Origin of the sequence: Oceanimonas doudoroffii (assembly GCF_002242685.1) — a bacterium.
GTDB lineage: Bacteria > Pseudomonadota > Gammaproteobacteria > Enterobacterales > Aeromonadaceae > Oceanimonas > Oceanimonas doudoroffii.
Genome location: NZ_NBIM01000001.1, coordinates 1,089,064 through 1,204,406 on the forward strand (window position 1 = coordinate 1,089,064; position 115,343 = coordinate 1,204,406).

102 protein-coding genes and 1 pseudogene (2 of these 103 only partly in view) are annotated in these 115,343 nt (G+C 60.1%); 37 read left to right on the forward strand and 66 right to left on the reverse strand.

Annotated features, from left to right (window positions below):
- Positions 1-2,250, reverse strand: partial view of an exodeoxyribonuclease V subunit gamma gene (recC, locus tag B6S08_RS05015; RefSeq protein WP_094199646.1) — the 5' portion only. The gene continues 1,167 nt to the left of window position 1, outside the view; only the first 2,250 of its 3,417 coding nucleotides appear in the window; it begins with the start codon at positions 2,248-2,250; its stop codon lies beyond the left edge, outside the window.
- Positions 2,251-2,471: 221 nt separating this feature from the next.
- Between recC and B6S08_RS05020 the strand changes: the two genes are divergently transcribed.
- Positions 2,472-4,259, forward strand: coding sequence for a BCCT family transporter (locus B6S08_RS05020; protein ID WP_094199647.1), 1,788 nt, complete (start codon positions 2,472-2,474; stop codon positions 4,257-4,259).
- Positions 4,260-4,298: 39 nt separating this feature from the next.
- Here B6S08_RS05020 and B6S08_RS05025 read toward each other — a convergent pair whose 3' ends face one another.
- From B6S08_RS05025 to B6S08_RS18690, 12 genes and pseudogenes are all read right to left on the reverse strand, one after another.
- Positions 4,299-5,120 (reverse strand): mechanosensitive ion channel family protein, encoded by an 822-nt coding sequence (locus tag B6S08_RS05025; protein ID WP_094199648.1) that lies wholly within the window; start codon positions 5,118-5,120, stop codon positions 4,299-4,301.
- A 10-nt stretch (positions 5,121-5,130) separates the two neighbouring features.
- The gene (locus tag B6S08_RS05030) at positions 5,131-6,114 is read right to left on the reverse strand and encodes a hypothetical protein (protein ID WP_094199649.1); all 984 of its coding nucleotides are present in this window, start codon (positions 6,112-6,114) and stop codon (positions 5,131-5,133) included.
- 73 nt (positions 6,115-6,187) lie between these two features.
- Positions 6,188-6,538, reverse strand: a complete 351-nt coding sequence (locus tag B6S08_RS05035) for a GlpM family protein (protein WP_094199650.1) — start codon at positions 6,536-6,538, stop codon at positions 6,188-6,190.
- Positions 6,539-6,595: 57 nt separating this feature from the next.
- Positions 6,596-6,802, reverse strand: coding sequence for a DUF3565 domain-containing protein (locus B6S08_RS05040; RefSeq protein ID WP_094199651.1), 207 nt, complete (start codon positions 6,800-6,802; stop codon positions 6,596-6,598).
- The gene (locus B6S08_RS05045) at positions 6,802-7,308 is read right to left on the reverse strand and encodes a DUF3087 domain-containing protein (protein ID WP_094199652.1); all 507 of its coding nucleotides are present in this window, start codon (positions 7,306-7,308) and stop codon (positions 6,802-6,804) included. Before B6S08_RS05045 ends, B6S08_RS05040 begins: the two co-directional genes overlap by 1 nt.
- Before the next feature lie 72 nt (positions 7,309-7,380).
- Positions 7,381-7,773, reverse strand: coding sequence for a DoxX family protein (locus B6S08_RS05050; RefSeq protein ID WP_094199653.1), 393 nt, complete (start codon positions 7,771-7,773; stop codon positions 7,381-7,383).
- A 78-nt stretch (positions 7,774-7,851) separates the two neighbouring features.
- Positions 7,852-8,997 (reverse strand): sterol desaturase family protein, encoded by a 1,146-nt coding sequence (locus B6S08_RS05055; RefSeq protein WP_094199654.1) that lies wholly within the window; start codon positions 8,995-8,997, stop codon positions 7,852-7,854.
- A 122-nt stretch (positions 8,998-9,119) separates the two neighbouring features.
- Positions 9,120-9,596, reverse strand: a complete 477-nt coding sequence (locus B6S08_RS05060; protein ID WP_094199655.1) for a GNAT family N-acetyltransferase — start codon at positions 9,594-9,596, stop codon at positions 9,120-9,122.
- An 80-nt stretch (positions 9,597-9,676) separates the two neighbouring features.
- Complete coding sequence (locus B6S08_RS05065) at positions 9,677-10,036, reverse strand: VOC family protein (RefSeq protein ID WP_094199656.1); 360 nt, start codon at positions 10,034-10,036, stop codon at positions 9,677-9,679.
- A 54-nt stretch (positions 10,037-10,090) separates the two neighbouring features.
- Positions 10,091-10,669 (reverse strand): O-methyltransferase, encoded by a 579-nt coding sequence (locus B6S08_RS05070; RefSeq protein WP_094199657.1) that lies wholly within the window; start codon positions 10,667-10,669, stop codon positions 10,091-10,093.
- Between the two features lie 127 nt (positions 10,670-10,796).
- Positions 10,797-11,252 carry a methyl-accepting chemotaxis protein gene (locus tag B6S08_RS18685; RefSeq protein ID WP_425435355.1) on the reverse strand — a complete coding sequence of 152 codons (456 nt, stop codon included), beginning with the start codon at positions 11,250-11,252 and terminating at the stop codon, positions 10,797-10,799.
- Between the two features lie 84 nt (positions 11,253-11,336).
- Positions 11,337-12,110: pseudogene (locus B6S08_RS18690) on the reverse strand (PAS domain-containing protein); the annotation flags it as partial.
- 198 nt (positions 12,111-12,308) lie between these two features.
- Between B6S08_RS18690 and B6S08_RS05080 the strand changes: the two are divergent.
- The 3 genes from B6S08_RS05080 to yegD all read left to right on the forward strand — a co-directional run bounded on the left by B6S08_RS05080 (position 12,309) and on the right by yegD (position 14,956).
- Positions 12,309-12,761 carry a MarR family winged helix-turn-helix transcriptional regulator gene (locus B6S08_RS05080; protein ID WP_094199659.1) on the forward strand — a complete coding sequence of 151 codons (453 nt, stop codon included), beginning with the start codon at positions 12,309-12,311 and terminating at the stop codon, positions 12,759-12,761.
- Complete coding sequence (locus B6S08_RS05085) at positions 12,762-13,514, forward strand: siderophore-interacting protein (RefSeq protein ID WP_094199660.1); 753 nt, start codon at positions 12,762-12,764, stop codon at positions 13,512-13,514.
- A gap of 83 nt (positions 13,515-13,597) precedes the next feature.
- A complete protein-coding gene (gene yegD, locus B6S08_RS05090; RefSeq protein ID WP_094200551.1) occupies positions 13,598-14,956 on the forward strand; it encodes a molecular chaperone in 1,359 nt (452 codons plus the stop codon).
- Between the two features lie 72 nt (positions 14,957-15,028).
- Here the strand turns inward: yegD and B6S08_RS05095 are convergent, their stop codons facing one another.
- The 13 genes from B6S08_RS05095 to ectA all read right to left on the reverse strand — a co-directional run bounded on the left by B6S08_RS05095 (position 15,029) and on the right by ectA (position 30,585).
- The gene (locus B6S08_RS05095) at positions 15,029-15,481 is read right to left on the reverse strand and encodes a DUF302 domain-containing protein (RefSeq protein WP_094199661.1); all 453 of its coding nucleotides are present in this window, start codon (positions 15,479-15,481) and stop codon (positions 15,029-15,031) included.
- Positions 15,482-15,654: 173 nt separating this feature from the next.
- On the reverse strand, positions 15,655-16,251 hold the full coding sequence (locus B6S08_RS05100; RefSeq protein WP_094199662.1) for a DJ-1/PfpI family protein: 597 nt from the start codon (positions 16,249-16,251) through the stop codon (positions 15,655-15,657).
- Between the two features lie 499 nt (positions 16,252-16,750).
- Complete coding sequence (rplY, locus tag B6S08_RS05105; protein ID WP_094199663.1) at positions 16,751-17,038, reverse strand: 50S ribosomal protein L25; 288 nt, start codon at positions 17,036-17,038, stop codon at positions 16,751-16,753.
- A gap of 107 nt (positions 17,039-17,145) precedes the next feature.
- The gene (hrpA, locus tag B6S08_RS05110; protein WP_094199664.1) at positions 17,146-21,021 is read right to left on the reverse strand and encodes an ATP-dependent RNA helicase HrpA; all 3,876 of its coding nucleotides are present in this window, start codon (positions 21,019-21,021) and stop codon (positions 17,146-17,148) included.
- Between the two features lie 689 nt (positions 21,022-21,710).
- Positions 21,711-22,184: an outer membrane lipoprotein gene (locus B6S08_RS05115; RefSeq protein WP_206063582.1), complete on the reverse strand. Its 474-nt coding sequence runs from the start codon at positions 22,182-22,184 to the stop codon at positions 21,711-21,713.
- A gap of 170 nt (positions 22,185-22,354) precedes the next feature.
- Positions 22,355-23,494 carry an MFS transporter gene (locus tag B6S08_RS05120; RefSeq protein WP_094199665.1) on the reverse strand — a complete coding sequence of 380 codons (1,140 nt, stop codon included), beginning with the start codon at positions 23,492-23,494 and terminating at the stop codon, positions 22,355-22,357.
- 92 nt (positions 23,495-23,586) lie between these two features.
- Complete coding sequence (locus B6S08_RS05125) at positions 23,587-24,315, reverse strand: hypothetical protein (RefSeq protein ID WP_094199666.1); 729 nt, start codon at positions 24,313-24,315, stop codon at positions 23,587-23,589.
- 32 nt (positions 24,316-24,347) lie between these two features.
- Positions 24,348-25,970: a DUF2813 domain-containing protein gene (locus tag B6S08_RS05130; protein WP_094199667.1), complete on the reverse strand. Its 1,623-nt coding sequence runs from the start codon at positions 25,968-25,970 to the stop codon at positions 24,348-24,350.
- A 30-nt stretch (positions 25,971-26,000) separates the two neighbouring features.
- Positions 26,001-26,282, reverse strand: a complete 282-nt coding sequence (ppiC, locus tag B6S08_RS05135; protein ID WP_094199668.1) for a peptidylprolyl isomerase PpiC — start codon at positions 26,280-26,282, stop codon at positions 26,001-26,003.
- Between the two features lie 184 nt (positions 26,283-26,466).
- Positions 26,467-27,903: an aspartate kinase gene (locus B6S08_RS05140; RefSeq protein ID WP_245849815.1), complete on the reverse strand. Its 1,437-nt coding sequence runs from the start codon at positions 27,901-27,903 to the stop codon at positions 26,467-26,469.
- 376 nt (positions 27,904-28,279) lie between these two features.
- The gene (locus B6S08_RS05145; RefSeq protein WP_094199670.1) at positions 28,280-28,687 is read right to left on the reverse strand and encodes an ectoine synthase; all 408 of its coding nucleotides are present in this window, start codon (positions 28,685-28,687) and stop codon (positions 28,280-28,282) included.
- Positions 28,688-28,773: 86 nt separating this feature from the next.
- Positions 28,774-30,045 carry a diaminobutyrate--2-oxoglutarate transaminase gene (gene ectB / locus B6S08_RS05150; protein WP_094199671.1) on the reverse strand — a complete coding sequence of 424 codons (1,272 nt, stop codon included), beginning with the start codon at positions 30,043-30,045 and terminating at the stop codon, positions 28,774-28,776.
- A gap of 60 nt (positions 30,046-30,105) precedes the next feature.
- A complete protein-coding gene (gene ectA / locus B6S08_RS05155; RefSeq protein WP_245849816.1) occupies positions 30,106-30,585 on the reverse strand; it encodes a diaminobutyrate acetyltransferase in 480 nt (159 codons plus the stop codon).
- Between the two features lie 659 nt (positions 30,586-31,244).
- Between ectA and B6S08_RS05160 the strand changes: the two genes are divergently transcribed.
- From B6S08_RS05160 to grxB, 7 genes are all read left to right on the forward strand, one after another.
- Positions 31,245-32,108 (forward strand): tetratricopeptide repeat protein, encoded by an 864-nt coding sequence (locus B6S08_RS05160; protein ID WP_094199673.1) that lies wholly within the window; start codon positions 31,245-31,247, stop codon positions 32,106-32,108.
- 138 nt (positions 32,109-32,246) lie between these two features.
- Positions 32,247-32,582 (forward strand): MaoP family protein, encoded by a 336-nt coding sequence (locus tag B6S08_RS05165; protein WP_094199674.1) that lies wholly within the window; start codon positions 32,247-32,249, stop codon positions 32,580-32,582.
- A 189-nt stretch (positions 32,583-32,771) separates the two neighbouring features.
- Positions 32,772-34,187, forward strand: coding sequence for an exodeoxyribonuclease I (gene sbcB, locus B6S08_RS05170; RefSeq protein ID WP_094199675.1), 1,416 nt, complete (start codon positions 32,772-32,774; stop codon positions 34,185-34,187).
- Positions 34,188-34,196: 9 nt separating this feature from the next.
- Positions 34,197-34,535: a CidA/LrgA family protein gene (locus B6S08_RS05175; protein WP_094199676.1), complete on the forward strand. Its 339-nt coding sequence runs from the start codon at positions 34,197-34,199 to the stop codon at positions 34,533-34,535.
- Positions 34,532-35,221 carry an LrgB family protein gene (locus tag B6S08_RS05180; RefSeq protein ID WP_094199677.1) on the forward strand — a complete coding sequence of 230 codons (690 nt, stop codon included), beginning with the start codon at positions 34,532-34,534 and terminating at the stop codon, positions 35,219-35,221. The genes B6S08_RS05175 and B6S08_RS05180 overlap by 4 nt, the downstream gene beginning before the upstream one ends.
- Positions 35,222-35,236: 15 nt before the next feature.
- A complete protein-coding gene (gene cdd / locus B6S08_RS05185) occupies positions 35,237-36,073 on the forward strand; it encodes a cytidine deaminase (protein WP_094199678.1) in 837 nt (278 codons plus the stop codon).
- A gap of 26 nt (positions 36,074-36,099) precedes the next feature.
- Entirely contained in the window at positions 36,100-36,750 is a 651-nt protein-coding gene (gene grxB, locus B6S08_RS05190) for a glutaredoxin 2 (RefSeq protein WP_094199679.1), read from the forward strand.
- 109 nt (positions 36,751-36,859) lie between these two features.
- Here the strand turns inward: grxB and recR are convergent, their stop codons facing one another.
- The 5 genes from recR to B6S08_RS05215 all read right to left on the reverse strand — a co-directional run bounded on the left by recR (position 36,860) and on the right by B6S08_RS05215 (position 41,329).
- Positions 36,860-37,465, reverse strand: a complete 606-nt coding sequence (gene recR, locus B6S08_RS05195; RefSeq protein ID WP_094199680.1) for a recombination mediator RecR — start codon at positions 37,463-37,465, stop codon at positions 36,860-36,862.
- Between the two features lie 122 nt (positions 37,466-37,587).
- Positions 37,588-37,917 carry a YbaB/EbfC family nucleoid-associated protein gene (locus B6S08_RS05200; RefSeq protein ID WP_094199681.1) on the reverse strand — a complete coding sequence of 110 codons (330 nt, stop codon included), beginning with the start codon at positions 37,915-37,917 and terminating at the stop codon, positions 37,588-37,590.
- A gap of 39 nt (positions 37,918-37,956) precedes the next feature.
- Positions 37,957-40,311 (reverse strand): DNA polymerase III subunit gamma/tau, encoded by a 2,355-nt coding sequence (dnaX, locus tag B6S08_RS05205; RefSeq protein ID WP_094199682.1) that lies wholly within the window; start codon positions 40,309-40,311, stop codon positions 37,957-37,959.
- A 4-nt stretch (positions 40,312-40,315) separates the two neighbouring features.
- Positions 40,316-40,861, reverse strand: a complete 546-nt coding sequence (gene apt, locus B6S08_RS05210; protein ID WP_094199683.1) for an adenine phosphoribosyltransferase — start codon at positions 40,859-40,861, stop codon at positions 40,316-40,318.
- 75 nt (positions 40,862-40,936) lie between these two features.
- Positions 40,937-41,329: a YbaN family protein gene (locus tag B6S08_RS05215; protein ID WP_094199684.1), complete on the reverse strand. Its 393-nt coding sequence runs from the start codon at positions 41,327-41,329 to the stop codon at positions 40,937-40,939.
- A 158-nt stretch (positions 41,330-41,487) separates the two neighbouring features.
- Between B6S08_RS05215 and dusC the strand changes: the two genes are divergently transcribed.
- Complete coding sequence (gene dusC / locus B6S08_RS05220) at positions 41,488-42,429, forward strand: tRNA dihydrouridine(16) synthase DusC (RefSeq protein ID WP_094199685.1); 942 nt, start codon at positions 41,488-41,490, stop codon at positions 42,427-42,429.
- A gap of 68 nt (positions 42,430-42,497) precedes the next feature.
- Complete coding sequence (locus B6S08_RS05225) at positions 42,498-42,917, forward strand: TraR/DksA C4-type zinc finger protein (RefSeq protein ID WP_245849817.1); 420 nt, start codon at positions 42,498-42,500, stop codon at positions 42,915-42,917.
- A gap of 146 nt (positions 42,918-43,063) precedes the next feature.
- Here B6S08_RS05225 and B6S08_RS05230 read toward each other — a convergent pair whose 3' ends face one another.
- A complete protein-coding gene (locus B6S08_RS05230) occupies positions 43,064-44,071 on the reverse strand; it encodes a porin (RefSeq protein WP_094199686.1) in 1,008 nt (335 codons plus the stop codon).
- Between the two features lie 255 nt (positions 44,072-44,326).
- Here B6S08_RS05230 and dinG point away from each other — a divergent pair, with 255 nt between their 5' ends.
- Together dinG and B6S08_RS05240 are read left to right on the forward strand one after the other, a co-directional pair.
- On the forward strand, positions 44,327-46,381 hold the full coding sequence (dinG, locus tag B6S08_RS05235; RefSeq protein WP_094199687.1) for an ATP-dependent DNA helicase DinG: 2,055 nt from the start codon (positions 44,327-44,329) through the stop codon (positions 46,379-46,381).
- A 122-nt stretch (positions 46,382-46,503) separates the two neighbouring features.
- Complete coding sequence (locus B6S08_RS05240; RefSeq protein WP_094199688.1) at positions 46,504-47,139, forward strand: YccT family protein; 636 nt, start codon at positions 46,504-46,506, stop codon at positions 47,137-47,139.
- Positions 47,140-47,204: 65 nt separating this feature from the next.
- Here the strand turns inward: B6S08_RS05240 and B6S08_RS05245 are convergent, their stop codons facing one another.
- From B6S08_RS05245 to B6S08_RS05280, 8 genes are all read right to left on the reverse strand, one after another.
- Entirely contained in the window at positions 47,205-47,741 is a 537-nt protein-coding gene (locus tag B6S08_RS05245; RefSeq protein WP_094199689.1) for a DUF924 family protein, read from the reverse strand.
- Positions 47,742-47,795: 54 nt separating this feature from the next.
- Entirely contained in the window at positions 47,796-49,160 is a 1,365-nt protein-coding gene (locus B6S08_RS05250; RefSeq protein WP_094199690.1) for a YjiH family protein, read from the reverse strand.
- Between the two features lie 266 nt (positions 49,161-49,426).
- Positions 49,427-50,080, reverse strand: coding sequence for a thiopurine S-methyltransferase (locus tag B6S08_RS05255; protein WP_094199691.1), 654 nt, complete (start codon positions 50,078-50,080; stop codon positions 49,427-49,429).
- A 104-nt stretch (positions 50,081-50,184) separates the two neighbouring features.
- Positions 50,185-51,354 (reverse strand): BCCT family transporter, encoded by a 1,170-nt coding sequence (locus B6S08_RS05260; RefSeq protein ID WP_094199692.1) that lies wholly within the window; start codon positions 51,352-51,354, stop codon positions 50,185-50,187.
- A 374-nt stretch (positions 51,355-51,728) separates the two neighbouring features.
- The gene (locus tag B6S08_RS05265) at positions 51,729-53,006 is read right to left on the reverse strand and encodes a dicarboxylate/amino acid:cation symporter (RefSeq protein ID WP_094199693.1); all 1,278 of its coding nucleotides are present in this window, start codon (positions 53,004-53,006) and stop codon (positions 51,729-51,731) included.
- Positions 53,007-53,322: 316 nt separating this feature from the next.
- A complete protein-coding gene (locus B6S08_RS05270) occupies positions 53,323-54,744 on the reverse strand; it encodes a sigma-54-dependent transcriptional regulator (protein WP_211284156.1) in 1,422 nt (473 codons plus the stop codon).
- On the reverse strand, positions 54,741-56,417 hold the full coding sequence (locus B6S08_RS05275) for a transporter substrate-binding domain-containing protein (RefSeq protein ID WP_165661634.1): 1,677 nt from the start codon (positions 56,415-56,417) through the stop codon (positions 54,741-54,743). Before B6S08_RS05275 ends, B6S08_RS05270 begins: the two co-directional genes overlap by 4 nt.
- The gene (locus B6S08_RS05280) at positions 56,414-57,331 is read right to left on the reverse strand and encodes a LysR substrate-binding domain-containing protein (protein WP_094199694.1); all 918 of its coding nucleotides are present in this window, start codon (positions 57,329-57,331) and stop codon (positions 56,414-56,416) included. Before B6S08_RS05280 ends, B6S08_RS05275 begins: the two co-directional genes overlap by 4 nt.
- 271 nt (positions 57,332-57,602) lie before the next feature.
- On the opposite strand from B6S08_RS05280, the gene cuyB reads away from it, so the two are divergent.
- On the forward strand, positions 57,603-58,313 hold the full coding sequence (gene cuyB, locus B6S08_RS05285; RefSeq protein ID WP_094199695.1) for a cysteate racemase: 711 nt from the start codon (positions 57,603-57,605) through the stop codon (positions 58,311-58,313).
- A 78-nt stretch (positions 58,314-58,391) separates the two neighbouring features.
- Here cuyB and B6S08_RS05290 read toward each other — a convergent pair whose 3' ends face one another.
- The gene (locus B6S08_RS05290; RefSeq protein ID WP_094199696.1) at positions 58,392-59,789 is read right to left on the reverse strand and encodes an aspartate ammonia-lyase; all 1,398 of its coding nucleotides are present in this window, start codon (positions 59,787-59,789) and stop codon (positions 58,392-58,394) included.
- A 189-nt stretch (positions 59,790-59,978) separates the two neighbouring features.
- Here B6S08_RS05290 and B6S08_RS05295 point away from each other — a divergent pair, with 189 nt between their 5' ends.
- Complete coding sequence (locus tag B6S08_RS05295; protein ID WP_094199697.1) at positions 59,979-60,791, forward strand: helix-turn-helix domain-containing protein; 813 nt, start codon at positions 59,979-59,981, stop codon at positions 60,789-60,791.
- 187 nt (positions 60,792-60,978) lie between these two features.
- On the opposite strand, the gene fdhF is transcribed toward B6S08_RS05295, so the two are convergent.
- Genes fdhF through fdhA form a run of 4 tightly spaced genes read right to left on the reverse strand, consistent with a single transcriptional unit; the run spans position 60,979 to position 67,206 of the window.
- The gene (fdhF, locus tag B6S08_RS05300; protein WP_094199698.1) at positions 60,979-63,834 is read right to left on the reverse strand and encodes a formate dehydrogenase subunit alpha; all 2,856 of its coding nucleotides are present in this window, start codon (positions 63,832-63,834) and stop codon (positions 60,979-60,981) included.
- A complete protein-coding gene (locus B6S08_RS05305) occupies positions 63,834-65,375 on the reverse strand; it encodes a formate dehydrogenase beta subunit (RefSeq protein WP_094199699.1) in 1,542 nt (513 codons plus the stop codon). The genes fdhF and B6S08_RS05305 overlap by 1 nt, the downstream gene beginning before the upstream one ends.
- Positions 65,375-65,980, reverse strand: coding sequence for a formate dehydrogenase subunit gamma (locus B6S08_RS05310; RefSeq protein WP_425435311.1), 606 nt, complete (start codon positions 65,978-65,980; stop codon positions 65,375-65,377). The genes B6S08_RS05305 and B6S08_RS05310 overlap by 1 nt, the downstream gene beginning before the upstream one ends.
- A 29-nt stretch (positions 65,981-66,009) precedes the next feature.
- A complete protein-coding gene (fdhA, locus tag B6S08_RS05315) occupies positions 66,010-67,206 on the reverse strand; it encodes a formaldehyde dehydrogenase, glutathione-independent (RefSeq protein ID WP_094200556.1) in 1,197 nt (398 codons plus the stop codon).
- Positions 67,207-67,445: 239 nt separating this feature from the next.
- Between fdhA and betI the strand changes: the two genes are divergently transcribed.
- The 4 genes from betI (at position 67,446) to B6S08_RS05335 (ending at position 72,032) form a co-directional block, all read left to right on the forward strand.
- Entirely contained in the window at positions 67,446-68,051 is a 606-nt protein-coding gene (gene betI / locus B6S08_RS05320; RefSeq protein ID WP_094199701.1) for a transcriptional regulator BetI, read from the forward strand.
- The gene (gene betB / locus B6S08_RS05325) at positions 68,042-69,505 is read left to right on the forward strand and encodes a betaine-aldehyde dehydrogenase (protein ID WP_094199702.1); all 1,464 of its coding nucleotides are present in this window, start codon (positions 68,042-68,044) and stop codon (positions 69,503-69,505) included. Before betI ends, betB begins: the two co-directional genes overlap by 10 nt.
- 21 nt (positions 69,506-69,526) lie before the next feature.
- Positions 69,527-71,209 carry a choline dehydrogenase gene (gene betA / locus B6S08_RS05330; protein ID WP_094199703.1) on the forward strand — a complete coding sequence of 561 codons (1,683 nt, stop codon included), beginning with the start codon at positions 69,527-69,529 and terminating at the stop codon, positions 71,207-71,209.
- A 223-nt stretch (positions 71,210-71,432) separates the two neighbouring features.
- Complete coding sequence (locus tag B6S08_RS05335) at positions 71,433-72,032, forward strand: 2-hydroxychromene-2-carboxylate isomerase (protein WP_094199704.1); 600 nt, start codon at positions 71,433-71,435, stop codon at positions 72,030-72,032.
- Positions 72,033-72,114: 82 nt separating this feature from the next.
- On the opposite strand, the gene B6S08_RS05340 is transcribed toward B6S08_RS05335, so the two are convergent.
- On the reverse strand, positions 72,115-72,888 hold the full coding sequence (locus B6S08_RS05340) for an AraC family transcriptional regulator (RefSeq protein ID WP_094199705.1): 774 nt from the start codon (positions 72,886-72,888) through the stop codon (positions 72,115-72,117).
- A gap of 79 nt (positions 72,889-72,967) precedes the next feature.
- Between B6S08_RS05340 and B6S08_RS05345 the strand changes: the two genes are divergently transcribed.
- Positions 72,968-74,221 carry an MFS transporter gene (locus tag B6S08_RS05345; RefSeq protein ID WP_245849819.1) on the forward strand — a complete coding sequence of 418 codons (1,254 nt, stop codon included), beginning with the start codon at positions 72,968-72,970 and terminating at the stop codon, positions 74,219-74,221.
- A 51-nt stretch (positions 74,222-74,272) separates the two neighbouring features.
- Here the strand turns inward: B6S08_RS05345 and B6S08_RS05350 are convergent, their stop codons facing one another.
- Positions 74,273-75,154, reverse strand: coding sequence for a LysR family transcriptional regulator (locus tag B6S08_RS05350; RefSeq protein WP_094199707.1), 882 nt, complete (start codon positions 75,152-75,154; stop codon positions 74,273-74,275).
- 120 nt (positions 75,155-75,274) lie between these two features.
- Between B6S08_RS05350 and B6S08_RS05355 the strand changes: the two genes are divergently transcribed.
- From B6S08_RS05355 to B6S08_RS05365, 3 genes are all read left to right on the forward strand, one after another.
- Positions 75,275-75,739, forward strand: coding sequence for a DoxX family protein (locus B6S08_RS05355; protein ID WP_094199708.1), 465 nt, complete (start codon positions 75,275-75,277; stop codon positions 75,737-75,739).
- 57 nt (positions 75,740-75,796) lie between these two features.
- On the forward strand, positions 75,797-76,609 hold the full coding sequence (locus B6S08_RS05360; protein ID WP_094199709.1) for a DODA-type extradiol aromatic ring-opening family dioxygenase: 813 nt from the start codon (positions 75,797-75,799) through the stop codon (positions 76,607-76,609).
- Between the two features lie 81 nt (positions 76,610-76,690).
- On the forward strand, positions 76,691-76,954 hold the full coding sequence (locus B6S08_RS05365) for a DksA/TraR family C4-type zinc finger protein (RefSeq protein ID WP_094199710.1): 264 nt from the start codon (positions 76,691-76,693) through the stop codon (positions 76,952-76,954).
- Between the two features lie 17 nt (positions 76,955-76,971).
- Here B6S08_RS05365 and B6S08_RS05370 read toward each other — a convergent pair whose 3' ends face one another.
- From B6S08_RS05370 to B6S08_RS05395, 6 genes are all read right to left on the reverse strand, one after another.
- Positions 76,972-78,942 (reverse strand): acetoacetate--CoA ligase, encoded by a 1,971-nt coding sequence (locus B6S08_RS05370; RefSeq protein WP_094199711.1) that lies wholly within the window; start codon positions 78,940-78,942, stop codon positions 76,972-76,974.
- 9 nt (positions 78,943-78,951) lie between these two features.
- The gene (locus B6S08_RS05375; protein WP_094199712.1) at positions 78,952-79,731 is read right to left on the reverse strand and encodes a 3-hydroxybutyrate dehydrogenase; all 780 of its coding nucleotides are present in this window, start codon (positions 79,729-79,731) and stop codon (positions 78,952-78,954) included.
- A gap of 26 nt (positions 79,732-79,757) precedes the next feature.
- The gene (locus B6S08_RS05380; protein WP_094199713.1) at positions 79,758-81,128 is read right to left on the reverse strand and encodes a TRAP transporter large permease; all 1,371 of its coding nucleotides are present in this window, start codon (positions 81,126-81,128) and stop codon (positions 79,758-79,760) included.
- A gap of 2 nt (positions 81,129-81,130) precedes the next feature.
- Positions 81,131-81,727, reverse strand: coding sequence for a TRAP transporter small permease subunit (locus B6S08_RS05385; RefSeq protein ID WP_094199714.1), 597 nt, complete (start codon positions 81,725-81,727; stop codon positions 81,131-81,133).
- 59 nt (positions 81,728-81,786) lie between these two features.
- Positions 81,787-82,857, reverse strand: a complete 1,071-nt coding sequence (locus tag B6S08_RS05390; RefSeq protein WP_094199715.1) for a TRAP transporter substrate-binding protein — start codon at positions 82,855-82,857, stop codon at positions 81,787-81,789.
- A gap of 213 nt (positions 82,858-83,070) precedes the next feature.
- Positions 83,071-84,501 (reverse strand): sigma-54 interaction domain-containing protein, encoded by a 1,431-nt coding sequence (locus tag B6S08_RS05395; protein WP_094199716.1) that lies wholly within the window; start codon positions 84,499-84,501, stop codon positions 83,071-83,073.
- Between the two features lie 205 nt (positions 84,502-84,706).
- Here B6S08_RS05395 and B6S08_RS05400 point away from each other — a divergent pair, with 205 nt between their 5' ends.
- Together B6S08_RS05400 and B6S08_RS05405 are read left to right on the forward strand one after the other, a co-directional pair.
- Complete coding sequence (locus B6S08_RS05400; RefSeq protein ID WP_094200557.1) at positions 84,707-86,089, forward strand: DEAD/DEAH box helicase; 1,383 nt, start codon at positions 84,707-84,709, stop codon at positions 86,087-86,089.
- Positions 86,090-86,184: 95 nt separating this feature from the next.
- Entirely contained in the window at positions 86,185-87,042 is an 858-nt protein-coding gene (locus B6S08_RS05405) for a LysR substrate-binding domain-containing protein (RefSeq protein ID WP_094199717.1), read from the forward strand.
- 22 nt (positions 87,043-87,064) lie between these two features.
- On the opposite strand, the gene B6S08_RS05410 is transcribed toward B6S08_RS05405, so the two are convergent.
- Complete coding sequence (locus B6S08_RS05410) at positions 87,065-88,006, reverse strand: LysR family transcriptional regulator (protein ID WP_169716364.1); 942 nt, start codon at positions 88,004-88,006, stop codon at positions 87,065-87,067.
- A gap of 145 nt (positions 88,007-88,151) precedes the next feature.
- Here B6S08_RS05410 and B6S08_RS05415 point away from each other — a divergent pair, with 145 nt between their 5' ends.
- Together B6S08_RS05415 and B6S08_RS05420 are read left to right on the forward strand one after the other, a co-directional pair.
- A complete protein-coding gene (locus B6S08_RS05415; RefSeq protein WP_094199719.1) occupies positions 88,152-89,573 on the forward strand; it encodes a sodium:solute symporter family protein in 1,422 nt (473 codons plus the stop codon).
- A gap of 209 nt (positions 89,574-89,782) precedes the next feature.
- On the forward strand, positions 89,783-91,021 hold the full coding sequence (locus tag B6S08_RS05420) for an NAD(P)/FAD-dependent oxidoreductase (protein WP_094199720.1): 1,239 nt from the start codon (positions 89,783-89,785) through the stop codon (positions 91,019-91,021).
- 13 nt (positions 91,022-91,034) lie between these two features.
- Here the strand turns inward: B6S08_RS05420 and B6S08_RS05425 are convergent, their stop codons facing one another.
- The 11 genes from B6S08_RS05425 to B6S08_RS05475 form a co-directional block, all read right to left on the reverse strand.
- Positions 91,035-92,402 carry a DASS family sodium-coupled anion symporter gene (locus tag B6S08_RS05425; RefSeq protein WP_094199721.1) on the reverse strand — a complete coding sequence of 456 codons (1,368 nt, stop codon included), beginning with the start codon at positions 92,400-92,402 and terminating at the stop codon, positions 91,035-91,037.
- A gap of 172 nt (positions 92,403-92,574) precedes the next feature.
- Positions 92,575-94,038 (reverse strand): sodium:solute symporter family protein, encoded by a 1,464-nt coding sequence (locus B6S08_RS05430; protein ID WP_094199722.1) that lies wholly within the window; start codon positions 94,036-94,038, stop codon positions 92,575-92,577.
- 301 nt (positions 94,039-94,339) lie between these two features.
- A complete protein-coding gene (locus B6S08_RS05435) occupies positions 94,340-95,551 on the reverse strand; it encodes a M24 family metallopeptidase (protein WP_094199723.1) in 1,212 nt (403 codons plus the stop codon).
- A gap of 318 nt (positions 95,552-95,869) precedes the next feature.
- Positions 95,870-97,591, reverse strand: a complete 1,722-nt coding sequence (locus tag B6S08_RS05440; RefSeq protein ID WP_094199724.1) for a BCCT family transporter — start codon at positions 97,589-97,591, stop codon at positions 95,870-95,872.
- A 141-nt stretch (positions 97,592-97,732) separates the two neighbouring features.
- Positions 97,733-99,127 (reverse strand): asparagine--tRNA ligase, encoded by a 1,395-nt coding sequence (asnS, locus tag B6S08_RS05445; protein WP_094199725.1) that lies wholly within the window; start codon positions 99,125-99,127, stop codon positions 97,733-97,735.
- Between the two features lie 72 nt (positions 99,128-99,199).
- Positions 99,200-99,964, reverse strand: a complete 765-nt coding sequence (locus tag B6S08_RS05450; RefSeq protein ID WP_094199726.1) for a creatininase — start codon at positions 99,962-99,964, stop codon at positions 99,200-99,202.
- A complete protein-coding gene (locus B6S08_RS05455; RefSeq protein WP_094199727.1) occupies positions 99,965-101,566 on the reverse strand; it encodes a BCCT family transporter in 1,602 nt (533 codons plus the stop codon).
- 172 nt (positions 101,567-101,738) lie between these two features.
- Complete coding sequence (locus B6S08_RS05460; RefSeq protein WP_094199728.1) at positions 101,739-102,950, reverse strand: M24 family metallopeptidase; 1,212 nt, start codon at positions 102,948-102,950, stop codon at positions 101,739-101,741.
- Between the two features lie 298 nt (positions 102,951-103,248).
- Positions 103,249-103,620: a diacylglycerol kinase gene (locus tag B6S08_RS05465; RefSeq protein WP_094199729.1), complete on the reverse strand. Its 372-nt coding sequence runs from the start codon at positions 103,618-103,620 to the stop codon at positions 103,249-103,251.
- A 5-nt stretch (positions 103,621-103,625) separates the two neighbouring features.
- On the reverse strand, positions 103,626-104,357 hold the full coding sequence (gene lpxH / locus B6S08_RS05470; protein WP_094199730.1) for a UDP-2,3-diacylglucosamine diphosphatase: 732 nt from the start codon (positions 104,355-104,357) through the stop codon (positions 103,626-103,628).
- A gap of 70 nt (positions 104,358-104,427) precedes the next feature.
- On the reverse strand, positions 104,428-104,925 hold the full coding sequence (locus B6S08_RS05475) for a peptidylprolyl isomerase (RefSeq protein WP_094199731.1): 498 nt from the start codon (positions 104,923-104,925) through the stop codon (positions 104,428-104,430).
- A gap of 153 nt (positions 104,926-105,078) precedes the next feature.
- On the opposite strand from B6S08_RS05475, the gene cysS reads away from it, so the two are divergent.
- The 8 genes from cysS to B6S08_RS05515 all read left to right on the forward strand — a co-directional run bounded on the left by cysS (position 105,079) and on the right by B6S08_RS05515 (position 114,732).
- Positions 105,079-106,458, forward strand: coding sequence for a cysteine--tRNA ligase (gene cysS, locus B6S08_RS05480; protein WP_094199732.1), 1,380 nt, complete (start codon positions 105,079-105,081; stop codon positions 106,456-106,458).
- 116 nt (positions 106,459-106,574) lie between these two features.
- Entirely contained in the window at positions 106,575-106,853 is a 279-nt protein-coding gene (locus B6S08_RS05485; RefSeq protein ID WP_094199733.1) for a hypothetical protein, read from the forward strand.
- Positions 106,854-107,107: 254 nt separating this feature from the next.
- Entirely contained in the window at positions 107,108-107,506 is a 399-nt protein-coding gene (locus B6S08_RS05490; protein ID WP_094199734.1) for a hypothetical protein, read from the forward strand.
- A 480-nt stretch (positions 107,507-107,986) separates the two neighbouring features.
- Complete coding sequence (locus tag B6S08_RS05495) at positions 107,987-109,120, forward strand: DcaP family trimeric outer membrane transporter (protein WP_094199735.1); 1,134 nt, start codon at positions 107,987-107,989, stop codon at positions 109,118-109,120.
- A gap of 207 nt (positions 109,121-109,327) precedes the next feature.
- A complete protein-coding gene (locus B6S08_RS05500; RefSeq protein WP_211284157.1) occupies positions 109,328-110,353 on the forward strand; it encodes a TRAP transporter substrate-binding protein in 1,026 nt (341 codons plus the stop codon).
- Positions 110,354-110,358: 5 nt separating this feature from the next.
- Complete coding sequence (locus B6S08_RS05505; RefSeq protein WP_094199736.1) at positions 110,359-110,898, forward strand: TRAP transporter small permease; 540 nt, start codon at positions 110,359-110,361, stop codon at positions 110,896-110,898.
- A complete protein-coding gene (locus B6S08_RS05510) occupies positions 110,895-112,196 on the forward strand; it encodes a TRAP transporter large permease (RefSeq protein ID WP_094199737.1) in 1,302 nt (433 codons plus the stop codon). Before B6S08_RS05505 ends, B6S08_RS05510 begins: the two co-directional genes overlap by 4 nt.
- An 82-nt stretch (positions 112,197-112,278) precedes the next feature.
- Complete coding sequence (locus tag B6S08_RS05515; protein WP_094199738.1) at positions 112,279-114,732, forward strand: penicillin acylase family protein; 2,454 nt, start codon at positions 112,279-112,281, stop codon at positions 114,730-114,732.
- 56 nt (positions 114,733-114,788) lie between these two features.
- On the opposite strand, the gene B6S08_RS05520 is transcribed toward B6S08_RS05515, so the two are convergent.
- Positions 114,789-115,343: the 3' portion of a phenylacetic acid degradation protein PaaY gene (locus B6S08_RS05520; RefSeq protein WP_094199739.1), read on the reverse strand. It continues 42 nt past the right edge of the window; only the last 555 of its 597 coding nucleotides appear in the window; its start codon lies off the right edge, out of view — the gene reads right to left on this strand; the stop codon is at positions 114,789-114,791.

The following is a 115,343-nucleotide window of genomic DNA, read 5'->3' on the forward strand; positions in this document are numbered from 1 at the left end:
GTCGCGAATGCTACGGCCCACCCAGCTGATATAGAGCCCGTCCCGGGCCGAGAGCAGGGCTTCCAGCATCAGGTAGCGGTCGTCTTCCCGGCGGGAGCGATCCCCGGGGCGGTAGTCGCCGGCCATCAGATCAAAGTCGAGGGGGGTAACGCTGCGAGGATAGTCGCCGTCGTTCATGCCCAGCAGGCAGACCCGGCGAAAGGGAATGGCGCGCATCGGCATCAGGGTGCAGAAATTCACCGCCCCGGCCAGAAAACGCTGGCTCAGCCGGCCCTGATCCACCGCGGCCAGCCAGGCTTCGCGCACCACGGTGAGCGGCAGTGGCTCGGTCAGCTCCACTCCGGCACAGAGTTCCTGCCACTGCTCCAGGGCATCGGTGAGGCCGCCCATCAATGCCTGCTCGCGCTCACTGTCGGGCTCAAAGAAGGCACCGAGCAACGCCAGCAGCCGCACCGACCACTCGGCGGCGGACACCGCCTCACTCAGGGTATCGTGCAGGGCATCAATGGCGTCCAGCAGGCTCACCAGGGGGCCGATGATAACGGCGTCCAGGCCGCCGATTTCATCGTAGGGCTCAATGCCGGCCCAGGCGTCACCGGTGCCCACGGCATAGCCCAGCAGCATGCGGCGCAGGCCAAAGCGCCAGGTGTTCTGCTCCAGGCTGCCCGGCAGGCCCAGGCCGGCCCGGCGGCGGGCGTCCAGGCCCCAGCGCACCCCGGCCCCTTCAATCCAGCGCCGCAGCACCGGCAGATCCGCCTCGTGAATACCAAAACGCCGGCGCAGGGCGGCCACGTCGAGCAGATCCAGCACCTCGCTCACCGGCAACCGGCTGTCGGGCAGGCGCAGCAAGTGCTCCAGGGCGATCAACAGCGGCTCATTGCCCCGGCTGCCCTGATCCGCCAGGGTAAAGGGAATAAAGCGATCGTCGTCCCGTTCATACTGGCCAAATACCGCCTGAATATGGGGAGCATAAACGTTGATGTCGGGCACCATAACAATGATGTCACGGGGTCGCAGGCTATCGTCTTCGGAAAAACGGGCCAGCAGCCGATCGTGCAGAATTTCCACTTCACGCTGGGGGCTGTGGCCGACATGAAATTCCACGCTGAGCTGCTCCGGCGCCAGCGGCGGCCAGTATTCGCGGCTTTCCGCCGGCGGCCGCAGGTTGAGAATGTCATCCTGCAGCTGACCCAGTAAATGCTCGGTGTTGCCGTCATCAAACAGATCGATGCGGCTGCCGAGGGCGTCAAAACGGGCACGGTAACTGTCGGGGTCGTCCAGACTGTCGAGCAGGTTGATGTAGTCCCGGCCCTGCTTGCCCCAGGCCGCCAGCAACGGATGGGCATGTTGATGCAGCTCCACCGCACTCAGCCCCGGGGCCTGGCCGGCCTTGCGGGCGTGCCGGCGGTACTGGTGGCGCAGCAGATCCTGATCCGGCACTATGTCGCCCCAGTGGTGCTGGCAGGGATTGTGCACGCACAGCAGCACCTGACTGAACCGAGCCATGGCCGACAGCGCTTCCAGGGTCTGTGCCGGCAACGAGGAAATGCCGAACACCACCACACGCCGAGGCAGTCCGGGGGGGCGGCGTTCGCAGGTACGCAAGTATTCCACAAAGCGCGGGTGCACCCCGGCCCGGCTGCCGGCCAGCTCCTGCTCCCCCACGTCACCCAGCAACACGCGCCATAACGCCGGCTGCCAGCGTACCGCCTCTTCCAGCGGCTGTTCGCCCCGGCGACCGTGGATCATCACATCACGGCCGTCCGCCCAGGCCGCCAGCCAGTCGGCCCGGTACACCTGGTACTGATCGAACAAGTCCGCCAGCCGCTCGGCCAGCTGGTAGCGCTTGCGGCCGTCATTGTCGTCCTGCAAAAAGCGCTCAAGGGGGGCAAATACAGGATCACGCACCAGTGCCGGCAGCAGCCGCATCAGCCGCCAGGTCAGCGGCGCCTTGTCCAGCGGCGACAGCCGGGGAATGGTATGGCTGCCCAGCACCGCCCGATAGCTTTGCCACAAAAACCGGGCCGGCAGCTCCACCTGCATGGCGGCGGCAATACCACCGCTGCGGTGCTCGGCCAGGGCCAGTTTGAGCCACTGGGCTATGCCGTTGCTCTGTACCAGTATCACTTCGTTTTCCAGCGGCGCCAGCGGATTGCGCCGCATCCAGGCCACTGCCAGCTCCCGCAGGGCTTCCAGGTGATTGCCGTGCACCACCATGAGGCCGGGGGAAAGCCCATCGTTATTTTGCATGCCGAGTCCTTGTTTACCGCGCGTCGAGGCCTATGATAGTGCCGAATGGGCGCGACATTAAGCACCGCATGTCTGCCGGCAAGCACCTGGCCCGCCTCCATCGGTATTGCCAATCACCTCGAAATAATTACAATTCTAAGTTTTATTGTTTGCCGAGCCATCGGCACGCTTGGTGCATGAAGCGCCAGAGCCGAAAAATAACAATAACAGGGAGTCATAAAATGAAAGAAAATCCGGGGCACAGCATTCATCTTGGAAGCTTTGATACCGATCTTCACCAGTATCCACTCAAGCAGGACCACGCACCCGACACCCGTATTGATCGTTTCACTTTCTTTTCGGTCCTATTCATTCTCGCCGCCGTCACCCTGCCATTGGTACTGTTTCCCGAGCAGGGCGCCGACTGGGTGGCCCAGGCCAAGACCTGGATAACCGACACCTTTGGCGTATTTTATCTGGCACTGGGTGTTACCGCGGTGCTGTTCGTGATTTACATTTCGTTTTCGGACATCGGCAACATCAAGCTGGGCAAGCCCGAAGATGAAATGGAATTCAAAAACGGCTCCTGGGCGGCCATGATGTTCTGCGGCGGCATCGGCGCCAGCATTCTCTACTGGGGCATTATCGAGTGGGCCTACTACTATCAGGGCCCGCCCTTTGGCCTGCCGGCCGGCAGCCCCGAGGCCATTCGCTGGTCCGCCACCTACGGCATTTTCCACTGGGGACCGGTGGCCTGGTCCATCTACCTGATCCCGGCCATTCCCATTGCCTATTTCGCCCACGTGCGCAACTCACCCCGACTCAAGGTCAGCCAGAGCCTGGCGCCGCTGTTTGGCGAAAGCTTTGCCCGCAGCAACTGGGGCAAGCTGGTGGATGTGTTCTTCATCTTCGGCATGATCGGCGGCGGAGCCACCACTCTTGGGCTGGCCTCGCCCATGGTGACCGAGGGCCTGCATGAATTGTTTGGTCTGCCGGTCAACGCCTGGACCCGTATTCTGGTGCTGTTGGGCACCACCATGTTGTTTGCCTACAGCGCCTGGCGCGGCCTGAAAAGCGGCATTCAGTTTTTCTCCAACATCAATTTTTACCTGGCGCTGGCCTTTCTGGCGGTGGTGCTGTTCGCCGGCCCCACGGGCTTTATTCTCAATACCGGGCTGGAAAGCATTGGCCGCTCCCTGACCCAGATGGTCACCATGATGACCTGGACCGAATCCTTTGGCCCCTTTGCCGAGCACGGCTTTAACGAAACCCGCTTTCCCAAGGACTGGACCATTTTTTACTGGGCCTGGTGGCTGGTGTTTGCCCCCACGGTAGGGCTGTTTATCGCCAAAATCTCAAAGGGACGCACCATTCGGCAGATGGTGGTGGGCTCGATTTTTTTTGGTTCCCTGGGTTGTGCGGTGTTTTTTGTGGTGCTGGGCAACTATGGCCTGTATCTGCAGCTGTCCGGCGGCCTCGACATTGTCACCATTCTCAATCAGCAAAGCCCCACGGCGGCCATCTTTGCGGTGCTGCACACCCTGCCCATGAGCTGGCTGATGATCGCCGTGTTTACCCTGCTGGCCATCATTTTTACCGCCACCACCTTTGACTCCATCTCCTATATTCTGGCGTCGGTGGTGCAGCGGGAAGTGGACGACGAACCCCACCGCTGGAACCGGCTGTTCTGGGCCTTTACCCTGTGCTTTATGCCGGCGGTACTGATGTTTTTGGGTGGGCTGTCGACCCTGCAGACCGCCTCCATCTTTGCCGGCGCGCCGCTGATTATCATCATGGCGATGATGATGGTATCGATTATCAAGGCCGCCAAGTACGATCTGCACTATCAGCCGGACTATTCCCTGAAGACCATTCATATCGAGGAGCTGCCGGAAAACGCCCCCTGGGAGCAGGGCGAAACCTCGGAAGCGCCGGAAGGATCCGTGCTGGCCCAGCAGGCGGAATACGAGGAAATTCGTCAGCAGCAGGAAGAGGATGACGGAGACAAGGTCACGCCGCTGAAGGTGTGACCCAGAGCCAAAGCCGAAAGCTCGCCGCTTTCGGCTGTTTTACCCCGCGTTGCTCTCTCCGCCCCCGACCATGGCCTCCACGCGCGCGAACTCCACCGGAATGGCCTGCAATGCGGCCTTGCCCCGGGCGGTGAGATCGGTCACAAACTGAAACTGCTGACGCGGGTCAAGCGGATAGGCCTTGACCCGGTAACGGCTGCCCCAGGGCGCGTCTTCCATCACCACCACCACGGGCCGGTTCAGCTGCACAAAAGGGCTGGACAGGGCCACGTCGTGCAGCACCCGGCGCACTCGGTGGGCATCGTGCGCCGGGGCCAGGTAAAAACTGGCCACGCACATCAGGCTGGCCTCGCCGTTGTTGGCGTTGCGGATCAGTTCGGTCCACAGCTTGAGGTGAGGCACCACCACCACGGTGTCGTCGGGAGTCACCATTTCCAGCGCCCGCAGGCCGATATGGCGCACCTCGCCGTAGCAACCGTCCACTTCGATCCAATCTCCGGGCCGGTAGGGCCTTTCATAGGCCGCCACCACCCCGGCAAACAGGCTGCTGACATAGTCCTTGAGGGCAAACCCCAGGGCCAGGCCCACGGCGCCCAGAATGGCCACCATGTTGCGCAGCGACGGCTCGATGATCAGGCTGACTACCCAGCCCACGGCCACCGCCACCACCACAATGCGCAGGGTCGGGATCAGCGCCAGCACCCAGTGCCGGCGCCGGCCATGCAACCGCGACGCCAGCCAGGGCAGCAGGGTTTGCACCATCCAGGCCAGCACCATGGCCGCCAGCAGCACCACCACCAGCTCGATGACCAGGGCCGGAGTAATGCGGCGAAACAGGTTGGTCAGCTGCTCTGCATCCATGACATGCTCCTCAGAAGTCGTCCAGGCAGTGATCCCGGCCAGCCAGAAAGTCCCGCACCTGGGGATAGGCCACCGGGCTGAGCTGCCAGCGTTTACCGCGCAACACCAGCTGGCCGCAATACTCCAGTCGCTGCAGCCAGGCCGCCAGCTGTTCCGGCGCCAGCATGGGCAATACCCGCAGCAGTTGCAGCGGAGTCAGGCCGTTGTGCAACAACAGGGCATAAAACACAAAGGCCGCCACATCACCGGCCTCGGCGGGCAATTCGGGCCGCGGGATTTGCTGCTGATGATCCGTGGCCCAGAGTGCCAGGGCCACACCGGGATTGCCCCTGGCCTCGGCGGCCAGTGCCTCCAGCCGCCGCGCCTTGGCACGAATGCCCAGCGCCTGCAGCAGCGCCGGGGTGGCCGGCGCAAAGCAATAGCAATGAGGCAGCACCAGCTCAAAACCCTGAGCCACAAACCGGCACAGCCAGCTGTTGCACACCACTAGGCCCGAGCCAAACTCACCCTGCAGCAGCCGCACCAGCAAGGCGCGTAAGAACACCATGCCATTCGGGGTACGCAGAAAATAACGGGCCAGATCGTCCAGCAGCCAGGGACCGTGCACGCCCTGGCGCGCCCACCAGTCGTCCACCCGCTGCGCCAGCAGTTCGGCTTCGTCGGGGGGCTGCAGCACCGGCCAGCCGCGCCGTTCGGCCCAGTCACGGGCGATGGCGGCGCTGCCGCTGAACGGCGGATCAAGTAAAAAACGCACCTCGGGCCGGGCCTGGGGCCAGTCCTGGCAAAATGCCGATAACGCCTCTAGCGCCGGATCGCGGTCAAAGCCTTCAAAGTCGGGCACTTCGGTATGTTCGCCGCCGTCGGCCTCTTGCCGCCATCCCAGAACGCGCCCCAGCCGGCGCAGTCCCTGGCGCAGCCGGCTGCTCGCCGGCGGCGCCGGGCATGCAAACTCGCTCAGGGTGATCAGTTGCCAGCCATTGTCCTCACTCGCCATGCGCCCCTCCCGGTCTTTCCCCTATAGCCAAGGGTAAGCCAGAGTGGCGGGTTAGGCCGGTAAAAACAGCGGTTCAGGCCGTCACAGGGGCAAACCGCAACCAGGTCAGCAACAGCAGGGCGGCGCAGCCTCCCCATATCAGGGTGGCCAGGCTCAGGGTGGCAACGAGTTCAAACCGGTAACTCAGCCAGTACACCGCCAGCAGATAGGCGGCATAGGGCAGCAGCGAATAAAGCCCGAACAGGGCCGTCACGCGCAGGTCGGCCAGGGTGCGTTCGGTGCCCACCAGATAGTGGGCAATCAAGGCGAAGGTGGGAAACAGGGGCACCAGGCCGGCAATAAAAAAGCTTTTGCTTTTCGACAGCAAGGCGATAAGCAACACCGCCAGGGCCCCCAGCAGTGACTTGAGAAACAATGACAGCACAACCCCTCCTGATGATTGGCCTCATGGCCGCAAGGTGAAGTCCGTTATTCTGCCCGATCAGGGTCGGTCGGGAGCCGCGCCCCGATCACACTTTTTGCAGTCAAGCAGGATGCCCAGTTTGGCCGTGCGCCCCGCCGCCGACACCACCCAGGGCCGGTTGATGAAAGGCGGCTGGTGACGCACATGCTGGTTATGACCGCAGGCGAGCTCCGCCACCCAGTGGCCTTCGTCATCCTGATGATAACCGGTGATGGGTTGTTGCATTAAAAGCGCTCAAGCATAGACTCGTCATAACGTTCCGCGTCCAGCGTCACGCCATGGGCCTGTGCCAGGTTGTTGAGCTCGGTCTGCCTGGCCGCCAGCTCATCCATCACCAGGGTATTGTCGTCCAGCAACCACAGCTGGCGCGAGCCGGCATAGCTGAACTGCAGCACCTGCATGGCGGTTTCGTCCCCTTGTTGGGCGGCGGCCTCCACCTGGCGGCGCTTGCGGCTGATTTTGTTGAGTCGCTGTTTCAGCTCCCACACATAAACCACTTCGGTCATAAAGGGGTGACGGCGCAGCCGGCTGAGTCCGGCCCCCACCAGCAGGGCGCCGGCCACCACTCCCAGCAGGTTCCAGTGAAAATGGCTGCCATCGGGATCGGGAAACAGCGCGATCAGCAGCTGGGAAATGCCCAGGCTGAAGGCAGCCAGCGCCAGGGCCGAGCCGATAAACACGCGGTTGAGATGCCGGCGATAGCGGCTTTTGTCGATGTCTTGAAGCGTCATAATCACCTGAAAGAGAATATAAAAACGGCCGCATTATAATCGCGGCCGTCCATTCTTCCCATCCTCTTGGGGCTAGCGCCGGCCCTTTGCCCGGTCCAGGCTCCAGCTGCCGCCACCGGCAAACACCAGGTAGAAAAACACAAAGCAGAACATGATGGCCAGCTCGCCGCCGTTGTTGAGCGGCCAGAACCCCTGGGGATGGTGGACCATAAAATAGGCAAACGCCATCAGCCCAGAGAGCACAAAGGCCACCGGACGGGTAAACAGCCCCACCAACAGCAGGGCGCCGCCAAACAGCTCCAGTACCCCGGCCGCCCCGGAAAGCGAAAACAGTTCAAAGGGAGCCCGGGCCGGTGCCGGAAAGCCCAGTATTTTCTGGGCGCCGTGCTGCATAAATAAAAACGCCGAGACCATGCGTACCAGACTCAGCACTCGAGGCCGCCAGGCCGTCAGAAATGAATCCATGGGTTTCTCCTTGTGGTGGTTTCTTCTTAAATACAAGTGCCATTCACGACCGGACGCAAGGCAAAATGCAGCCTGCGGTTACAGAAGCCGCTTCAGCCACTGACGCAGCGGGTAGAGGGTTTGTGCCATAAAGGTACGCGGCAGCCGCACCGTGGTGCCATATTCCGCCGGCCAGTGCGCCACCGGCATGTGGTAGGTACCGAACAGCCGATCAAACAGCACGGTATGGGCCGAATAGTTGGTGTCGAGCGCCGGCTGCTCCGAGCCGTGATGCCAGTGGTGAAACTGGGGAGTGACCAGCAGGTATTTGAGCGGCCCGAACGGCAGCCCCAGGTTGCAGTGGATCAGCACCGCCTGCAGCGCGGCAAAGGCCACATAGGCGTTCAGCGCCGCCTCGCTGGCCCCAAGCAGGTAAAGCGGAATCATCACCATGGCCCGTTCGGAGAAAATCTGCACGAAATGCCCGCGCGAGCCGGCCAGCCAGTCCATGTGCTCTACCGAATGGTGCACGGCATGCACCGGCCACAGCCAGCGTACCTCATGAAACAACCGGTGCTCCCAGTAGAGCACAAAGTCGGCACACAGAATGATGAGCACGACCTGCAGCCATACCGGCATGGCCTGTACGGCCCCCTGCACCGACGGGCTGATGGCCCAGTCAAAGTGGCTGGCATGATAGTTGGCGTAAATGAGAATGGCCGAGATGGCCAGGTGATTAATACAGAAATACAGCAGATCCAGCCCCCATTCCGGGCGCAGAATGTTCTGGTTACGATATTTGGGAAACAGTTTTTCCAGGGTGGTGAACACCGCCACCGAGCCGAGAAAGGCCAGGATAAGCCAGTCTACCCCCAGCGACAGGGTCCGCGGCTCGACCTGCCCCACCGGCACCCGGTAGCCCCCCAGGGCAAAGGCGCCCAGGGTGAGCACCATGCCCAACGCGCCCAGGCGCCGGTAGCCGTTCAGCGCAAAGGTCAGCACGCCAAAAAACAGCGAAAAATACATGCCGTATTTCAGCACCTGCTGCAGCTGGCCGGCATCGTAGACACGGCGCAGCTCTGTGGTGGTGAGCCAGGACGGGTACAGGTATGCCAGCACCGCCAGCAGGCTGAGTGCACCAAGTGCCACCGAGCAATACCCACTGATCTTGCCCTCGCCCAGGCGAAACGCGTTTTGAGGATCGGGCGGCACCTGCCGCCCCTGGTATCTGTATGGCTGCTTCATAACACCGGCTCATATAAAAAGAAGGTCGCACAGGACCTTCATGGTTTTAATATTATCGGTACATTACCCTACCCGGCACGGCAAACAAACGCCGTATCGAGCCAGGGAATGGCAATTTACACTCAAATGTCCATTTGCATAAGTTGCGCCCCCAGGCCGTAACTCGAGCACACCGCTGTAGCCATGGGAGTAAACCCCATTTTTTGCCAGAACCGATTGGAGTACTGAATCGATACCAGACGAATGTGACGGCAACCCAACAAGGCGGCCGTATTTATTAAATGCGCTGTCATCGCCGAGCCGATGCCTTGTCCTGCCGCATTCTGGCTGACTACCAGATCATGCAAAAACAAATATGAATTTTCGCTCCTTTCAGGCAGTGGCTTGAACAAGCTCGGTGGCGACTCGCCACCCCAGGCATGGGCCAGCAAATACCCCATTAACCGCTCACCATCCTGATACACAAAGCAGCTGTCGGGAGACCTCAGCCATTTACTTTTCAGCACATCAAGGCTCTCCGGTGCAACCTGGGCATAGGCTTCATGCTGCAACTTCAGGATGGCCGGCCACATTGCCCCTGTGAGGGAAGTTATCGACATATTCGGCCCTTAAAAAAGAGAATGGAGTGACACCCACCCTTCGCCGGGCAAGCGCATGATGAGGTTTACCGCCATTGCCGTTATTGTTCGGCATCGGACCATACCGCAAATTCATTGCCACCCGGCTCGGTAAAGTGAAAACGGCGCCCCCCCGGAAAACTGAAGATGGGCCTGACAATGCTGCCGCCGGCGGCGCTGACCTTGTTGAGCGTCTCTGCCAGGTCCCGGCTGTAAAACACCAGCAGCGCCGCCCCATTGGCCGTGCTGGAAGTCATGCTCGCCTTGCAAAATCCGCCGTCCAGGCCTTGACCGGAAAACGCCGTATAGTCGGGCCCATAGTCGACAAAGGACCAGCCGAATGCCTTTTCAAAGAAGGCCTTGGTGGCATGCAAATCAGGCGACGAAAATTCAACATAGTTCAGCTTTTCATGTTCGTTCATGACATGGTCCCTTGTTAAACCGAACATTCAATGCACATTAAAACCCGTATGAGTTTACCGGCTACCCTTGTATACCAGCAGCTCCCCCTTGCCCACGGGGACCAGGGACAGACTCAGGTTATTCTGCATGGTTATCCAGTCGGTAAACGCTCGCAGCTCATCACGATGGGAAACGGCGTTGTCGCAAACCAACAGTCCGCCGTTCTTCAGCAAACCAAAGAGTGATTCGGCCAGCGCCAGATAGGTTTTTCTGTCCGCATCCAGAAAAATGAAGTCAAGGTTGGCGGGAACCCCGGGTAATACATCACCCACGTCCCCCTGGATCTGCACGATCCTGTCACTCAGGTTAACGCGTTCGAAGTTCACGGCGGCTTCAGCGACTTTCTCGGGATTGGATTCAATCGTATAAACCTTGCCGTGTTCCGGCAGGGCCGAAGCCAGCCACATGGTGGAATAGCCATTGGATGTGCCGATTTCCAGCACTCGGCTCGCTCCCGTCGCCTTGACAAGCACAGACAGGAACTCCCCCGTGTCTCGCGTGATATTCAGGTATTTTCTGGCTTTATCGGATTGCCGCAAGTCATTGGCTGCCCCATGCCGTTCCAGCTCTTCCATCACCGTTTTAAAGGTCATCATCATTTCCTTATCACACCGTACACGCCATTAGTTATACATGCTTCGAGGGCACGGGGTATACCGGACCACCACTTGCCGGCGAGCCCCATGCTGAAAGAAGCGGGCGGCGAATTTGAAAAGCAGGTTACAAACTCTGCCTGAACTGGCCGATGGCATCCACCACCTGCCGGGCCCCCTGCTGAATCTCCTGCATTACATTGCCGGCGTCATTGGACAGGGTCAGGGCGCGCTGGGCCCGGGACATGCTTTGTTCTATCAGTGAGACGGCGTTTTCGGTAAGTTTACGGTTTTCCGCCACCACACGAATAATTTCTTCGGTGGCGGCACTGGTGCGGGCGGCCAGATTTCTGACTTCATCGGCCACCACGGCAAACCCCCTGCCCTGCTCCCCGGCGCGGGCGGCCTCGATGGCCGCGTTCAACGCCAGCAAATTGGTCTGATCGGCAATGCCGCGAATACTGGTTACCAGCTCGGATACCCGCTGTGACTGGGTATCCAGTTCAAAAATGCCGTCACCGGCGTTGCGCATCTGGGTCGACAATTCGTTCATGGTCTCGATGGTAGCGTCGAGGACTTCCATGCCCCTGAGGGTGTTTTCACCGGTCGACTTTGAAATGTCGTAGGCAATGTCAGAGGTGTCGGCGGTGGCCAGCTCCCGGTTAACCTGCTCGGTGATCACGGTGGCAAACTTCACCACCTTGTAGAGTTCGCCGGCCTCGTCGTGAATGGGATTGTAGGACGCTTCCAGCCACACCACATTGCCCTGGCTGTCGATGCGCTGAAACCGGTCTGACACATACTCCCCCGCCCCCAGCCGCTGCCAGAACTGCCGGTAATTGCCGGACTCCGCCTCCACGGCGTCGCAAAACATGCGGTGATGCTTGCCGGTGATCTGGCCCAGGGAATACCCCATGGCCCGCAGAAAATTGTTATTGGCATGCAGAATAACGCCATCCAAGCTGAACTCGATCACGGCCGAGGAGCGGTTAAGGGCGGCCAGCATGTCTTCCTGCTCCCGGGAGCGGGAAATGGTGCGGGTCAGTTCGGTGGAATAGGCGGCCAGCTCCACTTCCCCGGTGTTATTGCCGGCCCGTGGCTGAAAAATGGTTCTGTACCAGGCTTCACGGCCGGCCCTGGTAACCAGTTGCAGGGCTCCATGCCAGTGCCGTCCACGGCGAATGGCGTCCAGCATCTGCCGGCAGTGGGGCTTGTCGATGGCGCTGGGCACAATCATCTCTGCCAGCGGACGCTGCAACAGTTCACCCTGGGAATAGCCCAGGGATTCATAGAGCCGCTCATTGCCATCAATCAGCCTGCCCTGCTGGTCGAGCGAGAAATAGATCATTTCCTCCCTCAGATCCTGTTGCATGCTGTGGAACAGGCCGAGTTCGGCTTCCAGCTCGTCAATGCGTTGTTGCAGCTTTTTGCTTTTAAACATGCTTGTTATCCATGCAGGGTTCCCCGATTGTGTGCATGGAAATTATATCGCCAATAAGACTCGAATGAACATAAATGTGAGTAAACAACCTGCCCCTGAGCACAAAAACCGCCGCGCGGCATGTTTGCACAACATGGTTGACACCATCAACTAACAACCCATATAGTTGACACCGTCAACAATGTTATGGATTGTTTTATGACTCATCCCGCCTTCAATGACTCGCTGCATCGCCTGATGCATGCCTACAAACGGCAACTGCGCGCCGGCATTCGGCAACATCACATTTCGCTGCCCATTACCCATATTCGTGTTCTGAAAGCCATCTGCCGCATTCCCGACGTTACCGCGCGGGACATCGCCCAGCGCATGGATCAGGACAAGGCACAAATTACGCGGGCCCTGAACGAGCTGACCCGGTCGGGGTTCATAGCGCGCACCCCCAACCCGCACGACAAGCGCAGCCAGCTTCTCGCGCCTACCGCCGAAGGCCAGGCGCTGCTGTCAAAGATCGAGCGGCTTGAACAGCAGGCCGTGACCCAAATGACCCACAACCTCGACAGCCAGGAGCTCGCCTCTTTCGTGCGCATCGCCAACATCATGATCGACAACGTCGCCCACTCCCGTCCCGACTCCAAAGGAGAACAGTAAATGCTCAAATCCGACCTGAAAGAACTGGTGGTGCTTGCTTCCACCCACGTCAGCGACAACATGCTGCGTATCACCCTGGGGGGAGACGACATCGCGCGGTTACCCGCGGATCAGGAAAGCGCCTATATCAAGCTGGTGTTTCCTCAGGAGAAAGGCGAGCGCCCGCTGCTGCGCACCTACACCATTCGGCACCAGCGCGAGGCGGAGATCGACGTTGATTTCGCCCTGCATTCGCCCATGGGACCCGCCACCCGCTGGGCAGTGAACGCCCGACCCGGCGACCGTATTCTGGTGGGCGGGCCCGGTGACAAAAAAATGATTTACCAGCCCGCCGACTGGTTTTTGCTGGCCGGAGACATGGCCGCCCTGCCGGCGCTCAGCGTTAACCTGGCGAGGCTGCCAGAGCGGGCTCGAGGATATGCGGTGATTGAGGTGGTCAGCGAGGCGGATATTCAGGATTTGTCCCACCCGGAGCACCTCAGGCTGCACTGGGTGATTAACCCTCATCCGACTCCGGAGCGCTCTGCCCTGCTCGACAAAATTCAGTCCCTGCCGCGACTGGACGGCGATCCCGCGGTGTGGGCCGCCTGCGAGTTCAACGCCATGCGCGCCTTGCGCCGCTACCTCAAGCAGGAATATGACCTGGCCAAAAGCCACCTGTATATCTCCAGTTACTGGAAGCTTGATCAGTCCGAGGATGAGCACAAGGTTGTTAAACGCCAGGACAGCGAGCAGGAAGCCGCCGCCCGCTAGCCGGTGCCGCAGCACATGCCCCTTGCCCACGGCCGGTGAACTCTGTACGATACGCGGCCTTTTTGACCCTGGGGGGCCTGAGCATGATCGGATTTGACTACGGCACATCTAACTGCGCCGTTGGCGTGATGGAAGGAAACCGCCCGGCCATTCTGCCGCTGGGCGATCATGGCCGCTATATCGCCTCTAACCTGTATGCCCCGAGCCGGGAAGTGATTGTTAACTGGCTGTACCGGCAGCTGCCTTCGGCGGAGCAGGCCACCTTCAAGCAACAGCGCGCCCTTGCCCTGCAAAAGGGCCAGGCCGAGATCAGGGAGCTGGCGCTGGATGGCATTCCTGCCGAATTGTCCTTCGGCCGCGATGCATTAACCCACTATCTGCAAGAGCCCGATGAGGGCTACTACATCAAATCGCCCAAATCCTTTCTGGGTGCCAGTGGCCTGCTGCCGCCGCAAATAGAGCTGTTTGAAGACATAGTGGCGGCCATGATGAGCAATGTAAAAACCCTGGCCGAGGCCGCCCTGGGCCGAAACATTACGCAGACGGTGATTGGCCGCCCGGTAAATTTTCAGGGCTTGCGGGGGGAAGAAAGCAACCGCCAGGCCCTGGCCATTCTGACCCGGGCCGCCAGGCGAGTGGGTTTTAAGGACGTGGAATTTCAGTTTGAGCCGGTGGCCGCAGGCTTTGAATATGAAGCCAGTCTCGACCAGGAAACCCGCGTGCTGGTGGTGGACATTGGCGGCGGTACCACGGACTGCTCCATGCTGCTGATGGGGCCCCGGCAGGCGGCCTCTCAGGACCGCGGCCGGGATCTGCTCAGTCACAGTGGCGAACGGGTGGGCGGCAACGACTTTGACATTGCCTTTGCGCTGAAAGGCATGATGCCGGCCTTTGGCCTGAACAGCTCCCTTGCCAGTGGCAAGGCCATTCCGGCAAACGGCTACTGGCAGGCGGTGGCCATTAACGACATTAATCAGCAAACCGAGTTTTACAGTGCCGCCAATGGCCGTTTTCTTCGGCAACTGGTGCGCGATGCGGCCCAGCCCGAGCTGGTAAAACGCCTGCTCACGGTGCAGCAACACAAGCTCAGTTACCGAGTGGTGAACGCCGCCGAACAGAGCAAGATTGCGCTGACGGAGCACACGCACCAGCAGGTAGACCTTTCAGATATTGATGACGGCCTCAGTATTCGGCTGGACCGAGAAGGCTTTGGCCTGGCCTGCCAGCGGGAGCTGAACAGCATTGCCAGCCTGATGAAGGATGCCATAGACCAGGCTGGCACCCAGCCGGAGGTGGTGTTTGTGACCGGCGGTACCGCCCGCTCACCGGTGCTTAACCAGTTTCTGCAACAGCAGTTTCAGCACACCCCCATTGTGATTGGGGATCACTTCGGCAGCGTGACCGCCGGCCTGACCCGCTGGGCCAGGCACGTATTCTCGTAACGACGCATAGTCGCCCGGGGCACCCAACCAAGATGGCCCCGGGCAATGCCCCTCCATAACGGCACGGTCGGGTTATTGGCTTGTGGCCGCCTGACTCAGCGTACCCAGCACACCCGATATTTTATCAATCACCTCGTCACAATCCTGTATGTTGTGACGCTGCTTTAAATACGCCGGGTCATTGTATGCCAGCCACACCTTGCCCTCGGCGTCCTCCCAGATCAGCGCCTTCTGGGGCAGCTCTATGGCCACTTCCTGAGCGCACTGCATAAGGGGCGTACCGACCACCGGATTGCCAAACAAGATCACCTCGGTCGGCCGTAAATCAAGATTAACCCTTGTGGCATTTTCGGCATGATTGACACGTGTAAACAGGGTCAGGCCCTTTTCTTCGACGATCTGGACAAAACGCGTGGCGGTTTCCTCGGCCGAGAACTGACTCGGAATGGCAACCATTCCATCAGAGGCCATGGCAGAACATGAGAGCAGGGCCCCAAAGGCACAGGCGGTGATGGTTTTTTTCATGCTGGCTCCTCAGCTAATGATCCATGCTTATCAAGGGGCTTCAGTGTTGCACTATCGGCCACATCCTACAAACTTTGCACTTGAGGAGCGTCCGCCGTTTCAGGCGCTTCGGCTCATCCTGCCCCTGCAGTTTGCCTTCTGCGCTCCCACTAAACACTCTTGGTTAAAAAGTATTAAAGATATGTACCGACGACGGACATGCAATGTTTAACCGTACTTTCTTTTTCACCGACTGGCGCAACATAATGAATGGCCGATTCAGCCTGTGCCCTACCTGACAGCTTGCTAATTACCCACGCAGCCAAGTACGTTGATGACAAACAACCACCTGCCGTCGCAATATTGCCTTCGGCATAAAAGGGTTGATCTAAAACCGTAATTCCTGACTCAACGACCCAGGGTCTAGTAGTTAAATCTGTACACGCTGGCACCTGATGTAGCAAACCTAGTACAGACATCAGCAATGTCCCTGAACATTGACCACCAATTAACTGAGTTAGAGGATTAAGTTTTAGTCTTGATAATATGTCACTGTCTTGTGCAATATCACGGGTTAGAACGCCACTACCAAATAATACGACGTCAGCATCATTGGCAAACTCAAGAGGTTGTTGAGACTGAATGGTAACACCATTCATGGATGTGACAGAATCTGAAGGACTCGTTATCTTTACATTCCAACCAGCGTCTCTCATTCGGTTCAAAATGCCCGATGCCACAAATGAATCCAGCTCATTAAATCCATCGAAAGTTAGTACTGCAATGTCCATATTTTCTCCTTTTCCCTAAAGCAGCGGCGGCTTTAGCTGTGATCTTCCCCCGATAAATCGGACACGCGCCCCCCACTAGGCCACCAAGGCTTCATATTCGACTGAACTCATATCACTTAGACTTGAGCAGTTGAAATCGATTATTAAAATGCTGGAGGTATTCGGCCAGTTTATTCCGCAGATGCATCTCACCATAAAGCGGTTTTCTCTGCTTAACTCAGCCTTCAGGGTATGGCAAAACGATGCCAGCTCGCGTTGTCAGTACACATACCAGGCCGATTTGTCCTGGCCCTGATCCCGTGTCGTTTCAGGCCGCCCTTCCCTGTCACAAACAGTGCACGAAAGGGTCTATTTTGGCGGGATAACGCGGCAGGCTCAATGGCGAAAGTAAAAATATGCCATGTAAAGTGCGTGAGTGCTGTTTGCGGTGCTTTTACCCTGACCCAGGGGCATAAAAAAACCGCCTTGCGGCGGTTTTTTTATCTGAAACTTGTATCGCTTAGGCGCGAACGAAGTCCAGGTGAGTCAGCTTCGGCTTGTAAGGGTGACGCTGAATGTCCTGCGCCTTAACCTTAACTTCCTGGCCGTTGATCACCAGGGTCAGCACTTCGCTGTAGAAAGCGTCGTCGGCTTGAGCGATGTTTACTTTTTTGTGGTCCAGAGCAATAGCTACCGGCTCCTGGCCAGCACCGTAAACGATGGCGGGCACTTTGTCTTCATGACGCAGGCGGCGGCTCGCACCTTTCCCCAGGTCAGAACGAACTTCGGCTTCAAATACGAATGACATAATGGTCTCTCTTAAGGTTAATGGCGAAAACTGCGACCGGTCTTCGCCTGTAAAAAGCGCGCGGATATTAACACAGCCCCTCTATCGGGGCAAGCAGAAGGCCGGCTTCAGAGCGCTTCTATCTGCTGCAATACGCGCTTGTCCGACACCGGGTAGGGCGTACCCAGTGTCTGGGCAAAATAAGACACGCGCAGCTCTTCTATCATCCAGCGCACGGCTTTGACATCCGCATCCAGCGGCTTGCCTTTGGGCTGCTTCTTCAGCAGGGCCTGATAGGCGGTCTGCACGTTCTGAATTTTCAGCAGGTGTGCCCGGTCCCGGTGCGGGTCTATGCCCAGCTTGTCGAGCCGGCGGCTCAGGGCCTCCAGGTAGCGGCACACGTCTTTCAGCCGCTCGGCACCGGTGTCGGTCACAAAGCCGCGATAAATCAGGCCGTCTAGCTGGGCCTGTATGTCCGACATGGCCATGGCCATGGCCAGATCAATCTTGCCCTTAAGCCGCTTTTTAATGGCTTGAGCCCGGCTCAGCACTTCTTCCACCTGCAGGGCAATGGCGGCTACGGTTGGGTTGAGCTCGCCGGCCACGCTGTCTTTCAGGGCCTCGAATGCTTCCGGGGTCCAGGCCGGGGCACCGTGCTCGCGCATAAGCGCATGAATGCCGGCGCGAATGCAGTCGTCCACCAGATCCAGCACCTTGCCGTAGGGGTTGAAATACAGCCCCAGCTTGGCCTTGTTGGGCAGCTTGTCCTGCAAATATTTGATGGGCGACGGCAGTTGCAACAGCAGCAGCTTGCACTGGCCGTCCCACATGGTCTGGGCCTGGCTGGTTTCGTCTTCGCACAGCTGCAGCGCCACGCTGTCCCCCTGATCCGCCAGCGCCGGATAGGCCTTCACCTCAAAGCCGGCCCGCTTGGCGGCAAAGGTTTGCGGAATGGCCCTGGCGGGAAAGCTCAGCAGGCCGTCCTGCTCAAAGCGGTCGTCGTCCACCGCCTCGGTCAGCGCGGTCTGCACCTGCCCCTGCAGGCTGAGCTTGATGCTTTCCAGATCCCGTCCGGCGGCCAGCTCCTTGCCGTCGGCGTCCACCACCGCAAAGCGCATGATCAAGTGCGCCGGCAGTGCGCTCCAGTCCCAGTCTTCGCGGGGCACGGTCACCCCGGTCATGCGCCGCAGGTGTTTTTCCATCTGATCGAGCAGCGGGCCCTCGAATGGGGTCATGGCCGCCAGCAGCGCCTCGGCAAAGTTAGGCGCCGGCACAAAGTGCTTGCGCATGGGCTTGGGCAGGGATTTGATCAGCGCCACCAGCAGCTCCCGGCGCAGCCCCGGCACCTGCCACACAAAGGGCTCGGCGGCCACCTGGTTGAGCAGCGGCAGCGGAATGCGCACGGTCACGCCATCTTCTTCCTTGCCCGGCTCAAACTGATAGTCCAGGGGCAGGTTCAGGCCATCGTGCTGCCAGGCGTCCGGATAATCGCGCGTGGTCACGGCGCCGGCGCGCTCGTTGAGCAGCATATCTTCGGTAAAGTGCAGCAGCTCGGGGTTGGCCTTGCGCGCCCCTTTCCACCATTTGTCGAAATGACGAATGGAGACGATGTCGGCGGGCAGGCGCTCGTCGTAAAAACAGAACAGGGTGTCGTCGTCGATCACCAGATCCCGGCGGCGGGACTTGTGCTCCAGGGTCTCGGCCTGATCCAGCAGCGCCCGGTTGTGATGAAAGAACTCGTGGCGGGTATGCAGCTCCCCTTCCACCAGGGCCTGACGAATAAACAGCTCCCGACACAGCTTGGGGTCAACACTGGAGTAATTCACCCGGCGGCGCACCACCACCGGCAGGCCAAACAGGCTTTTGCTCACATACCCCATGACCGCGCCCTGCTTTTTCGACCAGTGCGGCTCGCTGTAGCTGGACTTGAGCAAATGGTCCCCCGCCTCTTCCAGCCAACCCTGCTCAATGCGGGCGGCGGTGCGGCCATATAAACGGTGGGTTTCGGTGAGTTCGGCCACCATCAGCCAGCGGGGCGGCTTTTTAGCAAGTTGCGAGCCCGGCACCAGCACAAAGCGGGCATTGCGCGCGCCCATTATTTCCTTTTTGTCGCCATCTCGCAGGCCGACCTGGCTGAGCATGCCGGTGAGCAGGGCCCGGTGCAGGCCATCAAACCCGGCGGGCGTGCTGTTCAGGGCAAAGCCCAGCTCACGCACCACCAGCCGCAGCTGGCTGTAAATGTCCTGCCACTCCCGCACCCGCAGGTAGTTGAGAAACTCATTCATGCACTGCTTGCGGAACTGATTGCCGCTCAGCAATTTCTGCTGCTCTTTCAGGTAGTTCCACAGATTGATATAGGCGACAAAGTCCGAGTCCTTGTCGGCAAAGCGGCGGTGCATTTCGGCGGCGGCCTGCTGTTTCTCCAGCGGCCGCTCGCGAGGGTCCTGAATGCTGAGCGCGGCGGTGATCACCATGACTTCGGTCACGCAGCCGTAATCCCGGGCCGCCAGCACCATGCGCCCCAGGCGCGGGTCCACCGGCAGCCGGGACAGGTCCCGCCCCAGGGGCGTGAGCGAGAGCTCGTTTTTCTCGCTCTCGACCGCGCCCAGCTCTTCCAGCAGGCGAATGCCGTCGGAGATGTTCTTGTTTTCCGGTGCTTCCACAAAGGGAAAGGCGGAGATGTCGCCCAGGCCCAGGGAGAGCATCTGCAATATCACCGAGGCCAGGTTGGTGCGCAGAATTTCCGGGTCGGTAAATTCCGGCCGGCTTAAAAAGTCTTCTTCGCTGTACAGGCGAATACAGATGCCCGCTTCCACCCGACCACAGCGGCCCATGCGCTGGTTGGCGCTGGCCTGGGATACCGGCTCAATGGGCAGGCGCTGCACCTTGGTGCGGTAGGAATAGCGGCTGATGCGGGCCGTACCCGGATCAATCACATAACGAATGCCGGGCACGGTGAGCGAGGTTTCCGCCACGTTGGTGGCCAGCACAATGCGCCGGCCGGAGTGGGATTCAAAAATGCGGTTCTGCTCGGCGTTGGACAGCCGCGAGAACAGCGGCACTATCTCGGTGTGGCGCAGCTCCAGCTTGCGCAGGGCGTCGGCGGTGTCGCGAATTTCCCGCTCGCCGTTCATAAAGATCAGAATGTCACCGGGGCCTTCCTGGGTGAGCTCGGTCACCGCATCAAAAATGCCCTGCAGCTGATCCCGCTCCCGGTTGTCGTCCACCAGCGGGCGGTAACGCAGCTCCACCGGATAGGTGCGGCCCGACACCGAGATAATGGGCGCGTCGTTAAAGTGACTGGAGAAACGCTCGGGATCTATGGTGGCCGAGGTGATGATCACCTTGAGATCGGGGCGTTTGGGCAGCAACTGGCGCAGGTAGCCCAGAATAAAGTCGATGTTGAGGCTACGCTCGTGGGCCTCGTCGATAATGATGGTATCGTACTGGCGAAGCCAACGGTCCTGCTGAATTTCCGCCAACAGAATACCATCTGTCATCAGCTTGACCTGGGTCTCAGTGCTGGCCTGATCACTGAAACGCACCTTGAAGCCGACCCGCTCGCCCAGCTCACAGCCCAGCTCCTGAGCCAGTCGGGTGGCCACGCTGCGGGCCGCCAGCCGCCGGGGCTGGGTGTGGCCTATGGTACCGTCGACCCCCAGTCCCAGCTCAAGACACATTTTGGGGATCTGAGTGGTTTTGCCCGAGCCGGTTTCACCGGCGATGATCACCACCTGATGATCCTTAATGGCCTGTTTGATGATGTCGCACTTGTCGCTCACCGGCAGTTGCGGGGGATAGGCGATGGGGCTTTGCAGCAATGCCAGTCGGCGGCTGCGCTCGGCCATGGAGGTGGCCATTTCCAGGGCGATCTTCTCCAGCACCTGTTGCCGTTTGGACTCATTGAGCTTTGCCACGCCCTGCAGCCGACGGCGAAACCGCCCGCGCTCTGCGCCCCTGCATTCCTTCAGCCTTGCCTGCAACTGTTCAACCGACTGCGCCAAACTCAAAACCCCTGTTCGTTTATAAACACGTTAATGCCAAAAAAGCTGGCGCGCAGTCTAGCAGAAAGCGGCGCGCTAATGCAGTGGCCCCGGGCCGCGGGATCCACCTTGGGCACCCGGCGGTTGACGAGGCCCATGGTAATCGACGGTCATTTATTAAGCTCACCAGCCCATCGAAAGCCCAGACTCCGTTCACACGGGGCGCCGACGGCAATACTTTTTCCATAAAAAGGGCTGTTTTGCCACACATCACCACCAGCGTCACCACAAACAACGAAAAACCACAATGTATTGATTTTTATATAAAATATTTTTTTATCGAGCATATCTAAAAACAGAAAAAGGCCACCAATGTCAGCTTTTGGCAATGAAAACTAACAAAAACAGGAGGTACAGCAACCAACCACTACAAAAACCACATCAAAAACAAAAATGGCGATTGAAAAGCACCCACCATGCCGGTATAGTGATCACACAGCCCACTGTTGAGGAAGGTAAACAATGAAAGAGTTAGTGATAACCGTCATTTTTACAGTCTGCGCAACCATGCTTGCCATTTCTGCACCTTCCTTGGCACAATTCTAACTGAGCCCGGGAAGACAGGACTGTAAAACACTAAGAAATAATAAATATTTCCTGTGAAACAAAAAAGGCGCCTTGCGGCGCCTTTTTTGTTTTTATCGGTTTTCTCAGTAAGGTGCCACGCTCATGCTGCTGCCGGAGCCTATCATGCGCACCCGCTGGCCCGCTTGCCAGCTGCGATCCGCCTTTTGCACCACCACCAGGTTCTCGCCGCTGTCGGTGCGAATTTCCAGCTCCACCGCGTTGACCTGGTTGATTTTTTCCTCGGCCTTGGAGCCGACCATGGCGCCGGCAATGGCACCGGCGGCGGTGGCCAGGGAACGGCCGGTGCCGCCACCGATGCTGCTACCGGCAATGCCGCCAATAACACCGCCACCTACCGTGCCGATTACGTTGGGATTCTGATCCCCGGCCTGAATTTTAACCGGCCGCACCGACACCAGGGTGCCGTAGGTCACGTTTTGTGCCCGGCCCGCGGCACTGCTGCCGTAAACATCGCCGGAATAGACGTCGGTATTGGCGCAACCGCCCAGGCCCAGCGCAGCCAGCACGGCCACCATGGATAACTGTTTGATGTTCATGACAAACCCCCTGTAACTAGAACACGGATCGTTATTATGCAGACATTACACCCTTAAGACCGGGTCGTCATCCGCGGGGTTTCATTCTGCACAAAAGCAAAAGGCCTGCTTGCGCAGGCCTTTGAGTGGCATTCACGGGCATGACGAGAGCGAAATTGCGTCCACTCCCGTTACACCGCATCGCCCAGGGGCTTGTCGAGTACCAGGCGAGCCAGCAGCAACCACAGGGCCCACCCCGCCACCAGCAAAATGATAAACAGGAACAACCCGGCCTGAAACCGCTCCAGCATCATGCCGGCAATTACCGGGCCGGTGAGCGAGCCAATGCTGTAGGCAAACATCAGCTTTTGGGTCATGCGCACCAGGGCACGGCCATGCATCTTGCCGCAGGCATAGGACATGGTGGTCGGATACAGGGTAAAGGCGCCCGCGCCCACCAGGGCAAAGGCCAGGATCAGCACACTGTTGCCACCAAATTCCCATACCAGCAGACAACCGCCGCCCACCATCAGGGTCTGCACGCCCATCATGGTGCGCTTGCCCAGCCGGTCGGCCAGGCTGCCATTGGGCAGCTGAAAAGCCATGCCGCACAGAATAAGCCAGGCCATATACAGCCCCACCTCGTCACCCAGGGCCAGCTGCTCCAGTTGAATGGGCATCAGCGCATAAAGGGCGCCCAGGAGCATGCCTGCCACCAGGCAACCGGCCAGCCCCAGGGCCCGGTCGGCACGGGGCGGCTTGCCAGCCATGGCACCATCGGCGGCGCCTTCGGCGTCAAGGTTTGGCGTGCTCGCCCAGCACAGCGGTAACAACGCCGAAGCACAGAGGCCGGCGGCCAGCCAGAAGGCGAGCTGGCTGCTGGCGGGAATCCAGTCAATAAACAGCTGGCTGCCACCGTAACTGAAGTAATACACCAGCATATAACGGGCCATGGCGCTGGAACGACGGTTCAGCGGTGCCACACCCAGCACCCAGCTTTCCACCGCCACAAAGCTGATGGCCGCCGCCATGCCCGCCACCATGCGCAGCACCAACCACACCGGCAACAGGCTGGTCCAGGTCAGCGCCACCGCCGCCAGCGCCAGCGCGGCACTGCACACCACCAGGGCACGCACATGGCCGAGGCGCTGAATGAATTTGTCGGCAAAGAAACTGGCGCCCAGCATGCCCAGGTAAAAGGCCGCCCCCACCAGGCCGATCTGCGCCGCCGGCGCGCCCTGGCCGTTCAAATACACGGCAACCAGGGTCACCAAAAAGGCATTGCCCAGGGTCAGCAGGATTAAATGGGTGTAAAGGGGAACAAGGTGCATGACGCCTCCGAATCAAGAGGCGCGCATTCTAGAAAGCGCCAAATCACAAGTACAACGAGAAAAATTTGTGACTTGGCGAGAAAATTTGATGTTTAACTAATGTTACCGGCCATGTGCCAGAGCATGCCCTGCCCCAGGGTGAGCGCCCCGATAATTAACAGTGCGGCAACGGCGATCACCGGTGGTTTGGTCTGCTCCTTGCGCAACAGTGGCAAGAACCACACCAGGGCACCAATGAGCACGGCGGCACTTACCTGCACAAAGGGCAACACCAGGGATTCAAGGGCCGCTTCGTCAATACCGGCGGCGCGCACCGCCAGTGCCAGCAGCCAGAGCACACCAAAGGCGGAGCCGACCAGGGGCAACAGCACGTTAAAGGCCTGCAGCCGGTGTTTGGCACGCACCATGATAAGGTGGGCAAATACGCAGCCCCCCGCACCCGCCGCCAGCAGTGCCCAGCCCGGGCCCATGCGCCAGCCCACCAGGGCGGCATAGAGCAGCGCCAGCACCAGCGCCGGATAATGCCAGCTCACTCCCAGGCTGCGCTTGCCCTGCATGCGCGCCTGATACAACACGGTGCCCAGGCCCACCGCCAGGGTGGCCCCCCCCAGCCACAGCAGGGAGGCCGGCACGCCCGCCTCCACCCCCAGCATCAACGCCAGGCCAAACACCGCCCATACCGAGATGGCGCCGTCGCCGATGCGCCGGCGCTGGCCGGGGCAGAGATCGCCGTTTTTCAGTACCCACACCAGCAGCGCCAGGGCCGCCACCGCGCTCAGAGCCAGGGGCGCGAACAACCGCGCCGGCAGCAATTCTGTCATGGTTTGCCTCCGTTAAATGTTCAGGGCGCATTCTACCGTTGTCGGCGGGCCAGTGCGACCATACGGGCAAACATGCGCCGCAATTCCACCGGCACCCGCTCGGAGCCGTGGGGCTCAATGGCTTCGACCAGCGCCAGCGCCATGCCCGGCTTGCTGCGCCGGCTCAAGGCCCGTTCGATGATGCGCGACGGCGGGGTATGCTTGTCGAAGATATTGGCTTCCTGGCGGAACACCGGCTCCAGGCCGTTGTGATACATGTAATGCTCAATGTCGGCCCGGGGCAGCACGGTGAGATGATCCCCTTCCCGTTCGCCGCGCAGCATGCTGCGCACCCCCTGAGCGTATTTCTGCCCGGCCTCGTCGCCATCGGTGAGCAGGTGCCAGCCAATGCCGAAGTCCCGCGCCACCTTGATAAGGGGGCTGTGCCCGCACTGGGCAAATTCGATAATGCGCACCCCTTCGGCCGGCAGCACATAGCCGCAAATACGTGCCAGCTCCGACAGCAGCCAGATTTCGGTTTCGCCTTCCACCAATAGCCAGTAACGGGCAAAGAGCGACATGGGCCGGTTGATGCGCACATGAAAGGCAATGCGGCGCATGTCTTCGGCGCTGTAACGCTCGTTGCCCAGGCCAAGGCTGCGGGTTTCGTGCTCCAGCCGCACCAGCCGGCGCAGATGGTTCAAAGGAAAGGCAGACAGCAGATCGCCGGAATTGGTGGTAACCAGCTTCTGGCCGGGAAAACGGTCCAGAATGCCCCAGGTGGCCGCCAGCATGGTGGGGTGCAGCCGGCTTTCCGGATCTTCAATCAGCAGCATGGGCCGGGCGCCGGGCTCGATGGGCCGTCCGCCCCGGGCCTGCAGTATGGTACGGGCCACCGCCGCCAGCGCCAGCGACAGTCCGCTTTCCTCGCCCAGGGGTTGCCAGTCATTGAACTTGCCCAACTGACTTAAGGTGACCGGGTGAATGGCGATGTCCCGGGCCCGGCGTGGCGCCCGGCTGGTGGCGCCCTGTGGTGTGAAATAGTGCTCAAACAGCTGGCGCACCGCGTCCAGCCCGGCCTTGATCTCACCCCGGCTGAGCTCATCTTCCTCCGCCAGCTGATCGCTGAGCCGGCCCAGCAGCTGCTCGTAGTCGCCATTGAGGTTGACGATGGGCAGATCCTGGGGCGCGCCCCGGGAATCCCGCAGCCGGAACACCGGATTCATTTCAATCAGTTGGTGCACCAGGCCGTGGGTGTCGGGCAACGTAATGGGATTACCGGCACCGTCAAGAAACTCGTGGCGGCTGATGACGCCGCCGCTGCCCCGCCGGGCACTGGCGCGGTAATGCACTCGGCTGAAGTGATCCTTGTGGGCCACCCAGACCGGCTCCAGTCGCGCCAGCCGATTGGAATGGCGGCTGACCCCGGGCCTGTGCTCCCGGTAGGTCAGGGTAATGGACAAGGTGGTGGCCGGCTCCCCCTCTTCCACCCGGTAGAAGTCTTCTTCGGCAAAATCGTAGCAGCAGGCGCCCCGGCCCATCAGCCGCCACAGGGCACGAAACAGGCTGGTTTTGCCCCAGGCGTTTTCCCCCATCAGGGCGGTGCTCTGTTCCAGCGGCAGGGAAAGCTGGTTCAGCCCGAGGAAATTGCGAATCTCGACATGCTCAAGATACATGAACGCCGTCCGGATGAATGAGTGAAAAGATCAGCTGCGGTAAAGCACCTTGATCAGATGATAGCCAAAACGGGTTTTCACCGGTCCCTGTACCTTGAGCTCGGGGCCGGTAAACACCGCCTTGTCAAAGGGGCCGACCATATCGCCCTTGTTGAACTCGCCCAGATCGCCGCCCTTTTTGCCGGACGGGCAGATGGAGTGCTTTTTGGCCAGCTTGTGAAAATCAGCGCCCTTGTCGATCTGGGCCTTGAGGGCGAGACATTCGGCTTCGGTTTTTACCAGTATGTGCAGGGCACAGGCACGTTTTGCCATAACGGGTTCTCATTGAAATAAAGCAGTACCTGCAGTGTGCCAAAATGCGGGGATGGACGGAAGGCGTGGAATATTGCAGGCGCCGCTTTGGCGGGTGCAAACCCGCCGGCAACGCCAATGAAAAAGGGCCGGCAGTGCCGGCCCCGTCAACTTAACATGGCGGCGACAAGGCGGCCGCCACTTGTTACGCCACCGCCAGAGCCACGGTGTCGGCGTGGGTCTGTACCAGTTCATCGTGCAGGGCCACCACCGCCTGCTCGTAGAACTCGTCATCCACGATAAACTGCATTTCCACCGCTCGCAGCGACTGATGCACGGCGCGCACCGGCACCTCGGCGCGGTTGAGGGCGCCCACCGAGCGGGCCAACAGGCCGGGAATGCTCATGTCGCTGCCCACCGCCGACACCAGCGACACCTTGTGGGTGTTCACCTCGGCATTGCCGAAACGACGCTGCAGTGAACCGACCAGTCGGCGCACCTGCTTGCGGTTGCCCGCCACATAATAGGTCAGGGTATTGGCGTTCATGTCCTTGGCTACCAGGTTCAGGTGCATCTTGTCGAGCTCGTCGGTAAAACCTTCGGCGTAATGGGACACTCGGCCCACCATGTCCTGATCAAACAACTCCAGCGCAAACAGGTTGCGGCGGCCGGCGACCATTTCCACGCAGGGCGCCGGACTGCGGTAATCGGTGGTGATCAACGTCCCCTCATGATCCGGTTCAAAGGTGTTGCGCACTCTGAGCGGAATATCCTGCTGGCGCAGGCCCTTGGCGGCCTGGGGATGAATGGCCTCCATGCCAAGGTTGGACAGCTGATCGGTCACGTCATAATTGGTGCGGCCGATGGGAATCACCTCGTCCTCACCGGCCAGGCGCGGATCGGCACTGCTCAGGTGATATTCCTTGTGAATAATGGCTTCCCGGGCGCCGCTCAGCACCGCCAGCCGGCTGAAGGTCATTTCGCTGTAACCCCGGTCAAAGCTGCTCATCAGCCCCTCCTTGCAGTGGGCGTAACCGGTCACCACCGGCAGCTGCGAGGACAGATCCACCCGGGCCAGGGCCTGGGTCAGTACATCGTCCAGCGGCAGGGCGTCGTCGGTGCGCCAGCCGGTCAGATCCATCAGAATGGCGTTTACTCCGCTCTGACGCAGATACAGCACCATGTTGTGGGCACTGTGGGCCTCGCCCATGGCCGCCAGCAGCTCTCGTATGGTCTGCAACTGCTCGGCCAGCTGAAACTGGCCAAAGGCACAGACCCGGCGCAGCTGGTGCAGGCAGTCGCGAATGCCGGCAATGCGCTCTTGCAAAAAGGCATCGGCCAGGGCCCGTTCCGGCGTGGCGCCAAACATTTCTTCGTTGATCTGGGCCATGCGCTGGCACACGTTGTCCAGCGCCTGCTCCCAGGCCTGGTCGTCTTCGGCGTCGGCAAAGGTGGCATACACCCCCGGCGCGCCGGTGCGCTTGCACTCCAGCAGGCCGTCGGTAATGCCGCCAAAGGCGGACACCACCAGCATGCGCTGGTAGTAGTTATCGTTATTGCGGTTATACAGCACTATGTTGTCGCGCACCGCCTGATACTGGCTCATGGAGGTGCCGCCGATTTTTTCTACTGTATGTAACACGTTATTGCTCTCCCGTTCCCTGAAATGAATGTTTGAATGGTGTGGAGCGCACATTTTCAGTGGGCCTGGGTCTTTACCGCCCTGCCCAGTGAAAAGGTGCGAAATAATGCCTTGGCAAATCACCGGCGTGGTTACATTCCGCCGGCACGCTTCGGGGAGGCCACTCACCAGTAAAGCCTGCTGCGAACATACTTAATGTTCGGTCAGACTTTACTGATTCGTTACGGCGAGCAAGCTCGCCCCATGGGCGCTCGGCAAATGTATCTGACCGCCATGGATGGCGGGAATGCCAAAAATGCAGGAACAATTATTCGGTCCTGGCATTTGACGGTCGGCTACAGCAATCCCCGCCGATGCTTTGCACAGATGACTTGCCTCAGCCTTCCGCGGTTTCCGTTTCCAGCGGATAAACGCCGTCGGCGTCGTGCACTTCCTTGCCGGTGAGCGGCGGGTTGAACACGCAGGCCAGCTTCATGTCTTCACTGCCACCACGCAGCAGGTGCTCGTCGTGCTGGTCGAGAATGTAGAGGGTGCCCGGCTCAATCTGGTAAATCTTGCCGGTGGCCAGATCCTCGATTTCGCCGTTGCCGCTCATGCAATACACCGACTCCAGGTGGTTCTGGTAGTGAATGTGGGTCTCGGTGTTGGCATAGATGGTGGTGATATGGAACGAAAAGCCCATCTTGTCGTCCTTGAGCAGCATACGGGTGCTTTCCCAGGTGCCGGTCTCGGACTCAACGCGGCGCTCGGTTTTCTCACAGTCGGCAAGCGTACGTACGATCATGATGTTTCCTTTGGTTGTTCGTATTTGACGCCATGGCTCATGCCATGGCGTTGATGGTTCTGACTTCCCGCCTTAGCGGTAATGACTCAGGACGCCTTTTTCAGACGCTTGGCGGCCACGTCGACAATGGCCTGCTCCAGCCAGTCAAGGCCCTGGGTCAGCTCGGCTTCGGTGATGATCAGCGGGCACAGGCACTTGACCACTTCGTCATCGGGGCCGGCGGTTTCAATCACCAGGCCCAGCTCAAAGGCGCGGGAGGTAATGTCGTCGGCAATGTCACCATTAACGCAGGCGATGCCCTGCATCATGCCGCGGCCTTTCACCCGCTCAAACAGCTGCGGGAACTTGTCCACCAGTGTTTGCAGGCGACGGGTCAGCAGCTCGCCCTTGGCGCGCACGCCGGCGGCGAACGCATCGTCCTGCCAGAAGGTTTCCAACGCCTTGCGGGCGGTGATAAAGGCGTGGTTGTTGCCGCGAAAGGTGCCGTTGTGCTCACCCGGTTCCCACTGATCCAGATCCGGACGCAGCAGCACCAGCGCAAAGGGCAGACCCATGCCACTCAGGGACTTGGACAGGGTGATGATGTCGGGCTTGATGCCGGCGGGCTCAAAGCTGAAGAAGGTACCGGTGCGGCCGCAACCGGCCTGAATGTCATCGGCAATCAGCAGAATGTCGTGGGCACGGCAGATTTTCTCCAGGCGCTGCAACCACTTAACAGAGGCGGCGTTCAGGCCACCCTCGCCCTGTACCACTTCAAACAGCACGGCGGCGGGCTTGTCGAGACCACTGGAGTTGTCGTTCAGCATGGTTTCGAACAGCACCAGGCTGTCTTCACCGGTGCCGGCGTAACCGTCATAGGGCAGACGGGTGACGTTGGCCAGCACGGTGCCGGCGCCGCCTCTGTGATGCTGGTTGCCGGTGGCAGCCAGGGCGCCCAGGCTAACGCCATGGAAACCATTGGTAAAGGCCACGATGTTTTCACGGCCGGTGACCTTGCGCGCCAGCTTCATGGCCGCTTCCACCGCGTTGGTGCCGGTGGGGCCGGTGAACTGGGCCACATGATCCAGGCCACGGGGCTTGAGAATGATATTTTGCAGCGCGCTCAGAAACTGCGCCTTGGCGTCGGTGTGCATGTCCAGGCCGTGGGCGATGCCATCATGCTGGATGTACTCGATTAACGCCTCTTTCAGGGCCGGGTGGTTGTGGCCGTAGTTGAGGGTGCCGGCGCCGGCGAGAAAGTCCAGGTAACGCTTGCCGCTGCGATCGTGCAGCCACACGCCTTTGGCCTGGTCAAACACCACCGGAAATGAGCGGGCATAGGTTTGTACACTGGATTCCATTACGTCAAAAATACTCATCACGACTCCTTAAAAGTCCGATTCAAATCGTTAAAAAGCGAAAAAGCTGGGGAGATGGGCTCAGGCGAGCGGAATGCGATAGAGGATCTCGCTTTTGCTGTCGCCGCCGAAGTGGCGCTCCTGATCGAACAGCACATGACGGGTGCCGGCGCCCTCACCTCTGTCCCGGGACAGGCTGTCAAACAGCCCCCATGAAGCGGCGTTGTCGGGCGTAATGGTAGTTTCAATGCGACGTACGCCCTGGCAGGCATCGGCATCAAGCAGGTTGTCGAGCAGGCGGCGGGCCAGTCCCTCTCCGCGGGCGCGTTTATCTATGGCTACCTGCCACACGAACAGGGTGTCTGGCTCGGCGGGCTTGCGGTAGGCAGAGATAAACCCCAGCAGGGAGCCGTCTTCCTCGTCTTCGGCCAACATGCAGGTGTCGGCAAAATGCGAACATTGCAGCAGGTTGCAGTAGGTGGAATTGGTGTCCAGGGGTTTGCAGCGGTCAATCAGCAGATTGACGTTACGACCATCCGTCGCTTTGGGATGTCGCAACACAAGTTGTAGGTCAACTGTAGTATCCATAATTTATGGTTCTAATCACTTTTGGTTAGTGGGCGAATCAAAAAATCCTTTATTAACCTAACAAACCACTAATCAATTGCAAGGCGACCTATATGAAATTAATTTGAACATAACGCTTTTTATACCCTTATGGACTCCCCCCCACCAGCCTCAAACGCCCCTCCCCCAACCCGCCTAAGCCCTTGCCAGTACAGGGCTGTTCCTTCATTTCCAAATGAGCTCCAAATGCTTCCCCACCCCCTTTCTGCGGAACGAAAAAAAATGTCGCGCAACACTCCAGCCGACCAGAAAAAGGGCGACTGACGCCTCCAAAAGCCTCAACGCGCGCCGCCCTTCCACACCCACACGTGCTCCTGCCCAGGCAGATCACCCTTTCTCAAAAAAGGATCACAAGCGCCCTTACTCAACCACCAGGACCGTCGTTAATCACCCTGCCAACAACCGCGCAGGCAACCACGATTTATTCAGGGCCCAAATCAAACAGACCGCAGATGAACCACCAAAAAATACCATTAGGACACTAACCACAACACCGAGACTGGCTTTGCAGCCGATCATTTGAAAGCGAAATATCATCGCGGTATTCTTGGCTCGTTTTCAGCCACTCCCCCAGTCATTAACCGGTACTAACCATGCACAGACTGTTCGCTTTCATACTGATGTTGTGTTGCTCCCTGCCCCTGGCCGCCGCCCCCGAGACCGGCGAGCCCACCGAGGAAGTACGCACTCGGCTTACGCCTCTGATGGAGCGCTATATGCTCGACGAGCTCAAGGCGCTGCGCACCGAAATGGCCCAGTTTCGGGTCAACGTGCAGGAAGAGGTGGTACAAAAAGAGCTGGGAGTGGCCGACAAGGCCATGAGCTACGCCAACGTTACCGTGACCTATTTCTTCTACCTGCTGGCCGGAGCCGCCTCGGTACTGGCCATCGTGGGCTGGCAGTCCCTGCGTGAGCTGAAGAAAACCGCCCGGGATTACGTGGAAACCCAAATGAAGCAGATCACCGATACCTACGAGCGCAAGCTTCGGCAGATTGAGCGCGAACTGCAGCGAAAAACCAAAGTCATTGCGGAGAACTACCGGGAAATTGAACGCTTCCAGGAAGTACACGCGCTCTGGCTGCGGGCCAGCCAGGAGCAAAGCCCTCAGGCCAAGATGGACATTTATGATCAGATTTTGCACATCAAGCCCGGCGATCTCGACGCCCTCACCCACAAGGCCGATGCGGCCCTGATGATGAACGAACGTCAGTGGGCACTGAGCCTGTGCAACCGGGTGATGCAGGTAGATCCGCAAAACGCCCATGCCCTCTATCAGCGCGCCTGTGCCAATGCCGGCATGGGCCATGAAGAGCAGGCCCTGAGCGATCTGGAGCTGGCGGTGGAAAACAACGTGCACTTGCGGCATGTGGCCGCGGAAGACGAAGAATTCGACCCGCTGCGCCAGCATCCGCGCTTTATCGAGCTGACCCTGGACGCCACCGAGCCGGCGTCCTGAGACGGCGGGGCTTGCCTACAAAATTTTCATAAAGTGATTTTTCACGACACGTAAAGAAAATTGATTTTGCGTAGTGGGCACGGGTGCCATACTTTCCGCGAATATCAATGCCCAGTACCTGTAAGAGTGAGAATGCATATGAGCTTTGAGTCAGCCAAGCCGTTTCAGGACTTCACCCACTTTCCGCGCGGGCTGCGTCGTTGCGGCGAGTTCACGGTGGCCGAAGCCCAGCTGCTGGAACAATGCGGCCACGCCATGCTCGGACTGTATACCGGCCAGCGGCCTCCGGTAACCGACGACGAACAACGCTTTATCGAGCAGGTGCAGCAACAGGCTGCCCCTGAGCTGCGCCACGCCAAGGTGTGGATGAAGTACCTCAAGGTGATCGGTCCGCGCCGAGTACACCGGCTGTGCTCACCCATGAGCGGCGGCAGCGACGACGACTACGAGCCGGTGGAAGACAGCGCCGACTGATGCGTTGAAATGCGGGCGGCTTAGCCCGCATTTTGCCGTGCAACGGCAGCCATCCAAGCACCCGGCCGAGTGCCGATGCTGGCGGGTCGCCGGCCCCATATCATTGCCTTAATCATTCCTTTCACCCCTTGGGTTCCCCGCCTGAGTCGCGCATAATGAGCGGCAAACTCAGCCGACAGCAACAGCACCATGAGCGAGCAGGCCCACGCCACCTTCTACTTCTACGACTTTGAAACCGCCGGCGTCAGCCCGGCCAGAGACCGACCGGTACAGTTTGCCGGCATTCGCACCGACGCCGACTTCAATGAAATCGGCGAACCGCAGATGTTTTACTGCCGCCTGCCCGCCGATTACCTGCCCTCGCCGGAGGCCACCCTGATCACCGGCATTACCCCGCAAAAGGCGCAGCAGGACGGCCTGTGTGAAGCCGAGTTTATTGCCCGCATTCACGAGCAGTTCAGCCAGGCCAATACCTGTGTGCTCGGCTACAACAACATACGCTTTGACGACGAAGTCACCCGCTATACCCTGTATCGCAATTTTTACGATCCTTATGGCTGGAGCTGGCAGCAGGGCAATTCCCGCTGGGATCTGCTGGACGTGGTGCGCGCCTTTTACGCTCTGCGCCCCGAGGGCATTCACTGGCCGGAAGACGAAGACGGCAAACCCAGTTTCAAGCTGGAACGGCTGACCCAGGCCAACGGCATTGCTCACGGCCAGGCCCACGACGCCCTGGCCGACGTGCGCGCCACCATCGCCCTGGCCCGGCTGCTGAAACAGGCCCAGCCCAGGCTGTTTGATTATTTGTTTGAGTTGCGCAACAAGCACAAGGTCAAGGCGCTCGTCGACATCATCAATACCAAACCCCTGGTGCATGTCTCAGGCATGTTTTCCGCCTGGCAGGGCTGCGCCAGCTGGGTGGCGCCCCTGGCCTGGCACCCGGACAACGCCAATGCGGTGATTTGTGTCGATCTGACGAAAGACCTCTCGCCCCTGGTGGAGCTGGATGCCGATACCCTGCGCCAGCGGCTGTATACCAAAAAGAGTGAGCTGGGCAGCCTGCCGCCGGTGCCGCTGAAACTGGTGCACATCAACAAGTGCCCGGTGCTGGCCAAGGCGGCGGCGCTGGGTGAGCAACGCGCCGACGAACTCGGCATTGACCGGGCGCAGTGCCGCAAAAGCCTGGATTTGTTGCGTAGGCACCCGGAAATCCGTGAAAAGGTGGAAGCCATTTACCAGCAGACGGCCGGTTTTGAGGGGGACAACGACGTCGACACCGCCCTCTACAGCGGCTTTTTTGGTGACGCCGACAAGGCCGCCATGGCCCTGGTGCGCAACAGCCGGCCCGAAGCCCTGGCCGAGCTGCCGCTGCAGTTCAGCGACGCCCGCCTGCCCGAGTTGTTGTTCCGCTACCGGGCCCGCAACTACCCTCACACCCTCAACGAGCAGGAATGGCAGCGCTGGCGCCTGCACTGCCAGGATCGGCTCTCGGCCGAGGCCGAGCCCTATATGCACCGGCTGGAGCAGCTGGTACTCGACCATCAGGACGATGAACCCAGGCTGGCGCTGCTGCAGGCAGTGGCCCGTTATGTGCAATCCCTGTAAGGTTTGAACATGAAACTCATAAGAGACTTTGCGGTGATCCTTGCCTGCCTGCTGGCCGGCAAGGCCGTGGCCGCCGTGCTGCCCTTTGCCTTTCCCGCCAGCATCATAGGCCTGCTGCTGCTGTTTACCCTGCTGAGCACCCAGCTGGTGCGGCTGGACTGGGTTCACGACGGCGGCCAGTTGATCCTGCGACACATGGCGCTGCTGTTTATTCCGGTGGCCGCCGGCCTGCTCGGTTACGTGGATGTGCTGAGCCAGGGGCTCGGTTTTATTCTGGTGGCCGCCCTCAGTGGTTTGGTGCTGATTTTGCTGCTGGTGGGGCGGCTGTATCAGAGGATGGTGTCGTGATGTTCTGGCTGGCCATTCCCCTCACCGTGGTGTTCTACCTGTTCACCCGCAAGTTGGCGCGGCGGCTGAAAAGCCCCTTGATCAACCCCATCCTGATTCCGGCCCTGCTGATCATCGGGCTGTTGCTGGCCACCGGCCAGGATCCGGCCGATTTTCAGGCTGGTAGCCGGCCGCTCAGCCTGTTGCTGGAGTTGGCGGTGGTGGCCTTTGCCCTGCCACTGTATCAACAGGCGGCCAAAATCCGCAGCCAGCTGCTGCCCATTTTGCTGTGCTGCAGCCTGTCGGTGCTGCTCTCGGTGGGCACCACCCTGCTCATCGGCAGCGTGATCCATGCCAGCCCCGAGCTGATGGCCTCGGTGGCCACCAAGTCCATTACCACGCCGCTGGCCATGAGCGTGAGCGAGGCACTGGGCGGTATTCCCGCCATTGCCGCCGGCCTGGTGATCATCGTGGGCATGATGGGGGCCATTATCGGCTTTCCGCTGATGCGGCTGGCGGGCATTCGCCATCCCGAGGCCCAAGGGCTGGCCATGGGGGCCGGTGCCCACGCCATCGGCACCGGCGCCGCCGCCGAGGTGGGCGCCGCCCAGGGGGCCTTTGCCTCGCTGGCCATGGTGGTGTGCGGCATTGTCACCGCCCTGCTGGCTCCCCCGCTGTTTCACCTCTACCTTTGGCTGACCGGCTGACTCGAGAGGCACAACATGACTCAGACACTTGCGCAGGCATTAACCCAGCGAGGGCTGGCTCGCCCAGTACGGCTAAGCCCGGCAGACCTGGCAACACTCGAACGGGCCACCGGCCTGGCCGACGATGCCCTTGCCCTGGCGCTGCTGAGCCACCTTCAGGCCTGTGCCGTAACGCCGGTGTCGGGCTTTGCCGTGGGCGCCCTCGCCGTGGCCGGCTCGGGGCACTGGTATGCCGGGGCCAACCTGGAATTTGCCGGCCTGCCGCTCAATTTTTCCGTGCACGCCGAGCAGGCCGCCATTGGCCACGCCGCCCTGCACGGAGAAACCCACATTCACCGAATGGTGGTAAGCGCCAGTCCCTGCGGCCACTGCCGGCAGTTTATGCAGGAGCTGAATCAGGATGAACTGACCATAGTGCTGCCCGGTGAACACCACCGGCTGAGCGCACTACTGCCCCATGCCTTTGGTCCGGCGGATCTGGGCCTGGCCGGTGGCATGCTGACCCCGGCACCCGGCACCCTCACCTGTCATGATCGGGATATGGCGCTACAAGCCGCACTGAATGAAGCCAACGCCAGCCATGCCCCTTACAGCAACAATCGCGCCGGCGTGGCCCTGCAGTTGCAGGACGGCCGACTGTGCCGGGGCCGTTACCTGGAAAACGCCGCCTTCAATCCGGGCCTGGGGCCCATGCAGCTGGCCCTGAGCCAGCTGCACCTGCATGGCTATCAACCGCGCCATATTTCCCGGGCGGTGCTGGTGGAAAGCACCGCCGGCATCAGCCAGCATTCCGCTGCCAGTCAGGCACTGGCGTCGGTCAGCCCGGTCGCGCTGACCCACGTGGTAATTTGACACCGATAATAACCAGGAGCACCGCCATGAAACTGTATCTGTTTGATCACTGCCCGTTTTGCGTAAAGGCCATGATGGCCGCCGGCTATGCCGGCCTCAAGGTGGAATATGTCTATCTCGACAACCACGATGTGGCCGCCCGGGAGCGAATGGTGGGCTATAACGCCGTGCCCATTCTGGAAAAGGACGACGGCAGCTTTATGGCGGAAAGCGCCGATATCGTCGAACTACTGATGGATAACAGCAGCAAAACCCTGGCGCCTTCCGCCTTTGACGAGCGAATTAGCCAGTGGCAGGAGCGCTATCAGCAAACCCTGTGGAACCTGATTTTTCCTCGGGATGTACGCCTGCCCCTGCCCGAGTTTGCCAAACCCGAGGCCATTGAGTATTTCACCCGCAACAAAACCGCCATGCTGGGCCACAGCTTTGAACAGGCGCTGCTGGAAACCCCGGCCCACCTGGCCGACATGCGCGCCGCCCTCGCCCGGCTGGACTGGCTGCTGCCGCCTTCTGAGCGGGCCGATAAGCGCCTTGGCTGGGACGATATTCACTTTTTCCCCACCCTGCGTAACCTCACCATGGTGAGCGGCCTGGAATTTGGCACTCGGCTCAACGCCTATCTGGATGAGGTGTCGCAGCTGACCGGAGTGGCCCTGTATCGGGACATGGCTTGCTGAGATAAAGTGCGGCGTTTTGTGTGGAATGTGGGACGTTAAACCTAGAACTGCCTTTGAACGGAGGCAGTTTTTTCACGCATCATAAAGCGGCAACAGACACGGACAAAGCTTATTCGCTGAACGCCTTGCGTCCCATAAAGGAATGGCTCAGGGTGTTGCCGTCCACCAGCTCCAGCTCGCCGCCGATAGGCACGCCGTGGGCGATGCGGCTCACCGACACACCGTGGCGGCGGGCGATATCGGCAATAAAGTAGGCGGTGGCTTCCCCTTCCACCGTGGGATTGGTCGCCAGGATCAGCTCGTCAAAGGACTCGGCGTCAAGCCAGTTTTCCAGTACGTCGAGGCCCAGATCTTCCGGACCCACGCCGTCCAGTGGCGACAGGTGCCCCATCAGCACAAAGTAGCGGCCCTGGTACTGGCCGGTCTGTTCAATGGCCACCACGTCGGCGGGGCTTTCCACCACACACAGCTGACCACTGAGTGCGCGTTTGGGGCTGGCGCAAATGGCACAGATGTCTTCTTCGGTAAAGGTACGGCACTGGCGACAATGGCCAATGTTGTCCAGCGCCTGCTCCAGCACATGAGACAGCTTGCGGCCACCGGCGCGTTGCCGCTCCAGCAGGGCAAAGGCCATGCGCTGGGCCGACTTGGGCCCCACACCCGGCAACACCTGCAGGCTTTTGATCAATTCATCCAGTAACGGGCTGAAACGCATGGCAAGACTCTTGAAGGAAACGAGGAAGGAAAGCGGGAAGCAGTTTGTTGGGATTCGCTTCGCTCATCACCAACCTACAAGTTGCGCAGGTTGGGATGAGGGACGAATCCCAACAAAAGTGTTTAGAACGGCATTTTGAAGCCCGGGGGCAGTTGCATGCCACCGGTGAGCTCGCCCATGCGAGACTTGTTCTGCTCTTCAACCCGGCGCACGGCGTCGTTCACGGCGGCGGCCAGCAGATCTTCCAGCAGCTCCTTGTCGTCTTCCAGCAGGCTGTCGTCCAGCTCAACCCGGCGCACCGAGTGGCTGCCGGTCATGGTGACCTTTACCAGGCCGGCACCGGCCTCACCCACCACTTCCATCTGGGCCAGCTCTTCCTGCAGCTTCTGCATTTTTTCCTGCATCTGCTGGGCCTGTTTCATGATATTGCCAAGTCCACCTTTACCAAACATAGGTTGTCACTCTTAATTGATGGGTTGATAGGTCAACGCTCAGGGCGCCATGGGCTCGATGCTGTCGGCATCCAGCTCGGCGGCAAAGCGCGAGATAAGGAATTGTACCGCATCATCGGCTTCAATTTCATCTTTGGCACGTTCCCGTGCCGCCTGATACAGCTGCTGCTCCACCTCCGCCGGGGTTAAGCCGCGCTCACCCAATGACACCTTCAACTCGATATCACGCCCCGTGTGGGCCCGGATCAGGCTTTCCAGCTCGGACCGGGTCTTGTCACTCAGCAGGTGCTTGTGCTCGGGCCGCAACCACAGTTGCCACTGATCCTGATGCCGCTCCAACGTGCTGTGCATGGCCAACTGACGCAGCAGGCCGCCCGGGGCCAGCACCGCCACCAGCCTGGCCCAGTCGTCTTCGGCCTGCGGCAACAACTGGGATGGCCTGAGTGGCTCGGGGCCGCCTTTACTCGCCCAGCTTGCCCTGGGTACTGTCGGGGCCACGGTTGCCTGAGGTACCGGTTCGGCGCGCATCGGCGCCTGGGCCGGCCGCAATGGTGCACTCGGTGGCGCGACGGGGGCGGCCTGAGATGGCCGCCGAGGGGCCGGCTCGCCTTCCGGCTCCCAGGGCGGCACATCGTTGTCGTCCCAGGGCATGTCGCTGTAGGCATCCAGGGGCGGCAAGTCGTTTTGCGGCTGGCCTCCGGGCTGGTTTTGCGGAGCCGGCACACCAGCCACGGTAACCGGCGCCGGTTTGGACTCGGGGGCAGCGGCTGGTGCAACAAACCGCACAGGCGTCGCCGCGGCGGCGGGGGCCGGGCGCTCCGGCGCGGTGCGGGGTTTGGGCGCCGGGGCCGGCGTGCTCTCGCTGCGCTCCTGGCTCAACAACCGATTGCGGGTTTGCAACAAACGGCGAATGCGTGCCGCCTGCTCGGCGGCTTCATCCACCGGTGGCGCCTCGGGCTCGAAAGACGCTGCCTCGGACGCCGCCGTTTCAGGCTCGGCCGGGGCAACCTTGAGCACAGCCGGTTCAGGCTCGGCCGGTTTGATGCCAGTTTCGACCTGGGCCCTGACCGGAGGGCGGGCGGGCACATCGGCCTGCGCTGGCTCGACAACCGGCGCGCCTGCGGTTTCAACCGAGGCAACATCCTTGCCCATCCGTACCGCTTCCTGCCAGATTTCCGCCTGCTCCTGTTCGAGTTTGGCGGTCATGGCCTCGTCGTCACTGGCTGCCGGCGCGGCCACCGGCTCAGGCTTTTTTAACGGAACAGGCTCCGGCCGGCTAACCGGCGCCGCCACGGTGGCAGGCTGGGTGACAGTGGCGCTTTGCGGGGCAAAGGCCAGGGTGCGCAGCAGGGTCATTTCCAGTGCCGAGCGGCCGTCGGGAGCAAAGGGCAGATCCTTACGGCCCTGCAGACAAACCTGGTAATACAGCTGGATCTGATCCGGGCTCACCAGGGGGGCCAGCCGGTTCAGCTCGTCGGCATGGGGCAGGCCCTGGGCCGGCACCACCTGGGCCAGTGCCAGCTGGTGCCAGAAGGCAATCAGTTCTTTATGCACATGATCGTAGTCGGGCCCGGCGCTCGCCAGCTCTGCCACTCGAGCCAGCAGGGCGGCACCGTCACCGGCCAGCACGGCTTCCACCAATGCCAGCAGCTGCTCCCGGTTGAGGTTGCCGAGCATGCGCTCCACCTCGGCAAGCTTCAGGCTGCCATTGCCAAAGGCCAGGGCCTGATCGGTGAGGCTGAGGGCATCCCGCAGGCTGCCATCGGCGGCCCGGGCCAGGCTGGCGGCGGCTTCGGGTTCAAACTCAAGTTGCTCCTGCTGCAGAATGTGCTGCAGCTGGTGGGCTATCTGGTCCGGCTCCAGGCTTTTCAGGTGAAACTGCAGGCAGCGGGACAAAATGGTAATGGGCAGCTTTTGCGGATCCGTGGTGGCCAGCAAAAACTTTACATGGGGCGGCGGCTCTTCCAGGGTCTTGAGCAGGGCGTTAAAGCTGTGCCGGGACAGCATGTGCACCTCATCGATGAGATACACCTTGAACCGCCCCCGCGCCGGCTGATACTGCACGTTATCGAGCAGTTCGCGAGTGTCTTCCACCTTGGTCCGGCTGGCAGCGTCGATCTCCAGCAGATCGACAAAACGCCCCTGCTCGATTTCCCGGCAGCTGTCGCACTGGCCACAGGGGTCTGCCGTAATGCCGGTGTCGCAGTTCAGCGCCTTGGCCAGCAGCCGGGCAATGGAGGTTTTGCCCACACCCCGAGTGCCGCTGAACAGATAGGCGTGATGCAGCCGCCCCTGGGCCAGGGCGTTGACCAGGGCGGTGAGCACATGCTGTTGCCCCACAACCTCGCCAAAACGACGCGGGCGCCACTTGCGGGCCAGAACCTGATAACTCATGGGCTCAGTGACCGTCGAACTCAACCAGGCTGGTCACACGCACGCCCAGCTTGTTCAGCCGCTGAATGCCGCCCAGGGCCGGCAGGCCAATCACAAAGGCCGCGTCCTGCACCTCGCCGCCGCAGCGGCGCACCAGCTTGACCGCCGCTTCCACGGTGCCGCCGGTAGCCAGCAGATCGTCGATGATCAGCACCTTTTCACCGGGCACAATGGAGTCGGCGTGAATTTGCAACTTGTCGGAGCCGTATTCCAGCTCATAGGGGACTTCCACCACTTCCCGGGGCAATTTACCCGGTTTGCGGGCCGGCACAAAGCCTACACCCAGGGCCGCCGCCACCGGCGCGCCAAAAATAAAGCCCCGTGCCTCGGTGCCCAACACCTTGCGCACTCCTGAATGCCGGTAGTGCTCAACCAGGGTTTCTATGGTCAGGCGAAAGGCTTCGCCGTTTTCCACCAGGCCAGTGATGTCACGAAATACAATGCCGGGTTTGGGGTAATCGGGAATGGAAGTGATGCTGTCCGCAATCAGCTCGAGGGTGTCTTGTTTCATGGAATTAGGCTGCCTCGTCGTGCCCGGCGCGATGGCGGGCATGGCATTGAATTAAAAATAAAAGCGCCCGCTAGCTTAGGGCCTCGTCTGCTCCATTGCAACCATGGGCCGCTCGGGCACCGTCGGCAGCCGCAGCATCCACCAGGCAAGGGCAATAAAGGTAAGCAGCAACAAGGCGCGCACCCACCAGACCGGCACCAGATAAATCGACAGCGTAAAACTGGCCGCCATCAGCCACAGGGCCCGGCGACGCACATGGGGACGCAGCCCCCGGTGGGTTTGCCAGTCCCGTATCATGCCGCCAAACCAGGGGTGGTTCACCAGCCAGGCATGCACGCGGGGAGACGACCTGCCAAAGCAGAAAGCAGAAAGCAGCACAAAGGGCGTGGTGGGCAACACCGGCAAAAAGGCACCCAGTATTCCCAACCCCAATGATATGCCGCCAAGCAGCGCAAATAACATACGCATGGCGTGCTCCCGCACATAAAAACGTTACCGGCACTATAGCAAAATTCGTTTGCAAAAACCGGACCCGGCATGGGTGACATGACCGTTATTGACACCGGCTTCACGCTTTGCGCGCGAGGCTGTACACTGCCCGCTTTTATTCGTTGTAATCATTGCCCATGCGCCTGACTCTGGCCCCGATGGAAGGGGTGCTCGACCATTTAATGCGGGATCTGCTGACTCGCCTCAACCCCTTTGACCTGTGTGTGACCGAGTTTATACGGGTAGTGGATATGCGCCTGCCACCCCGCGTGTTTTACCGCCTGTGCCCCGAGCTGCATGACGGCTGCAAAACCCCGGCGGGCACGCCGGTACGCATTCAATTGCTGGGCCAGGAGCCCGACTGGCTGGCGGAAAACGCCGAGCAGGCCTGCCGCCTGGGCGCCGAGGGCATCGATCTCAACTTTGGCTGCCCGGCCAAAACCGTGAACAAGCACAGGGGCGGCGCCGCCCTGCTGGCCGACAGCGAGCAGCTTTACCGTATTGGCAAGGCGGTGCGCGCCGCCGTGCCTGCCCATTTGCCGGTAAGCGCCAAGATTCGCCTCGGACTGGAAGAACGAGACAGCTACCTGGAAAACAGCCAGGCCCTGGCGGAAGCCGGCATCAGCGAGCTGGCAGTGCACGCCCGTAGCAAAAAGGATGGCTATCGTCCTCCCGCCTACTGGCCGCTGGTGGCGGAAATAAAACAACGGCTCGCCATTCCGGTGACAGTGAACGGGGAGATCTGGAATGCCGCCCAGGCCGCTCAGGCACAGGCGCAAAGCGGCTGCGACCATGTGATGCTGGGCCGAGGAGCCCTGGCCCTGCCCAACCTGGCACAGACCATCAAGACCGGTGCCGCCCCCATGGGCTGGACCGAGGTGGTTGAACTGCTGCTGGATTACTCGGCGCTGGAAGTGGAAGGCAACAAGGCGGTGTATTATCCCAATCGCATCAAGCAATGGCTGAATTACCTCAAGCTGCAATATTCAGAAGCCCGGGAGCTGTTCGCCGCCATACGCACCCTGAAGCACACCGACGAGATTCGAGCGGTGCTGGAAGAGGCAAGGACTAACGTATAAGCAGTATCGGTGCTCGAGCGCCGATGCTTAGCACTTCATTCCCTTGATTTGCATCATGATATTAACAAATGGCCACTTTTATACTGGCCGGCATATTCCGCCGACTGGATATCATGATGCACAGCAATATCACCGAGAACGAGCTGGAGCAGCGACTGCAGGCGGTGGCCAACGACCACCGCCTGCACTTTATGCTCGCCCTGCAACGGCTGGACGCCAGCCTTGCCGCCCAACTGCAACGCCTGCCTCCGGATGAATGGGCCGACTCCCCAGCCCTGGTGGCCTGGCCCCAACTGCAACCCCAGATTAATAACCTGCGTAGCGTGGATGCCGCCCTGTGCCAGTGGCAGCTGGGCCTCTATGGCCTGTGCAGCGACTGTGAAGCCCAGCTGATGCCGGCACAACTGCTGGCCGACCCCTGCCGGCAACGCTGCGAGCGCTGTGAAGCGAAATATCAGAAAGCGCAGCATGGCAGCTGGACACTGTAACTCTGTGAGGTGTGAGGTGTGAGGTGTGAGGTGTGAGGTGTGAGGTGTGAGGTGTGAGGTGTGAGGTGTGAGGTGTGAGATATTTTCGCCATTAAAAAGCCGGCTTTCGCCGGCTTTTTGCTTCTAAATCAGCTTGTTAGCATTTTTTAGAAGTTGTACTGAATACCAACGCCGTACAGGTCGTCTTCGTCAGCTGCATCGCTGATCACGTATTCACCGTACAGCTTGGCTTTGGCAGTCAGGCTGTACTGAACACCCAGGGTAATGGCGTCAATGGTGTCAACTTCTGCAGTAGAACCAGCTGCATCATACTCCTCTTTGGAGTACTGAGCCAGTACCTTCCAGGCGTCTACGTTGTACTCGGCGTGCAGTTCATAACCTTCGGCTTCATTAGTGCCGCCAGCTACATCTTGCTCACGCTCGGTGTAAATGGCTGCCAGGTAGAGGCCGTCCAGGGTGTAGTTTACGCCAACAATCCAGTTGTCTTGATCTTCAGCGTCAAGGAAACTGATCTGCTCATAGGCAGCACCGAAGCCCAGGCCCATCGGCAGGGTATAACCGGCTGATACGTTCCAGCGATTCTCTTCACCGGTGTTACCATCAATTTTGTCGTTGTCGTTAAAGGCATAACCGGCACGCAGATCCAGGCCGTTGTTGGCATAGGACAGGCGAACCATGTCGTCTACCTTGTCGGTGGTGCTCAGTTCATCACCAAACGCAACCGCACCACCAAAAATGTTGAGCACGTCGGTGTAGTCGGTCAGCTGAGCATAGGGGCTATTTACACGGCCAAAGGTCAGGTCGGTGGTGTCCATAAAGCGGAAGCCGGCCCAGGCGTAACGGGAAGAAATGCCTTCGCCGTCGTCAACACCGTCAGACTCTTCGTCGCCTTCGGTAACCACGGCCCACTCCAGCTTACCAATCAGGTCAACGTCGTTGTTTACCATGTATTTAACGTTCACACCCAGGCGGGCTTCACCGTCGCCACCGAAGTTTTCGGCTTTACCGCCAGACTGGTAATCACGCTCACCGGCTTCGTATTGTACGCGGCCGTAGATATCTACCTGATTGCCTTCGTCGGAATATACGGTCACGGCGCTGGCAGAGGTGGCGAACAGCGCAGGAATGGTCAGTGCAAGAATCGTTTTTTTCATGATTTTATTTGCCTACTGTAATTAAACACTAAGTCCTTGTTATTCCCTGTGTTAGCAACGCTAGCGTTACTATGGCGAGCAGCCTATCACCGGGTTTTTTACCTTGCAACAAAATCGCGGGAACTTTTTATGACAGTTATGTTCCCCGCCAACGCAACTGTGACGGCTCCCCGCTTTTCAGCAATAGACTTTGCAACTGGCATATAACCGACTACCAGATATACTTGTGCCCGCATTTTATACCGGAAAACCGCCATGCCAAGCCCCGATTACCGCGCCCTGGTGCGGGCCAATTACCGTCAGTTAAGCCAGTCAATTCAGGGCTTTAAACCCAGACGGGAGCAAAACTTCCTGGTGGCGGAAATCGGCAAGGTGCTGCTGGGCCAGTACGACTCTGCCCGGCGCATTCTGGTAGCCGAGGCCGGCACCGGCATCGGCAAATCACTGGCCTATCTGCAGGCCAGCATTCCCTGGGCCCGGCTTAACAATAAAAAGGTGGTGATCTCTACCGCCACCCTGGCGCTGCAGGAGCAACTGGTCAACAAGGATCTGCCGCTGTTTCAGCCCCACTGCCAGCCCACCTTTACTTTCACCCTGGCCAAGGGCCGCGCCCGTTACTGCTGTCACCAGCGACTGCAAAGCCTGGTGCAGGGAGAAAGCCAGATTGGCCTGTTTGAAGCCACCGATGCACTCACGCCTGAACAGCAAGCGCAGCTGACGCAGTTGTGGCGGGCACTGCAAGACGGCAGCTGGGCCGGCGACAGAGACGGCTGGGCCGAGCCCATTGATGATGCCCTTTGGCAACAACTGCAAACCGAGCGCCACAGCTGTCAGCCCCAGCTGGGCCATAGCCAGTGTCCCTTTCACCTGGCCCGGGCCGAGCTCGACAAAGTGGATGTGATCGTGGCGAACCACGCCCTGCTGCTGGCGGATCTGGCCATGGGCGGCGGCATTATTCTGCCCGAGCCGGAAAGCTGCGTGTATGTGCTGGACGAGGCCCATCATATCGCCCATATCGCGCGGGAGCAGGGCTCGGCACGGCTGGCACTGCGCAACACTCGGCGCAACCTGGAACAATTCAATAAACTGCTGCCCACTATTGCCGCCGCATTGAAGGACGAGGGCCAGGGTGCCGTTAACCGTACTCAGCAAGCGCTGCAACAGCTGATCCCGTCCCTGAACGAGCTTTATAAACAGTTGCAGGCCGCCCTGCGCCGGCAAGAGCTCGTTCCCGACGACCAGGGCTGCCTGCGCTTTACCGCCGGAGAATTGCCCGAGCTACTGAGCCATACCCTCACCACCCTCAAGGACGAACACAAGCAACTGGCCCAGGGGCTGGGGCGACTGCAAAGCGCCCTTGCCGAAGCGCTCAAACAACAGCCTGGCAACAGCACAGTATCGGGCGCCATGGCATCGGTCAGCCTACAGCAGTTGCATGCCGACGAGGCCCTGGGATTGTGCGAACTCATGCTGAAGGCGGTGGGGCCCAAACACACGCCGCCGGCACGCTGGCTGGAGCAGGGCAAAAACGACATTACCCTGTGCGCCACGCCACTGGCGGTGGGACATTTGCTGGAGCAATGGTGCTGGTCCCGAGCGGCGGCGGTGATCATGGTGTCGGCCACCTTTACCGCCCTGAACGACTTCAGTTATTTTCGCCGGGCCGTGGGCCTGCGCGCCGACGACGGCAGCCAGTATCTGCGACTGAACTCACCCTTTGATTACCAGGGCTCACGCCTGATTATTCCCCCACTGCCCTGCGAGCCCCAGGATGCCGGCTTTGACGACCTGCTGACGAAGGAAATTCCCCGCTGGCTGAAAGACCAACAAGCCAGCCTGGTGCTGTTTTCGTCCTACCGGCAAATGAATGCCGTGGCCAAGACCTTGCGCGGCAAGGGCCATTCCCTGCTGGTGCAGGGAGAAGCCGGGCGCCAGGCACTGCTGGAGCTGCATCGCATGAAGTGCGACGGCAACCAGCCCAGCGTGCTGTTTGGCACCGGCAGCTTTGCCGAGGGGCTGGACCTGCCCGGCCATTACCTGACCAACCTCATTATCACCAAGCTGCCCTTTGCGGTGCCCACCTCACCGGTGGAAGAAGCCATGGCCGAATGGATCACCATGAGTGGCGGCAACCCCTTTATGCAGCTCACCGTGCCCGAGGCTTCGCGCAAACTCATTCAGGCCTGTGGCCGTCTGCTGCGCACCGAAACCGACAAAGGCCGCATTGTGCTGCTGGATAGGCGTCTGGTCACCCGCCGCTATGGCTCTGCACTGCTCAATGCCCTGCCCCCCTTTACACGGGAATCGTGACACTGGCATGGCTTTGCCAATTGCGTCCGGTTTTATAAATTGTCACAATTTGCCGGTTTACTTATCATGATTTCGATAACGAAACGCCCCTTGCGGGCAATACGGCTCAGGAGCCCATCACAATGAAACTGCGTATTACCCTCGCCGCCCTGGCCGCGGCCGGTTTTTCCCTTGGCGCCAGCGCCGCCACCTTTGAAGCTCAGCAGCCCTATCAAATTTTTCTGGTGAACGGCGAAAAGGCCTCCAGCTCCGCTATTCGGGAAGCTCATGAAGTGGCCCTGAATGAAGGCAAAAACCAGCTGGCCATCGGCTATACTCAAGATTACTCCACCCGTTCCGACACACGAGTGCTGAACGGCGATCCGGTCATCATTAAACTGGACAACGTGCCCGCCGATGCCGAACTGGCCATTACCTATCAAGAGCCCCTCAACTACCAACTGGCCAGGCAGTTCCTGCGCGAGCAGGACACTCACCTTACCGTGGTGGACAAGCGTAACGGCCAGACCGTTGACGCCGAGATTACTGCCATTCCCATGCCCGCCGGCCTGAACGTGGCCGAAGGCATTCAGGAGTACCTGATGGAAACCCGCCAGGCCTTTAACGGCCGCACCGAGGCCGCCGTGGCCGCCGCCCAGGAAAAGTTTGGTGACGCCGTGCTGGACGCCGACGCCATGGAAATGCTGCAGCACTGGTGGAATGCCGCCGACGCCGATACCCGTCGTGCCTTCCAGATCTGGGCCATTCAGCAGCAGTAATATAAGGCACAAAAAATAGAAAGGACCGGCGTCATTTGAACAATGACGCCGGTCCTTTTTTTGCTTCAGAACCCCGATCCCGGTTGTTTCAGGAACTCCCGCTCTTCGGGGGTCGATGGCCGGCCCAGAATGGCGTTGCGGTGGGGATAACGGCCAAAGCGGGAAATAATGTTGCGATGGCGATGCTCAAAATCCAGGTTGTCGGCAAAGCCCAGGCGTTCAAACAGTGCCAGGGCCTGGTCGTGAATGTTGAGCGACTCGCTGTGCATAAAGGGCAGATACAAAAACAGCCGTTGCTGTTGGCTTAATGCCTGCTCGGCCCCCTGAGCGATGGCTTCCTGGGCCAGCACCAGAGCCATGCCGTCGGCGGCAAAGGCGTTCGGCTCACCCCGGTATATGTTGCGGGAAAACTGGTCGAGCACAATGATCTCGGCCAGCCGGCCCGGAGCGATCAACCGCCATTCAAACAGTTCTCCCTGACAGGCGCGCCGGTGCAATTGGCCGAAGCGCTCGGCAATGGCTGCATCCAGCGCCGCATCCTTGCGCCACCACTGGGCCGGTGTCAGCTCTTCAAACCAGAATTCCAGCACGCCTTGATACATGGTTCGCCCCCTACTTCGCCGCATGTGGCCGAAGTATAGAAGAGGCAACCCGCATCAGAACACCCAGTGCGCCACCAGGGCAATCACCGGCAGGGTCACCAGGGTACGCATCAGGAAGATGACAAACAGCTCCACAATGTTTACCGGAATTTTGCTGCCCAGCAGCAGTGCGCCCACTTCCGACATATAAATAAGCTGGGTCACCGACAGGGCGGCGATCACAAAACGGGTCATGTCGCTTTCAATGGAGGTAGCCAGAATGGCCGGAATGAACATGTCGGCAAAGCCCACCACCATGGTCTGGGACGCCGCCGCCGCCTCGGGAATTTGCAGCAGTTCGAGCAGCGGCACAAAGGGCATGCCCAACCAGCTGAACAGGGGCGTGGTTTCCGCCACCACCAATGCCAGGGTACCAAACGCCATTACCACCGGCAGCACGCCCAGCAGCATGTCCAGGGCATTGTGCACACCGGCACGCACCACCTGCCCCAGGCTTTCCACTCGGCTGGCCCGGTTCAGTGCCAGATCCAGGCCATGACGCAGGCGTGAATAGCCCTCGGGAGTGGCTTCGGCGTCGGCCGGCCGGGCGTCACCATTGATAAAGGTGTCTTTCTTCCAGCACAGCGGTGGCAGCCGCGGCACCACAATGGCCGCCACTATGCCGGCCAGACAAACGGCCCCATAGAAGGGCAAAAACATGTGCTCCAGCTTGACCTGGGCCAACACCACCAGGCTGAAGGTAATGGACACCGCCGAGAAGGTGGTGCCGATCACCGCCGCTTCCCGCTGCGTGTAGTGTTTGCCTTCATATTGCTTGCTGGTGAGCAGTATGCCCACGCTGCCATCGCCGAGCCAGGACGCCATGCAGTCTACCGCCGAACGCCCTGGCAGGCGGAACACCGGCCGCATAATGCGGGTAAGCAGAGTGCCCACCAGCTCCAACAGACCAAAATCCAGCAGCAGCGGCAACAACAGACCGGCAAAGATAAACACGGAAAACAGCACCGGCAGCAGATCGTTCAGCACCAGGCCGCCGGTGTCGCCGCTATACAGCAGCTCGGGCCCCACCTGGAAATGCACCATCAGCACAAAGGCCGCACCCAGCAGCCGGCTCACCAGCCACACCGGGCTCACGTTGAACAGGGTGTTGAGAAAGGCACTGTTGCCGATCCAGCAAGGCCTGGCCAGGGTGCCCAGCAAGGTCAATGCCGCCGACAGGGTCACCAGGCCGGTAACAATGGCGGGCAGCTCATCAGCCAACACGCCCTGCACGCTCTTGGCCAGCACCGCAATCATGATGGTAATGTCGCCCTGCCAGGCCACCGGGGTCATGAACAGCAGGATCCCTGCCAGCGAAGGAAGCAGAAACATCAACCAGTTGCGGGTGATGCCCACCGGTTTCGTCAGCGTTTTTTCCATGAATACTCCTTGCCGCCGGGTTCCGGCCCGGCGTGAATGTAAATCGGTAATTGCGAACACGCCGAACTCCTCATTGCAGTCAATGCATAAAGAACGGAGAACTACGCATAATGCAGCACAAGAATCGGTGCCTGATGAATAGTTATTTTACAGGCAAAGATTTTGCACCAAAAGACACAATTGGAATATTACACTGTAAATCGAGAGAAAAACCGGAGTTGCTTCTCAAAAATTTAACAACTTGACTCCAGACCCATAACAGCGGGTTATCGCCTCGTCAGCAAAAAGCACAGCTCGTCAAAAAAGGTGCAGTCACCCGCCGCCACCCTGGGGTGTTGCCGCCCTTGCTGCTGCCTGTCGAGCAGGCTGACCTCGAAGCGCGACTCAAACAGGGTACGCACTTCCGTCTCATCCACCGCAAAGGGGGGCGTTTGATCCTTGGCCGAGTCATGGTTCAGGGTCACCAGCAGCACGCGCCCGCCAGAAGTGATTAACCGGGCCATCAGATCGACATAGTCCGCCCGCATGGCGGGCGGCAGGGCAATCAATGCCGCCCGGTCGTAGGCGGCATTAAATTGACGACCCAGCTGTTCGGCGGCAAAAAAGTCCCCCGCATACAGGTGGTAGGGCGCACAGAGCCAGTGTTCAAAAGCCCCCTCGGCAGTGCGCTCGGGAGTGAGCCCGGCTTCCTCAAAAAAGCCCGCCACCGCCAGGGGCGACAGCTCAAAGCCGGCCACGGTATGGCCCTGTTCCGCCAGCCAGTGCATGTCCAGGCTTTTTCCGCACAGAGGAACCAGCACCTCGGTGCCTGGCCCGGCACCAGTGTGGTGCCAACAGGTACGTAAATGCAGATTAATGTCGCTCTGATGAAAGCCGATGCGGGATGATTGCCAGCGTTGATGCCAGAAGTTCGCGTCCATGATGGTTCTCTCGCCAATAAAAAACCGGACTATGGCAGTCCGGTTTTTTATTCTCAAGGGAAAGTGCCTCAGTCACCGACTCCCATGTATGGCATCACTCCCCTTCATCTGCCACTGCTGGCGGCCCTGGCCGGCAGATCGACTCCTCGCCCTAGCTCCCGGCATTGCGCCCGGCGCTGCCAGAGCAGCACGGCGATCAGGGCATAGAGGCCGATTACCACCAGGCCCACCCATTCAATCTTGAGCGGCGTGAACTGGAACAGCAGCACCAGCACGAACATCAATGTCCAGTTCAACACCAGGTAACGCCCCTTGCCGAGCTTTTCCGCTTCCATGCCCAGGTTGGTGGTGTAGAGACGGATCAACGAGTCGAGGGAGTTAATCACGAAAATCACGCCCACCACCACCATCGCCAACCGCAGCTCGTTGCCGATGGCAATGGCCTCGCTGAAGTGCAGATAGAGCACGGAGAACCAGATGGCGATGGGAATGGAAGGCACCACCAGCATGGCCAAACACAGTTGCCAGGCCGGCAGGCCGCCGGCAAAGCGGGCCACAAACTGGCCGATCATGATGCTCCAGGAAAACCACCAGAACAGGTAAAAGGCATGGTAATCACTCATGGGCGTCACAAAACGGTGCAAATTGCCGAAGTAGTCGCCAATCTCCGCCATGGTGCCCGCCAGCGCCGGCACACCGGCGCCCGAGTTCACCGCCATAACCGCGATCAGTGCCACAAACAGCCAGGTGGAGGCCACGCTTAGAAACTTCACATATCGCACGTCCGAGCTCGACCACACGGCGCACAACACCACCAGGGCCACCAGGCCATAGCGCAGCGCCGGCGTAATCCCCGTCACATAGTCCGGCAGGTAGCTGAGAAACAGATAACCAGTAAAGGCACAGGTGCCGATGATCACCAGATTGTTGATAAAACGCACCAGAGGCAACTCAAACAGCCTCACCCTGGGCTCGATCAGCACAAAGTAAAAGGTGGTGAAAAAGTAAAAACCCCACACCAGAAAGCCCCAGAAGCCAAACTCGATGGCGAGCGGGCTGGCAAAGCCGTAGACAGACTCACTAACGTAAACCGGAAACTCGGTCAGTGGAAACATCACCAGGCCCACATCCAGGCCCGAGGTAAACAGAATGGCGATAAAGGTAAACAGGGAGGTCGGCATCTCCCCCTTGCAGGGCACACGGCCGTAACGCAGCAATATCCACACCGACGCGGTCAACGTCAGCACAATGGCAACAGACAACACCATATCCATGGAGAATCCTCTTTTGTTGGTTCCATCAATCAATTCATGCCCAAAGGCAACGGGTTTGTGGCTGGTTGACTTTCCCTCCTGACAAGCATCATTGGCGCCGGCGACGCCACGTTTATTGAACATTCAATCAATGATTAACTTTATATGCAGAAAAAAAATCAATAGGTATCTGTTGCGACCCGAGGCATGCCTGTTCGCGACAAGGTGGAATGGGCCGAAAAGAGGGGTCTGTCAGCGGCGGTTGTATTGCCGAAGGCCCGTGCAGCAGGCCAGGCATTTACCGGAGCCAGAAAGGGTGCGCCAACAACAAAGGCGCTCAAAGGGGATATCGAAAAAAAGGACGGCATGGCGCCGTCCTTGTCGAGTCGAGGCGATTAGCCCCGGCGCACCTCGGCCGCAGGCTTGGTGCTGTTGTAAACGGTTTCGTCCAGCTCGTTTTCGCTCTTGCCGATCAGCACGGACACCATAAGATCACCGCACACGTTCACGCTGGTACGGGCCATGTCGAGGATACGGTCGATACCGGCCACAATGGCCAGGCCTTCCAGGGGCAGCCCCACTGTGGTCAGCACCAGCGACAGCATGATCAAGCCGGCGCCGGGCACACCGGCGGTACCAATGGAGCCCAGGGTGGCGGTCATGATGATCAAAATGTAATCGGACATGGCCAGATCAACGCCAAAGGCCTGGGCCACGAACACGGCGCAAATACCCTGATACAGGGCGGTGCCGTCCATGTTGATGGTCGCGCCCAGGGGCAGCACAAAGCTGGACACGCCCTGAGACACACCCATTTCCTCGCGGGCCGCCTTGATGGTGGCCGGCAGGGTGCCGGAGCTGCTGGTAGTGGTGTAAGCCACCGCGGCCGGGTTGATCAGGCCTTTCAGGTAGCGCACCGGGTTCAGGCGACCCAGCACGCTGATCAGGCCACTGTAAACCACCAACACATGCACCAGCGAACCCACATACACCAGGGCCACCACCTTGATCAGCGGCAGCAGCACCTCCAGGCCATACTTGCCCGCCACCCAGGCCATCAGACCAAACACACCATAGGGGGCCAACTTCATGATAATTTCGGTCAGCTTGTACATGCCTTCGGCCAGACTCTCAAACAGGCGAATGGCCGGCTGTGCCTTTTCACCACAGAGGGTCAGGGCAATGCCCAGACCCAGGGCGAACACGATGATCTGCAGTATGTTGCCGGCAGCCATGGCGCCGATGGGGTTTTGCGGGATCAGCGCCAGCAGGGTCTCCACCAGGGAAGGGGCTTCGCTTGCCGATACCGGCTCGGTAATGGTCATGTTCATGCCGGCCCCCGGTGTGAACAGCAGCGCCAGCATCAGGCCAATGGTAATGGCCACCGCCGTGGTACCCAGATAGAGCACCACCGACTTCAGGCCAATGCGGCCCATTTTGCGGGTGTCCTGCATGGAGGTCACGCCCACCACCAGGGAGCAGAATACCAGCGGCACAATCAGCATCTTGATCGCGTTGATAAACAGCGTGCCAATCGGCTTCAACACTTCGGCGTCCGGCCCCATCAGGGTGCCCGCGATCACACCCAGCACCATGCCTACGAGAATTTTTTTCCAGAGCGCCAGTCCGCTCCAAAAGCCGCTACGGCCCTGATCTACTACTGTCTGTTCCATCGTCAGTTCCTTGTTACTGATGTCGAGGTATACAGCCGGACGCGGCCCTGTGCGGGTGCACATCCGAACCATCGGTATCTGGCGCTCACTCGCCAATCCCTGACGTAATAACAGCAAAGGCCGTGCCAGCTTTTGACAAACAGTTAAGCAACTGTTTTTTAAATAATTTTTAATGAAAATTGAGTGACAGCGCCGAATGGAAGGGGTATAACCAGGGTTATAAAGGGAACCAGCAGAAAACGGAAAAGTACAATTTTATCAAAAGGATAGAAAGGGTAACCCGGGTTATAACCCATCACCCGGGTTATAGGGGTTGTCAGGCCTCGTCGGCCGCGGCCTTTTTCAGCCGTTTGCTCAACGCCGGCTGGGAAATACCCAGCAGCCGGGCGGCGAGTGACTGATTGCCCTCGGCCCGGCGCATGGCCTCGGCCACCAGCAGGTCGCCCACTTCGGTCAGCCTGGGCAGGGTCTGCATGCGGCGAAAGGGGCTCGGCTCGTCTTCCCCCTCGGTCAGCAGGGGCAGCTCCTGTTGTCCAAGGGCCTGACGGAACACCTCCATCGACAGCATTTTCGACTTGTGCCGGCTCATGGCGTCATAAGCCAGGGCCCGCAACTCCCGCACGTTGCCGGGAAAGGCGTAGTTGGCCAGCAGCACCGGTAATTCCCGCGGCAGGGTGGGCACGGTTTTATCCAGCTCCGCCGCCGCCTCGGCAAGAAAATGCTCCAGCAACAGGGGAATGTCGCCCTTGCGCTGGCGCAGCGGCGGAATTTCCACCTGATGGGTACGCAGCCGGTAGTAAAGATCCTTGCGAAAACTGCCTTCCTGCTGCTTGCGGGCCAGATCCTGGTGGGTGGCCACCACCACCCTGGCACTGATGCGTTTGGGCCTGTCACTGCCCAGGGGGTAATATTCCCCTTCCTGCAGCAGCCGCAACAACTTGACCTGGGAAGTCAGGCTCAGGTCGCCAATCTCGTCCAGAAACAGGGTGCCGCCCGCGGCCTGCTCTATCATGCCGGCCCGGGCCCGGTCGGCACCGGTAAAGGCCCCCTTGTGATGGCCGAACAGGGTATCGGCGAACACATTGTCGTCCAGCCCCGCCACGTTCACGCTGATCACGGGGCCGCTTCGGTTGCTCAGGGTATGAATGGCGTGGGCAATCAGCTCCTTGCCCACCCCGCTCTCACCGCAGATCAACACCGGCTGGCTGCTGGCGGAAACCGCCTCCAGGTACTGAAACACCGAGCGCATGCCCTTGTCCTGGGTAATGATGCCGGCGAACACCTCGGGGCGCTCCAGGGTATCGGTCAGAAAGCGCCGGCGCATCTCCTGGTTTTCCAGGCGCATTTCCTGGCTGGCAATGGCCCGGCGAATGCCGCCGATCAGTCGGTCTTCTTCCGTGGTCTTGACGAAATAGTCATAGGCGCCGAGGCGAATGCAGTTCACTGCCGTCTCCAGCTGGTTCAGCCCGCTGATGATGATCACGGCTATCTCGGGATATTCTTCCACTATCTGTTGCAGCAGGGCCTCACCCGACAGGTGCGGCATGGTCAGATCCAGCAGCACCAGGCCAATGGGCTCACGGGCAATGATGCCCATGACCTCCCGGCTGTCTTCGCAGCGATAAATGTGATTAATGCCGCCCCGCCGCTCCAGGGCAATGCTGAGGCTGCGCAGAAAGGGGGCTTCATCATCCACCAGCAGCACACCAAAGCTGGGGTAGGAATTGCTTTTGATCACGATGGGGTTCCTTCGATCGCGGGTAACGTCAGGGTGGCGCGGGTTCCCCGGCCCGGCTCGGATTCATATTCCAGCCGGCCGCCATGCTCCTGTACGATGCCGGCCGACACGGACAAACCCAGCCCGATGCCGCCCTGTTCGCGCTTGGTGGTAAAAAACGGATCTTTCAGCCGGGACAGATCGCCGGGCGATATGCCCACGCCCTGATCGGTAATTTCAAGATACAACTCGTTGCGTGGCGCCCGGTGTCCGGTGCGAATAACAATGCCCTGTTCCGGGCTGGTAAGGGCCTGACAGGCATTCACCACCAGGTTGATCAGCACCTGCTCAATGCGCTGGGCGTTGCCCCTGAAGTGCGGCAACCCGGGCTCGCAATGCACTTCCACGCGATGACTGGACGTGCGAATGGTGTTGTCGACCAGACGGATCACCGTGGCCACCAGCGCATTGAGATCCACGTTCTCGTTCAGCTCCGCCGGGCCCTGACGGGCAAAGTCGCGCAGATCATCCACGATGCGGCGAATGCGCCCGGCGCTGGCCTGCATGTCGTCGAGCATGGCGGGCAGCTCCTCGCGCATGCGGCTGTAGGGCAACCCGGCCAGGTAAAAATCGCCCTGCTGCTCATATTGCGCCTCCAGCAGCGCTTCCAGATCGGCAAAGGCGTCTTTCAGCACCGGCAGGTTGAGCAGCAGCAGGCTGCTGGGATTGTTGATTTCGTGGGCCACTCCCGACACCAGAATGCCCAGGGACGACATCTTGTCGGCCTGGATCAATTGCTGATGCTGCAGTTGCAGCTTCTCGCTGCGCCGGGCCACTTCCCGGGCCAGCATGCGGTTCCAGATGACAATCCCCCCCAGCACCACCAGCAACACCGCCGACACCAGGGCGGCGGCCAGGCCGATTTTCTTCCAGGGCCAGCCGCCCTGCTCCAGCGGCCCCAGCCACTTGTCGTAAATCTGTTGCAGGCGGCCGGTGTTCTTGAGAATGGCCAGCCCTTCGCTGAAGCCCGCCAGCAGCGCCTCGTTCCCCTTTGATACCGCATAGCCGTAGCGCTGGGGCTGAAAAGGCTGGCCCACCGGCACTATGTTGGACAACTCCAGCTCGCGGCCCAGATACAGCCCCGGCAGGTTGGCAACCAGGGCATAATCGTGCTTGCCCGCCGCCAGCAACCGCAGCGCCGAGGCATGGGTGTCGACCAGCACCAGGTTGTCTCCCACGTTATTGTGCAGCAGGTGGTCGTGCATAATGCCGCCCCGCTGCACAACCACCTCTTTGCCGCGCAGATCGGCCAGCTCCCTGGCTTCGTCTTCCCCTTTGCGGGCAAAAATGGACTGATACACAATGGCGTGTGGTGGCGAGAAACTGTAATCATCGCTGCGCTCGCTGGAGAAAATCATGCCCTGCAGCACATCCATCTCGCCCGTATCCAGGGCCTGGCGCATGCGATTCCAGTCGCCGAGGTGAAACTCCACCTGCATGCCCATGACTTCGGCAATGGCACGGGTCAACTCCACGTTGTAGCCGTCGGGCTCGCCGTCTTCATTGAGAAATTCATAGGGCGGATAGTCGTGATCGCCGCCCACACGAATAATGCCTTCCCGATAGGGCTCTGCCGCCATGGCGCCGCCCAGGGCCAGTCCCCACAACAACAGGCACGCCTGAAGCCATTTCATGCCGTGGGCTCCGCCCGGCCGTAATTCTGCTCACACACTTGCCAGAAGGCTTCGGCGGTGTCGGACAGGGGCCGGTTGCAGCGATAGAGACACACATTGAGCGGCAACTGCCAACGGTCGTCACCGCAGATCACCAGAAAGCCCTGACGCAACTCTTCTCGAATGGCAAAGCTCGGCACCCAGGCAATGCCCATGCCCTGCATGGCCATCACCTTCAGGCTGTCGGCCAGGGGTGACTCAAACGCCTGACGCAGGGTCACGGTGCGTGGCCGGCTGCGCAGCAACCGCTCCACACAGCGGCCGAGAAAAATTTCTTCGGGGTACCCCAGATAAGGCAGGGTGGCACCATGGGCGGCGTCCAGGTTGAAAACGGGCTGGCCGTCCTCATCGGCGCGACACACCGGCACCAGTTGCTCGGTTTGCAGCTCAAAACGGTGAAACTGCCCCGGCGCCAGGGTGGGATCTTCAAACGCCAGCAAAAAGTCGCAAATGCCGTTTTTCAGGGCCTGCACGCTGTCATCCACATTGGCCACCAGCTGGCGGGTACTGATGCCCTCCAGCTCTCGGCGAAACGACTGCAGAAAGGCGGGAAATAAAGACAGTGACAGGGTGTGAGACACGGCGAAGTCGATGGTGTGGGCACCACGCTGTTTCATGGAGCGAAGATGGCCGATGCTGTCGGCCAGCTGGGTCACCAGGTTGCGCGCGGTAATACGAAACAGCCGACCTTCATCGGTCAGTTGCACCGGCGTGCTGGTTCGGTCGACCAACTCGCAGCCCAGGGCGGTTTCCAGTGCGCGAATGCGCCGGCTGAAGGCGGGCTGGGTCATGTGCCGCTCCTGGGCGGAGCGGGAAAAACTCTGGGTGTGGGCCAATGAAAGAAAGTCTTCCAGCCATTTTGTTTCTATGTTCATGCACCACCCTTGGCTTGATACCCACAGCTTGGTCAGCCCGCTGACCGGTCAGGGTGGCATTATATCACTCGCCGGCGCCGATGCTCAGGGCCCTGTTGCACCATGCCAATCTGGCACCGGCGATAACAAAGCGGCATAACGGCGCCATCTTATTGATATTGCAACTGCGGCACGGGGGTTATGCGGCTTGCGCATAGGGGGTACTCAAACGGCATTGTCGGTGCCCTCGCCGGCTGTTTTAGGCTGCAAAAAAACAGCCTGGAGACAGCTTATGAGTTCCCTGATTGGCATTCTTGGCGGCATGGGCCCGCTTGCCACCGTCGACTTTGTGACCAAGATCATTCACCAGACCCCGGCCAGCCGGGATCAGGATCACCTGCCGCTGCTGGTGCATTCGGTGCCGCAAATTCCCGACCGCACCGCCTGCCTGCTGGAGAACAAGGAGTCTCCCCTCGAGGCCCTGCTGAAAGGGCTGAACACCCTGATAAGCGGCGGCGCCGGCTGCATTGCCATTCCCTGTAACACCGCCCATTACTGGTATGAGCCGCTGGCCCAGGCGAGCAGCGTGCCCATTTTGCACATTGCTCGGGCCTGCGCCGCGGCGCTTGCAGGTGAAAAGGTTGGTTCGGTTGGCCTGCTGGCCACCGACGGCACCCTGAAGGCCGGTTTTTATGCTCGAGAGCTGGCGGAATTTGGCATTGCCCTCACCACGCCTCGGCCCGAACTGCAGCGCCGAGTGATGGAAGGCATTTATCTGGTCAAGTCCGGCGCCGTAAAGCAGGGTGCTCAAATGCTGGATGGCTGCATGGCCGACATGCTGCAACAAGGGGTAGAGCGGGTCATTCTGGGATGCACCGAAATTCCTTTCGCGCTGGACTCCATTGGCTCGGCCCATGCCCATCTGGGCATGGACGCCACCAGGGCGCTGGCGGCGGCCTGTGTGCAGTGGCACCGCCAGCAGCAAATGGCGGTGGCGGCCTGATCGCACCGCCACTTTTATGACGGCCCGGGATATTGATGCCATGACGGCGTCGGCCCCGGGCCGATTTGCGTTTGCCAATCAGGCGACGCAGGGCGTCACCATGGACGCCGGGCTGAGCACCGCCGCCAGGCGCTCTTCGCTGAGCAGCTGCTCTTCGCGCACCAGCTCGGCCACGGTGGCGCCGGTCATCAATGCCTGGTTGGCAATGCGGCTGGCGTTGTCGTAACCGATATGGGGCACCAGGGCGGTAATGATGCCGATACTGTTATGCAGGTGGGCGGCACACTGCTCCTCGTTGGCCTTGATGCCGCGCACACAGCGCGTGTCGAGCATGCGAATGGCTTCACCCAGCATGCGGCTGGAGTTGAGCAGGTTATAGATAATCAGCGGCTCCATGGCGTTCAGCTGCAGCTGGCCGGCTTCCGCCGCCAGGGTGACCGCCAGATCGGCACCGATCACCTGAAACGCAGTCTGGTTCATTGCCTCGGGAATGACCGGGTTCACCTTGCCGGGCATGATGGACGAACCGGGTTGCATGGCGGGCAGCTGAATTTCGCCCAGGCCGGTGCGCGGGCCGCTGGACAGCAGGCGCAGATCGTTGCTGAGTTTGGACAGCTTCACCGCCACCCGTTTGAGCACGCTGGAGAAGGTAACAAAGGCGCCCATGTCGGAGGTGGCTTCCACCAGATTGCTGGCCAGGCTGACCGGCTGGCCAGACACCTCGGCCAGGTGATTTACCGCCAGCGGCGCGTAGTCGGGGTGGGCGTTAATGCCGGTGCCGATGGCAGTGCCGCCCAGGTTCACCTCGCACAGCAGCCGGCAGGCGTCGTCGATACGGGCGTCTTCTTCACCCAGGTTGACGGCAAAGGCCTCGAACTCCTGACCCAGGGTCATGGGCACGGCGTCCTGCAGCTGAGTTCGGCCCATTTTGAGAATGTGGGCAAACTCCTCGGCCTTGGCCGCCAGGCTTTGTTGCAGACCGGCAATGGCCTGCTTGAGCGGCTGGGCGGCAAACACGATGGCCAGCCGGGCGGCGGTGGGATAGGCGTCGTTGGTGGACTGGGAGCGGTTCACGTCATTATTGGGGTGCAGGTGTTTGTAGTCGCCCCGGGCATGGCCCAGCTTGGCCAGCGCCAGGTTGGCAATGACTTCGTTGGCGTTCATGTTGGTGGAGGTGCCCGCCCCGCCCTGAATAAGATCCACCACAAACTGATCGTGCAGGGCGCCGTTCATGATATCGGCACAGGCGGCGTTAATGGCTTCGGCCTTGTGCGGCTCCAGCTGGCCCAGATCTCGGTTGGCGCGGGCGGCGGCGGCCTTGACCATGGCCAGGGCGTTGATCAGCTCGGGAAAGTGGCTGATGGGCACACCGGTAATGGTGAAGTTCTGCTGCGCGCGCTGGGTTTGAATGCCGTACCAGGCCTCGGCCGGCACCGGCTGTTCACCCAAAAGATCTTTTTCAATACGTGTTTGCATTGGTTACCTGCTTGGTGGAGTTTGTGCGGTTCAAGGCCCTATTACAGCAGTGCGCACAGGCACTGAAAATTTGACGCACTGTCTCAAACTGATGCTGATTGGCGCAGTCAGTACACCAGAAAGCGACTGTCGCACCCTGTTGCAGAAAAATAACGTTAGGTATACTGACCCCAGTTTCACGGAGCCTCTATGCACCAAGACTTTGCCAAAAACCTGCGTCTGCTCTGCAGTTACTACAAGTCAGTAGCTGAGGTATGTCGCCGGCTGAAGATAAACCGCCCCCAGTTCAACCGCTATTTGAGTGGTCGCTACAAGCCCTCGGCCCATAGCCTGCGCCGCCTGTGCGACTTTTTCGGAGTGGAAGAGCACGAAATTCTGATGCCCCACAGCCAGTTCGAACTGCTGATCCAGGTGCGACCCAAGCCCCAGGTTGTGGAAGAGGCGCACCCGGAAGCCGAGCACATGAGCCTGCTGCAGGCCAACTCTCAGGGGCTGGAAAAATACCTGGGTTATTACTTTGAATACCACTACTCCATGGCCTTTCCGGGCAAGATACTGCGCAACCTGCTGTGCCTGGAGCGCCGGGGCGGCGGCGTGTATTACCAGCGCACCGAGCGCCTGCAACAGGCCCCGGGCGAGCGGGTGTTTCACAGCAAATATCTGGGCATGGCCCATCTGCTGGCGGATCGCATTTTTCTGGTGGACTACGAATCGCTCACCGGCAACCAGATCACCCAGACCATTTTGATCCCCACCTTTAAAAGCCGGGTGGGCCGGCTCAGTGGCCTGCGCCTGGGCGCCTCCGCCAGCGGCGAGCGCATTCCCAGCTGCACCCGAGTGGTGCTGGAATACCTGGGCCGGCAGGTGGACATTCGCCGCACCCTCTCCCTGTGCAGCACCTTTGATGCCGACAGCGGCCAGATCTCCGGCGCCATTCTTAACGCCATCGGCAACGACATGGCCCCCCACGAGCACCACTTTCGGGCCCGGCATTATTTCTGAAACCCTACAGCCTGCATCATCAAGCGGAGCGTTATACAGAAAAGGACGAATGTCTTGGTTATCTGAACGCTGAGTTGCAGGAATACCACCAGCTCCTCACTTATGAGATTCGGAAATAGCAAATCAAGACTCAGCCTTTCTCCTATAAAAAACGCCGGCTTTCGCCGGCGTTTTTGTTTGTTACCTCTTAGTGAGTCTCCCCCAGCCCCGCATAGGCCAGCTGCTTTTCGGTAAAGGCTTCAAAGCGCTGCTGCCAGTCCGACAGGGTCAGATCGGTGGTACCGGTTACCTGCACCGCCGTCACCTTGTATTCCGGGCAATTGGTGGCCCAGTCGGAGTTGTCGGTGGTGATCACGTTGGCGCCGCTGTGGGGGAAGTGAAAGGTAGTGTACACCACCCCCGGCTGCATGCGCTGACTGTGCCTGGCCCGCAGCACCGTGCTGCCGGTGCGGCTCTGAATATTCACCGGCTGGCCATCGGCAATGCCCCGTGCACTGGCGTCGTGGGGATGGATCTCCAGCACGTCTTCGCTGTGCCACACGTTGTTGTCGGTGCGCCGAGTCTGGGCCCCCACGTTGTACTGGCTGAGGATACGCCCCGTGGTCAGCAGCAGCGGAAACGCCTCGCTCACCCGTTCGATGGTGGGAATAAACTCGGTCACCACCATGCGCCCTTCCCCGATGGGGAAACTGTCACCGTGCATGATTGGCATGCCCTCGGGATGCTCGTCATTGCAGGGCCACTGAATGCTGCCCATGCGCTCCAGACGGTCGTAACTGACCCCGGCAAAGGACGGCGTCAGCGAGGCTATTTCGTCCATGATCTCCGACGGGTGCCGGTAGTCCATGGGGTAACCAAGGGCGTTGGACAGCGCCATGGTCACTTCCCAGTCTTCCTTGCCCGCCAGGGGCGCCATCACTCGGCGCACCCGGTTGATGCGCCGCTCGGCGTTGGTAAAGGTGCCGTTCTTCTCGAGGAAGCTGGCCCCCGGCAAAATCACATGGGCGAACTTGGCGGTTTCGTTGAGGAAAATATCCTGCACGATCAGCAGCTCAAGGGAGCGCAGTGCCGCCTCCACATGCTGGGTGTTCGGATCTGACTGGGCAATGTCTTCCCCCTGCACATACATGGCCTTGAAACGACCTTCGATGGCGGCGTCGAACATGCCCGGAATGCGCAGCCCCGGCTCGGCATCCAGCCCGGCGCCCCACACCGCTTCAAAGCGGGCACGCACGGCGCCGTCGGTCACCGGCTGGTAGCCCGGCAGCTCGTGGGGGAAGGAGCCCATGTCGCAAGAGCCCTGCACGTTGTTCTGGCCCCGCAGCGGGTTTACCCCCACGCCGGGCCGGCCAATGTTGCCAGTGACCATGGCCAGGTTGGCAATGCCCATGACGGTGGTGGAGCCCTGGCTGTGCTCGGTGACGCCCAGGCCGTAATAGATGGCGCCGTTGCCGGCGGTGGCGTAAAGCCTTGCGGCCTCGCGCAGGTTCTCCGCCGGCACGCCGATCACGGCGCTCATGGCCTCGGGGGCATGGCACGGATCGATAATAAAGTCGCGCCAAGCGGCGTATTCTTCCGGGGCGCAACGGGTGGCGATAAAGTCCTGGTCTTCCAGCCCCTCGGTCACGATCACATGGGCCAGGGCATTCACCAGGGCCACGTTGGCTCCCGGGCGAATGGGCAGGTGCAGGGCCTCGTCGGTATGCGGGCTGTCCAGCAGATCGATATAACGAGGATCGGCCACAATCAGCTTGGCGCCCTGGCGCAGCCGCTTGCGCAGCAACGAGCCGAATACCGGATGGGCGTCGGTGGGGTTGGCGCCGATCACCAGAATACAGTCCGACTGCATTACCGAATCAAAGTCCTGGGTGCCCGCCGACTCGCCCAGGGTCATCTTCAGGCCATAGCCGGTGGGGCTGTGGCACACTCGGGCGCAGGTGTCGGTGTTGTTGGTGCCGAGCGCGGCCCGCACCAGCTTCTGCACCAGGTAGGTTTCTTCATTGGTACAGCGCGACGAGGTAATGCCGCCCACGCTGTTGCGGCCGTGCTGTTGCTGCACCTCGCGCAGGCGCCGGGCGGCAAATTCAATGGCCTCCTGCCAGCCCACTTCCCGCCAGGGCTGGTCGATGGACTCGCGAATCATGGGGTGCTTCAGCCGGTCCTTGTGGCTGGCGTAGCCAAAGGCAAACCGCCCCTTCACGCAGGAGTGGCCGTGGTTGGCCTGGCCGCCCTTCCAGGGGGTCATGCGCACCAGCTCATCGCCCTTCATTTCGGCCTTGAACGAGCAGCCCACGCCACAATAGGCGCAGGTGGTGATCACGCTGTGCTCGGGCTGGCCCTTGTCGATCACCGACTTCTCGCTGAGGGTGGCGGTGGGGCAGGCCTGCACGCAGGCACCACAGGACACGCAGTCGGAATTAAGAAAGTCCGTTCCCTTGCCGGTGGAAATCCTGGAGTCAAAGCCGCGCTTTTCCACGGTCAGGGCAAAGGTGCCCTGCACCTCGCCACAGGCGCGCACGCAGCGGGAGCAGAGAATGCACTTGCTGGCGTCAAAGGTGAAATAGGGGTTGGACTCGTCCTTTGGCAGGCTCAGGTGATTCTCGCCGGCAAAGCCGTAACGCACCTCGCGCAGGCCCACGGCCCCGGCCATGTCCTGCAGTTCACAGTCGCCGTTGGTCGGGCAGGTCAGGCAATCGAGGGGGTGATCGGAGATATACAGCTCCATGATGTTGCGGCGCAGCTTGGCCAGCGCCTCGGTCTGGCTGCGTACCACCATGCCCTCGCTCACCGGCGTGGTGCAGGACGCATGCATGCCGCGCCGGCCTTCAATTTCCACGGTACACAGCCGGCAGGAGCCAAAGGCCTCCAGGTTGTCGCTGGCACAGAGTTTGGGAATGTTAATGTCCACCAGGGCGGCGGCGCGCATCACCGAGGTGCCTTCGGGCACCGTCACTTCCACCCCGTCTATGGTCAGGCTGATCTGTACGTCCGACAGGCGGGCCGGGGTGCCCAGATCCTTTTCGGGAAAAAAATGTTCAACCATCAGGCTTCGCCTCCCTGGCGCTGAAAGTCTTCGGGAAAGAGGGTATAGGCGCTTTTCACCGGAAAGGGTGTCATGCCGCCCATGGCGCACAGCGAGCCCTGAATCATGGTGTCGCACAGATCTTCCAGCAGCGCCATATTGGCATCGCGGTTCTCGCCCCGCATGATGCGATCGATCACCTCCACGCCCCGGGTCGAGCCAATGCGGCAGGGGGTACACTTGCCGCAGGACTCCTCCACGCAGAATTCCATGGAAAAGCGCGCCTGCTCGGCCATGTCGACGCTGTCATCAAACACCACCACGCCGCCGTGGCCCAGCACGGCGCCAATGGCGGAAAACGCCTCATAGTCGAGGGCGGTGTCAAACTGCGCTGGCGACAGGTAGGCCCCCAGAGGGCCGCCCACCTGCACCGCCCGCACCGGGCGGCCGCTGGCGCTGCCGCCGCCAAAGTCTTCAATCAGCTCGCGCAGGCTGTGGCCAAAGGCGAGCTCCACCAGGCCGCCCTGAGCGATGTTGCCGGCCAGCTGAAACGGCAGCGTGCCCCGGGAGCGCTCCACGCCAAAGCCGGCGTAGTGCTCGGGGCCGTCCCGCAAAATGGACGGCACCGCCGCCAGACTGAGCACGTTGTTGACCACGGTGGGCAGGCCAAACAGGCCCTCGATGGCCGGCAGCGGCGGCTTGGCCCGCACCATGCCGCGCTTGCCTTCCAGGCTTTCCAGCAGCGAGGTTTCTTCGCCGCAAATATAGGCGCCGGCGCCCAGGCGCACTTCCAGCGCAAAGGCGCGGCCACTGTTTTGAATATTGTTGCCGAGATAGCCGGCGGCCTCGGCCCGGGCAATGGCCAGGTCAAGGTGGCGGTGGGCCAGCGGGTATTCCTCGCGCAGGTAGATATAGCCCTGAGTGGCGCCCACGGCGAGGCCGGCGATAATCATGCCCTCAATCAGCATGTAGGGGTCGCATTCCATCACCAACCGATCGGCAAAGGTGCCGGAGTCGCCTTCATCGGCGTTGCAGACAATGTATTTTTGTGCACCGGCGGCATCCAGCACCGTCTGCCACTTGATGCCGGTGGGGAACGCCGCCCCGCCCCGGCCGCGCAGGCCCGATGCCTTGACCCTGTCCACCAGTTGCTGCGGAGTGAGTTCAAGGGCGTGATGCAGGCCGTCAAAGCCGCCGGTGGCGCGGTAATCGTCCAGCGACACCGGATCGGTTACGCCCAGACGGGCAAAGGTGACCCGCTGTTGTTTCTTTAGCCAGGGAAGCTCGTCGGTTGGCCCCAGGGCCAGGGGGTGATCATCGCCGAAGTGGCTGTCCAGCAGCGAGGCCACGTCGCCGGGCTCTACCGGGCCAAAGGCGCGGCGGCCGGTGCCGTCGTCCACTTCCACCAGGGGCTCGAGCCAGAACAGGCCGCGGGAGCCGTTACGCACCAGCTCAATCTTCAGGCCACGGGCTGCGGCCTCACGGCTTATCAGGGTGGCGACATCCTCGGCACCCAATGACAGCGCCGTGGTCTCACAGGGAACAAAGACACGCAGGCTCATCAGTTCAGCTCCAGTTTGTAGGTGGTCAGATCATCCACCAGGCGGTCGAAACGGGCCGGGTCCATACGGCCCTTTATTTGCTCCCCTACCCGCACCGAGGGGCCGGTGGCGCAGTTGCCCAGGCAGTACACGGGTTTAAGGGTAATGCTGCGATCGGCCGTGGTCTGGCCGTAGTCCACGCCCAGCCTGGCTTTGGCGTGGCTTTCAAGCGCGCGGGCGCCCCGGGCCTGGCAGGCCTCGGCCCGGCACAGTTCCACCACATGGCGGCCGGGCTGTTCGGAACGAAAATAATGATAAAAGCTCACCACCCCGTGCACATCGGCGGCGGTGCTGCGTAAATGACGGGCAATCACCCCGATGGCGACATCGGGAATGTAGCCAAAATGATCCTGAATACCATGCAGGATGGGCAACAGGGCGCCGGGTTTGTGTTTGAGTGACGTCACTATTGTTTCAACAGTGTCTAGAACGCCTGCTTGAGTCTCATCCATAACAGTATCAACCTTGTAAAACGGTGCTGGCGGTGCATCGAACCACCGCCATTTACAGTGCGTAAGGCCCGGCCGCTCCTGGCCGGGCGTGGTGACAACCCTGCACGCCCTCATTGAGGGTGCAGGGTTCACCCTATCTGTTGTCAGGCCACCATGCCATGGGGGTCGATCACAAATTTCTTGGCCACGCCGCCGTCAAAGTCGGCATAGCCCTGCACCGCCTGATCCAGCGAAATCACCTGCACGTTCACGGCCTTGGCGATCTGCACCTTGTCGAACAGGATGGCTTGCATCAGCGCGCGGTGATACTTCATCACCGGACACTGGCCGGTATGGAAGGAGTGGGACTTGGCCCAGCCCAGGCCAAAGCGCATGCTCAGCGCCCCTTCCCGTGCCGCCTCGTCCACCGCGCCCGGATCTTCGGTCACATACAGGCCGGGAATGCCAATCTGGCCGCCGGCGCGGGTGACCTGCATGGCGGAGTTGAGCACGGTGGCCGGCGCCTCCTTGCCGTGGTTGCAGCCGCAGGCATGAGCCTCAAAGCCCACGCAGTCCACAAAGGCATCCACTTCCCGCTCGCCCAGAATGACTTCCAGCTTGTCTTCCATGGAGCCGTCTTCACGCAGGTCGATGGTCTCACAACCAAAGCTGCGGGCCTGGGCCAGACGCTCCGGATTCATGTCGCCCACGATCACGCAGGCCGCGCCCAGCAATTGGGCCGAAGCGGCGGCCGCCAGGCCCACGGGGCCGGCACCGGCAATGTAAACGGTGGAGCCCGGACCCACGCCGGCGGTCACGCAGCCGTGGAAGCCGGTGGGGAAAATGTCGGACAGCAGGGTGAGATCGCGAATCTTTTCCAGCGCCTGATTCGGATCCGGGAACTTCAGCAGGTTAAAGTCGGCGTAGGGCACCATCACGTATTCGGACTGGCCGCCGACCCAGCCGCCCATGTCCACATAGCCGTAAGCGGCACCGGGACGAGCGGGGTTCACGTTCAGGCAGATGCCGGTCTTGCCTTCCTTACAGTTGCGGCAGCGGCCGCAGGCAATGTTGAAGGGTACAGAGACAATGTCGCCGACCTTGAGGAATTCCACGTCGCGGCCGCACTCGATGATCTGGCCGGTGATTTCGTGGCCCAGCACCAGGCCGGAAGGCGCCGTGGTGCGCCCGCGCACCATGTGCTGGTCGCTGCCGCAGATGTTGGTGGACACCACCTTGAGAATAACGCCGTGATGGCAGGCCCGGTTGCCCAGAGACAGTTCGGGAAAGGCAATGGACTGCACTTCAACCTTGCCCGGCCCGGTGTAGACCACCCCTCTGTTACCGTGTATTGCGCACATATTCAGCATCCTTGTTCTTGACGAGTGTCGCGCTCCCCAATGAGCGCACCCGGCCTGCGGCAACATCTGGTTCACAGGCCGGCTCCCAGTAGACTGCCGAATGCATTTGGCCACATTGCTGATTAAGACACCGATTTGCCAAAACAAGACATGGGGGGAATTCCGTGCCGAGTCCCCTTGATCATCGGCGCCAAAACCCCTAACCTTATTTTTATTGAACGTTCAATTAAGAAAAAGCCATGCCCATTACCGGAATAAAAGATACTCGCAGGAAACAGCTGATCGACGCCACCCTGGCGTCGGTGGCCGAGTACGGCCTGCAGAACACCACCATCAACAGTATCAGCCGGCTGGCCGGCATGTCGTCCGGCATTATCAGCCATTATTTCGGCGGCAAGCAGGGGCTGATTGAAGCCACCGTACGCCAGTTGCTGGACGAGCTCAAGCAGGCGCTGCTGTCCCGTACCGATGGCGGCCCCACCAGCCCGCAACAGCGGTTGATGATGATAGTGGAAGCCAACTTCACCGAGTTTCAGCGTTCACGGCCGGCCACCAAGTCGTGGCTGAGCTTCTGGGCCCAGGCCATGCACGACCCGAGCCTGGCACGGCTACAGCAGGTAAACAGCCAGCGGCTGATCAGCAACCTGACCTATTCGTTCCGTCCCCTGCTGGGTGCGGAGCCAGGCCGCATTGCCGCCCGCCAGACCGCCGCCATGATCGACGGCTTCTGGCTGCGCAGTGCCCTCAGTGCCAGTCCCGAGCAGGATTTCCGCGACGGCGAGCAACTGTGCAAGGCCTTTATCACCGATTTGCTACAGCACCATGGAGTAACCCCATGTCATTGACCAGACACCAGAACTTTGTAGACGGCCGCTATGTGGCCAACCACAGTGGCGAGACCTTTACCGTGGTCAACCCGGCCACCGGCGAGGCCATTTATGAAGTGGAAGTGGCCGACGACCATATCAAGGCGCTGGCCATCGACTCGGCGCAACGCGGCTTTGAACAATGGTCGGCCATGACCGGCATGGAGCGCAGTCGCATTTTGCTGCGGGCCGTGGCGCTGCTGCATGAACGCAATGACGAGCTGGCCCGCATCGAGGTGCTGGACACCGGCAAGCCCTGGCAGGAAGCGTCCGTGGTCGACGTGGTCACCGGTGCCGACAGCATTGAATTTTTCGCCGGCCTGGCACCTTCTATCGAGGGCAACCAGCAGGATCTGGGCGGCGACTTCTACTACACCCGCCGTGAGCCCCTGGGCATTTGCGCCGGCATTGGCGCCTGGAACTATCCACTGCAGATCGCCTGCTGGAAGTCTGCTCCGGCCCTGGCCTGCGGCAACGCCATGATCTTCAAGCCCTCGGAAGAAACGCCGCTGGGCGCCCTCAAGCTGGCCGAGATCTTCATTGAGGCCGGCGTGCCCGCCGGTGTATTCAACGTGGTGCAGGGCGACGGTGCCGTGGGCGCCTGGCTCACCGGCAATCCGAACATTGCCAAGGTGTCGTTTACCGGCGAAGTGGGCACCGGCAAGAAGGTCATGGCCGCCGCCGCCAGCAGCCTGAAGGACGTGACCATGGAGTTGGGCGGCAAGTCACCGCTGATCATCTTTGACGATGCCGATCTCGACGACGCCGTGTCCGCCGCCATGCTGGGCAACTTCTACACCCAGGGCGAAATCTGCACCAACGGCACTCGGGTGTTTGTGCACAAGCACATTTACTCAGACTTTATGGCGCGGCTGCTGGAGCGCACCCGCAACAACATTGTGGCCGGCGACCCCATGGATCCCGCCACCAACTTCGGCGCCCTGATCTCCAAGGGCCACCATGAAAAGGTGCTGGGCTACATTCGCAAGGGCATTGAGGAAGGCGCCACCCTGGCCTGTGGCGGTGAGGCGCTGCGTCCGGCCTCGGCCCCCAACGGCTATTTTGTGGCCCCCACCATTTTCACCGACTGCCGTGACGACATGACCATCTGCCGGGAAGAAATCTTCGGCCCGGTGATGTCGGTGCTGACCTTTGAAGACGAGCATGAGGTGATCGCCCGCGCCAACGACACCGACACCGGTCTGGCCGCCGGCGTATTCACCAATGATCTGCGCCGGGGCCACCGGGTCATTCACAAGCTGCAGGCCGGCATCTGCTGGATTAACGCCTACGGCGCTTCCCCCGCCGAAATGCCGGTGGGCGGTTACAAGCTGTCCGGCATCGGCCGGGAAAACGGCCTGGTCACCCTGCACCACTACACCCAGCTGAAGTCGGTGTATGTGGGCATGAACAAGCTGGAAAGCCCGTTTTAACCGGCGATGACGAGGAACACCATGAGCAACGAATTTGACTACATCATCGTGGGCGCCGGCTCCGCCGGTTGCGTGCTGGCCAACCGGCTGACCGAAGACGGCACCACTCGAGTGCTGCTGCTGGAAACCGGCGGCAGCGACAAAAGCATCTTTATTCAGATGCCCACGGCGCTGTCCATTCCCATGAACACCGAGAAGTACGCCTGGCAGTTTCACACCGAGCCCGAGCCCTTTCTCGACAACCGCAGCATGCACTGCCCGCGGGGCAAGGTGCTGGGCGGCTCGTCCTCCATCAACGGCATGGTCTATGTGCGTGGCCATGCCCGCGACTTTGACGAGTGGCAGGAGCACGGCGCCGAAGGCTGGGACTATGCCCACTGCCTGCCCTACTTCAAAAAGGCCGAAACCTGGGCCTTTGGCGGCGACGACTACCGTGGCGATCAGGGCCCGCTGGGGGTAAACAACGGCAACAACATGCAAAACCCCCTGTACCAGGCCTTTGTGGATGCCGGGGTGGAAGCAGGTTACCTGCATACTCCCGACTACAACGGCCGCCAGCAGGAAGGCTTTGGCCCCATGCACATGACGGTAAAGAACGGCCGCCGCTGGTCCACCGCCAATGCCTATCTGCGCCCGGCCATGAGCCGGCCCAACCTCACCGTGATCACCCATGCCCTGGTGCACAAGGTGCTGCTGGAAGGCAAGCAGGCGGTAGGCGTGCGCTTTGAACGCAAGGGCCAGGTCCAGGACGTGCGGGTGAACAAGGAGGTGATCCTCAGCGCCGGCTCCATCGGCTCGCCACACCTGCTGCAACTGTCCGGCATCGGTGCCAAAGACACCCTGGAAGCGGCCGGGATCGAGGTGCGGCACGAGCTGCCCGGCGTGGGTGAAAACCTGCAGGATCACCTGGAGTTCTATTTTCAGTTCCGCTGCAAGGAGCCCATCTCCCTCAATGGCAAGCTCGACCCGTGGAACAAGTTCAAAATTGGCACTCGCTGGATCCTGAACAAGGACGGCCTGGGTGCCACCAACCACTTTGAGTCCTGCGGCTTTATTCGCTCCAAGGCCGGGGTGGAATGGCCGGATCTGCAGTATCACTTCCTGCCCGCCGCCATGCGCTATGACGGCCGTGAAGCCTTTTCCGGCCACGGCTTTCAGGTGCATATCGGCCACAACAAGCCGAAAAGCCGGGGCTATGTGAAGGTGGCCAGCGCCGATCCCAAGGCCGCTCCCACCATTCGCTTCAACTACCTGGAGCACGAAGACGACCGGGAAGGCTTTCGCGCCTGTGTGCGCCTAACCCGGGAGATCATCAACCAGCCGGCGATGGATCCCTACCGCTCGGAAGAGATTCAGCCCGGCGAGCACATTCGCACCGATGAGGAAATTGACGCCTTTGTGCGCCAGGCGGTGGAAAGCGCCTATCACCCGTCCTGCACCTGCCCCATGGGCACCGACGACATGGCTGTGGTCGACCCGGAAGCCAAAGTGCGCGGCATTGCCGGCCTGCGGGTGGTGGACTCATCCATCTTCCCCACCATTCCCAACGGCAACCTGAACTCTCCCACCATCATGGTGGCGGAGCGGGCCGCGGATCTGATCAAGGGCAAGGCACCGCTGTCTCCCTCACAGGCGGACGTGGGCATGGACCAACAGTGGCAACAGCGCCAGCGCACCGGCCAACCGGCCCGCAAGCTGGGCTGAGCCCCGGCAACTTGCTCCTGAGTACATACCTAACGGGCCGGCTGGCCCGTTTTTTTATGCTATCGCATTGCATTCACATGAAACTTGAACGGCCGTTCAAAAGCGGTTACCGTCATCGACATCAAGTGACATTCGGCCGCCGGGTTTACACTCACAGCGATACCCGACCGACGGAATCCCCTTTACCGTGGCGAGGCCACGCTCAATTCAGGAGCAGGAAGCAATGACAACCACCATCGACTACTACTTCACCAGCATTTCCCCCTTTACCTATCTGGGTCATCGCACCTTTCTCGCTATCGCCGGGCAGGCACAGGTCAACTTCAAACCGGTGAGGCTGCCTCGCGTGTTTGCCAACTCCGGGGCCGTCCCGCTGGCCGAACGCCCTCAGTGTCGCCAGCGGTACCGCTTGCTTGAAATCGAACGCTGGGCAAAGAAACGCGGCCTGCCGGTCAACCTGCAACCGGCGCATTTTCCAACGGATCCGTCGCTGGCCGACCGTTGCGTCATTGCCCTGCAACAGGCCGGGCATCATCCCGGTGAGTTCCTGGCGCGCGTGCTGGCGGCCTGCTGGGCCGAAGAAAAAGACATTGCCGATGCCAGCGTCATTACCGCCATTCTTGTTGACTTAAAACTGGATGCCGACGCCCTGCTCAAAGCCGCCCGTTCACCTGCTACCGAACAGCAATACGACCGCAATACCGACGATGCGCTCGGTCAGGGCATTCTCGGCGCCCCTTCCTGGGTGCTGGATAACGTGCAATTCTGGGGTCAGGACCGGTTGGAGCTGCTCGCCGACACGCTGGACGCCGTAGAGGCGTAATAGGAATCGGCACGGCGGCCCTGCATGAGGGCCGTCGTGTTTTTCTGATGTGCAGGAAGAGGGTTGCCGGCCGAACACGACCCTAGCGATAGAAGGTGGAAGGCGCCGTGCCAAAATGGCGACGAAACATCGCGGAAAAGGCACTCTGACTTGAATATCCGCAATTAAGCGCAACCTCGATGCCTTTCTTTCCGGCGGCAATATCCTTGAGTGCCGACAGCAACCTGGCCTGCTCACGCCATTGTGAGAAGGTCATTCCGGTTTCCCTGGAAAAAAGCCGGTGAAGGGTACGCTCCCCCAGCCCGGCCGCTTTGGCCCAGTCTGCCGCACCTGCCTGGCTGGCCGGCTGTTCGATCAGTGCATCACAGATTTTTTTGAGCCTTGGATCGGCGGGAATGGGCAAATGCAGGGCCACCGTGCTGGACACCTTCAGCTCGTCGATAAGCAAACCGATAAGCCTCTCGTCTCTGGCGCTCGGCTCACTATCCAGAGGAATTTTGACCGCCTCCACCAGCAGCTCCCTCAACAGGGGGGAAACGTTGATCACACAGGCCTGCTCGGACAGGTCAGGGATCACCTCGCCCTCAATGTAGGCCGTGCGCATCTCCACATCACCGGACATGGTGACGTTGTGATGCAGCCCCGCCACCATCCAGAGTGCCCGGTTGGGAGGCACAACCCAGGCCCCCGCGTCAGACTGAACCAGCATCACGCCCTTGATGGCATAAAGGAGCTGTCCTCTGGGGTGGGAGTGCCATCCCGTAGACGCATGGGACGGCCAATGATTCTCCATGGCCACCAGCCGGCGCGGAATGTCATGAAAGTCTTTGTGATCGTTCAGAGCTCGACTCGTCATGGCAGAAACTCTACAAGAAGTGGCAGATTGACGTGATAACGCCAACGTTACTCCGCTTATACTCGGTGTCAATCAGCAATTGATTCCGGAACCCCCAATGACGACCGATGCCACCGCACTCAACAACAGCGCCTCCTCTGCCGTTGCACCTCGTACCGATAAAACCCGGGGCACCTTCTACGCTCGCATTGTGGGGGCAGCCGCGCTGGCTCATTTGCTGAACGATCTGATCCAGGCAATGCTGCCGGCCATTTTTCCAATGCTGAAAACGCAGTTTTCACTCAGCTTCGGTGAAATAGGCATGATTGCCCTGGTTTACCAGGCAACGGCTTCCCTCCTCCAGCCCTGGGTGGGGCTTTATACCGACAAGCGCCCCGTGCCCTATCTGCTGCCTTTCGGCATGCTGATGACCTTGCTGGGCATTGTGCTGCTGGCGTGCGCCGCGAGCTACCCCATGTTGCTTGTCGCGTCCGCCGTGATCGGGATTGGCTCGGCCACCTTTCACCCGGAAGCCTCGCGAGTGGCGCGAATGGCATCTGGCGGTCGCTTCGGTACCGCCCAGTCGACCTTTCAGGTCGGCGGCAACACCGGCTCGGCGATAGGCCCCTTGCTCACCGCGGCCATCGTGATCCCATACGGGCAGCCGGCCGTGGCCTGGTTCACAATCGCGGCCTTGCTGGCCGTCTGCATTCTGTTTCGGCTGACCCGCTGGACCCTCACGCACGGACACGCTCAGTTGAAAAAGTGGGATCACCGCCAACAGCAAGGGCTGAGCCGCTCCGCCATGGTTCAGGCTATTGCCGTCATTTGCGTCTTGATGTTCGCCAAGTTTGTTTATATCGCGTCGTTCACCAACTACTTTACCTTCTATTTGATGGAGCGGTTCACACTCGGCGTGCAGCAAAGCCAGCTGTTCCTGTTTCTGTTCCTGGCATCCGTGGCCATCGGCACCTTTGCCGGCGGACCGGTTGGTGATCGCATTGGCAGAAAAGCCGTGATTTGGACATCGTTCCTCGGGGTGGTTCCGTTTGCCCTGGCCCTGCCTTATGCAAACCTGTTCTGGACCGCCATTTTCGCCAGCACCATCGGCCTGGTGATGTCTTCGGCTTTCGCGGCCCTGGTGGTCTATGCCCAGGAGGCGGTGCCGGGCCGTGTAGGCTTGGTGTCGGGACTGATGTTTGGCCTGATGTTTGGTATTGGCGGCCTGGGCGCGGCAGGGCTGGGACAACTGGCCGATGAACACGGCATCATTTGGGTTTACTCCCTGACGTCGTTCCTGCCGCTGCTGGGATTGATGACGGCGTTGCTTCCCAACACCCACAAGAAAATATAACGGCGCCACTCACGCAACCGAGCGTTTCTGAAGGGCACAAGATATAAACCCTCAATGCTGGGCAAAGTCGTCCCACCCGGGTGGATCGCCAAAGTAGCCATCCATAAAGTCGACAAAACTGCGTATCTTGCCCGGCAGCAGGGTGCGGTGGGCATACACCGCATAAAGCGCCATGGGCGCAGGAGCATGCTCGGGCAGGATCACACGCAGCCGGCCGTCGGCAATGGCGGGGCCGGCGATAAAGGTGGGCTGAATAACGATGCCGGCGCCGCGAATGGCGGCTTCCACCAGGACGTCGCCGTTGTTACAGCTGAGCGCCCCGTCTCCGGGCAGGCCCACATCGTGTTCCATGTAGCTGTAGTGCAGGCAGCGATGCTGCTTGAGCTCCTCGGGCCGGCCGGGTGTGCCGTGACGCTCCAGGTATTCGGGGGCGGCGCAGATCACCAGCCGTATGGGCGCAATGCGCCGGGCGATCAGTGACGAGCTCTTGAGATGGCCGATGCGCAGGGCCACGTCAAAGCCCTCTTCCACAATATCCACCTTGCGGTCATTGAGCTGCAAATCCACGCTGACATGGCCATGGGCCTGCTGAAAATCGCACAACAGCAGCGCCAGGTGCCGAGTGGCAAACGACACCGGCGCACTCACCCGCAACCGGCCCTGGGCCTGGCGGTGTGCATCACCCAGGCCCAGCTCCAGCTCGTCGATGTCGTGCAGCAACAGCCGAGCCCGCTCGGCGTAGCGTACCCCTTCCTCGGTGGCATGCACCTTGCGGGTGGTACGGTTCAGCAGCCTGGTGCCCAGCCGCTGTTCCAGCCGGGCCACGTATTTACTGACCAGTTGGGGAGACAGCGCCAGCCGGTCCGCGGCCTGAGTAAAACTGCCTTCCGCCACCACGGTGACAAAGGCGCGCATAATATCGATGCGATCCACGAGGCCTCCCGAAAACCTTATAAACAACGTAACGTTTATAATTAAACAACAATAATGGCATTTAACCAATGCAGTGATGAAAGTAAAGTAACTCCATCATCACTTGAAGGAGACGTCATCATGACCCGTTTTACTCAATCCCTGCTTGAATCCCGTGCCGGCCTGGCGGCCCTGACCCTGCGTGTGCCCACCGGCATCATTCTCGCCGCCCACGGCGCCCAAAAACTGTTTGGCTGGTTTGGCGGCTACGGCCTGGAAGGCACCGGCCAATGGATGGCCAGTATTGGCCTGGGGCCCGGCTACCTGATGGCCCTGCTCGCCGGCAGCGCCGAGTTCTTTGGCGGCCTGGCCCTGCTGCTGGGTCTGCTGACCCGACCGGCGGCCCTGGTCAGTGCCGTTACCATGCTGGTGGCCCTGTTCAGCGTGCATATCGACAACGGCCTGTTTATGGCCAACAACGGTTATGAATATGCCCTTACCCTGTTTGCGGTAAGTGCGGCCCTGGCCATACAGGGTGGCGGCCGCCTGGCCCTGGATAACTGGCTGCTGACACGGCTGGATATCGCCAAGCCGGCCACGGCCTGAATTCCTCCGGCCCCTGCAGGCCGCCTCACCGCGGCCTGCTTTTTTCAGGAATACCCCATGAACTCATCCCTTGATATTGTGTTTATTTCCCATGGCGGCGGCCCACTGCCGCTGCTGGGTGACCCGGGCCATGCCGACATGGTGGACGGACTTGGCAAACTGGCCGGGCGGCTGCGCCGGCCCGACGCCATTTTGCTGGTAAGCGCCCATTGGGAAGAAGACGAACCCACCGTTACCGCCGGCGCCACCCCCGGACTGATTTACGACTATTACGGCTTTCCCCCCGAATCCTATGCCATCGAGTACCCCTGCCCCGGCGAGCCGGCACTGGCGGCGCGGGTTCAGCAGGCGCTGATACAGGCCGGCCTACCCTGCCGACAGGACGCCCGGCGGGGATTTGATCACGGCATGTTCGTGCCCCTGAAGATCATGTATCCCGGCGCCGATATTCCCTGTGTGCAACTGTCGCTGGCCAGCCACCTCGACGCCTGCTTTCACCTGGCCATGGGCGAGGCCCTGCGCGCCCTGGAAGGTCAGCGCCTGCTGGTGATTGGCTCTGGCTTTTCGTTTCACAATATGCGCGAGTTTTTTACCGAGCGCCCCGAGGCGAACGAGAAAAACCACGCCTTTGAACAATGGCTGACCCAAACCTGCAGCGATGCCGGCCTGAGCGAGGCCGAGCGCCGGCAGCGCCTGCGGCACTGGGAGCAAGCTCCCCACGCCCGCTTCTGTCACCCGCGGGAAGAGCACCTGCTGCCCCTGCACCTGTGTGTCGGCCTGGCCGGGCGGGCCTGTGATCACCATCAGTCCCTCACCATTCTGGGCAAGGAGTCGGGCTTTTTCTGCTGGCAGGGTAACGCCGCCCAATAAACGGTTTTGCCGGCGGGCGCACAGCGCGGTTTGCCATCAGGTGCCACCATGGTGGGCATCAACACACCAAGGGAGAACACCATGGCAGGAGGATGGTCGCGGGACGGCGCCGTGCAGGATCAGATTGACGCCAGCGTCGAAGACGCGGTGCAGGATGCCAGAAGCCGGCTCGGCGGTGGCGACAGCCTGAGCCACTGCGAGGAATGCGATGCCCCCATTCCCGAGGCGCGCCGCCAGGCGGTGCCGGGGGTACGGCTGTGCATTGAATGCCAGGGCAAGGAAGAAAGGCGCCGCCAAAGCAGCGGTATTAACCGCCGCGCCAGTAAAGACAGTCAACTGCGCTAGCCGGCAGCGCGGTTTTATCAGGGCTTGAGCAGGCCGGCTTTTTGCAGGCAGCCGGCAATGGCATCCAGCGCCTGGGGATTGGCCAGAGCGTCCTTGTTGTCGCTTCGGCCCTCGCCGTTGAGCAGCCGGGCCACCGCCAGCTCCACCTTTTTGCCACTGCGGGTGTAGGGGATCTCCGGCACCTGTAAAATATGGCGGGGCATGTGCCGGGGGCTGGCACCGGTGCGAATGCGCTGACGCAACAGGCTGCACTGATCCTGGCTCAGCTCCCCATTTGCCACCACCAACAACACCACTTCCACGTCGCCGTCGATGCGGCGACCCACCACCAGGCTGTCCCGAATATTGGGATCCAGCTCCACCTGGCGATAAATCTCGGCGGTGCCGATACGCACGCCCCCCGGGTTGAGGGTGGCGTCGGAGCGGCCGTAGATGATGGCGCCGCCCTGCTCGGTAAAGGCCACATAATCGCCGTGGGCCCAGACGCCGGGAAATGTATCGAAATAGGCGGCCCGGTAACGCTGGCCGTCGTCATCCTGCCAGAAGCCCACGGGCATGGACGGCAGCGGCTGCCGGCACACCAGCTCGCCCCGACCGGCGGTTTCCCGCCCTTGTTCGTCCACGGCCACCGCATCCACCCCCAGAAACCGGCACTGGATCTCGCCCCGACGCACCGGCAGCAGCGGGCAACAGCCCACGAAACAGCCGCAAATGTCGGTACCACCGGCAACGGAGCCCAACAGCACCTGCTCCGGCAGGGTGCCATAGACCCAGTCGTAGTCTTCCGGCAGCAATGGCGAGCCGGTGGAAAACAACAGTCGAAGTGAGTCCAGCGCAAAACGCTGACCCGGTTGCAGGCCGGCCTTGCGGCACTCCGCCAGAAAGCGCGCACTGGTGCCGAAATGGGTCACCTTTTCCTGCTCCGCCAGCGCCCACAACCGGTTTAGGTCCGGGTGGGACACGGCGCCGTCCACGGTGATCAGGGTCACCCCGGCCTGCAGCGCCGACGCCTGCCAGTTCCACATCATCCAGCCGCAGGTGGTGTAATACATCAGCCGGTCTCCGGGCCCCATGTCGCCGTGCAGCACCAGCTCCTTGGCATGATTGACCAGAATGCCGGCGGCACCGTGCACAATACACTTGGGCCGGCCCGTGGTACCGGATGAAAACAGTATGTACACCGGATGATCGGCGGGCAGCGGCGTAAAGGACGGCTCGTGGCCCCGCCCCTCGGCCAGGGCCCGGGACCAGCAGGTCACGGCCGGCCCGGTCTGCTCCCCCAGCCCCGGCAGCACTGGAATGTCGAGCACCGCACGCAGCCCCGGCAACCCCTGCACCACACGGGCAAACTCCTCACGCCGGTCGTAGTCCCGGCCGCCATAGCGGTAGCCATTGGCCAGCACCAGCACGCTGGGGCTTATCTGGCCAAAACGGTCAATAATGGCATCGGCGCCGAAGTCCGGCGACGCCGAGCTCCACACTGCGCCCATGCTGGTGGCCGCCAGCATGGCCACCAGCGCCTCGTAGCCATGGGTCACCACGCCGGCCACTCGATCGCCGCACTGCACTCCCCGGGCTCGCAGCCAGGCTTCCAGCGCACCCACGTCCCGAAACAAACGGGCAAAACTGTAACGAACGGCCTTGCCGGCCTCGCCATGGCATACCACGGCGTCGTGATCGGCCAGCGGGCCGCGGCCATGGCGTAACAGGTTGCCGGCGAAGTTCATGCGCATACCGGGAAACCACTCAGCCCCCGGCATGTCGCGCCGCCCCAGCACCCGCTCCGCCGGAGTGTCACAATGCAGCTCGCAAAAATCCCAGACCGACTGCCAGAAGGCCTCGGGCTCGGTCACAGACCAGGCATGCAGGCCGGCGTAGTCGGCAAAACTGCCGAGGCCCCGGCTTTCCAGCCAGCCGATGTAACGCGTCATTTGGCTGTGCTCACGCTGGAACGACGTGGGCGTCCAGAGTACCTGGTGTTGCTGCATGGAAACCTCCTATTGAATGTGCCAGCCGTGGCTGACCACCACCGACTGGCCGGTCAATGCCGCCGACGGAAACGCCGCCAGGTGCACCGCCACTTCGGACACGTCGTCCAGGGTGGTAAACTCGCCGTCCACGGTGTGTTTAAGCATGACATTGCGCACCACTTCTTCCTCGCTCATGCCCAGCTCCCGCGCCTGCTCGGGAATTTGTTTTTCCACCAGGGGGGTGCGCACAAAGCCGGGGCAAATGATGTTACTGCGCACGCCCCTGTCCGCCCCTTCCCGGGCCACGGTGCGGCACAGCCCCAGCATGCCGTGTTTGGCCGCCACATAGGGCGCCTTGAGCGGCGACGCCTCCAGTGAGTGCACCGAGCCCATGTAAAGCATGACGCCGCCACCGTTTTCATACATTTGCGCCAGGGCGGCACGGGTCAGCAAAAAGGCGCCGTCGAGGTGCACATTCATGACCCGGCGCCAGTCAGCGTAGTCCAGCTTGTGGACCGGCGCTATATGCTGAATACCGGCATTGGCAAGGGCGATGTCGAGCCGTCCCCAGTGCCGTACCAGCCGTTCGACCCCGGCGTTCACCGCCTGCTCATCGGTCACATCCATTTGCAGGGCAATGGCTTCGCCACCCTCGGCCACAATGCCCAGTGCGGTTTGCTCGGCCCCGGCCAGGCTCAAATCGGCCACCGCCACGCAGGCGCCCTCACGGGCATAATGCCGGGCAATGGCCCGGCCGATGCCCTGGCCGGCGCCGGTGATCAGCGCCACCTTGTGTTCAAGACGCATATCAGTCTCTCCTCGTAAAATGCAGTTTACTGGCCGCCGTACACATGGGCGGGCAACCAGGTCGCCAGGGGTTCAAACGCAAACACCAGGCCCAGGCCCAGCAACTGCAGGCAGATAAAGGGCGCTACCCCCCGGTAAATGTCTTTGGTGGTGATCTCCGGCGGGCACACGCCCTTGATGTAAAACAGGGCAAAGCCCACCGGCGGAGTCAGAAAGGAGGTTTGCAGGCAGAGGGCAAACAGCACCGCGAACCAAACCGGCTCCACGCCGAGGGAAAACACCACGGGTGCCACCAGCGGCAGAATGATCAGGGTGATTTCCACCCAGTCGAGGAAGAACCCCAGTAAAAAGGTGATAAACAAAATGGTGAGCATGATGCCGGTGGTGCCAAAGGGCAGCCCGGTAATGGCCTGGCGAATGACGTCGTCTCCGCCCAGGCCGCGCAACACGGCGGCAAACACGGTGGCCCCGATAAAGATGCCAAAGATAAAGGCGGTGGTTCGGCTGGTCTGGTAGAGCGAGTCGCGCAGCACCTGCCAGTCAAGCCGGCGGCTGCACAGCGCCATCAGCAGCGCCCCTACCGCGCCCACCGCCGAGGCCTCGGTGGTGGTGGCAATGCCGTGAAAGATGGAGCCCAGTACGGCGCCGATCAGCACCAGCGGTGGCACCACCGCCAGGGCCACTTCGCCCCAGGCCCGGGCGTCCATGGCCTGCTTGCGCTCGGGGGCCGGCGCCGCGTCCTTTTTCCACCAGGCCAGCAGCACGATATAGAGCACATACATGGCCCCCAGCATCAACCCGGGCACCAGGGCGCCCATAAACAGCTTGCCCACCGAGGCCGAGGGCGTGCCCAGGCGGTCGGCCATCAGCACCAGCATGATGCTGGGGGGCACCAGAATGCCCAGGGTGCCCACCGAGCAGGCGGTGCCCACCGCCAGGCTGCGGTTGTAGTTGGCCTGCAGCATGGGGCCGATGGACAGCATGCCCAGCAGTACCACGGACGCCCCCACAATGCCGGTGGACGCCGCCAGCAACATGCCCACGATCACCACGGTCAGCGCATAGCCGCCCCGCAGCGGCCCCAGGGCCCGCACCAGGCTGTGCATCAGCCGTTCGGCAATGCCGGAGCGCTCCAGCATGATCCCCATAAAAATAAACAGCGGCAGCGCCACCATCAGCTCGTTGGCGACAATGCCGAACAGACGTGCGTCCAGCACGCCTATGGTGCCGTTCCAGGTAAACCAGAGATTGGCGTCGAACTGCTCCACCATCACATGCCCGGCCAGGGCAAACAGCAGTCCGGTGCCGGCCAGCACCCAGGCCACGGGAAAGCCCAGCAGCAACAACCCCATAAAGGTGGCGAACATGGCCACCACCATCAGTGTTTCCAGCTCCATGGTTATTTCTCCGTGTTGGCCAGCCAGGCACCGGATTTGGCCCGAGGGTGAACGCCCAGGCGGCGGGGAAAATCAAACAGCAGGGTGGCGCAGCGCAGGGCCCGGGAAAACAGCGCCAGGGCCACCAGCATCAGCCCAAGGGGCAGCACGCTCTTGAAAATAAAACGATAGGGCAGGCCGCTGGGAGCCTGGGAACGCTCATCATAGATCCAGGCCTTCCAGGCGTAGGGAATAAGGGCATCCACCATCAGCGCCATGATCGGCAGCGCCAGCAACACGATGCCCGCCAGCTCGATACGGGCCTGGGTGCGCAGGGAAAACCGCTCTCGCAGCACATCCACCCGCACATGATCGTCTTCCACCACCGCATAGCCCAGCGAGAGCATGGTGGCGATGCCAAACAGGTGCCAGGACAACTCTTCGAGGGCGATGGAGCCCGCCGACAGCACAAAACGGCTGAACACATTGGTAAGCACCACCACCAGCACCGCCAGCCACAGCCAGGCGCTGAGCCGGCCGATGCCCAGCACCAGGGCGTCCAGCCGGACCGACAGCCGATTATGGGGCAACACTTGGGTTGCGTCGTTTGGTTTTGACATGGTGACCTCGTCAGTTCAATCAGTGAAAGGCGGGCACCACCGTGCCCGCCCCGGCGTGATTAGTTGTACTGATAGAAGTCGCGGGGCAGGTAGCCCTTGCCGTGCCAGATGGCGTGGTGTTTCATGAACTCGCGCTGGCTGGTCAGCACTCGATTAAACATCTCGTCTTCGGCGGCGATGTCGTCCATCACCCGGTTGGTGACTTTTTCCAGCTCACGCAGCACCGGCTCGGGCAGCACCTGGGCGGTGACCCCTTCCTTTTCATACTCCCTGAGCGCGGTGGGCTGGGCCCATTCGCTCTGGGCAAAGCCCTTGAGGGTGGCGGACTCGCAGCCCATTTCCACCAGGGCGCGGGTTTCGGGCTCAAGCTTGTTCCACACGTCCTTGTTCACCAGCAGATGAGACGTGGTCAGGGTCTGGTGCCAACCGGGCATGATGTAGTTTTTCACGATCTGATCCAGCCCCAGCATCTTGTCGATGGCAGGCTGGGAAAACTCGGTGGCGTCTATGGTGTTGCGCTCCAGCGACTGGAAGATCTCGGCGCCGGGCACCATGGTCACCGAGGAGCCCAGCTCTTCAAGCACCTTGCCGCCGATGCCGGCAAAGCGAATGCGCAGGCCCTGAAAGTCATCCAGGCTGGAAATTTGCTGCTTGAACCAGCCCGCCCCTTCCGGACCGATAATGCTGCACAGCATGGGGTGAATATTGCGCTCGGCGTAGATCTCTTCCAGCAGTGCCTTGCCGTCGCCCTCGTAATACCAGGCCAGGTAGGCGGGCGGCTCCATGTTGAAGGGGGCGCCGGAATAGAGCGGCAGGGCCGGAATGGTGCCCTGATCGTAGCCCACCCAGGTGTAACCGGCCGGGTACTTGCCCGAGCCGACCGCGTCCATGATTTCAAAAGGCGGCACCAGCTCGCCGGGCTCGTAATAACGCAGTTGCACATCGCCACCGGAAATGGCCGCCAGCGACTCGGACAGGTGCTTGACTGGGGTGGTCAGACCCACCAGGTGGGACGGAAAGGCCAGCGGTACTTGCCAGCGCACCTTTTCCGCCATGGCGGGGGTAGCGGCCAGTCCGGCGCAGAACAGGGCGGCCATACTCAATGCAGACACGTTGCGGTTAATCGACATGGGTTCATCCTTTTGAATGGTTCACTCCGTTGGCCCCGGTACCCACCACCCCCGAAGGCCAATGACTCATGCCAATCTATACAGAAAATGTGCCAACAAAGTTAAATTAATGTTAATCAATAAGTTACATAACACCCCTTCATGTAGTGTCCTGAATGCAGGACACACCTGAGCCGCGAGCACCGTCCGAATAGCCGGACAGGCGTCCGGTTTTCAGGAATGGCGGGCAAGCTTTTGGTAGAACACCGAGCGGGACACGCCCAGCAGGCGGGCGGCCTGGGTGCGGTTGCCCTCGGCCTGCTGCAGGGCGGCATGCAGGGCCTCGGCCTCGGCGCGGGCCAGCACCTCGGCCAGGGGGCGCACGCCGAAAGCCGCCGACGGCAATACCGGCGCGGGTACGGTGCCCATGGCCGGCCCGGCGCCGTCGGGCAACACCCGTGCAATCTGCTCTGCATCCAGCAGTTCGGCCTCTTCACTCATGGTCCAGGCCCGCTCCAGCACGTTGCGCAGTTCACGAATATTGCCCGGCCAGTGATACTGGCCCAAAGCGGCGATGCCCGCGTCGGTGATCTCCACCCGGCTTTGGCCGGCGCCCATGTCCTCCAGCAGCACTTCGCACAATATGCCCAGATCCCCCAGCCGCTGGCGCAGCGGCGGAATGGCGATCTCCAGCACATTGAGCCGGTAATAGAGATCGGAGCGAAAGCTGCCGTCGGCCACCATGGCGCCCAGATCCCGGCTGGTGGCCGCCACGACCCGCACGTTCACCGGCACCACTCGATTGGAGCCCAGGGGTTCGACCTCCTGCTCCTGCAACGCCCGCAACAGCTTGGCCTGCAGCGCCAGGGGCATGTCGCCCACTTCATCCAGAAACAGGGTACCGCCGTTGGCGAGCTGGAACTTGCCGTCACGGCTGCGTTTGTCGGCACCGGTATAGGCGCCGGGGGCCACGCCGAAAAACTCGGCTTCCAGCAGGCTTTCGGGAATGGCCGCCAGGTTCACCCCCACAAAGGGCCCCTCGGCCCGGGAAGACAGGGCGTGAATGGACTGGGCCAGCACCTCCTTGCCGGTGCCGGTTTCTCCCAGCAGCAGCACCGGCATGTCGCGCCCCGCCGCCAGCCGGGCCCGGCGCTTGACCTCCAGCGCCGCCGGCGTGGCGCCGGCAAAGTCGCCGAGCTGGTAGCGGGTGCGACGCCCGTGGCGGGCCAGGGCACGCTTTGCCGCCTGCAAATCCTGGTGCAGGCGGCGGTATTTGCTGACCAGGGGCGTAAGCGGCTGCAGATCATCGTAGAGCACAAAGGCCACGGCACCGCTCACCTCCCCCAGCTCGTCAAACAGCGGCAGCCGGGTCACCACCAGTTGCTGGGTGTGGTATTCCATGATGTCGACCAGCAGCGGCCGGCCGCTTTCCAGTACTTCCGGCATGCGGCTGTGAGGAATGACGGTGCGCACCGGCCGGCCGATCACCGAGTGAGTGTCGGCCAGCCCCAGCAGCCGGGCGTAGCGGGCATTGATCCAGCTGATACGGCCCTGGCGGTCCACCGCAATGGCGCCGGCGCTGGCCTGCTCAAACATGGGAAACAACACTTCGATCAGTTCGCGGGTCAGGCCATTGCCTGAACGCGCATCAAACGGCATGGGCATGCAAGTCACTCCGTGACACAGACAAGCCCTGATGGTAGCCAAAACCGAGGGCAAGTTCGACTCCATGCCGGCACCGCCCGACCAGCCCGTTCAAGCCGGCGGTCCACCGGCCATTACAAGCGACCCGCTTTCTTATACAATGTTCGGCAACTTTTTCAGGCCGGTTCATGGCCACTCAATTTCCCGATATTCCCGGAGCAGCGACTTGGCGCAATATAACGACACTTTCCGCGATTTTGGACTGGATACCCGTCTTGTTCGAGCATTGGATCACCAGGGCCTGGAAACCCCCACCGAGATTCAGCAACGGGCCATTCCCGTGGTGCTGGCCGGTCACGACCTGTTGGCTTCATCCAAGACCGGCTCCGGCAAGACCCTCGCCTATTTGCTGCCGGCACTGCAACGACTGATGAAATCCCGGGCCCTGAGCAAGCGTGACCCGCGCGCGCTGATCCTGGCTCCCACCCGTGAGTTGGCCCGCCAGGTGTATGTGCAACTGCGCGCCCTGGCCGGCAGCAGCTTCAACATTGCCCTGCTGCTGGGGGGCGAGAACTTCAATGATCAGCTCAAATCACTGCGCCGCCAGCCGGACGTGATCGTGGCCACCCCGGGAAGGCTGGCCAACCACCTGGATGCCCGCTCGCTGATGCTGAACGGCCTGGAGCTGCTGATCCTGGACGAAGCCGACCGCATGCTGGATCTGGGCTTTGCCCCCCAGCTCACCCGCATTCACCAGGCCGCCGATCATCGCCGCCGCCAGACCCTGATGTTTTCCGCCACCCTGGATCACGCCGAGGCCAACACCATGGCCGCCGACCTGCTCAAGAGCCCGAAACGGGTGGCGGTGGGCGAGGCCCATGCCGAGCACCAGGACATTGAACAGCGCTTTTTGCTGGGGGATCACCTGGATCACAAGCAGGCGCTGCTCGATCACCTGCTGACCAAGGAGTCCTATCAGCAGGCCATTATCTTTACCGCCACCCGCGCCGACACCGAGCGCCTGGCCGAGCGCCTGCAACAACAGGGGCTGGCCACGGCGGCGCTGCACGGCGACATGAGCCAGGCCGAGCGCAACCGCATTATGGATGCCTTTGCCCGGGGCCTGCACAAGCTGCTGATCACCACGGACGTGGCCTCGCGCGGGCTGGATCTGCTGCAGGTGTCGCTGGTGATCAACTTCGACATGCCCAAGCAGCCGGAAGAATACGTGCACCGCATCGGCCGCACCGGCCGCGCCGGCGCCAGCGGTACCGCCGTCTCCCTGGTGGGGCCCCGGGACTGGGATGCCTTCAAGCGGGTGGAAAAATTTCTGCAACGCGCCGTCGCCTTTACCGACATCGAGGGCCTGCAGGGCAAGTTCAAGGGCATTCGCCCCCCGGCCCGCAAGCACGGTTTCAAGGGCAAACCGGCCGGCGATACCAGCGCACCGCGCGGCAAGGGAGCGGCCGCCGCCGGCAAAAAACCGGGGCGCAAACCGGCACCCAAGCGCCCGGCGGGCTTTACCGGACAGGGGCAGCCGCCGGCCGGTGGCGTCGACGACGGCATGGCGCCGATCCGACGCAAAAAGCCAAAACCTGAACAGGAATAATGCAAACGGCGCCATCACCGGCGCCGGTCATTCCAAATTTATTGGCTAAATGCTAATAATACGGGCATTAAACTTTCAAATGGCGATGCTTCAGGATGAAGAACCTGCCCACGGATTTGCTGCGTACCTTTGTCACCATCAACCAGCTCGGGGGCTTTACCCAGGCCGGCGAGCGGCTCGGCCGCTCCCAGCCCGCCGTCAGCCTGCAGATGAAACGGCTGGAAGAGCTGCTTGACGCCAAACTGTTCAACCGCGGTCAGGGCCTGCAACTGACCGAGGAAGGCCAGCTGTTATTGAGCTGCGCCCAGAAGATGCTGGATCTCAACGACGGCCTGATCTCCCGCTTGGGCACCCCCAGGGTCAGTGGCTCGGTGCGCCTTGGCATTCCCAATGACTTTGAAGTGTCGTTTCTGGCCACCACCCTGGGGCGTTTCTCCCAGGCCTATCCCGGCGTCACCCTGGACGTGAGCAGCGACATCAGCGCCAACCTGCTGAGTGACTACAAGAAGGGCGCCTATGATCTGGTAATGGCCATTGAGGAAAGCCGTGCCCACCATCCGCAGCTGACCGACTACATTACTGAGCCCCTGGTGTGGGTGCGCAACAGCAACATGATCTTGTCGCCGGACGCACCCCTGCCGCTCATTCTCTATCCCAAAGGCTGCCTGTATCGCAAGTCGATCATCAATGCCCTCACCCGCGCCAACCTGCCCTGGCGCGTGGTGTACAGCACCTCCAGCCTGCTGGGCATACACTCCGCCATCAAGGCGGGCCTCGGCATCAGCGCCCTGTCAAAGAGCACGGTGCCCGAAGGACTGGAGGCGTCCCCCCTCTATGCCTATTGCCCGGATCTGGGCAGCGTGTCCATCGGCTTTTGTTACGACGCCAACGAACTGACCTCCGCCGGCCGCATGCTGCTCGACTACCTCAGGCAGGGGCTGAACGCGCTCTAAGCCAAGCCAGGAACGGAACGCTTCAGCCTCGCACCGCATACTGCCCGGCCGAGGCAAAGCGTGCCGCCATGGCGTCGAACTCCGCCTTCAGCGCGACATGAAAGCGCTGGCACAACCGTGACGTCAGGTGAAAACGCGGCAGAATAATGGCCACTTCAAACTCCACTTGAGGCGCAAACGGCCGCAGCACCACGGAGCAGTCATGGCGCTTGCCGTATTCCATGGCGGTAATGGGGTCGATCAGGGTATAGCCGACGCCAGCGTCGACCAGGCCCATGGCCGACGGAAACAGCTGGGTTTCGGCCACCACGTTGAGGGCCAGGTTGTGCCGGTGGGCCAGGCTGCGCAGCTGCATGGTGCTCTGATGGCCGTCCCCCAGGGTGATCAGGGGCAGCCCTTCCAGATCGTCAATGGTGATTTCCCGCCGGTCCGCCAGGGGTGAGCCCGCCGGCAGCGCGCACAACATGCGAAAACGGTAGGGCCAGATTTCCAGCTCGTTTTTGGCCTGGGGTTTTTCCACTATCCCCAGATCAAAGTGCCCCCCGGCCACCCACTCCTCCACCTTGCCCGACGGAAAGGTCTGCAGCGACAGCTTGACCCCGGGGTTATGGCCCATAAAGGTCGCCACCATGGCGGGCGCCAGGGTGGCCATGCCCGGCATGCAGCCAATCTGCAGCTTGCCGGTGCGGCCGTGCTTCAGATCTGATGCCAGCTCTTCCAGGTTGTTCAGGGCCTTGAGCGCACGCTCCACTCCCTCGGAAAAGGATTTGGCTTCTGCGGTCATCTCGGTGCCGTAATGATTGCGCCGAAACAGCATAAACCCCATGTCACTTTCGAGGTTGGCTATGGCGGTGCTCACGGCCGGCTGTGTCAGCCCCAGCCGGCGTGCCGCCTTGCTGATGCTGCCACTGCGGATCACCTCCTGAAAAATGTGCAGTTGTTTCGCATTGACCTTGGGGTTCATGGCAACTTTCTCCGCGTCCTTGTTCATGCCAATTGGGTACAAATTTAATTTATACATCCATCAAAAAGCATTATTTGATTTTATGGCTTCACGATTAACATAATCAGTACACTCTCGCAACAAACAACGGACGTAGGAGATTGTTATGCATTACCTGGACGTAGCAGGCCTGTTGGCCTACTTCATACTGCTGGGGTACATAGGTTACCGAAGTATCAAAAAGGTCAATTCCAGCGACGACTTTGCCGTGGCCGGCAACCGCATCATCTGGCCCGTGCTGTTTGCCACCCTGGCCGCCTCTTTTCTCGGTGGCGGCGCCTCCATGGGCCGGGCCGGTCAGGCCTTTGATCACGGCTATGCCTTTATGTTTGCCGCCAGCGCTTTTCCCATCGCCACCGTGCTAACCGGCATCTTCATCGCTCCCCGGCTGAAGCGCTATATCGGCGCCCAGACCGTGGGGGATATCATGGAATACCACTTCGGTCGCTACTCCCGGCTGATCACCGGTATCTTTTCACTGATTTTCTGCGTGGGTATTCTGGGGGCCCAGGCCCTGGCCGTGGGTACCGTGTTCAACGCCATTCTCGGTATCGATATCACCACCGGCATTTTGCTGGGCATGGGGGTGGTGTTGCTGTATTCCACCATCGGCGGCATGTGGGCGGTGATCCAGACCGACGTGGTGCAGTTTTTGATGCTGGCCATCTTTATGCCGGTAACCCTGCTGATTGGAGTGCATGAAGTTGGTGGTGCCGAAGCCCTGATCGCCCGCCTGCCCGACGGCCATTTCAGCATCATGGGCGATTACGGTCCGGGCATGTTCCTGAGCCTGTTTATCGCCTTTTTGCTGGGTGAGACCCTGGTGCCTCCCTATACCCAGCGGGCGCTGTCGGCCCCGGACTCCCGCCATGCCAAAATTGGCTATACCGTCTCCGGGCTGTTCGGCTTTTTGTTTTACTTCGTCAGCTCCACCATTGGCCTGGTTGCCTTTATTCTCTACCCGAACATCAGCCCGGATCTGGCCATGCCCGAGCTGATCCGTACCGCCCTGCCCCTGGGCATTACCGGCCTGGTGCTCGCCTCGCTGCTGGCGGTGGTGATGTCGACCGCCGATTCCTATCTCAACTCGGCCACGGTGATCTTTGTACGGGATATCTACCAGGGCTTTATCAACCCCGAGGTGGATGAACGGAAAAAGCTGTGGATTGAACGCCTGATGAACCTGCTGATCGGCGCCGGTGCCATCGTCTTTGCCCTTTATGCCACCTCCATTATCGACGCCCTGCTGCTCAGCTACTCACTGTGGGCCCCCACCATTCTGGTGCCCTTTGTGCTGGGTGTGCTGCTGGATCTGAAATGCAGCAAATCGGCCATCGGCGCCATTCTCGCCGGTGCCCTGGTCACCCTGGTGTGGAAATGGGGCCCCTGGCCTCTGGCCGACGTCACCGGACTCTCGGCGCTGGTGGCCGGCGTCTCCGCCAACCTGCTGACCTTCTTTATCATCTACCACATCTGCAAGTCCCGTCGGGGCAAGCTGCACACCGTCAACGACTGGGCAAGGAGCTGAGTTATGCACTGGTTTGAACTCGTTATATATGCCACATCCGCCATTTGCATTCTGACCGCCCTGGCGGTGGGGGTCATGTCTTACCGCTTTTACCAGGACAACTGACCGGCAGGGGGGGCACTCCCCCTGCCTCACCCAGACTCGTGAACCGGCCGGCACGCCCGGCCGGAACATTGTCTTCTTCGGTTCATTTGAGTGGTTGATTTACCATGCAACATATTATTGTGGCCGGCGCCGGCATTGTGGGGCTGGCCGTTTGCAACGCCCTGCTGGAGCAGGGCTGCCGGGTTACCCTGCTGGACGCCAACGCCCCCGGCTCCGGCACCTCTGCCGGCAATGCGGGGCTGATCGCCGACTATGCCACCACGCCGTTGTCCAACCCCGACAGCCTGCGCGCCATGCTGCGGGAGCTGACTCGCCGCCAGCCCGCGCTCTCGGTGGAGCCACGCTACCTGGCCGCCCTCGGCGGCTTTGGCCGGCGCTTTCTGCAGGCCATGGCCAGCGAGGCCTTTAACAACAACAAGCAAACCCTGGTGGACCTGGTTTCAAGGGGGGCGGCACTGCAAAAAGGACTGCTGGAGAGCCTGAACTCGCCCGGGCTGTACCAGCAAACCGGCTGCCTGCAGATATTTCGGGATTCGGCGATAACGGAGCAGCAACTGGGCGCCCTGGCCGACGCCAAGCGGCGGGATGGCGTGGCCTGCGAGGCGCTGGTGCCGAAGGCCGTACTGGCACTGGAGCCGGCGCTGAACGTGCGGGGCCTGACCGGCGGGCTCTGGTATTCCAACACCTGGTCATTGCGCGATCCGCAAGGTCTCTGTGTCCGGCTGTTTCGGCAGTTGCAGCGGCGGGGGCTGGAATATGTGCCGTCGCAGCTGGACCGGCTGACGCCGTACGAAGACAGGGTACAGGTGCTGGCCGGCGGCCAGACACTCGGTGCCGATGCCGTCGTGCTCTGTGCCGGACTGGGCAACCAGGCGCTGCTGGCCCCCCTTGGCGTAAATCTGCCCGTGGTCAGTGAGCGGGGTTATCACCTGATGCTGGACCGGCAACAGGTGACGCTGAACCGGCCCGTGGGCTGGCTTTCCCGTTACTTTTACGCCACTCCCATGGACCAGGGCATTCGCATCGCCGGCACCACCCAGTTTGCCCGGCCCGACGCCCCCGCCGCGCAGCGTCGCTACCGCCACATGCAGGAATGGGCCGCCAGCCTGTTTGGCCAGCCGGTGTCGGTGTCGTCACAGTGGATGGGGGTGCGCCACAGCACGCCGGACTCCCTGCCGATCATCGGCCAGCTGCCAGGGCATAAACGGATCACGCTGGCCTTTGGCCATGGCCACCTGGGCATGACCCTGGCCGCCATCACCGGTCGGCTGGTGGCCGACTGCGTGGCCGGCCGACAGACGGACAAGCTGCTTGCCAGCCTGTCCCCCGCACGCTTTATCTAAGGTGTGGCCGGGCTCAGCCCAGCAGGTAGAAGTAACAGGCCAGCACGGCAATGCAGGCCAGGTTCAGCACAAAACCGGCCTTCATCATCTGTCCCTGACGGATCAGGCCGCTGCCGAACACGATGGCATTGGGCGGTGTGGCCACCGGCAGCATAAAGGCACAGGAGGCCGCCACCGCAATCACCGACGCCACCATGACCGGGGTCAGCCCCAGGCTTTCGGCCACCGCCGCAAACACCGGCACCAACAGCGCGGCACTGGCGGTGTTGGAGGCCAGTTCGGTCAGGAACACCACAAAGGCGGTAACGGTCAGCAGGATCACAAAGGGGCTGGCGTTTTCCAGCAGATCCGCCAGCACGTTGGCCAGAAACAGGCTGGTGCCGGTGTCACGCAATACGCTGCTCAGGGTCAGGCCGCCACCAAACAGCAGCAGCACGCCCCAGTCGGTATGCTTGGAAATATGCTGCCATTCGGCCACCCGGCTCAGGCCAATCAGGGTGATGGCCAGCAGTGCCACCAGGGTATCGAAGCCCGCCAGTCCGCCCAGGGCGGCGGAAACGGGCGTGGAGAAAATCCACAGCGCCACCGTGACGGCAAAGATGGCCAGGGTGATTTTCCGCTTGCCGGTCCAGCTGACCGTTTCCTCGGGCAGTTCGATTCGCTGGCCGAGCTGCGGGCGGAACAACAGGTAAAGAATAACGATGGTCAGCGGCAGCAGCATCAGGGTAATGGGCAGGCCGAGCGCCATCCAGTCACTGAAGCTCAGGCCCACTTCGGCGGCGGCAATGGCATTGGGCGGGCTGCCCACCAGGGTGGCAATGCCGCCAATGCTGGCGCTGTAGGCAATGCCCAGCAGCACAAACACATAGGTGGCCCTGTGCTGCTGTTGATCCAGGCAGCTGAGCAGTCCCAGGGCCAGGGGCAGCATCATGGCAGCGGTGGCGGTGTTGCTGATCCACATCGACAAAAAGGCGGCGGTAAGAAACATCAACACCACCGCCAGGCTCAGGCGGCCGTTGGCCAGGCGCAGAATGCGGCTGGCGATCAGCTTGTCCAGCCCCTGGCTGTGCATAGCCGCGGCCAGGGCGAAGCCCCCCAGAAACAGAAAGATAATGGGGTTGGCAAAGTTGCCCAGCGCCGCCCCGGTGGACAATATGCCCATCACCGCCGCCAGCAGCGGCACCATCAGCGCGGTAATGGTGATGTGCACGGCCTCGGTCAGCCACAGCACGGCAATGAAGATCAGCAGGCTGAGGCCCTTGTTGACACCGGGCTCAAAGGGCAGAAACATCAGTAAAAGGACAAACAGGGCGATATCGGCCAGCAATATCCACCCCTTGATGCTCAGTTTATTATCTTGCTGAAGGGCGTCGTTAACCATACGTTTATCTGCTATGGGTTTCAAATAAGGCGCGGGAGCTTATCAGAAAGCCAAGCGGCAAGAATATACGACGATGCTCAAAACGTGATCCTGGCCACCGCTGTTCGCCGCCGCCAAGCGCGAAAAGGCCCGGACATGCCGGGCCTTGTTACAGCTATGTTTCGACCACGGTTCAGCAACTGCGGGCCAGGGTGCCGGCGGTAGCGCCCTGGGTCAGCTTGCTCACCGCCACATAGATGACGGACGAGGCCAGGCAGCCGTAGAGCGGGCCCTCCACCCAGCCCACATCGGTCAACAGCAGGAAGCTGCCGCTGGTGACAAAGCCGGTGACCATGGCGGCCAGGGCGCCGTAACCATTGCCCTGCCAGAAGGAGGAGATGAATACCGGACCTATCATCACCGCCAGCAGGGTGCCGGAGCCAAGAATACCCAGCCAGGACAGCATAAAGGGCGGCGCATACAGCATCATCAAAAAGCCGACAAAGCCCAGAATGGCCACCCAGATACGGTTGATCCACAGAATACGGGCGCCGGACGCGGTGCTGTGAGGGAACAGCGCGGTACGCAGGTCGTGGGAGGCGGCGCTCGACACCGTGTGCAACAGCGAGTTGGCGGTGGACTTCATGGCGAACAGAATAAACAGGGTGATGACGCCCGCCAGTGCCGGGTGCAGGAAGTTGGCCAGATAGACCGGCATGGCCTGATCCGCTTCCGCCAGCTCGGGGTGTGCCACCCGCACATACATGCCCACGATGGGCACCAGGCTCAGCAGGCAGCCCATGGGCGCCACCCAGATCGCCACCTGGTGCATCTTCACGGTCGGTTTAAAGGCCAGAAAGCGCACCGCCATATAAGGCAACACGGCAGTAAACAGGAAGGCATAGGGCAGCACCAGAAACACCGAGCCCTTGCTCTCGCCGTAAGGCGCCGAGGTGCTCGGGTTGAGCAGCGCCGGATCGATGGCATTGAGACGGTCAATCATCTCGCTCAGGCTAATGTCGGTAAAGATCTGCACCATCATCACTACGGCGCCGATGCCCATGCCCGCCACCATCAGGGTATCGGTCCAGGCCACCGCGGCCAGGCCACCGAGCATGGTGTAGAGAATGATCACCGAGATCATCAGCAAGGCGCTTTCGGTGAGCTCAATGCCCAGCCAGGAAGCGCCCAGCAGGCCCACCGCCTTGATCTGGCTGGTGAGAAACACCAGCAGCAGCACTATGGTAATGGTGGCCGCCACACCCTTGACCCAGCGCTCGAGCCGGTCGCCACCGCCATGCACCTGAGACACATACTCGGGAATGGTACAACTGCCCAGCTCTTCGGCGCGCCGGCGCAGAAAGTGGGCAAAATAGAGCACGGCGATCACCATGGCCGGGGCGAAAAAGAAATTGCCCAGCACTTCCACCGAGCCAAACTCGTAGGCCACACCGGGGGAGCCCATAAAGCCCCAGCCGCTGAAGCCGGTGGCCACTATGGTGCCGGCGCCCACAAAGGGCCCCAGGCTGCGGCCGGCCACCAGAAAGCCGGTTTCGTCGCTGTCTTTGACTACCCGGCTGGACAGGTAACCAATCAGGATCAGCACACCGAAGGAGCCCAGCAGCAGGGCCCAGTTCAACAATGAATAGTTTTCCATCACTCGTTCCCTTTGATCGTGGGGTCGGTTAACTCAGCGGTCGCTTTTGCCGGCATGCTGCCGGTAGACGTAAGCCAGGGTGGCCCATGCGAGAATGATGGCGTTCAGATAGGCAAACCATTCCATGGTCCAGGATTCAATCAACATGACTGCTACCTCTTTGAGCGGCTTCTTGCGAAGCGGGTTTAATGGCACTGATTCCACCGGCCGTGGCCGGCCTCACCAGAAGTAGACGGCAACAATTTTCCCTTCATTGCCGTGAAACAAGACAGGCTCACCGGACCGGCGAGCCTGCTCTTTATCAGCCCTTGATAATGTTGTGCTCAGGGCCGAAGGGGAAGCGGGTGATGTTTTCCACGCCGCTGTCGCTGATCACCAGAATGTCGTGCTCGCGGTAGCCACCGGCACCGGGCAGACCTTCTGGCAGCATGATCATCGGCTCCATCGACACCACATGACCCGGCTCCAGTACGGTTTCAATGTCTTCCCGCAGCTCCAGGCCCGCTTCACGGCCGTAGTAGTGGCTCAGGGTGCCGAAGGAGTGACCGTAGCCAAAGGTGCGATACTGCAGCACGTCGTGCTCGGCAAAGATCTCGTTGAGCTCGGCGGCGATGTCGCAGCAGCGGTTGCCGGCCTTGATCAGCTCCAGGCCACGGCGGTGCACCTTGCAGTTGATTTCCCACAGCTCCAGGTGGCGGTCGGATACGTGCTCGCTGAACAGGGTCCGCTCCAGCGCGGTGTAGTAGCCGCCAATCATCGGGAAGGTGTTCAGGCTGAGAATGTCGCCGGCCTCGATTTTGCGGCTGGTGACCGGGTTGTGGGCGCCGTCGGTGTTGATGCCGGACTGGAACCACACCCAAGTGTCCATCAGCTCGCCATGGGGAAAGGTGCGGGCAATTTCGCGCACCATGGCCTGAGTACCGGCCAGGGCCACTTCGTATTCCGGCACGCCCACGGCAATGGCGTCACGAATGGCGGCTCCGCCCACATCGGCCACGCGGGCCCCCTGCTTGATAAGCGCAATTTCTTCGGCGGACTTGATCATGCGCATCTTCATGGTGGGCACGCCGATGTCCACAAACTCGGCTTCCGGCAACGCGGCCTTGAGCTTGTCGAGGTTCTGCAGGCTCAGGTGGTCAAATTCCACCCCCACGCGGCGGGCGCCGCCAATCAGCTGCTGCACGCCCCGGAAAAAGTTGTCTTTCTGCCAGTCGGTATACACCAGGTTGTCGCCCAGGGCGTTACGGCGGTAAGGCTGGCCACCGTCGATGTTGGCGGTAATGGTGGTGTGAATGTCCTGGGTCACCGCCAGGCCATAATCCCGACCGAAACGGCAGTACACAAAATCACTGAAATAGTTGATGTTGTGATAGGAAGTGAACAGCACGGCGTCCACGTCGTTGGCGGCCATGTATTGGCGCAGCTTCTGCTGGCGGGAACGCATTTCCGCCTCGGAAAACATGCCGCGAACTTTTTCACCGTTGGGAATGGTCAGGGTGTTGGGCATCTGCATGGTAAGGCTCCTTCCTTCTAGCTTGGTAACAGGGTTGTTAACTGCGCCCCATGAATGGCTGATTAGCGCATGTCCCTGATGCTAGAGGCTGGCCGCCCATAACAGAAATGAATACTTTAAATCACCGCATTTGGATTGTTAATGCAATGTAACCACACTGGCGCAATTACCACCTCGCTAGGCCCCGTAAATTGTCTGATTACAGCCCTAGTGAGTGGAGAGGCATTCCAAATAAAAAGTGATACTCTGTTTTTTATTCATTAAACAGAATATCACCGGGAGCATATTAAAATTTAAACGCATTAAAAATCACAACAATCACTCACTTTTAAGAAGCTCACTATTATTTATCGCACGAAGAATACCATTTTCATCAACGCTAAGGTTTACTTCAGGATCTGGATTATTTACTGCTTTCTCTAGCTCCTTTATGTAGCTATCTCTATTAAGCAACCGCTTAATCATATTGACAATCATGATCAATATAACGATGGAGAAAGGAAATGCACCAACAATGGTTCCTGTTTGTACAGTATCCACAACGCCACTCCCCCCTAGTGTTAGCAGAACCGTGGCTACCGCGGCAATACTTATAACCAGAGCAACTCTAAACCACGCTCCCGAGCTCTTCGGTGCGGAAACAAACTCTGCGAGCGCATAAGTTCCTGCATCTAACGATGTAACGTAGTAGGTTGCAACCAAGACTGTTGCTACAACCAGAAGTAAGCTTCCCACAACAGGGATCGACTCCAGCATGGCAAACAGCCCACTAGATACATTTTCACCTACGGCAGCCGATATGCTGCGACCGGTCTGATCATCGTAGTAAATGGCAGCAGAGCCCAATATCCCTATCCAAAGCATCACAATCAAGGATGGAACAATAGTAACTCCCACCACAAACTCTCGAAGCGTACGACCACGGGAGATACGAGCGATGAACCCGGCAACAAAGGGAGAAAAAGCAATGACCCAGCACCAGATAAATACCGTCCACCAGCCATTCCAGCTTTGCTGCCATGAATTTAGTGGTTCCGCACTATTGGGTGCATCTGTCCAAAAACTCATCGGAATGAAATGACTAAAATACGAGCCAAAGGTTTGTGTTACATTAGACAGAATAAAGAGAGTCGGACCAAATATGAAGGCTGCAGCAACAAGCACTATGCTCAGAACTGAATTTGCTTCACTAATCAACTTCATCCCTTTCCCGATACCAAAAAAGGCTGATATAGCAGCAGCGGAACCTAATGCGACAATAACCAAAAACCAAATGGTCGCCCCACCATTGATTGAGGTAAATGAGCCTAGGCCGGAAGTAAACTGCATTGCAGCAAAAGCAAAAGACGTTGCCAACCCGAACACCGTAGCCATAATTGCCAACAGCTCGACAAGCACACCAATAGACCCTTGTAGCCATTGCGGCAACATATCTACCGTCGCTTCACGAAATGTCAAGGTTTTACCTAAATTATGATGCGAGTACGCTAGGCACACTGCAACTATGCAATACATGGCCCATGCGGTAAATCCCCAATGAAAGTACGTCCAAACGATTCCTCCAGCTGCGACATCACCTTCCACCGCCCGCACAACAGGGCTATCATCGCGTAACATAATTGGCTCAGCGACTGACCAGAATATCAGTCCAACCCCTTGCCCACAGGCAAACAACATTGAGTACCAGGCAAAGTTACTGTACTCGGGTTTAGCCGCAGGCCCTCCCAGGCGAACTTGTTTTCCTACCTTACTGAAGGCTAGCCAGCCACATACAGCTACAGCGAAGACCGAGTATAAAATGAATAGCCAGGTAAACCCTCCTGTTACATATGTCCTCAGTTCGAAAATAATGCCTGCAACACCTTCAGGGTTTCTCAACACCATCACAATTAGAGCAATGATAACGACAGGAGGTGTCAGTTGAATCAACATTCGACTAACCGCCGGCAGGTCAGCTCCCATAACCCTTGGAACGGTTAGATCCTGGTTTATAGATGGGCAATCGCCCGGGTGATTGTTTGTTGATTTATGATTCGCCATTTAACACCCCTCCTTGTTTATATTACTGTCAACCAAATCCCTTGACATCGGCTTCTTAGATGAAAGAGAGCCTGACTGAATCACTAAAACCCAGAGTTCAGATCAAGCTCATAATTTAAATTATTCTGTTTTACATTTTAATCAGAAGCTGGCATTTCGTGGTGTACGCGGAAACGGAATTGCCTCTCTAACATTACCCAGTCCCGTAACATAAGCCACCATTCGCTCCAGGCCCAGTCCAAACCCCGCATGCGGCACGGTGCCATATCGTCTGAGCTCGCGGTACCAGTCATAATCCTCTTGATTCATTCCCAGCTCATCCATTCTTGCATCCAGCACATCCAGTCTGTGCTCGCGCTGGGAACCCCCAATTATCTCTCCAATTCCCGGTGCCAGCACATCCATTGCGGCCACCGTTTTACCATCGTCATTAAGCTTCATGTAGAAAGACTTAATATCCTTGGGATAGTTCTTGACGATAACAGGGGCTTTAAAATGTTGTTCTGTTAAGTAACGCTCATGCTCGGAGGATAAATCAGCTCCCCAGAACACCGGAAATTCGAAATCACGCTCAGCTTGTTCCAGGATGGCTACTGCCTCGGTATAGTCAATATGAACAAAACTCATGGTGGCAAGCTGATCAAGCCGCGAAAATAAATCCTCACCAGAATATTCGGAAAGAAACCTCAGGTCGTCTGCACGTTCAGCCAGTACAGCGCGACAAATCGCTTTAAGCAGGGTTTCCGCAAGCTCCGCACTTTCATTCAAATCGGAAAAAGCAACTTCTGGCTCTACCATCCAGAACTCGGCCAAATGGCGGCTGGTATTTGAATTTTCAGCTCTGAAAGTCGGACCAAAGGTATACACCTTACTCAGAGCACAAGCATAGGCCTCGGCATTCAGCTGGCCGGATACCGTAAGAAAAGTTTCTTTGCCAAAAAAATCCTTCTCGAAGTCGACCTTACCATGTTCATCTCGCGCCGGATCCTGAAAATCCAGAGTTGACACCCGGAACATCTGCCCTGCCCCTTCACAATCAGACGCTGTAATAATGGGCGATGCGACCCAGAGGAAGCCTTGCTCATTAAAATATCGATGAATGGCCTGAGAAATACAGTTTCTTATTCTGGCCACACTCCCAATAACATTGGTTCTGGGCCTCAAGTGGGCATGCTCTCGCAAGTATTCAAGGCTATGTCGTTTCGGCGACATGGGGTAGCTGTCAGGGTCATCCACCCAGCCGACCACAAGCACCTCTTCCGCTCTCAGTTCAAGGCTCTGCTGCTTTCCCAATGATTTAACAAGTTCACCCTTGACCATCAAGGAGCAGCCTGTGGTCAGTTTCAGCACTTCTTCCTGATAATTTTCCAGATTATCCGGCACCACCACCTGCAAACTGTCAAAGCAGGATCCATCATAAAGATTAATAAAAGACACCCCGGACTTGGAATCCCTTCTTGTTCTGACCCATCCTTTTACAGTAACCAGGTCACCTCTTTTATGTTTTGCTTGGATATTAAATATAGAAGAGTGCATAGCATTACCTTACAGCGACAAAAGTAAGCCTTCTCGGGAAGGCTTACCTCGAGTCATTTTAACGTTTAAATATCAGCAAAACCGTTCGGTTACCGATCCATAAATACCGTCAACACAAACATCGAACAGCAGCTTTCCATATTCTTCGCTGGCATTCCTGGCCGATGACAAGGTTCCCGAGGATGGCACCCAGCTCGGCTCCGAGGGGAAAATATCGTAGGGAGGGAAGGTCGCCGGATGGTGATGCACCACCTTGTCCATGTCGACGCAGTCCGGATGCAGGTGCAACATCAGCGAGGTTTCCAGTACGCCGCCATGCTCCACGTCCCAGCCGGTAAAGCCATCGGGGAAGACGGTTGTGATGGTCTCCTGGGTAACGTAATCCCAGTAAGACAGCAGCATCACCTGGGCCTGAATACCCTCATGACGCAGGTGCTCCAGGGCCAGATCGATGCCCTCCACCAGGAACATGGAGTTTTCGAAGTGGCCGTTTACCAACACGAACTTTCTGTTGCCATGGCGGGCATAGGCCACCAGCACATCCTTCACCACATCGATCAGGGTCTTGCCATTAATGCAGGTGGTGCCCGGAAAGAAGTTGCCACCACCGGACTTCACCTGGGATTTGTAGCCGTAGGCAATGGCGGGGGCTACCAGGATAGAATCCGACTTTTTCGCCACCCCTTCAGAGATCGCCGTGGGGATCAACACATCCGGGTTCATCGACATATGTGGGCCATGTTGCTCTATGGCGCCGACGGGCAACATGATAACGGTGTTGCCATCCTCAACCTTTTTGGCATAGCTCTGCCAATCCATCTGTTCCAGATTAACCATTTAATTTACCTCTTTGGAGTCAGCACTAGCGGTGCGGTATGCTTTGGTCGCGCCCATTCTTTGATGTTCGGCCCTGACGCCGATATACAGGGACCAACACATCAGCAACATGATCAGGGAAAACGGCAGGGCTGCGGCGATAGAAGCGGTTTGCAGCGAACTCAGGGCCGCGTCGCCGCCTACAACCAGCAGAACGGCGGCTACCACCCCCTGCATGATGCCCCACATCACCCGGTGGCGATTAAGGGGATGTTCATTACCCTCGCTCATGATGGTGGTCAGCACCAAAGTTCCGGAGTCGGACGAAGTAATGAAGTAGGTGGCTACCAATAAGGTACCGACAATCATCGCCATGGTGGATAGATAACCCAAGTCCATGCTTTTAAAGGTGGCATAGAGTGCCTTCGCTACATCGTTGCTTACCACGGCGGCAATACCGGCGTCGTTAAACAGGTCCTGATAAAGCGCAGTACCACCATAGGCTGCCAGCCAGACAAAGGACAACAGGGAAGAAACACCGACCACGCCCAGAACAAATTCTCGAATAGTACGGCCGCGGGATACACGAGCGACAAACACCCCTACAAACGGTGCCCAGGACATCCACCAGCCCCAGTAGAATACGGTCCACCAGCCTTGCCACATGCTCTTCCAGCTGGCGTCGGCATCAGTCGGCGCGGATTCAATGTAGATGTTGAAGTTAACCAGTTGAGCTGCGTAGTCAAAGGTCACACCGAAAAGCGTCTTCAGAATGTAGAGGGTAGGGCCAAAGGCAAAGAAGAACACCAGCAGCAGTACCGTCAGCCACATATTACCAATGGACAGGTATTTCACCCCCCGCTTCAGACCGGTCAGTACGGAAATCAACGCACAAACGGTAATAACAGAGATCAGTACCAGCTGGACATTCTCGCTTTGCGGTATGCCCCATATTTCCGACAGCCCGGCGTTGATTTGCTGAGCCCCCATGCCCAGCGAGGTGGCGATGCCAAACAGGGTCGCAAATACCGCGATCACATCGATGAGCACGCCCCAGCGGCCCGTAACCCTGTCACCAAACAGCGGATAAAGGGTATAGCGGATACTGAGAGGCTTTTTCAGTCGATAACAGACAAAGGCCAGCGACAAGCCGACTACGCAGTAGATGGCCCAGGCATTCAGTCCCCAGTGGAAGAAGGAAATCGCCATGGCGGATTCGGCTGCAGCCTGATCACCAACGGCAGGAGAAAATGGAGAACCACTGGAAAAGTGGAACATGGGTTCGGCAATGGACCAGAAGATGATACCAATGCCCTGCCCGGCTGCGTATACCATAGCGAACCAGGCGAAGTAACCGAACTCCGGTTTTTCGTGATCGTCGCCGAGCTTGATTTTTCCGTATTTACTGAAGGCAATGCCGATACAGAAAACCAGAAACAAACCCGCCAGAATGACGTACCAGGCATTGGCGGAAATTGTGATGACCGTTCTGACGGCATCGACCAGGAAAGCCGATTCAGCAGGATAAACCAGGGCAAAACCGACCAGCCCCACTGTGATCAGCAGGGAGATAAACATGATATGTGGATTGATGCCTTTTAACAGGCCTTGATTGAGAACCATAACGTTCAACTCCTTGGAACTGCCTTCATCGGCTGTTCTCAGTAACCTCAATATACTGTCAGGCGTCTTTCACCCTCAGGTACATCTCGTTATCGAAACTGTGACACTGTCCATGCATCACAGGTACCGCTTAAACGTAAAAGGCCCGCCCTCGCGGGCAGGCCTGCTTTCATCAGCCCTTGATAATATTGTGCTCAGGGCCGAAGGGGAAGCGGGTGATGTTTTCCACTCCGCTTTCGCTGATCACCAGAATGTCGTGCTCGCGGTAACCACCGGCGCCGGGCAGGCCTTCCGGCAGCATGATCATCGGCTCCATCGACACCACGTGACCCGGCTCCAGTACGGTGTCGATGTCTTCGCGCAGCTCCAGGCCGGCTTCACGACCGTAGTAGTGGCTCAGGGTACCGAAGGAGTGGCCGTAGCCAAAGGTGCGGTACTGCAGCACGTCGTGCTCGGCAAAGATTTCGTTGAGTTCGGCAGCGATGTCGCTGCAGCGGTTACCGGCCTTGATCAGCTCCAGACCGCGGCGGTGTACCTTGCAGTTGATTTCCCACAGCTCCAGGTGACGGTCGGACACGTGCTCGCTGAACAGGGTCCGCTCCAGGGCAGTGTAGTAACCACCGATCATCGGGAAGGTGTTCAGGCTGAGAATGTCGCCGGCTTCAATCTTGCGGCTGGTCACCGGGTTGTGGGCGCCGTCGGTGTTGATACCGGACTGGAACCATACCCAGGTGTCCATCAGCTCGCCATGGGGGAAGGTGCGGGCAATTTCACGTACCATGGCCTGAGTACCTGCCAGGGCCACTTCATACTCGGGCACACCCACGCCAATGGCGTCACGAATGGCGGCGCCGCCCACATCGGCCACACGGGCACCCTGCTTGATAAGGGCAATTTCCTCGGCAGACTTGATCATGCGCATCTTCATGGTGGGCACGCCAATGTCGACGAACTCGGCTTCCGGCATGGCGGCCTTCAGCTTGTCGAGGTTCTGCAGGCTCAGGTGGTCAAATTCCACACCCACGCGGCGGGCGCCGCCAATCAGCTGCTGTACACCACGGAAGAAGTTGTCCTTCTGCCAGTCGGTGTAAACCAGGTTGTCGCCCAGGGCGTTGCGGCGGTAAGGCTGGCCACCGTCGATGTTGGCAGTGATGGTGGTGTGAATGTCCTGAGTTACCGCCAGACCATAGTCCCGACCGAAACGGCAGTACACAAAGTCACTGAAGTAGTTGATGTTGTGATAAGAAGTGAACAGCACGGCGTCCACGTCGTTGGCGGCCATGTACTGGCGCAGCTTCTGCTGGCGGGAACGCATTTCCGCCTCGGAAAACATGCCGCGAACTTTTTCACCGTTGGGAATGGTCAGGGTGTTGGGCATCTGCATGGTAAGGCTCCTTCCTTATATTCGGTAACAGGGTTGTTAACTGCGCCCCATGTAATGGCTGAGTTAGCGCATGTCCCTGATGCTAGAGCCTGCCCGTCCATAACAGAAATGAATACTTCAAATCAGCCCATTTAGCTTGTTAATACCTTGTTATGCATATTAGCAAAAGCGCCAGCTCATCGTGCCTGAAAGCAGATAAGCATCACAAAGTTTTAACCAATTGGTCCACTTTGTAACCATCTGTGGACACAATTTGCCACTCGCCCACCCCCTTACTCCCCTGTAGGCGGGCAACCCATCAATGAAAAAAATGTTTGCCCAGCACCAAACCCCATACCAGCACCGCCAGCAGCAGGGTCAGCAGCACCGCCGCCGAGGCGGTATCCTTGGCCCGTCCCGCCAGCTCGTGATGCTCGGGGCCGATCCTGTCCACCACCGCTTCAATGGCGGAATTGAGCAGCTCTACCACCAGCACCATGCCCAGGCTCACCACCAGCCACAGGGTTTCGCTTAAACCCAGATCCAGCCAGAAGGCAAAAGGCACCAGCACCAGCGCCAGCCACACTTCCTGACGAAACGCCGCCTCGTGTTGGTAAGCACTGGCCAGCCCCTGGCGGGAATAGCCCAGGGCCGCCAGCACCCGTTGCAGTCCGGTTTTGCCCGGTTTCATCTGGTTTATCCCTCCAGTTCTCGGCTTTGCAGCTCGGCCTCGGCAGGACCGATACGCAACACACTGCCCTGAGTGTACCAGTCTCCCAGCACCAGGCGTTGTGCGGGCTGGCCGTCTAGCGCAAATTCATGAATGGCCGGCCTGTGGGTGTGTCCGTGCACCAGCCGTTGCACGCCGGCATTGCGCAGTTGTCGCTCTACCTCTCCCTGATTCACATCCATGATGGTCAGGCTCTTTTCCTGCTTGGAGCGCGCGCTTCGGCCACGAATGCCTTCGGCAATGCCCATCCGTTTTTTCAATGGCAGGCGCAGAAACAGCCATTGCAGCCAGCCGAGTCGAGTAATGCGGCGAAAGCGCTGATAGCCGGCGTCGTCGGTGCACAGGGAGTCGCCGTGCATAATAAGCGTTGGCGTGCCATACAGGTCAATCACCTGATGTTCGGGCAGCAGGGTCATGCCCGCCTCGGCGGCAAAACGCCGGCCAATCATGAAATCCCGATTGCCGTGAATGTAATACACCGGCGTGCCGCCCTGGCTGCAGGCCCGGAATGCCGCCGCCACTTGCCGGTTAAGCACACTCGGCTCATCGTCCCCAATCCAGAACTCGAACAGGTCGCCCAGCACATAAAGGGCGTCGGCATGGGGCGCTTCATCACGCATAAAGGCAAGAAAGGCATGAGTAATATCGGGCCGGCCGGGACTCAGGTGCAGATCGGCAATAAACAGGGTATGGGGCATGAATGAAAATCCGGGATTCAAAGACAACAATGCCCGCCGAGGCGGGCATTGCAACAAACGGCGCAGCAGCTTATTCGCTGACGGTGACGCCGGTGATCAGCACGTCGTCTACCGGTACGTCCTGATGCATGTAACCGCGAGTGCCGGTGGCCACAGCCTTGATCTTGTTGACCACGTCCATGCCTTCGCTCACTTCACCGAACACGCAGTAGCCGTAGCCCTGGGTGGTAGCAGACTTGAAGTTGAGGAAGTCGTTGTCGTTGACGTTGATAAAGAACTGGGCGGTGGCCGAGTGCGGCTCCATGGTACGGGCCATGGCAATGGCGCCCACCTTGTTGGTCAGGCCGTTGTCGGCTTCGTTCTTGATGGCGGCACGGGTTTCCTTTTCTTCAAAGCCGGGACCGTAGCCGCCGCCCTGAATCATGAAACCGTCAATCACCCGGTGGAACAGGGTGTTGTCGTAGTGGCCGTCGCGGCAGTATTGCAGAAAGTTGGCAACGGTTTCCGGCGCCTTGTCGGCAAACAGCTGAAGGGTAATGTCGCCGTAGGTAGTGTGCAGTGTAACCATGTTCGTTCATTCCGTAGTGAGTTCAGGTGCCGAGTTTAGCGCAAGCGGCGGCGATAGCGAACCCCCGCGCCGCCGGGCTTGCACAGAGTGGCCATAAACGGTTCAATAAGCGCTATCTTGATATACCACTCACCACCACCAAGACACGGAAACATGCTGAAAATATACAATTCCCTGACCCGTCAAAAAGAAGAATTCAAACCCCTGGTGCCCGGCAAGGTCGGCATGTATGTGTGTGGTGTGACCATTTACGATCTCTGTCATATCGGCCACGGCCGCACCTTTGTGGCCTTTGACGTGGTCACCCGTTACCTGCGCTACGCCGGTTACGATCTGACCTTTGTGCGCAATGTTACCGATATTGATGACAAAATCATCAAGCGCGCCGCCGAAAACGGCGAAGACTGGCAGGCCCTGACCGAGCGCCTGACCGGGGAAATGTACCGGGACTTTGATGCCCTCAACATTGCCCGCCCCGATATCGAGCCCAAGGCCACCGACCACATTGTCGAAATCATTAATATGGTCGACACCCTGATCAAAGACGGCCACGCCTATGTGGCCGACAACGGCGATGTGCTGTTTGAGGTCAACAGCTTTGCCGACTACGGCAAGCTCTCGGGCCAGAACCTGGAGCAGCTGCAAGCGGGCGCCCGGGTGGAAGTGGAGCAGGCCAAGCGCAACCCCCTCGACTTTGTGCTGTGGAAGCAGTCCAAGCCCGGTGAGCCGAGCTGGGAATCTCCCTGGGGGCCGGGCCGCCCGGGCTGGCACATCGAGTGCTCGGCCATGAACGGCAAGCACCTGGGCAAACACTTCGACATTCACGGCGGCGGCTCGGATCTGCAGTTTCCCCACCATGAAAACGAAATCGCCCAGAGCTGCTGCGCCAACCACAGCCCCTACGTGAACACCTGGATGCACTCGGGCATGGTGATGGTGGATCAGGAGAAAATGTCCAAATCGCTGGGTAACTTCTTTACCATTCGTGACGTGCTGGGCCATTACGACGGCGAGACCATTCGTTACTTCCTGCTGTCGGGCCACTATCGCAGTCAGCTGAACTACTCGGACGAAAACCTGAAACAGGCGCGCACCGCCCTGGAGCGGCTTTACACCGCGTTGCGGGATCTGCCCGAGGTTCACGCCGCCGGTGGCGACGACTTTGTCACCCGCTTTACTGCCGCCATGGACGACGACTTCAACACCCCCGAGGCCTACTCGGTGCTGTTTGATCTGGCCCGGGAAATCAACCGCCAGAAGGGCAAGGACGACACCGCCGCCGCCGGCCTGGCCGGCCGCCTGCGCGAGCTGGCGGGCGTGCTGGGCCTGCTGGAGCAGGAGCCCGAGGCCTTTTTGCGCGGCAATGCCGGTGCCGACGATGAGGTCGCCGAGATTGAGCGCCTGATCCAGGCCCGCCTCGATGCCCGCAAGGCCAAGGACTGGGCCGCCGCCGACGCCGCCCGCGACAGCCTTACCGCCATGGGCATTGTGCTGGAAGACGGACCCGAAGGTACCCGCTGGCGCCGTAAATAAGGCAAAACGGTTGAAATTTGCGCCAAGGGCACCAATATGGTGCCCTTGATGTTTATATACCGACGGTTATTGACTGGAATGACCGTGGCCGATGTGCAGTTTACAGGAGCCTGAATATGCAAACTCTGACCCTTACCGCCCTCACCTTGTCCCTTGCCCTGCTGGCCGGCTGCGAGCCGCAAGGCCCCGCCGCCGACGTGGAAGACCATATTGATGAAGTGGTGCAAGCCGGCTTCAACACCGAGCCTTCTCCCAACCTGCCCGCCGAGGCCCGCCCCGAGCCCGAGGTGATCGAGCAGCAGAAAAAGCAGCACCAGCAAGTGGTGGAGCAGGCCTCGCAGGAAGCGGAAAACAGGCTGGCCGACATTCTCGAGGCCACACAGCCGGCCGGCTGACGACAAAGCGGATGAACAATTACCACTTCAGGACAGACTTCGTCATATACGATGCACCCAAGACACTGCTCGTTGCGTCAACCGGCTTCGCAAAAACGGGCTAACCATTGATTAGAAAGGATTTTTCTTATTCGACCAATCTGAAAGAATATTGTCATGGCTGTTGCATATGCTCCATTTGGGCTATTACTGTTTATGTCGTCACCAAAAAGCGGAATATCCCGCAACCCCGCTTGATAAAACAGGGAGAACCTATGAACAAGTCACTGCTGAATATTCTGTTGTTTACCTCCGTCACCACCTTTGGCCTGGCAGCCTGTGACAACAAGGGCCCGGCGGAGCAGGCCGGCGAGAACATGGATAACGCCGTGGAGCAGGTACAGGAGCAGGCCGAGCAAACCATGGACGAGACTCAGGAAGCCCTGGGTATGGAAGAAGAAGGCACCATGGAGCAACTGGGCGAGTCCATTGATGAAACCATGGACGAAGCCGCCCAGGCCGCCAGTGAACAGGCCGATGCCGCCGGTGAAGCCCTGAGCGATGCCGCTCAGGCCGTTGAAGAAAAAACCGACGCCATGGCCGAAGCCATGGACGAGGCCGCCGCCGAGGCCGAACGCAAGGTCAGCGAAGTGGTGGAAGAAAGCCAGCAATAAGCGCCACAAGGCAAACGTAAAAGGGGGAGCCATGCTCCCCCTTTTTGCGTCCAGTGTCCGCGTCTCACGCCTTCGGCTCACATTGCCTGCCCATATGCTCCCCCCGCCCTTCGGCATGCACCGCCCGGAACACAACAAAAACCAAACAGATATTTTACACAAATAAAAACTTATGGTTTATTGTGTATCACATCACTACCTACCCCCACATCGGGTTTAAGTGGTGATGGCTACGAATGAGCGATACTGGCAACTTTTTTTGCCATATAAGCGGCAAGGATGCCGAGAAGTTCTTATGGAAAAGAAACTCAATCACTCCAAAACAAACTGTAATGGTGTGTCACTTTTACGTTCTTTCTGTAATCAACTCTCTCACTCCCTGCCGTTACCCCGTCCGCCCTTGCCACTGAAGGCAGAGGGGCCGGTGAGCTCACGCAAAAACGTCAGGATAAACATGCATACCAAAGGACTTGATTGCCCATGAAGCACCCTTGCAATACCTCCCGAACTTTCGCCCTGTCCGTGGCCGCCCTGCTGGTTTCCGGCACCACCCAGGCCGTTGATTTTCAGCTCAACGGCACCCAGGCCAGCCTTTATGGCTATGCCAAGCTGGACATCATTCACGATCTGGATGCAGATCTGGGCAACTTCGTGGATCGCAACAAGATTCGGCTCGACGGAGAGAAAGGCCCCGATGGACACACCAACCTGCACGCCTTTCAGAGCCGACTGGGGATTAGCACCCTCACCCCCACCCCACGAGGCGACCTCATGGTCAATGTTGAGGGGGACTTTTACGGCAGCGGCGGCGGCAACCTGCGCCTGCGCCACGCCTACGGTGAGTGGAATGGCATCACAGCGGGCCAGACCTGGAGCAATTTTGGCGGTAACATCGCCATGTACCCCACCATTGATTTCGCCCCCTGGCCGGGCATGGCCAATGCAAGCCGGCAGGCACAGCTGCGCTACACCCAGGGCGACTTTTCCGTTGCCCTTGAAGATCCCGGAAACCTGGGCAGAGAGGTCTCCGTCAGCGCCCCCGATGAAAGCAAGAACGGCCTGCCGGATCTTACCCTGCGCTACCAGAGTCAGTCCGGCGCCTTTGCCTACGGCGCATCGGCGGTGCTGCGCCAGCTCGAATATTACCGGGATAGCACAGACAACGATGAAACCGCCTTTGGCTGGGGCCTGAGCCTGGAGGCCCGCTACCAGCTGGGCGACGTCACCCTGCGCGGCGCCCTTACCCACGGCGACGGCATCGGCGGTTATCTGGAAGGAAGCCCTTCCCGCCCCGGCTATATCAACCCCGTCACTGGCGAGCTGGAAACCATCGAGGCCAGCGGCGCCACGGCCGGCATCACCGTCAAGGCCGGCCCCGGCGCAGCCACCCTGGGCTATGGCATTGCCCGCTCAGATATCGACGATGCGGTACGGGCCGGCGCCCTGGGCGGCGACAGCACCGAGCAATTCGAGGCCATTCACCTCAACTATATCTGGTCGCCCATCGGCGCCATCAGTTACGGGGTTGAAATCGGCCACCACATCCGTGAAGTGCAGGATGGCCGTGAAGGCGACGCCACCCGCCTGCAGGGCATGGTGATGTACCGCTTTTAAACCCGCTCGTTTTTCCGTTCCCTGTGGATGTACCCCCTTTCAGTGCCGGCCCCTGCCCGGCACTTTTTTATTTTCCTGTCACCTTGATACAGGAATGTTAATCGCCGGTTAACAAAGTCAAACAAAACGCTTCACTTTTTTAATTTCAATGGTGTAATGTGTATCTTGTTTTGCAGTCAATGTTTCGCCAATGCGAAGGGGAAAGATATGAAACGTATATGGATATCGTTGTTCGCCGCCGCCGGTCTGTACCATGGCCAGGCCACCGCCGCCACCACCATGCGGGTTGCGACCTGGCTTTCACCCAGCAGTGAAATGAATATCACCGTGCTGCCCACCTGGGGAAAATGGATAGAGGAAGCCACCGAGGGCCGGGTTAAACTCAAGCTGGAGCACGATCTGGGGGCCCCACAGAGCATGATTGATTTGGTTCAAGATGGAGCTATTGATGCATCATGGACGTATCATGGTTACTTCCCCGGCCGTTTCAAGCTTACCAGTATCGCCGAACTGCCCAACCTGGGGGCCGGGGCCGAGGCCGCCTCGGTGGCACATTGGCGTATCCATGAAAAATACCTGAGTCAGGCGAACGAGCACGGTGAGGTTGTGGTTGCCGGCCTGTTCACTCATGGTCCAGGAGAGATCCATACTCGCGAGCCCTTGGCCGGACTCGCCGACCTGCACGGCAAAAAAATTCGTATCGGCGGTGGCGTACAAAGCAGTATTGGCCAGCAACTGGGTATCACCGGCGTGGCCGCACCTACCACCAAAGTCTACGAAATGCTCACACAAGGGGTGGTGGACGGCGTGTTCAACCCCATGAATACCAAACGGAGCATGCGCTTCAAGGAAGTGGCTCCCTACACCCTGAAAATGCCCCACGGCCTGTATTTGGGCAGCTTTGGCATCTTTATCGGGGAAGACTTCTTCGATCGCATTTCCGCCGAAGACCGTGACGCCATCATGGCGGTATCTGGTGAAAAGCTTTCGGCCATGGCCGCCCGAGCCTGGGTTCAGGCCGACAAGGAAGCCGAGCAGGATGCGCTGGAGTACGGCAATACCATCACCCCGGCCAGCAAGCAGGATGTGCAGCTGTTTGCCGAGCTAACCCAAAGCATTGAGCAAAACTGGCTTGAGGACGTCGCCGACCGTAAGGTGGATGCCGGGCAGGCGCTGGCCGAATTCCGCCAGATTGCCCGTGACTATCAAACCCAGATGGATAACCAGGGATAACCGCCATGATTGCCCATGTTTCCCGGCTCTGGTGCAACAGCGCAGCCGCCCTAAAGCGGCTGCTTAACCTCACCGCCGGACTGATGCTGTTGCTGATGATGTTGCTTACCGCCGTCGATGTGGTGGGTCGCTACCTGTTCAACCGGCCTCTGATCGGCGGCGCCGAGCTGATTGAGATCATGCTCGCTGCCTCCATCTTTCTGATCCTGCCCACCATCACCTGGCACAACGAGCATGTGGCGGTGGATTTGCTGGACCCCCGCTTTCCCCGCTGGCTGCGGGCCTTGCGGGACCGGCTATGCCACCTGTTTATGGCGGTGGGTTGTGGCTATATGGCGATGACAGTATGGAAGTTGGCCGAGCGCGCCGCCCGCTACAACTCGGTCAGTGAATACCTGTCAATTCCCAGCGCCTGGGCCATGTTCCTGATCGGCGTCTGCCTGTGGCTGACCGCCATTACCTTTGCGGTAATGACCCTGCTCGGTGATGCCAATGCCCTGCCCGCTACTCACAGCCACCCCCTAGAGGAGGCAACCGCGTTATGATGGAATCCCTGCTGGGCTTCGGCATTTTGCTGGGGCTTATTTTTCTGCGCGTGCCCATCGCCTTTGCCATGGCCGCCGTGGGCGTGGTGGGCTATGCGGCCCTGATGGACTTCAACTTCACCGGCGCCCTGTCGATCAGTGCCCGGCGTCTGCTGGACACCGCCCAGGACTATGGCCTGAGCGTGATCCCGCTGTTTATCCTGATGGGCAACCTGATCAGCCGTTCAGGCCTGTCCGCCGAGCTGTTCCAGGCTTCTCATGCGCTGGTGGGGCATCGCAAAGGTGGTATGGCCATGGCCGCCATTACCGCCTGCGGCGGTTTCTCCGCCATCTGCGGCTCCAGCCTGGCCACCGCCGCCACCATGTCGCGGGTGGCCATCCCCCCCATGCGCAGATACGGCTACGCCGACAGCCTGGCGTCCGCCGCCATCGCCGCCGGTGGCACCCTGGGCATTCTTATTCCGCCGAGCGTGGCGCTGATCATCTACGGCATCCTTACCGAGCAGAGTATTCGTGACCTGTTTGCCGCCGGCTTTATTCCCGGCGTGCTGGGCGTGCTGCTCTATTTGGCCGCGGTACGCTGGGTGGTATGGCGCAACCCCAAGGCCGGCCCTCCCGGTAACACCATGAGCCGGGCCGAAAAATGGCAGGCGTTGAAGGGGGTGAGTGGCATTTTGGGCCTGTTTACCCTGGTAATGGGCGGCATTTATCTGGGTGTGTTCACGCCCACCGAGGCTGCCGGCATCGGTGCCGCCGGCTCCCTGTTTATTGCCGTCAAGCGCCGTTGCCTGAGCCTGGCGGATCTGAAGGACGTGCTGATTGAAACCGCCCGCACCTCGGCCATGCTGTTCCTGGTGGTGATAGGCGCGCTTATCTTCTCCAACTTCATCAACCGGGCCGGCCTGCCCGACCATTTGGTGGAGCTAATCACCGGCTTTTCGGTGTCACCCATGATGGTGCTGCTGATGATCATCGCCATCTATCTGGTGCTGGGCGCCGTGTTCGAAAGCATGTCCATGATGCTGCTCACCGTGCCGGTATTCTTTCCGGTGATCCACAGTCTGGGGATGGACCCGATCTGGTTCGGCATCATCGTGGTGGTGGCCACCGAGATTAGTCTGATCACACCGCCGGTGGGCATGAATGTTTTCGTGCTGACGGGCATGGTCAAGGATCTCAACAGCGCCACCGTGTTCCGCGGTGTTACCCCCTTCTGGTGCGCCGACATCGTGCGCCTGGCCCTGCTGATCATGCTGCCGGCCCTGACCCTCTGGCTGCCGGAACTGCTTTACCGCTAACTCCTTTTCGGCCGGTCTGTCATGACCGGCCGGTTTCAGCAAACCTTCTATTTATTCATTACGTCATCTGTAAGGGATTACCATGCCTAAAAAACCCGTATTTCTGCTGAGCTCTCTGGCCGGCCTTTCCCTGCTCGCCGGTTGCAACAGCCTGCCCGGTGCCGATGAAATCACCATCAAGCGTGACCAGCACGGCACCCCTCATATTTATGCCGAGTCCACCTATGGCCTGTTTTATGGCTACGGCTATGCCATTGCCCAGGATCGGCTGTTTCAGCTGGACATGGCCCGCCGCAGCGCCCAGGGCAAGGTAGCCGAGGTACTGGGCGAGGAATTTCTGCCGCTGGACATCAGGGTGCGCCAGCACTACAACCCCCATGCCATTCAGGCCCAGCTGGATGTGCTGCCCGCCGCCGACCGCGACATTCTGGCCGGCTACGCCGCCGGCCTTAACCAGTGGCAGGCCAGGGTGTTTGAGGCGCCCGACCGGCTGATGCCCAGACAGTTTATTGACTACGGCTTTACCCCCAAACCCTGGAACGAATTCGACGTGGCCATGCTGTTTATCGGCTCCATGATCAACCGCTTCGGGGACTACAACACCGAGCTGGAAAACCAGCAACTGCTGGAGGCGCTGGAGCAAAAACACGGCCAGGAGCAGGCCCGGCAACTATTTGATACTCTGGCGCCCCATCTGAGCGACGAGGCCCCCAACACCATTCCGGTAGGCGACTGGTCTGTCGCCGGCCGTGAGCAGGTAAAGCAACGGCTGACCGCCGGCCTGGCGCCCGCCGCCCGAGAAAGCGATGCCCCGCTGCTGGCCATGAATGCACCGAACCCCGGCCGTCAGGGCACCCTGGGCTGGGACGGGTTTAGGGAAGCGCCCTTCAGCAATATTCTGGTGCTGGGCAAGGACAAGACCCAAAACGCCAGCGCCGTGCTGATCAACGGCCCCCAGTTCGGCTTCTATCAGCCCGCCTACACCTATTCGGTAGGCCTGCACGGCGCCGGTTATGACGTGGTCGGCAACTCCCCCACCGGCTATGCCATGGTGGAGTTCGGCCACAATGGTCATATCAGCTGGGGAAGTACCTGGGGCGCCGGCGACAACGTGGATCTGTTCCGGCTGGAGCTGAACCCGGACCACCCGGAGCAGTACCTGTACAAAGGCAAATACCGGCCGCTGGAGAAAGAGCAGCAACGCATTCGAGTAAAAGATTCGGAAGACATGGTCATCACCGTCTATCGCTCCGTCTACGGTCCCGTGGTGGAATACCGGCCCGAAGACGGCGTGGCCTACGCCAAACAGCGAGGCTGGGCCGGCAAGGAGGTGTCCACCCTGATGGCCTGGAACAAGGTCAGCAAGGCGAAAAATCACCGGCAATGGCGGGATCAGGTGTCCCACAGCGCCATCAACGTCAACTGGTATTATGCGGATCAGGATGGCAATATCGGCTACGCCCTGGGGGGACATTATCCGGTGCGCCACCCCGGACAGGACGGCCGCCTGCCCACGCCGGGAGACGGCAGCGCCGACTGGCTGGGGCTGTATCCGTTTGATACCAACCCCCAGGTGTACAACCCCTCCAGCGGTTATATCTCCAACTGGAACAACCGTCCGGCGGAAGGCTTTCCCAATCCGGATCAGTGGTGGTACAGCTGGAACACCATCGACCGGGTGCTGGAAATCAACAGCCGGGTGGATGCCGTGGATCGGTTGACCCCGGAGCAGGCCTGGGGTCTGATGATGGAAGCCTCACTGTCCGATCCCAACGCCCGCTTCTTTCTGCCCCGGCTGGCCGAGCTGGCCGGCAACAGCGCACAACCGCAGCTGCGCCAGGCCGCCCGGCTGCTGGCCGGCTGGGATTACCTGAACAAGGATGAGGACCGGGATGGCCGCTATGACCATGCCGCCGCCGGCCTGTTCAGGGAATGGCTGTCCGAGATGCTGCAGGAGACCTACCAGCCTCTGCTTCCCGATGCTCACCTGTCATGGTATACCGCCACCGGCCACGGCAATGCCGATGGCGTGGTGGCCAACGGCTACAACATCAGCACCGGCACCAAGGCACTGGGTGCCTGGCTCAACCGCACCGTCATCAACACGGATCTGCTGTCCGGTCGCGACGGCGAGCAGTTGCAGCTGGCCGCCCTCGGCCGGGCCATCGACAACCTGAGCCAACGGTACGGCCCGGACATGCAGGACTGGCTGGCACCGGTGGATGTGCTGGAGTTTACTCACAAGAACTACATCGGCGTACCTCAGGCCAACCCGGAGGAAGCCGTGCGTACCCCCATCGCCATGAACCGGGGCACGGAAAACAACATGACGGTCTTTGCTGGTGGCAAGGCCTCGGCCTGGGAGGTGGCGGCACCGGGTCAGTCCGGCTTTATTGCGCCGGACGGCACCCTGTCTCCCCACTACCGGGATCAGCTGGATGACTTTATTGAGTTCAGACTGAAACCAGTCTGGCTCGAACAGAGTGATGTGGACGCGGCCAGCGAAAAGGAAACCGTGCTGGCGGTAAGGCGGTAACCATTAACAAAAGAGCGGGCCCCGGCCCGCTCTTTTGTTAATGCCAACCTGGCCGCTCAGGCCTTGTATTTGGGCAGGTAATCGGCGTTTTCAAACAGCCGGGGGCGGTTGGGTTCTACCGTTCGCAGCGGCACAGCCGGGCGCAGGCTGTTCAGGCAGCGGCCCACCAGGTCGATGTAGGTCTGGGTCCCCTGCCGCTTCCACTCCAGTTCGTCCGGGCGCAGCTCCCGCAGCACCCGGGCCGGGGTGCCGGCCGCCAGCACCCTGTCCGGGATCTGCATTTCGGCCTTCACGAAAGCGTGGGCCGCCACTATGCTGTGATCCCCCACCCGGGCGCCGTCCATCACCACGGCGTTCATACCCACCAGGGCGTTCTCTCCCACCACGCAGCCGTGCAGAATGGCACCATGACCCACATGGCCCCAGGGCAGCACCTGGGTATCCGCATCGGGAAAGCCGTGCATCACGCAGTTGTCCTGCACATTGGCGTTTTCCATTACATGAATACGGCCAAAATCCCCCCTGAGCGAGGCCAGCGGGCCGATATAGGCCCCCCGCTCCACAATCACGTCGCCGATCAGCACGGCGGAGGGATGCACATAGGCCCCTTC

What these genes read in the sequence shown, in the direction of transcription:
- B6S08_RS05385 (WP_094199714.1), bottom strand. Translation starts at nt 81,727, where the DNA reads ATGTCAAAACCAAACGACGCAACCCAAGTGTTGCCCCATAATCGGCTG.
- B6S08_RS05390 (WP_094199715.1), bottom strand. Translation starts at nt 82,857, where the DNA reads ATGTCGATTAACCGCAACGTGTCTGCATTGAGTATGGCCGCCCTGTTC.
- B6S08_RS05060 (WP_094199655.1), bottom strand. Translation starts at nt 9,596, where the DNA reads ATGTCGATAACTTCCCTCACAGGGGCAATGTGGCCGGCCATCCTGAAG.
- B6S08_RS05125 (WP_094199666.1), bottom strand. Translation starts at nt 24,315, where the DNA reads ATGACAGAATTGCTGCCGGCGCGGTTGTTCGCGCCCCTGGCTCTGAGC.
- B6S08_RS05505 (WP_094199736.1), top strand. Translation starts at nt 110,359, where the DNA reads ATGATTGCCCATGTTTCCCGGCTCTGGTGCAACAGCGCAGCCGCCCTA.
- B6S08_RS05100 (WP_094199662.1), bottom strand. Translation starts at nt 16,251, where the DNA reads ATGGACATTGCAGTACTAACTTTCGATGGATTTAATGAGCTGGATTCA.
- B6S08_RS05425 (WP_094199721.1), bottom strand. Translation starts at nt 92,402, where the DNA reads ATGGTTAACGACGCCCTTCAGCAAGATAATAAACTGAGCATCAAGGGG.
- B6S08_RS05335 (WP_094199704.1), top strand. Translation starts at nt 71,433, where the DNA reads ATGACAACCACCATCGACTACTACTTCACCAGCATTTCCCCCTTTACC.
- rplY (WP_094199663.1), bottom strand. Translation starts at nt 17,038, where the DNA reads ATGTCATTCGTATTTGAAGCCGAAGTTCGTTCTGACCTGGGGAAAGGT.
- B6S08_RS05030 (WP_094199649.1), bottom strand. Translation starts at nt 6,114, where the DNA reads ATGGCGAGTGAGGACAATGGCTGGCAACTGATCACCCTGAGCGAGTTT.
- B6S08_RS05490 (WP_094199734.1), top strand. Translation starts at nt 107,108, where the DNA reads ATGAACAAGTCACTGCTGAATATTCTGTTGTTTACCTCCGTCACCACC.
- B6S08_RS05495 (WP_094199735.1), top strand. Translation starts at nt 107,987, where the DNA reads ATGAAGCACCCTTGCAATACCTCCCGAACTTTCGCCCTGTCCGTGGCC.
- recR (WP_094199680.1), bottom strand. Translation starts at nt 37,465, where the DNA reads ATGCGTTTCAGCCCGTTACTGGATGAATTGATCAAAAGCCTGCAGGTG.
- betA (WP_094199703.1), top strand. Translation starts at nt 69,527, where the DNA reads ATGAGCAACGAATTTGACTACATCATCGTGGGCGCCGGCTCCGCCGGT.
- dnaX (WP_094199682.1), bottom strand. Translation starts at nt 40,311, where the DNA reads ATGAGTTATCAGGTTCTGGCCCGCAAGTGGCGCCCGCGTCGTTTTGGC.
- B6S08_RS05310 (WP_425435311.1), bottom strand. Translation starts at nt 65,980, where the DNA reads ATGAGGGCGTGCAGGGTTGTCACCACGCCCGGCCAGGAGCGGCCGGGC.
- B6S08_RS05025 (WP_094199648.1), bottom strand. Translation starts at nt 5,120, where the DNA reads ATGGATGCAGAGCAGCTGACCAACCTGTTTCGCCGCATTACTCCGGCC.
- B6S08_RS05280 (WP_094199694.1), bottom strand. Translation starts at nt 57,331, where the DNA reads ATGAACATAGAAACAAAATGGCTGGAAGACTTTCTTTCATTGGCCCAC.
- B6S08_RS05405 (WP_094199717.1), top strand. Translation starts at nt 86,185, where the DNA reads ATGAAGAACCTGCCCACGGATTTGCTGCGTACCTTTGTCACCATCAAC.
- B6S08_RS05040 (WP_094199651.1), bottom strand. Translation starts at nt 6,802, where the DNA reads ATGCAACAACCCATCACCGGTTATCATCAGGATGACGAAGGCCACTGG.
- B6S08_RS05095 (WP_094199661.1), bottom strand. Translation starts at nt 15,481, where the DNA reads ATGAAAAAAACCATCACCGCCTGTGCCTTTGGGGCCCTGCTCTCATGT.
- dinG (WP_094199687.1), top strand. Translation starts at nt 44,327, where the DNA reads ATGCCAAGCCCCGATTACCGCGCCCTGGTGCGGGCCAATTACCGTCAG.
- cdd (WP_094199678.1), top strand. Translation starts at nt 35,237, where the DNA reads ATGACTCAGACACTTGCGCAGGCATTAACCCAGCGAGGGCTGGCTCGC.
- B6S08_RS05230 (WP_094199686.1), bottom strand. Translation starts at nt 44,071, where the DNA reads ATGAAAAAAACGATTCTTGCACTGACCATTCCTGCGCTGTTCGCCACC.
- B6S08_RS05115 (WP_206063582.1), bottom strand. Translation starts at nt 22,184, where the DNA reads ATGAACATCAAACAGTTATCCATGGTGGCCGTGCTGGCTGCGCTGGGC.
- B6S08_RS05165 (WP_094199674.1), top strand. Translation starts at nt 32,247, where the DNA reads ATGAGCTTTGAGTCAGCCAAGCCGTTTCAGGACTTCACCCACTTTCCG.
- B6S08_RS05380 (WP_094199713.1), bottom strand. Translation starts at nt 81,128, where the DNA reads ATGGAGCTGGAAACACTGATGGTGGTGGCCATGTTCGCCACCTTTATG.
- B6S08_RS05080 (WP_094199659.1), top strand. Translation starts at nt 12,309, where the DNA reads ATGACTCATCCCGCCTTCAATGACTCGCTGCATCGCCTGATGCATGCC.
- B6S08_RS05305 (WP_094199699.1), bottom strand. Translation starts at nt 65,375, where the DNA reads ATGAGCCTGCGTGTCTTTGTTCCCTGTGAGACCACGGCGCTGTCATTG.
- B6S08_RS05365 (WP_094199710.1), top strand. Translation starts at nt 76,691, where the DNA reads ATGGCAGGAGGATGGTCGCGGGACGGCGCCGTGCAGGATCAGATTGAC.
- B6S08_RS05360 (WP_094199709.1), top strand. Translation starts at nt 75,797, where the DNA reads ATGAACTCATCCCTTGATATTGTGTTTATTTCCCATGGCGGCGGCCCA.
- B6S08_RS05200 (WP_094199681.1), bottom strand. Translation starts at nt 37,917, where the DNA reads ATGTTTGGTAAAGGTGGACTTGGCAATATCATGAAACAGGCCCAGCAG.
- ppiC (WP_094199668.1), bottom strand. Translation starts at nt 26,282, where the DNA reads ATGGCAAAACGTGCCTGTGCCCTGCACATACTGGTAAAAACCGAAGCC.
- B6S08_RS05225 (WP_245849817.1), top strand. Translation starts at nt 42,498, where the DNA reads ATGGCCACTTTTATACTGGCCGGCATATTCCGCCGACTGGATATCATG.
- B6S08_RS05160 (WP_094199673.1), top strand. Translation starts at nt 31,245, where the DNA reads ATGCACAGACTGTTCGCTTTCATACTGATGTTGTGTTGCTCCCTGCCC.
- betI (WP_094199701.1), top strand. Translation starts at nt 67,446, where the DNA reads ATGCCCATTACCGGAATAAAAGATACTCGCAGGAAACAGCTGATCGAC.
- B6S08_RS05020 (WP_094199647.1), top strand. Translation starts at nt 2,472, where the DNA reads ATGAAAGAAAATCCGGGGCACAGCATTCATCTTGGAAGCTTTGATACC.
- B6S08_RS05475 (WP_094199731.1), bottom strand. Translation starts at nt 104,925, where the DNA reads ATGGTTACACTGCACACTACCTACGGCGACATTACCCTTCAGCTGTTT.
- dusC (WP_094199685.1), top strand. Translation starts at nt 41,488, where the DNA reads ATGCGCCTGACTCTGGCCCCGATGGAAGGGGTGCTCGACCATTTAATG.
- B6S08_RS05295 (WP_094199697.1), top strand. Translation starts at nt 59,979, where the DNA reads ATGCACCAAGACTTTGCCAAAAACCTGCGTCTGCTCTGCAGTTACTAC.
- B6S08_RS05145 (WP_094199670.1), bottom strand. Translation starts at nt 28,687, where the DNA reads ATGATCGTACGTACGCTTGCCGACTGTGAGAAAACCGAGCGCCGCGTT.
- B6S08_RS05370 (WP_094199711.1), bottom strand. Translation starts at nt 78,942, where the DNA reads ATGCAGCAACACCAGGTACTCTGGACGCCCACGTCGTTCCAGCGTGAG.
- B6S08_RS05070 (WP_094199657.1), bottom strand. Translation starts at nt 10,669, where the DNA reads ATGACCTTTAAAACGGTGATGGAAGAGCTGGAACGGCATGGGGCAGCC.
- B6S08_RS05415 (WP_094199719.1), top strand. Translation starts at nt 88,152, where the DNA reads ATGCATTACCTGGACGTAGCAGGCCTGTTGGCCTACTTCATACTGCTG.
- B6S08_RS05515 (WP_094199738.1), top strand. Translation starts at nt 112,279, where the DNA reads ATGCCTAAAAAACCCGTATTTCTGCTGAGCTCTCTGGCCGGCCTTTCC.
- B6S08_RS05290 (WP_094199696.1), bottom strand. Translation starts at nt 59,789, where the DNA reads ATGCAAACACGTATTGAAAAAGATCTTTTGGGTGAACAGCCGGTGCCG.
- asnS (WP_094199725.1), bottom strand. Translation starts at nt 99,127, where the DNA reads ATGCACTCTTCTATATTTAATATCCAAGCAAAACATAAAAGAGGTGAC.
- B6S08_RS05215 (WP_094199684.1), bottom strand. Translation starts at nt 41,329, where the DNA reads ATGCGTATGTTATTTGCGCTGCTTGGCGGCATATCATTGGGGTTGGGA.
- B6S08_RS05410 (WP_169716364.1), bottom strand. Translation starts at nt 88,006, where the DNA reads ATGAACCCCAAGGTCAATGCGAAACAACTGCACATTTTTCAGGAGGTG.
- B6S08_RS05250 (WP_094199690.1), bottom strand. Translation starts at nt 49,160, where the DNA reads ATGGAAAAAACGCTGACGAAACCGGTGGGCATCACCCGCAACTGGTTG.
- B6S08_RS05055 (WP_094199654.1), bottom strand. Translation starts at nt 8,997, where the DNA reads ATGAAGCAGCCATACAGATACCAGGGGCGGCAGGTGCCGCCCGATCCT.
- B6S08_RS05255 (WP_094199691.1), bottom strand. Translation starts at nt 50,080, where the DNA reads ATGGACGCGAACTTCTGGCATCAACGCTGGCAATCATCCCGCATCGGC.
- B6S08_RS05500 (WP_211284157.1), top strand. Translation starts at nt 109,328, where the DNA reads ATGAAACGTATATGGATATCGTTGTTCGCCGCCGCCGGTCTGTACCAT.
- B6S08_RS05450 (WP_094199726.1), bottom strand. Translation starts at nt 99,964, where the DNA reads ATGGTTAATCTGGAACAGATGGATTGGCAGAGCTATGCCAAAAAGGTT.
- B6S08_RS05430 (WP_094199722.1), bottom strand. Translation starts at nt 94,038, where the DNA reads ATGGAAAACTATTCATTGTTGAACTGGGCCCTGCTGCTGGGCTCCTTC.
- B6S08_RS05130 (WP_094199667.1), bottom strand. Translation starts at nt 25,970, where the DNA reads ATGTATCTTGAGCATGTCGAGATTCGCAATTTCCTCGGGCTGAACCAG.
- B6S08_RS05175 (WP_094199676.1), top strand. Translation starts at nt 34,197, where the DNA reads ATGAAACTCATAAGAGACTTTGCGGTGATCCTTGCCTGCCTGCTGGCC.
- B6S08_RS05340 (WP_094199705.1), bottom strand. Translation starts at nt 72,888, where the DNA reads ATGACGAGTCGAGCTCTGAACGATCACAAAGACTTTCATGACATTCCG.
- B6S08_RS05275 (WP_165661634.1), bottom strand. Translation starts at nt 56,417, where the DNA reads ATGAAATGGCTTCAGGCGTGCCTGTTGTTGTGGGGACTGGCCCTGGGC.
- B6S08_RS05260 (WP_094199692.1), bottom strand. Translation starts at nt 51,354, where the DNA reads ATGGATATGGTGTTGTCTGTTGCCATTGTGCTGACGTTGACCGCGTCG.
- B6S08_RS05375 (WP_094199712.1), bottom strand. Translation starts at nt 79,731, where the DNA reads ATGCGTCTTGAACACAAGGTGGCGCTGATCACCGGCGCCGGCCAGGGC.
- B6S08_RS05245 (WP_094199689.1), bottom strand. Translation starts at nt 47,741, where the DNA reads ATGTATCAAGGCGTGCTGGAATTCTGGTTTGAAGAGCTGACACCGGCC.
- yegD (WP_094200551.1), top strand. Translation starts at nt 13,598, where the DNA reads ATGATCGGATTTGACTACGGCACATCTAACTGCGCCGTTGGCGTGATG.
- betB (WP_094199702.1), top strand. Translation starts at nt 68,042, where the DNA reads ATGTCATTGACCAGACACCAGAACTTTGTAGACGGCCGCTATGTGGCC.
- grxB (WP_094199679.1), top strand. Translation starts at nt 36,100, where the DNA reads ATGAAACTGTATCTGTTTGATCACTGCCCGTTTTGCGTAAAGGCCATG.
- B6S08_RS05265 (WP_094199693.1), bottom strand. Translation starts at nt 53,006, where the DNA reads ATGGAACAGACAGTAGTAGATCAGGGCCGTAGCGGCTTTTGGAGCGGA.
- B6S08_RS05460 (WP_094199728.1), bottom strand. Translation starts at nt 102,950, where the DNA reads ATGCAGATGCCCAACACCCTGACCATTCCCAACGGTGAAAAAGTTCGC.
- B6S08_RS05355 (WP_094199708.1), top strand. Translation starts at nt 75,275, where the DNA reads ATGACCCGTTTTACTCAATCCCTGCTTGAATCCCGTGCCGGCCTGGCG.
- lpxH (WP_094199730.1), bottom strand. Translation starts at nt 104,357, where the DNA reads ATGCCCCATACCCTGTTTATTGCCGATCTGCACCTGAGTCCCGGCCGG.
- B6S08_RS05485 (WP_094199733.1), top strand. Translation starts at nt 106,575, where the DNA reads ATGCAAACTCTGACCCTTACCGCCCTCACCTTGTCCCTTGCCCTGCTG.
- B6S08_RS05420 (WP_094199720.1), top strand. Translation starts at nt 89,783, where the DNA reads ATGCAACATATTATTGTGGCCGGCGCCGGCATTGTGGGGCTGGCCGTT.
- B6S08_RS05085 (WP_094199660.1), top strand. Translation starts at nt 12,762, where the DNA reads ATGCTCAAATCCGACCTGAAAGAACTGGTGGTGCTTGCTTCCACCCAC.
- fdhF (WP_094199698.1), bottom strand. Translation starts at nt 63,834, where the DNA reads ATGGTTGAACATTTTTTTCCCGAAAAGGATCTGGGCACCCCGGCCCGC.
- cysS (WP_094199732.1), top strand. Translation starts at nt 105,079, where the DNA reads ATGCTGAAAATATACAATTCCCTGACCCGTCAAAAAGAAGAATTCAAA.
- B6S08_RS05455 (WP_094199727.1), bottom strand. Translation starts at nt 101,566, where the DNA reads ATGGTTCTCAATCAAGGCCTGTTAAAAGGCATCAATCCACATATCATG.
- fdhA (WP_094200556.1), bottom strand. Translation starts at nt 67,206, where the DNA reads ATGTGCGCAATACACGGTAACAGAGGGGTGGTCTACACCGGGCCGGGC.
- B6S08_RS05510 (WP_094199737.1), top strand. Translation starts at nt 110,895, where the DNA reads ATGATGGAATCCCTGCTGGGCTTCGGCATTTTGCTGGGGCTTATTTTT.
- B6S08_RS05440 (WP_094199724.1), bottom strand. Translation starts at nt 97,591, where the DNA reads ATGGCGAATCATAAATCAACAAACAATCACCCGGGCGATTGCCCATCT.
- apt (WP_094199683.1), bottom strand. Translation starts at nt 40,861, where the DNA reads ATGAAACAAGACACCCTCGAGCTGATTGCGGACAGCATCACTTCCATT.
- sbcB (WP_094199675.1), top strand. Translation starts at nt 32,772, where the DNA reads ATGAGCGAGCAGGCCCACGCCACCTTCTACTTCTACGACTTTGAAACC.
- B6S08_RS18685 (WP_425435355.1), bottom strand. Translation starts at nt 11,252, where the DNA reads ATGGAAGTCCTCGACGCTACCATCGAGACCATGAACGAATTGTCGACC.
- B6S08_RS05050 (WP_094199653.1), bottom strand. Translation starts at nt 7,773, where the DNA reads ATGGATTCATTTCTGACGGCCTGGCGGCCTCGAGTGCTGAGTCTGGTA.
- B6S08_RS05435 (WP_094199723.1), bottom strand. Translation starts at nt 95,551, where the DNA reads ATGCAGATGCCCAACACCCTGACCATTCCCAACGGTGAAAAAGTTCGC.
- B6S08_RS05465 (WP_094199729.1), bottom strand. Translation starts at nt 103,620, where the DNA reads ATGAAACCGGGCAAAACCGGACTGCAACGGGTGCTGGCGGCCCTGGGC.
- B6S08_RS05240 (WP_094199688.1), top strand. Translation starts at nt 46,504, where the DNA reads ATGAAACTGCGTATTACCCTCGCCGCCCTGGCCGCGGCCGGTTTTTCC.
- B6S08_RS05395 (WP_094199716.1), bottom strand. Translation starts at nt 84,501, where the DNA reads ATGCCCATGCCGTTTGATGCGCGTTCAGGCAATGGCCTGACCCGCGAA.
- ectB (WP_094199671.1), bottom strand. Translation starts at nt 30,045, where the DNA reads ATGAGTATTTTTGACGTAATGGAATCCAGTGTACAAACCTATGCCCGC.
- cuyB (WP_094199695.1), top strand. Translation starts at nt 57,603, where the DNA reads ATGAGTTCCCTGATTGGCATTCTTGGCGGCATGGGCCCGCTTGCCACC.
- B6S08_RS05120 (WP_094199665.1), bottom strand. Translation starts at nt 23,494, where the DNA reads ATGCACCTTGTTCCCCTTTACACCCATTTAATCCTGCTGACCCTGGGC.
- B6S08_RS05065 (WP_094199656.1), bottom strand. Translation starts at nt 10,036, where the DNA reads ATGAACGAACATGAAAAGCTGAACTATGTTGAATTTTCGTCGCCTGAT.
- B6S08_RS05045 (WP_094199652.1), bottom strand. Translation starts at nt 7,308, where the DNA reads ATGACGCTTCAAGACATCGACAAAAGCCGCTATCGCCGGCATCTCAAC.